General features: G+C 67.3%; 103 protein-coding genes, 2 pseudogenes and 1 riboswitch (1 of these 106 cut by a window edge). Of the genes and pseudogenes, 62 read left to right on the top strand and 43 right to left on the bottom strand.

Annotated elements, in window-relative coordinates; translation table 11 throughout:
- Together GLA29479_RS03880 and GLA29479_RS03875 are read left to right on the top strand one after the other, a co-directional pair.
- Window positions 1-275, top strand: the 3' portion of a protein-coding gene (locus tag GLA29479_RS03880) for an FKBP-type peptidyl-prolyl cis-trans isomerase (protein ID WP_031374224.1). The gene continues 205 nt to the left of window position 1, outside the view; 275 of the gene's 480 nt are visible here — the last part of the coding sequence; its start codon lies beyond the left edge, outside the window; its stop codon occupies window positions 273-275.
- Between the two features lie 181 nt (window positions 276-456).
- Window positions 457-1,692 carry a DUF418 domain-containing protein gene (locus tag GLA29479_RS03875; RefSeq protein WP_057918776.1) on the top strand — a complete coding sequence of 412 codons (1,236 nt, stop codon included), beginning with the start codon at window positions 457-459 and terminating at the stop codon, window positions 1,690-1,692.
- 1,000 nt (window positions 1,693-2,692) lie between these two features.
- On the opposite strand, the gene GLA29479_RS03870 is transcribed toward GLA29479_RS03875, so the two are convergent.
- The gene (locus GLA29479_RS03870; RefSeq protein ID WP_082638263.1) at window positions 2,693-4,489 is read right to left on the bottom strand and encodes a M4 family metallopeptidase; all 1,797 of its coding nucleotides are present in this window, start codon (window positions 4,487-4,489) and stop codon (window positions 2,693-2,695) included.
- A gap of 644 nt (window positions 4,490-5,133) precedes the next feature.
- On the opposite strand from GLA29479_RS03870, the gene GLA29479_RS03860 reads away from it, so the two are divergent.
- Genes GLA29479_RS03860 through GLA29479_RS03840 form a run of 5 tightly spaced genes read left to right on the top strand, consistent with a single transcriptional unit; the run spans window position 5,134 to window position 12,070 of the window.
- Complete coding sequence (locus tag GLA29479_RS03860) at window positions 5,134-6,408, top strand: NAD(P)/FAD-dependent oxidoreductase (RefSeq protein WP_248842794.1); 1,275 nt, start codon at window positions 5,134-5,136, stop codon at window positions 6,406-6,408.
- Window positions 6,405-7,811, top strand: a complete 1,407-nt coding sequence (gene gorA / locus GLA29479_RS03855) for a glutathione-disulfide reductase (protein ID WP_057918773.1) — start codon at window positions 6,405-6,407, stop codon at window positions 7,809-7,811. Before GLA29479_RS03860 ends, gorA begins: the two co-directional genes overlap by 4 nt.
- A gap of 59 nt (window positions 7,812-7,870) precedes the next feature.
- Window positions 7,871-10,000 carry a S9 family peptidase gene (locus GLA29479_RS03850; RefSeq protein WP_057970833.1) on the top strand — a complete coding sequence of 710 codons (2,130 nt, stop codon included), beginning with the start codon at window positions 7,871-7,873 and terminating at the stop codon, window positions 9,998-10,000.
- Window positions 10,001-10,010: 10 nt separating this feature from the next.
- Entirely contained in the window at window positions 10,011-10,817 is an 807-nt protein-coding gene (gene hutG / locus GLA29479_RS03845) for an N-formylglutamate deformylase (protein WP_057970832.1), read from the top strand.
- On the top strand, window positions 10,814-12,070 hold the full coding sequence (locus GLA29479_RS03840) for a winged helix-turn-helix domain-containing protein (RefSeq protein WP_057970831.1): 1,257 nt from the start codon (window positions 10,814-10,816) through the stop codon (window positions 12,068-12,070). Before hutG ends, GLA29479_RS03840 begins: the two co-directional genes overlap by 4 nt.
- A 38-nt stretch (window positions 12,071-12,108) precedes the next feature.
- Here GLA29479_RS03840 and GLA29479_RS03835 read toward each other — a convergent pair whose 3' ends face one another.
- Entirely contained in the window at window positions 12,109-12,507 is a 399-nt protein-coding gene (locus GLA29479_RS03835; RefSeq protein ID WP_057918769.1) for a hypothetical protein, read from the bottom strand.
- A gap of 354 nt (window positions 12,508-12,861) precedes the next feature.
- Complete coding sequence (gene parE / locus GLA29479_RS03830; RefSeq protein WP_057918768.1) at window positions 12,862-14,781, bottom strand: DNA topoisomerase IV subunit B; 1,920 nt, start codon at window positions 14,779-14,781, stop codon at window positions 12,862-12,864.
- A gap of 332 nt (window positions 14,782-15,113) precedes the next feature.
- On the opposite strand from parE, the gene GLA29479_RS03825 reads away from it, so the two are divergent.
- From GLA29479_RS03825 to GLA29479_RS03765, 13 genes and pseudogenes are all read left to right on the top strand, one after another.
- Window positions 15,114-15,341 carry a hypothetical protein gene (locus GLA29479_RS03825; RefSeq protein WP_057970830.1) on the top strand — a complete coding sequence of 76 codons (228 nt, stop codon included), beginning with the start codon at window positions 15,114-15,116 and terminating at the stop codon, window positions 15,339-15,341.
- Between the two features lie 122 nt (window positions 15,342-15,463).
- Window positions 15,464-15,850, top strand: coding sequence for a DUF488 domain-containing protein (locus GLA29479_RS03820; protein WP_057970829.1), 387 nt, complete (start codon window positions 15,464-15,466; stop codon window positions 15,848-15,850).
- A 128-nt stretch (window positions 15,851-15,978) separates the two neighbouring features.
- On the top strand, window positions 15,979-16,308 hold the full coding sequence (locus tag GLA29479_RS03815) for a hypothetical protein (RefSeq protein WP_057918766.1): 330 nt from the start codon (window positions 15,979-15,981) through the stop codon (window positions 16,306-16,308).
- 162 nt (window positions 16,309-16,470) lie between these two features.
- A complete protein-coding gene (gene pyrG / locus GLA29479_RS03810) occupies window positions 16,471-18,129 on the top strand; it encodes a CTP synthase (RefSeq protein ID WP_057970828.1) in 1,659 nt (552 codons plus the stop codon).
- The gene (locus GLA29479_RS03805) at window positions 18,126-18,428 is read left to right on the top strand and encodes a hypothetical protein (protein WP_144436339.1); all 303 of its coding nucleotides are present in this window, start codon (window positions 18,126-18,128) and stop codon (window positions 18,426-18,428) included. Before pyrG ends, GLA29479_RS03805 begins: the two co-directional genes overlap by 4 nt.
- An 82-nt stretch (window positions 18,429-18,510) precedes the next feature.
- Complete coding sequence (kdsA, locus tag GLA29479_RS03800) at window positions 18,511-19,344, top strand: 3-deoxy-8-phosphooctulonate synthase (protein ID WP_031374364.1); 834 nt, start codon at window positions 18,511-18,513, stop codon at window positions 19,342-19,344.
- 268 nt (window positions 19,345-19,612) lie between these two features.
- Window positions 19,613-20,899 carry a phosphopyruvate hydratase gene (gene eno, locus GLA29479_RS03795; RefSeq protein ID WP_057970826.1) on the top strand — a complete coding sequence of 429 codons (1,287 nt, stop codon included), beginning with the start codon at window positions 19,613-19,615 and terminating at the stop codon, window positions 20,897-20,899.
- Window positions 20,900-20,915: 16 nt separating this feature from the next.
- Window positions 20,916-21,287: pseudogene (ftsB, locus tag GLA29479_RS25690) on the top strand (cell division protein FtsB); the annotation flags it as partial.
- Window positions 21,288-21,449: 162 nt separating this feature from the next.
- Window positions 21,450-22,139 (top strand): 2-C-methyl-D-erythritol 4-phosphate cytidylyltransferase, encoded by a 690-nt coding sequence (ispD, locus tag GLA29479_RS03785; protein ID WP_211265065.1) that lies wholly within the window; start codon window positions 21,450-21,452, stop codon window positions 22,137-22,139.
- Window positions 22,140-22,152: 13 nt separating this feature from the next.
- Window positions 22,153-22,404 carry a hypothetical protein gene (locus GLA29479_RS03780; RefSeq protein ID WP_144436338.1) on the top strand — a complete coding sequence of 84 codons (252 nt, stop codon included), beginning with the start codon at window positions 22,153-22,155 and terminating at the stop codon, window positions 22,402-22,404.
- 33 nt (window positions 22,405-22,437) lie between these two features.
- Window positions 22,438-22,911, top strand: a complete 474-nt coding sequence (gene ispF / locus GLA29479_RS03775; RefSeq protein ID WP_057970823.1) for a 2-C-methyl-D-erythritol 2,4-cyclodiphosphate synthase — start codon at window positions 22,438-22,440, stop codon at window positions 22,909-22,911.
- Entirely contained in the window at window positions 22,908-23,999 is a 1,092-nt protein-coding gene (gene truD / locus GLA29479_RS03770; RefSeq protein ID WP_082638261.1) for a tRNA pseudouridine(13) synthase TruD, read from the top strand. The genes ispF and truD overlap by 4 nt, the downstream gene beginning before the upstream one ends.
- Before the next feature lie 353 nt (window positions 24,000-24,352).
- Entirely contained in the window at window positions 24,353-24,595 is a 243-nt protein-coding gene (locus tag GLA29479_RS03765) for a hypothetical protein (RefSeq protein WP_057970822.1), read from the top strand.
- 52 nt (window positions 24,596-24,647) lie between these two features.
- On the opposite strand, the gene GLA29479_RS03760 is transcribed toward GLA29479_RS03765, so the two are convergent.
- The gene (locus GLA29479_RS03760) at window positions 24,648-25,226 is read right to left on the bottom strand and encodes a Smr/MutS family protein (RefSeq protein WP_057918758.1); all 579 of its coding nucleotides are present in this window, start codon (window positions 25,224-25,226) and stop codon (window positions 24,648-24,650) included.
- 297 nt (window positions 25,227-25,523) lie between these two features.
- Complete coding sequence (locus GLA29479_RS03755) at window positions 25,524-26,291, bottom strand: helix-turn-helix transcriptional regulator (protein WP_057918757.1); 768 nt, start codon at window positions 26,289-26,291, stop codon at window positions 25,524-25,526.
- A gap of 105 nt (window positions 26,292-26,396) precedes the next feature.
- Here GLA29479_RS03755 and surE point away from each other — a divergent pair, with 105 nt between their 5' ends.
- The 6 genes from surE (at window position 26,397) to GLA29479_RS03725 (ending at window position 31,056) form a co-directional block, all read left to right on the top strand.
- Window positions 26,397-27,200: a 5'/3'-nucleotidase SurE gene (gene surE, locus GLA29479_RS03750; protein ID WP_057918756.1), complete on the top strand. Its 804-nt coding sequence runs from the start codon at window positions 26,397-26,399 to the stop codon at window positions 27,198-27,200.
- The gene (locus GLA29479_RS03745; protein ID WP_057918755.1) at window positions 27,197-27,877 is read left to right on the top strand and encodes a protein-L-isoaspartate(D-aspartate) O-methyltransferase; all 681 of its coding nucleotides are present in this window, start codon (window positions 27,197-27,199) and stop codon (window positions 27,875-27,877) included. The genes surE and GLA29479_RS03745 overlap by 4 nt, the downstream gene beginning before the upstream one ends.
- 25 nt (window positions 27,878-27,902) lie before the next feature.
- Window positions 27,903-28,517, top strand: coding sequence for a YqaA family protein (locus GLA29479_RS03740; RefSeq protein WP_057918754.1), 615 nt, complete (start codon window positions 27,903-27,905; stop codon window positions 28,515-28,517).
- 60 nt (window positions 28,518-28,577) lie between these two features.
- On the top strand, window positions 28,578-29,372 hold the full coding sequence (locus tag GLA29479_RS03735) for a peptidoglycan DD-metalloendopeptidase family protein (protein WP_144436337.1): 795 nt from the start codon (window positions 28,578-28,580) through the stop codon (window positions 29,370-29,372).
- 43 nt (window positions 29,373-29,415) lie between these two features.
- Window positions 29,416-29,709, top strand: coding sequence for a hypothetical protein (locus tag GLA29479_RS03730; protein WP_057918752.1), 294 nt, complete (start codon window positions 29,416-29,418; stop codon window positions 29,707-29,709).
- A 123-nt stretch (window positions 29,710-29,832) separates the two neighbouring features.
- A complete protein-coding gene (locus tag GLA29479_RS03725; RefSeq protein ID WP_057970821.1) occupies window positions 29,833-31,056 on the top strand; it encodes a hypothetical protein in 1,224 nt (407 codons plus the stop codon).
- 186 nt (window positions 31,057-31,242) lie between these two features.
- On the opposite strand, the gene GLA29479_RS03720 is transcribed toward GLA29479_RS03725, so the two are convergent.
- The 3 genes from GLA29479_RS03720 to yhbY all read right to left on the bottom strand — a co-directional run bounded on the left by GLA29479_RS03720 (window position 31,243) and on the right by yhbY (window position 32,671).
- Window positions 31,243-31,839: a D-Ala-D-Ala carboxypeptidase family metallohydrolase gene (locus GLA29479_RS03720; protein ID WP_057970820.1), complete on the bottom strand. Its 597-nt coding sequence runs from the start codon at window positions 31,837-31,839 to the stop codon at window positions 31,243-31,245.
- Between the two features lie 47 nt (window positions 31,840-31,886).
- Window positions 31,887-32,261, bottom strand: coding sequence for an Mth938-like domain-containing protein (locus GLA29479_RS03715; protein ID WP_057970819.1), 375 nt, complete (start codon window positions 32,259-32,261; stop codon window positions 31,887-31,889).
- Window positions 32,262-32,365: 104 nt separating this feature from the next.
- Window positions 32,366-32,671: a ribosome assembly RNA-binding protein YhbY gene (yhbY, locus tag GLA29479_RS03710; RefSeq protein WP_031374347.1), complete on the bottom strand. Its 306-nt coding sequence runs from the start codon at window positions 32,669-32,671 to the stop codon at window positions 32,366-32,368.
- A gap of 78 nt (window positions 32,672-32,749) precedes the next feature.
- Between yhbY and rlmE the strand changes: the two genes are divergently transcribed.
- The 3 genes from rlmE (at window position 32,750) to folP (ending at window position 36,693) form a co-directional block, all read left to right on the top strand.
- Window positions 32,750-33,397 (top strand): 23S rRNA (uridine(2552)-2'-O)-methyltransferase RlmE, encoded by a 648-nt coding sequence (gene rlmE, locus GLA29479_RS03705; protein WP_031374346.1) that lies wholly within the window; start codon window positions 32,750-32,752, stop codon window positions 33,395-33,397.
- Window positions 33,398-33,544: 147 nt separating this feature from the next.
- Window positions 33,545-35,452: an ATP-dependent zinc metalloprotease FtsH gene (gene ftsH / locus GLA29479_RS03700; protein ID WP_057918747.1), complete on the top strand. Its 1,908-nt coding sequence runs from the start codon at window positions 33,545-33,547 to the stop codon at window positions 35,450-35,452.
- A gap of 338 nt (window positions 35,453-35,790) precedes the next feature.
- Window positions 35,791-36,693 carry a dihydropteroate synthase gene (folP, locus tag GLA29479_RS03695; protein WP_057970818.1) on the top strand — a complete coding sequence of 301 codons (903 nt, stop codon included), beginning with the start codon at window positions 35,791-35,793 and terminating at the stop codon, window positions 36,691-36,693.
- A 120-nt stretch (window positions 36,694-36,813) separates the two neighbouring features.
- Here the strand turns inward: folP and GLA29479_RS24300 are convergent, their stop codons facing one another.
- Window positions 36,814-37,005, bottom strand: coding sequence for a hypothetical protein (locus tag GLA29479_RS24300; protein ID WP_144436336.1), 192 nt, complete (start codon window positions 37,003-37,005; stop codon window positions 36,814-36,816).
- Between the two features lie 928 nt (window positions 37,006-37,933).
- Here GLA29479_RS24300 and miaA point away from each other — a divergent pair.
- From miaA to GLA29479_RS03665, 6 genes are all read left to right on the top strand, one after another.
- On the top strand, window positions 37,934-38,905 hold the full coding sequence (miaA, locus tag GLA29479_RS03690) for a tRNA (adenosine(37)-N6)-dimethylallyltransferase MiaA (protein WP_057970817.1): 972 nt from the start codon (window positions 37,934-37,936) through the stop codon (window positions 38,903-38,905).
- A gap of 180 nt (window positions 38,906-39,085) precedes the next feature.
- A complete protein-coding gene (gene hfq / locus GLA29479_RS03685; protein WP_031374342.1) occupies window positions 39,086-39,367 on the top strand; it encodes an RNA chaperone Hfq in 282 nt (93 codons plus the stop codon).
- 41 nt (window positions 39,368-39,408) lie between these two features.
- Window positions 39,409-40,707, top strand: a complete 1,299-nt coding sequence (hflX, locus tag GLA29479_RS03680) for a ribosome rescue GTPase HflX (RefSeq protein ID WP_057918744.1) — start codon at window positions 39,409-39,411, stop codon at window positions 40,705-40,707.
- A gap of 143 nt (window positions 40,708-40,850) precedes the next feature.
- Window positions 40,851-41,966 carry an FtsH protease activity modulator HflK gene (gene hflK / locus GLA29479_RS03675; protein ID WP_057970816.1) on the top strand — a complete coding sequence of 372 codons (1,116 nt, stop codon included), beginning with the start codon at window positions 40,851-40,853 and terminating at the stop codon, window positions 41,964-41,966.
- Window positions 41,963-42,826 carry a protease modulator HflC gene (gene hflC / locus GLA29479_RS03670; RefSeq protein WP_057970815.1) on the top strand — a complete coding sequence of 288 codons (864 nt, stop codon included), beginning with the start codon at window positions 41,963-41,965 and terminating at the stop codon, window positions 42,824-42,826. The genes hflK and hflC overlap by 4 nt, the downstream gene beginning before the upstream one ends.
- Before the next feature lie 6 nt (window positions 42,827-42,832).
- A complete protein-coding gene (locus tag GLA29479_RS03665) occupies window positions 42,833-43,024 on the top strand; it encodes a DUF2065 domain-containing protein (RefSeq protein ID WP_057970814.1) in 192 nt (63 codons plus the stop codon).
- 29 nt (window positions 43,025-43,053) lie between these two features.
- Here GLA29479_RS03665 and GLA29479_RS03660 read toward each other — a convergent pair whose 3' ends face one another.
- The 8 genes from GLA29479_RS03660 to GLA29479_RS03625 all read right to left on the bottom strand — a co-directional run bounded on the left by GLA29479_RS03660 (window position 43,054) and on the right by GLA29479_RS03625 (window position 49,315).
- Window positions 43,054-43,974: a YbbN family protein gene (locus GLA29479_RS03660; RefSeq protein ID WP_057970813.1), complete on the bottom strand. Its 921-nt coding sequence runs from the start codon at window positions 43,972-43,974 to the stop codon at window positions 43,054-43,056.
- Between the two features lie 86 nt (window positions 43,975-44,060).
- Window positions 44,061-44,549: a YcxB family protein gene (locus tag GLA29479_RS03655; RefSeq protein ID WP_057918739.1), complete on the bottom strand. Its 489-nt coding sequence runs from the start codon at window positions 44,547-44,549 to the stop codon at window positions 44,061-44,063.
- A gap of 103 nt (window positions 44,550-44,652) precedes the next feature.
- Complete coding sequence (locus GLA29479_RS03650) at window positions 44,653-45,126, bottom strand: DUF6714 family protein (protein ID WP_057970812.1); 474 nt, start codon at window positions 45,124-45,126, stop codon at window positions 44,653-44,655.
- Between the two features lie 230 nt (window positions 45,127-45,356).
- Window positions 45,357-45,827: a group II truncated hemoglobin gene (locus GLA29479_RS03645; RefSeq protein ID WP_057970811.1), complete on the bottom strand. Its 471-nt coding sequence runs from the start codon at window positions 45,825-45,827 to the stop codon at window positions 45,357-45,359.
- 92 nt (window positions 45,828-45,919) lie between these two features.
- Window positions 45,920-46,435 carry a hypothetical protein gene (locus tag GLA29479_RS03640; RefSeq protein WP_057970810.1) on the bottom strand — a complete coding sequence of 172 codons (516 nt, stop codon included), beginning with the start codon at window positions 46,433-46,435 and terminating at the stop codon, window positions 45,920-45,922.
- 2 nt (window positions 46,436-46,437) lie between these two features.
- Window positions 46,438-46,953, bottom strand: a complete 516-nt coding sequence (locus GLA29479_RS03635; protein ID WP_057970809.1) for a YcxB family protein — start codon at window positions 46,951-46,953, stop codon at window positions 46,438-46,440.
- A 193-nt stretch (window positions 46,954-47,146) separates the two neighbouring features.
- The gene (locus tag GLA29479_RS03630; RefSeq protein WP_057970808.1) at window positions 47,147-47,557 is read right to left on the bottom strand and encodes a DUF6228 family protein; all 411 of its coding nucleotides are present in this window, start codon (window positions 47,555-47,557) and stop codon (window positions 47,147-47,149) included.
- Between the two features lie 663 nt (window positions 47,558-48,220).
- The gene (locus GLA29479_RS03625) at window positions 48,221-49,315 is read right to left on the bottom strand and encodes an MBL fold metallo-hydrolase (protein ID WP_248842793.1); all 1,095 of its coding nucleotides are present in this window, start codon (window positions 49,313-49,315) and stop codon (window positions 48,221-48,223) included.
- 521 nt (window positions 49,316-49,836) lie between these two features.
- On the opposite strand from GLA29479_RS03625, the gene GLA29479_RS03620 reads away from it, so the two are divergent.
- The 6 genes from GLA29479_RS03620 (at window position 49,837) to GLA29479_RS03595 (ending at window position 57,688) form a co-directional block, all read left to right on the top strand.
- The gene (locus GLA29479_RS03620; RefSeq protein ID WP_057970807.1) at window positions 49,837-51,579 is read left to right on the top strand and encodes a hypothetical protein; all 1,743 of its coding nucleotides are present in this window, start codon (window positions 49,837-49,839) and stop codon (window positions 51,577-51,579) included.
- 399 nt (window positions 51,580-51,978) lie between these two features.
- Window positions 51,979-53,271, top strand: coding sequence for an adenylosuccinate synthase (locus GLA29479_RS03615; RefSeq protein ID WP_031374330.1), 1,293 nt, complete (start codon window positions 51,979-51,981; stop codon window positions 53,269-53,271).
- A 203-nt stretch (window positions 53,272-53,474) separates the two neighbouring features.
- Entirely contained in the window at window positions 53,475-54,335 is an 861-nt protein-coding gene (locus GLA29479_RS03610; protein ID WP_082638258.1) for an NAD(P)H-dependent oxidoreductase, read from the top strand.
- Between the two features lie 97 nt (window positions 54,336-54,432).
- A complete protein-coding gene (locus tag GLA29479_RS03605; RefSeq protein WP_057970806.1) occupies window positions 54,433-55,380 on the top strand; it encodes a glycoside hydrolase family 75 protein in 948 nt (315 codons plus the stop codon).
- A gap of 320 nt (window positions 55,381-55,700) precedes the next feature.
- Complete coding sequence (locus GLA29479_RS03600; RefSeq protein WP_057970805.1) at window positions 55,701-56,363, top strand: ankyrin repeat domain-containing protein; 663 nt, start codon at window positions 55,701-55,703, stop codon at window positions 56,361-56,363.
- Window positions 56,364-56,476: 113 nt separating this feature from the next.
- A complete protein-coding gene (locus GLA29479_RS03595) occupies window positions 56,477-57,688 on the top strand; it encodes a Tle-like phospholipase domain-containing protein (protein WP_057970804.1) in 1,212 nt (403 codons plus the stop codon).
- 72 nt (window positions 57,689-57,760) lie between these two features.
- Here GLA29479_RS03595 and GLA29479_RS03590 read toward each other — a convergent pair whose 3' ends face one another.
- From GLA29479_RS03590 to GLA29479_RS03580, 3 genes are all read right to left on the bottom strand, one after another.
- A complete protein-coding gene (locus GLA29479_RS03590; protein WP_211265030.1) occupies window positions 57,761-58,207 on the bottom strand; it encodes a carboxymuconolactone decarboxylase family protein in 447 nt (148 codons plus the stop codon).
- A 212-nt stretch (window positions 58,208-58,419) separates the two neighbouring features.
- The gene (locus tag GLA29479_RS03585) at window positions 58,420-59,262 is read right to left on the bottom strand and encodes a type 1 glutamine amidotransferase domain-containing protein (protein ID WP_057970803.1); all 843 of its coding nucleotides are present in this window, start codon (window positions 59,260-59,262) and stop codon (window positions 58,420-58,422) included.
- 20 nt (window positions 59,263-59,282) lie between these two features.
- A complete protein-coding gene (locus GLA29479_RS03580) occupies window positions 59,283-59,990 on the bottom strand; it encodes a type 1 glutamine amidotransferase domain-containing protein (protein WP_057970802.1) in 708 nt (235 codons plus the stop codon).
- 99 nt (window positions 59,991-60,089) lie between these two features.
- Between GLA29479_RS03580 and GLA29479_RS03575 the strand changes: the two genes are divergently transcribed.
- Both GLA29479_RS03575 and GLA29479_RS25160 read left to right on the top strand, forming a co-directional pair.
- Window positions 60,090-61,022 carry a LysR family transcriptional regulator gene (locus tag GLA29479_RS03575; protein ID WP_057970801.1) on the top strand — a complete coding sequence of 311 codons (933 nt, stop codon included), beginning with the start codon at window positions 60,090-60,092 and terminating at the stop codon, window positions 61,020-61,022.
- Between the two features lie 429 nt (window positions 61,023-61,451).
- Window positions 61,452-61,790 (top strand): hypothetical protein, encoded by a 339-nt coding sequence (locus GLA29479_RS25160; RefSeq protein WP_082638257.1) that lies wholly within the window; start codon window positions 61,452-61,454, stop codon window positions 61,788-61,790.
- Between the two features lie 339 nt (window positions 61,791-62,129).
- Here the strand turns inward: GLA29479_RS25160 and GLA29479_RS03570 are convergent, their stop codons facing one another.
- The 4 genes from GLA29479_RS03570 to GLA29479_RS03555 form a co-directional block, all read right to left on the bottom strand.
- A complete protein-coding gene (locus GLA29479_RS03570; protein WP_248842792.1) occupies window positions 62,130-62,636 on the bottom strand; it encodes a hypothetical protein in 507 nt (168 codons plus the stop codon).
- A gap of 160 nt (window positions 62,637-62,796) precedes the next feature.
- Window positions 62,797-63,156 carry a YciI family protein gene (locus GLA29479_RS03565; RefSeq protein ID WP_057970800.1) on the bottom strand — a complete coding sequence of 120 codons (360 nt, stop codon included), beginning with the start codon at window positions 63,154-63,156 and terminating at the stop codon, window positions 62,797-62,799.
- Between the two features lie 173 nt (window positions 63,157-63,329).
- Window positions 63,330-64,121, bottom strand: coding sequence for an AraC family transcriptional regulator (locus GLA29479_RS03560; RefSeq protein ID WP_057970799.1), 792 nt, complete (start codon window positions 64,119-64,121; stop codon window positions 63,330-63,332).
- Window positions 64,122-64,227: 106 nt separating this feature from the next.
- Window positions 64,228-64,839: a hypothetical protein gene (locus GLA29479_RS03555; protein WP_057970798.1), complete on the bottom strand. Its 612-nt coding sequence runs from the start codon at window positions 64,837-64,839 to the stop codon at window positions 64,228-64,230.
- A gap of 251 nt (window positions 64,840-65,090) precedes the next feature.
- Between GLA29479_RS03555 and GLA29479_RS03550 the strand changes: the two genes are divergently transcribed.
- The 6 genes from GLA29479_RS03550 (at window position 65,091) to GLA29479_RS03525 (ending at window position 70,444) form a co-directional block, all read left to right on the top strand.
- Window positions 65,091-65,768: a hypothetical protein gene (locus GLA29479_RS03550; protein ID WP_144436335.1), complete on the top strand. Its 678-nt coding sequence runs from the start codon at window positions 65,091-65,093 to the stop codon at window positions 65,766-65,768.
- Between the two features lie 112 nt (window positions 65,769-65,880).
- Window positions 65,881-66,510 carry a hypothetical protein gene (locus GLA29479_RS03545; protein WP_211265029.1) on the top strand — a complete coding sequence of 210 codons (630 nt, stop codon included), beginning with the start codon at window positions 65,881-65,883 and terminating at the stop codon, window positions 66,508-66,510.
- Between the two features lie 10 nt (window positions 66,511-66,520).
- On the top strand, window positions 66,521-68,035 hold the full coding sequence (pdxR, locus tag GLA29479_RS03540; RefSeq protein WP_169795610.1) for a MocR-like pyridoxine biosynthesis transcription factor PdxR: 1,515 nt from the start codon (window positions 66,521-66,523) through the stop codon (window positions 68,033-68,035).
- A gap of 34 nt (window positions 68,036-68,069) precedes the next feature.
- On the top strand, window positions 68,070-68,597 hold the full coding sequence (locus tag GLA29479_RS03535; RefSeq protein WP_057970795.1) for a class I SAM-dependent methyltransferase: 528 nt from the start codon (window positions 68,070-68,072) through the stop codon (window positions 68,595-68,597).
- A gap of 197 nt (window positions 68,598-68,794) precedes the next feature.
- Entirely contained in the window at window positions 68,795-69,244 is a 450-nt protein-coding gene (locus GLA29479_RS03530; protein WP_169795609.1) for a hypothetical protein, read from the top strand.
- A gap of 213 nt (window positions 69,245-69,457) precedes the next feature.
- Entirely contained in the window at window positions 69,458-70,444 is a 987-nt protein-coding gene (locus GLA29479_RS03525) for a hypothetical protein (protein ID WP_144436333.1), read from the top strand.
- A 1,108-nt stretch (window positions 70,445-71,552) separates the two neighbouring features.
- On the opposite strand, the gene GLA29479_RS03520 is transcribed toward GLA29479_RS03525, so the two are convergent.
- Genes GLA29479_RS03520 through GLA29479_RS03510 form a run of 3 tightly spaced genes read right to left on the bottom strand, consistent with a single transcriptional unit; the run spans window position 71,553 to window position 74,010 of the window.
- Entirely contained in the window at window positions 71,553-71,948 is a 396-nt protein-coding gene (locus tag GLA29479_RS03520) for a hypothetical protein (RefSeq protein ID WP_057970792.1), read from the bottom strand.
- A 27-nt stretch (window positions 71,949-71,975) separates the two neighbouring features.
- A complete protein-coding gene (locus tag GLA29479_RS03515; RefSeq protein WP_057918717.1) occupies window positions 71,976-72,758 on the bottom strand; it encodes a LytR/AlgR family response regulator transcription factor in 783 nt (260 codons plus the stop codon).
- Window positions 72,751-74,010 carry a histidine kinase gene (locus GLA29479_RS03510; RefSeq protein WP_057970791.1) on the bottom strand — a complete coding sequence of 420 codons (1,260 nt, stop codon included), beginning with the start codon at window positions 74,008-74,010 and terminating at the stop codon, window positions 72,751-72,753. The genes GLA29479_RS03515 and GLA29479_RS03510 overlap by 8 nt, the downstream gene beginning before the upstream one ends.
- Window positions 74,011-74,433: 423 nt before the next feature.
- Here GLA29479_RS03510 and GLA29479_RS25535 point away from each other — a divergent pair, with 423 nt between their 5' ends.
- Window positions 74,434-75,147, top strand: a complete 714-nt coding sequence (locus GLA29479_RS25535; RefSeq protein WP_211265028.1) for a hypothetical protein — start codon at window positions 74,434-74,436, stop codon at window positions 75,145-75,147.
- A 5-nt stretch (window positions 75,148-75,152) separates the two neighbouring features.
- Window positions 75,153-75,761, top strand: a complete 609-nt coding sequence (locus GLA29479_RS03500; RefSeq protein WP_169795608.1) for a DUF2846 domain-containing protein — start codon at window positions 75,153-75,155, stop codon at window positions 75,759-75,761.
- A gap of 110 nt (window positions 75,762-75,871) precedes the next feature.
- On the opposite strand, the gene gcvP is transcribed toward GLA29479_RS03500, so the two are convergent.
- A complete protein-coding gene (gene gcvP / locus GLA29479_RS03495; RefSeq protein ID WP_057918713.1) occupies window positions 75,872-78,745 on the bottom strand; it encodes an aminomethyl-transferring glycine dehydrogenase in 2,874 nt (957 codons plus the stop codon).
- 39 nt (window positions 78,746-78,784) lie between these two features.
- Window positions 78,785-78,954, bottom strand: a riboswitch (glycine riboswitch).
- A 243-nt stretch (window positions 78,955-79,197) separates the two neighbouring features.
- On the opposite strand from gcvP, the gene GLA29479_RS03490 reads away from it, so the two are divergent.
- Together GLA29479_RS03490 and GLA29479_RS03485 are read left to right on the top strand one after the other, a co-directional pair.
- Window positions 79,198-79,653, top strand: a complete 456-nt coding sequence (locus tag GLA29479_RS03490) for a VOC family protein (protein ID WP_057918712.1) — start codon at window positions 79,198-79,200, stop codon at window positions 79,651-79,653.
- A 78-nt stretch (window positions 79,654-79,731) separates the two neighbouring features.
- Window positions 79,732-80,967: a multidrug effflux MFS transporter gene (locus GLA29479_RS03485; protein WP_257720576.1), complete on the top strand. Its 1,236-nt coding sequence runs from the start codon at window positions 79,732-79,734 to the stop codon at window positions 80,965-80,967.
- 194 nt (window positions 80,968-81,161) lie between these two features.
- Here the strand turns inward: GLA29479_RS03485 and GLA29479_RS03480 are convergent, their stop codons facing one another.
- The 3 genes from GLA29479_RS03480 to GLA29479_RS03470 all read right to left on the bottom strand — a co-directional run bounded on the left by GLA29479_RS03480 (window position 81,162) and on the right by GLA29479_RS03470 (window position 85,808).
- Complete coding sequence (locus tag GLA29479_RS03480) at window positions 81,162-83,243, bottom strand: phosphocholine-specific phospholipase C (RefSeq protein ID WP_057970788.1); 2,082 nt, start codon at window positions 83,241-83,243, stop codon at window positions 81,162-81,164.
- 158 nt (window positions 83,244-83,401) lie between these two features.
- Window positions 83,402-84,679 carry an amino acid permease gene (locus GLA29479_RS03475; protein WP_248842791.1) on the bottom strand — a complete coding sequence of 426 codons (1,278 nt, stop codon included), beginning with the start codon at window positions 84,677-84,679 and terminating at the stop codon, window positions 83,402-83,404.
- Window positions 84,680-84,683: 4 nt separating this feature from the next.
- Complete coding sequence (locus GLA29479_RS03470) at window positions 84,684-85,808, bottom strand: aromatic ring-hydroxylating oxygenase subunit alpha (protein WP_082638254.1); 1,125 nt, start codon at window positions 85,806-85,808, stop codon at window positions 84,684-84,686.
- 206 nt (window positions 85,809-86,014) lie between these two features.
- Here GLA29479_RS03470 and GLA29479_RS03465 point away from each other — a divergent pair, with 206 nt between their 5' ends.
- The 4 genes from GLA29479_RS03465 to GLA29479_RS03450 are packed head-to-tail and all read left to right on the top strand — an operon-like array spanning window position 86,015 to window position 90,621.
- Entirely contained in the window at window positions 86,015-86,698 is a 684-nt protein-coding gene (locus GLA29479_RS03465; RefSeq protein ID WP_057918710.1) for a vWA domain-containing protein, read from the top strand.
- A 17-nt stretch (window positions 86,699-86,715) separates the two neighbouring features.
- The gene (locus GLA29479_RS03460; protein ID WP_057918709.1) at window positions 86,716-87,477 is read left to right on the top strand and encodes a PP2C family serine/threonine-protein phosphatase; all 762 of its coding nucleotides are present in this window, start codon (window positions 86,716-86,718) and stop codon (window positions 87,475-87,477) included.
- 10 nt (window positions 87,478-87,487) lie between these two features.
- On the top strand, window positions 87,488-88,990 hold the full coding sequence (locus GLA29479_RS03455; protein WP_057970787.1) for a protein kinase domain-containing protein: 1,503 nt from the start codon (window positions 87,488-87,490) through the stop codon (window positions 88,988-88,990).
- Window positions 88,987-90,621, top strand: a complete 1,635-nt coding sequence (locus GLA29479_RS03450; RefSeq protein ID WP_057970786.1) for a hypothetical protein — start codon at window positions 88,987-88,989, stop codon at window positions 90,619-90,621. Before GLA29479_RS03455 ends, GLA29479_RS03450 begins: the two co-directional genes overlap by 4 nt.
- 37 nt (window positions 90,622-90,658) lie before the next feature.
- Here the strand turns inward: GLA29479_RS03450 and GLA29479_RS03445 are convergent, their stop codons facing one another.
- From GLA29479_RS03445 to GLA29479_RS03420, 6 genes are all read right to left on the bottom strand, one after another.
- Entirely contained in the window at window positions 90,659-92,065 is a 1,407-nt protein-coding gene (locus GLA29479_RS03445; protein ID WP_057970785.1) for a hypothetical protein, read from the bottom strand.
- A 538-nt stretch (window positions 92,066-92,603) separates the two neighbouring features.
- A complete protein-coding gene (locus GLA29479_RS03440; RefSeq protein ID WP_057970784.1) occupies window positions 92,604-93,026 on the bottom strand; it encodes a hypothetical protein in 423 nt (140 codons plus the stop codon).
- The gene (locus GLA29479_RS03435) at window positions 93,023-96,364 is read right to left on the bottom strand and encodes an nSTAND1 domain-containing NTPase (RefSeq protein WP_057970783.1); all 3,342 of its coding nucleotides are present in this window, start codon (window positions 96,362-96,364) and stop codon (window positions 93,023-93,025) included. Before GLA29479_RS03435 ends, GLA29479_RS03440 begins: the two co-directional genes overlap by 4 nt.
- A gap of 450 nt (window positions 96,365-96,814) precedes the next feature.
- Window positions 96,815-97,036 carry a hypothetical protein gene (locus GLA29479_RS03430; protein WP_057918703.1) on the bottom strand — a complete coding sequence of 74 codons (222 nt, stop codon included), beginning with the start codon at window positions 97,034-97,036 and terminating at the stop codon, window positions 96,815-96,817.
- Window positions 97,037-97,199: 163 nt separating this feature from the next.
- Window positions 97,200-97,838: a peroxiredoxin family protein gene (locus GLA29479_RS03425; protein WP_057970782.1), complete on the bottom strand. Its 639-nt coding sequence runs from the start codon at window positions 97,836-97,838 to the stop codon at window positions 97,200-97,202.
- Window positions 97,839-98,046: 208 nt separating this feature from the next.
- The gene (locus GLA29479_RS03420; protein WP_057970781.1) at window positions 98,047-98,946 is read right to left on the bottom strand and encodes a DMT family transporter; all 900 of its coding nucleotides are present in this window, start codon (window positions 98,944-98,946) and stop codon (window positions 98,047-98,049) included.
- Window positions 98,947-99,042: 96 nt separating this feature from the next.
- Here GLA29479_RS03420 and GLA29479_RS03415 point away from each other — a divergent pair, with 96 nt between their 5' ends.
- Window positions 99,043-99,813 carry an AraC family transcriptional regulator gene (locus tag GLA29479_RS03415; RefSeq protein ID WP_057918700.1) on the top strand — a complete coding sequence of 257 codons (771 nt, stop codon included), beginning with the start codon at window positions 99,043-99,045 and terminating at the stop codon, window positions 99,811-99,813.
- Between the two features lie 136 nt (window positions 99,814-99,949).
- Here GLA29479_RS03415 and GLA29479_RS03410 read toward each other — a convergent pair whose 3' ends face one another.
- Window positions 99,950-101,386 carry an amidohydrolase family protein gene (locus GLA29479_RS03410; RefSeq protein WP_057970780.1) on the bottom strand — a complete coding sequence of 479 codons (1,437 nt, stop codon included), beginning with the start codon at window positions 101,384-101,386 and terminating at the stop codon, window positions 99,950-99,952.
- A gap of 305 nt (window positions 101,387-101,691) precedes the next feature.
- Here GLA29479_RS03410 and GLA29479_RS03405 point away from each other — a divergent pair, with 305 nt between their 5' ends.
- Together GLA29479_RS03405 and GLA29479_RS03400 are read left to right on the top strand one after the other, a co-directional pair.
- Window positions 101,692-103,884, top strand: a complete 2,193-nt coding sequence (locus GLA29479_RS03405; protein WP_169795607.1) for an AAA family ATPase — start codon at window positions 101,692-101,694, stop codon at window positions 103,882-103,884.
- On the top strand, window positions 103,881-104,807 hold the full coding sequence (locus GLA29479_RS03400) for an HNH endonuclease family protein (RefSeq protein WP_057970778.1): 927 nt from the start codon (window positions 103,881-103,883) through the stop codon (window positions 104,805-104,807). The genes GLA29479_RS03405 and GLA29479_RS03400 overlap by 4 nt, the downstream gene beginning before the upstream one ends.
- A 92-nt stretch (window positions 104,808-104,899) precedes the next feature.
- Here the strand turns inward: GLA29479_RS03400 and GLA29479_RS03395 are convergent, their stop codons facing one another.
- Complete coding sequence (locus GLA29479_RS03395; RefSeq protein ID WP_057918696.1) at window positions 104,900-106,930, bottom strand: M2 family metallopeptidase; 2,031 nt, start codon at window positions 106,928-106,930, stop codon at window positions 104,900-104,902.
- Window positions 106,931-107,415: 485 nt separating this feature from the next.
- Between GLA29479_RS03395 and GLA29479_RS03390 the strand changes: the two genes are divergently transcribed.
- Both GLA29479_RS03390 and GLA29479_RS24290 read left to right on the top strand, forming a co-directional pair.
- A complete protein-coding gene (locus GLA29479_RS03390; RefSeq protein ID WP_144436332.1) occupies window positions 107,416-107,805 on the top strand; it encodes a hypothetical protein in 390 nt (129 codons plus the stop codon).
- A gap of 368 nt (window positions 107,806-108,173) precedes the next feature.
- On the top strand, window positions 108,174-108,575 hold the full coding sequence (locus tag GLA29479_RS24290; protein ID WP_144436331.1) for a hypothetical protein: 402 nt from the start codon (window positions 108,174-108,176) through the stop codon (window positions 108,573-108,575).
- Window positions 108,576-109,052: 477 nt separating this feature from the next.
- Here GLA29479_RS24290 and GLA29479_RS03385 read toward each other — a convergent pair whose 3' ends face one another.
- The 4 genes and pseudogenes from GLA29479_RS03385 to minC form a co-directional block, all read right to left on the bottom strand.
- Window positions 109,053-109,526, bottom strand: a complete 474-nt coding sequence (locus GLA29479_RS03385; protein ID WP_057918694.1) for a hypothetical protein — start codon at window positions 109,524-109,526, stop codon at window positions 109,053-109,055.
- 244 nt (window positions 109,527-109,770) lie between these two features.
- Window positions 109,771-110,031: a cell division topological specificity factor MinE gene (gene minE / locus GLA29479_RS03380; RefSeq protein ID WP_031374141.1), complete on the bottom strand. Its 261-nt coding sequence runs from the start codon at window positions 110,029-110,031 to the stop codon at window positions 109,771-109,773.
- 4 nt (window positions 110,032-110,035) lie between these two features.
- Entirely contained in the window at window positions 110,036-110,845 is an 810-nt protein-coding gene (minD, locus tag GLA29479_RS03375; RefSeq protein WP_031374140.1) for a septum site-determining protein MinD, read from the bottom strand.
- Between the two features lie 25 nt (window positions 110,846-110,870).
- Window positions 110,871-111,215: pseudogene (gene minC / locus GLA29479_RS03370) on the bottom strand (septum site-determining protein MinC); the annotation flags it as partial.
- Window position 111,216: the final 1 nt, after the last annotated feature.

Here is a 111,216-nt window from a genome sequence, read left to right as displayed (position 1 = left end):
GCGCGCACCAGGAAGGCCTGACCCAGCGCGTGCCGAAGAAGTACTTCAAGGACGCCAAGCTGTTCCCGGGCATGCAGGCCGTGCTGCCGACCAGCTTCGGCCCGCGCGCGGTGACCATCCTGAAGGTCGGCATGAGCGTGGTCGACGTCGACCTGAACCACCCGATGGCCGGCAAGGACCTGCACTTCGCCATCGAGATCGTCGAAGTGCGCGAAGCCAGCAAGGAAGAGATCGAGCACGGCCACGTGCACGGCGACGGCGGCCACGCGCACTGAGCGCGGCGCCCCTTCGATGAGCGACGGCCCGCCTGCGCGGGCCGTTTCTTTTTGTGCCGCCGGCGGATACGGCCGCGATCCGGCAGGCGGCCGTAGAATCGCGGCAGTGGCGGGTCCGGTTGCAGGCAACTCCGCCGGCAAGCGCCGCAGCGCCACGGTCCCTACCGACGATAGCGAGAGCATGAGCGCAAGCGCCGCGGCCTCCGGCTTGGCCCCTATTCCCGTCCACGAACGCCTGCTCGCACTCGATGCGCTGCGCGGTCTGGCCCTGCTCGGGATCTTCCTCAGCAACGCCGAGATGTTCAACCGGCCGCTGGCGGATATTTCCGATGGCATCGATGCGCACCTGCGGGGGCTCGATCACGCCGCTTCGGCTTTGGTCTACGTGCTGATACGCAGCAAGTTCTGGACCTTGTTCTCGCTGCTGTTCGGCATGAGCTTCGCGGTCATGTTCGAACGCTCGCGCCAGGCCGGGCGCGATTTTCGCCCGCTGTACCTGCGCCGCAGCGTCGGTCTGTTGATCATCGGCCTGATCCATGCCTGGTTGATCTGGGCCGGGGACATCCTGGTCACCTATGCGCTGGCTGCGTTCGGGTTGTTCGCGATGCGCTCGTTGTCGCCGGGTGCCTTATGGCGGATCGGTCTGAGTCTGTACCTGAGCGTGCTCGGTTTCTTCCTGATGATCGCGGCGTTGCTGGCGATTCCCGGGGTGGCGCAGTCGACACCCGCCGATGCCGCCGCCGACCGCGCCGCGCGCGCCGCCGAAATCGCCGCCTATGCGCACGGCGACTACGCGCAGGCCACGGCGCAGCGCCTGGCCTTCTTCGCCGACGGAGCGATGTCGGGCTGGTTCAGCATGGTGCCGATGGTGCTGGGCTTGTTCCTGATCGGCGCTTGGTTCGTGCGCAGCGGAGCGCTCGCCGATCCGGCCGCGCATCGCCGCCGTCTGCGCGCGCTGATCGGCTTCGGCGTGCCAGCCGGCGCGGCCATCACCGGTTTGAGTCTGTTCATCGACAGCTCGCCGGCGTTCACTCCGGTCAGTGCCGCCTCGGTCGCGGCGAGTACCCTGCACATGCTCGGCGCGCTGCCGTTGGCCATGGCCCTGATCGCCTGGGTCGTGCTGGTCGTGCACGGCGGCGCGCGCTGGCCGCTGCGCTTCGCGCCGGCCGGGCGGATGGCCTTGAGCAACTATCTTGCGCAATCGCTGATCGGCACCCTGGCGTTCTACGGCTATGGCTTCGGCCTGTGGGGGCGGGTGCCGCTGGCGGCGCTGATCGCCGCGGCCTTTGCCGTGTTCGCATTGCAGATGCTGCTCAGCGCGCTCTGGCTGCGGCATTACCGCTTCGGCCCGGTCGAATGGCTGTGGCGTGCCTTCACCTATTGGCGTTTGCCGCCGATGAGGATCCGGGTGTCGTAACGAGCGTTCGCGTCTGATCTGGCGGGACCGGTGCGCGGCAAGATCGAAACAGCGGCCGCGGCTTGCGTTGCTCCTGGGCTCCAGACGGAAGCGACGCGAGGACGAGGCGTAGTGGTCGTTGCTTCAAGAGTAGGAGCGACGCAAGTCGCGACCGCGTTGCAAGGGCACAGGCCGCGAGTGCGGTGCGCGCGCCGGGATTTTCCGATAAGACGTCCCTGTCTTATCGGGACATTTCAATGAAAGCTGGCCGCACGTCCTGTGCGGCGCCCTCTGGGTCTCCAGGTGTCCTCGCTAGTTCGGTTCTGCGCCAAGCTCAGCCGGCAACAGCAACAGCAACAGCAACTTTGCTTCAGAGTGGAGTCTGGGCTGCTGCCTTGTTGTTGATGTGCGCCGGTCTGCACTAGCGAAGGCCATGGAAGGCCCGGAGGGCGATACGCAGGGATGCGCGCCGTTTTTCATCGGGACAGGGATGTCTCGTATGTAGATCCCCGCGGAGGCATCGCTCGAGCGGACTGGTGATTCAAAAATAAGCAACTTCTTTAGTTATCTTTGACCGAAGGGAATCCAGACGGACTTTTGTTGCTTATGACAAAAGAAGGTAACCCGCCGCTTTAGTGACGGAAGCTTTTGGCGTTTGATCTTGATCTTGGTCTTGCTTGAGAGAAACGCCGCAACAACGCAACAACGCAGTCGCGGCTCGCGCCGCTCCTACCCCGGCGAAAGCACGCCGCTTCGATCGATGACGACGGCGATGCCATCGCTGCGCATCCCACGGTCGCGGCTTGTGACCGAAGAGAATCCAGTAGGACGCCGTTACCCGGCGAAAGTACGCCGCTTCGATGGGTGGCATCGGCGTTGTTGCTGCTGCGCGTCCCGCGGTCGCGGCTCACGCCGCTCCTACAGGGAGGGTGTAGCGGCCCACTAGGATTCGTCACCCCGCAATAAAAACAGGCCGCCCGAAGGCGGCCTGTCGATACGCCTGATTTACCGAGACCGCAGATCAGTTGACCGACACCGCGCTCCAAGCGCGGGCGACCGCCTTGTACTCGTTCGAGGTGCCGCCGTAGAGGTCGGTCGCGGCCTGCAGGGTGGCGGTGCGCGCCTGCGGGTAGGTGGTGCTGGAGACGAAGTAACGGGTCAGCGCGCGGTACCAGATCGCGCCGGCCTTGGCCCGGCCGATGCCGGCGATGGCGGTGTCGCCGTTGCAGACCAGTTGCGACGGCGTGTAGTTGAAGCCGGCCGGCTTCACCGCGCCCTCGGCGAGCAAGTAGAAGAAGCGATTGCCCACGCCCGAGCTCAGGTGCGGGTCGTACTTGCCGTTCTGGCCGGTCTGCGAGGCGGTGAAGCCGCCGACCGGGTAGCACGAGAACGAGCGGCCGTCGGCGTCCTGTTTGAACATCAGGCGCAGCGCCTTGGTGTCGCCGGGGTTGTTGATATAGACCTCTTCGCCCAACAGGTAGTCGCCCGGGTCGTTGGCGTTGCCGACGCTGAATTCGACCAGGGTGCCGAAGATGTCGGAGGTGGCTTCGTTGAGGCCGCCGCTGTCCTTGATGTTGTAGTAGCCCAGGCGCGCGGTGGCGCCGGTCACGCCGTGGGCCATTTCGTGGCCGGCGACATCGAGCGCCACCAGCGGGCGATAGGTCACGCCGTCGCCGTCGCCGTAGACCATCGCGCTGCCGGTCCAGTAGGCGTTGACCAGGTTGGTCGGGCCGTAGTGGACGTAGCTCTTCACGCCGCGGCCATCGTTGAAGATGCCGCTGCGGCCGTGCACGTTCTTGAAGTAGTCGAAGGTGGCGGCGACGCCGTAGTGGGCGTCGGCCGCGGCCGAGGCGCGGTCGGAGGTGGTGTTGTTGCCCCAGACGTTGTCGCTGTCGTTGAAGGCGACCGCGCCCGAGGTGCCGGACTGGTTGCGCGCATCCAGGGTCTGGCCGTTGCCGCGGGTCGGGTCGGTCAGGGTGTAGCCGCCGCTGACCGAATTGCTGACCAGGCTCACGTTGCCCAGGGTCAGGGTCTTGCCGGTGCCGTTGGCGGCGGCGGAATGGACGCGGTCGTCTTCCTGCAGCAGCTTGCCGGTGGAGGCATCGAGGTAATAGCTGATCAGGCCGGGCGCCGGGTCGTTGCGGCGGTCGCCGGTGACGTCGACCTGGTAGGCGAGGGTCGGCTCGGTGCCGCGGGCGAAGATCACCAGGGCGGCCGGCGTCATCGCCGTGACCGTGCCGTCGAAGGCGGCGCCGGCTTCGACCTTGGCCTGCTCGGCGCTGATCTTCGGCTCGATGGCGGGGCGCCCGAAGCTGCGCATGTTGTCGCCCTGGCTGATCGACTTCAGCTCGCCGTTGCGCGAATGCACGACCAGGTCGCCGCCGACCACGGGCAGGCCACGGTAAGTGCGCTCCATGCGCACGTGCTCGGTGCCGTCGCGGTCGATCATGACGTCGCGGGCGACGAAGCCGTCGGCCTTGGCGCGATGCACTTCGTCGGCGGCGATGGTTTCCAGCAGGCCGCGCGCGCGTTGCGCGGCCGGCGAAGCCGCGGCTTGCTCGGGCGAGGTCGAAGCGGCCAGGAGGTCGCTGCCCGAACGCGCGCCGACGGCGAACTGGCTCGGCGCCTGCGCCGCATGCGGCGTGGCGAGGCGGGCGGCGGTGACGGCAGCGGCATGAGTGGTCGTGACGGCGGCCGCGGGCGCGATGGCGGGCGTGGCGGCGAATGGGGTCGAACCCGAGCTCGACAGGGACGCAGTCGCCAGCACGGCGATGGCGCCGACGATGGCGGTGCTCAATACGGCGGTCTTCAGTTGCATGGGTGAATCCCCTAATGAAGGTAACGGTCGTGTTTTGTGAGGTGCTGTCTTTGGTTCTGCGCAGCCTCCGGCGGCGCCCTTCGTCGGCTGCGACGAAAGACGTTCGGCTTGGAGGGATCGGCCTACCTGATGTGCTGCGGTGGCGTCGGCGTGAGTCGGACGGTGGGCCTGGAGTGACGTTAGGCTGCGGGCCCGCTGTGCTTGAATGAAAAATCGGTGCGAGTGGTCACGTAACGGCGAGCCGCATTTCGCGCTTGGTCACAGAACCGGCGCGATAGGCGAAAACGCGGTGGGCGCGTTGGCGGATCGTTGGCTCGATGCACGGCGACGAGGTGTTGACGCCGCGCATCGCCGCGCCCTTGCATGCGCCGCTGTACGGGATCGGCCCGGCGATGCGGTCGGCATCGATGGATCGCAGCGTTCCGTTCGCTGTGCAGCCGCCTAAACCGAGGCGCAACGAGGCGCGGCCCGCCCCAAGCCGCAAAACCGGCGGCGCTCGCCGTGGCCCAGTCTTAGTACTATGCGGTACGTGCCGAGCGGTTCCCGGCGGCACCCGGGGCCGCGGCGGCAGCGCTGCGGCCCGGCCACGCGACAACGAACCGGACTGGCTGACAGGGCAAATGCGCGAAGCACAGGTGGGTGGGGTGGAACAGCGGACGGCCGCCACGGGCGGCGAAGACGTGATCGTGATCGGTGCGGGCGTGATCGGCCTGACCTGCGCCCTGGCCTTGCTGGAAAGCGGGCGCTCGGTGCGGGTCATCGACGCCGGACGCATCGGCGGCGGCAGCTCGCACGGCAATTGCGGCACCATCACCCCGAGCCACGCGACACCGCTGGCCGCGCCGGGCGTGATCGCCCAGGCCCTGCGCTGGATGCTGACCCCGGATGCGCCGCTGTACGTGCATCCCAAGCTCGATCCGCAGTTGTGGGGCTGGCTGTTGCGCTTCGCCGCGCGCTGCAACGACCGCGATTGGCGGGCGAGCGCGCAGGCCAAGTCGGCCTTGCTCAACGATTCGCGCGAACGCCTGGAAAGCTGGGTCGGGCGCTACGGCCTGGTCTGCGAATTCGACACCGCCGGCGTCGACTACGTGTTCCGCGATGCCAAGGCCTTCGCCAGCGGCCAGCTCGAACTCGATCTGCTGCGCGAGTTCGGCATCGGCGTGAGCCTGCTGGACGGCGCCGCCTACGAGGCCCAGGACCCCGCCTTCAAGCCCGGCGTCGCCGGCGCGATCCGTTTCGACCACGACGCGGTGCTGCGGCCCGACCGTTACGTCGCCGAACTCGCGCGCACCGTGCGCGAGCACGGCGGCCGCTTCACCGAGCAATGCGCCTTGCGCGACCTCCGCCACGACGCCGCCGGCATCGAGCTCGACACCAGCCTGGGCCTGTTGCGCGCGCGCGAGGTGGTGGTCGCGGTCGGCGCCTGGACGCCGAAGCTGTCCGACGCCATCGGCCTGCCGTCGCTGCAGCGCGCGATGCAGCCGGGCAAGGGCTATTCGATCACCTACGACCGCCCGCCGTTGATGCCGCGCCGGCCGGTGGTGCTGCGCGAACGCAAGGTCTGCGTGACCATGTGGGACAGCGGCTTCCGCCTCGGCAGCACCATGGAATTTTCCGGCTACGACGAGAGCCTCAACCCGCGCCGGCTGGCGGCGCTGGAGCGCGGCGCCGCCGAATACCTGCACCATCCGGTCGGCCCGGTCGAACGCGAGCGTTGGTATGGCTGGCGGCCGATGAGCGTCGACGACGTGCCGCTGATCGGCCGGGTACCCGGCCGCGACGGCCTGTGGCTGGCGACCGGCCACGGCATGATGGGCGTGAGCATGAGCGCGGGCACCGGCCAGCTCGTCGCCGACCTGATCGCCGGACGCGAGACCGCGATCGATCCGCATCCCTACCGACCGGAGCGCTTCGCATGAGCCAGGCCACCGAAGCCCGCGACAGCGGCCAGCGCGACGAGCGCAACACCGAGTTCGACCTGATCGTGATCGGCGGCGGCTCCGGCGGCCTCGCCGGCGCTTTCCGCGCCGCCGAGCACGGCGCGCGCGTGGCCTTGCTCGAGCCTTCGCTGCTCGGCGGCACCTGCGTCAACGTCGGCTGCGTGCCGAAGAAAGCCATGTGGCTGGCCGCCGATATCGCCGGCAAGCTGCGCATGGCGCAGTCGCTGGGGTTCTCCATCGATGCCGATCCGAAACGGCCCTGCGCGCTCGACTGGCCGACCTTCATCGTCCACCGCCAGCGCTACATCGCCAACATCCATGAGAGCTATCGGCGCCGCCTCGATGCCTCCGGTATCGCCGTGCTGCCGATGCGCGCGCAGTTGCTCGACGCCACTACGGTCGAGTGCGAAAACGGCGCGCGCCTGAGCGCGCCGCGGATCCTGATCGCCACCGGCGGCCGCGTGGTCAAGCCGCAGATCCCGGGCGCCGAACTGGGCACGACCTCGGACGATTTCTTCCAGTGGTGCGCCGCGCCCGGGCGCGTCGCCATCGTCGGCGCCGGCTATATCGCCGTCGAGCTCGCCGGCGTGCTGCAGGCGCTCGGCAGCCAGGTCGAATTGTTCGTGCGCGGCCAGCGCCTGCTCGAAGCTTTCGACGCCGAACTGACCGCGCAACTGGCCGAGGACTACCGTCAGAACGGCGTGCGCCTGCATTTCGGCCATGCGGTCGCCGCGCTCGAAGCCGACGGCGCGCGCGTGCGCTTACGCGGCGCCGACGGTTCGCTCAGCGAGGCCTTCGACCAGGTGTTGTTCGCGACCGGACGCCGGCCCAACAGCGAGCGCATCGGGCTCGACCGCGTCGGCGTGACGCTGGATGGGCGCGGCCACATCGTCGTCGACGAGCTGCATGCGACCAATGTCGCCAATATTCACGCAGTCGGAGACGTCACCCCCAACGCTCAGCTGACCCCGGTGGCGATCGCCGCCGCGCGCCGGCTGATGGACCGCGTCTATGGCGGCCGCGAAGGTCGGCTCGACCAGAACGACATCCCGACCGTGGTGTTCGCGCACCCGCCGATCGGCCGGGTCGGCCTGACCGAGGACGAGGCGCGGGCACGACATGGTGACAACCTGCACATCTATCGCGCCGGGTTTCGGCCGATGCTGTACGCCCTGGCCGAGTCGCCGCAGCGCAGCCTGTTCAAGCTGGTCTGCGTCGGCCAGGAGCGCCGCGTGGTCGGCATCCATCTGCTCGGCGAGGCCGCCGACGAGATGCTGCAAGGCTTCGCGGTCGCGCTCAAGCGCGGCATCACCCTCGACGACCTGCGCGACACGGTCGCCATCCATCCGACCAGCGCCGAGGAAGTGGTGCTGATGCGCTAGCGCGGGGCGACGATCGCCGCGCGGCGCGCGCCAGGCAGGCGATCCGAGCAGGGGCAGCGATGAATCAGGGCAAGGGACGTTATTGGATCAAGGCCGGCGCGATCGGCGTTGCGCTCTCGTGGGGCACGATTACTGCGGCGGTGGCCGCTCCTGCGCCACCGGCGATGGACATCGCCGACCTGCTCAGCGTGCCGCGGCCCGACCAGATGATCGGCGCCAGCGACGCGCCGGTGCTGGCCTGGGTGTCGAACGACCAAGGCGTGCGCAACGTATGGACGGCGCGCGCCCCCGGTTTCGCACCGCAGAAGCTCACCGCCTACGACGAAGACGACGGCCAGGCCATCGGCCCCTTGCAGCTCAGCCGCGACGGCCGCTGGCTCGCCTATGTGCGCGGCAGCGGGCCGGACGCCGCCGGCAACAACAGCAATCCGACCAGCGATCCCGATGGCCAGGAGCAGGCGGTATGGGTGATCGCCAGCGACGGTTCGGGCAAGCCGCAACGCATTGCTGCCGGCCGCGGCATGCAGTTCGCGCCGCAGGGCGACGCGCTGCTGGTGCAGGGGCGCATGCTCGGCTGTTACGCGGTGCCCGGGGGTAAAGCGCCGGAGTGGTGCAAGGAAACCCTGATCAAGACCCGCGGCAGCAACAGCGCGGCCGCATTCTCGCCGGACGGCAAGTTGCTGAGTTTCAGCAGCGACCGCGGCGACCACAGCTTCATCGGCGTGCTCGACCTGGCCGCGCGCACGGTGCGTTGGATGGGCGCGGACTTCAATCGCGACAGCAACCCGGCCTGGTCGCCGGACGGCCGCCGCATCGCCTTCCTGCGCATGGCCGCGGCGCGCAACGGCGAGCAGTTCGACCTGACCCGCGCCAATCCTTTCGAGATCTGGGTCGCCGACGCCGCCAGCGGCCAGGCCAAGCGCGTGTTCCATTCCAACGATCACGCCGGCGGTTACGCCCAGTTCGCCGAGCCCGACCCGCTGCAGTGGAGCCGCGACAACCGCCTGGTGTTCAGCTCCGAACAGAGCGGCTGGCTGCATTGGTATGCGCTGTCGCCCGACGGCGGCGAGCCGGCCGCACTGAGCCGCGGCGAATGCGAGGCCGAAACCAGCGTACTGGCCGAGGACGGCAGCTTCTTCTTCAGCGGCAACTGCGCCGAACTCGATTACCGGCAGATGTTCGCGGTCGACGCCAAAGGCGCGGCGCAGAAACTGCTGACCGGCAAACACGAGATCGCGACCGAGCCGGTCGCGGTCGCTGGCGGGCAGTGGTTGGCCTTCCGTCATGCCGATGCGCGCCGGCCGAGCGCGATCGCGGTGATGCCGCGCAACGGCGGCGAACTGCGGCGGATCTTCCCGGCGCAGTTGCCGGCGCGCTTTCCGATCGAGCGCCTGGTCGAGCCCAAGACGCTGAGCCTGCGCGCCAGCGACGGCGTGGTCTCGCACGCCACCGTGTTCGAGCCGCCGGCCTCGTTCAAAGGCAAGCGCCCGGCGCTGGTCTACGTGCACGGCGGCCCGGTCCGGCAGATGCTGCCGGGCTGGCATTACGGCAGCTATTACTACGCCGACTACGCCAGCAATCAGTGGCTGGCGAGCCAGGGCTTCGTGGTGCTGGCCTTGAATTTCCGTGCCGGCACCAACTACGGGCAAGCCTTCCGCCGCGCCGAGAAACAGGGACCGCGCGGCTTCAGCGAGTATCAGGACGTGCTGGCCGCGCACGCCTACCTGGCTAAGCGCGACGACGTCGATGCGCGCCGGATCGGCATCTACGGCGGTTCCTACGGCGGCTTCCTGACCGCCTCGGCCCTGGCGCGCAACTCGGATCTGTTCGCGGCCGGGCTCGATCGCCACGGCGTCCACGATTGGCGCGAGAGCGCCAAGGGCGGCGACAACAGCGGCCTGTGGGGGCTGGGGCCGGACGAGCTGGAGCTGGCCTGGCAATCCTCGCCGATGGCGCATGTCGACAACTGGCGTTCGCCGGTGCTGTTCGTCCACGGCGATGACGACCGCGCGGTGAAGTTCGCCCAGAGCGTCGACCTGGTCGAGCGCCTGCGCGCGCGCGGCGTGCCGGTCGAGACCCTGGTCCTGCCCGACGAGGACCATTTCTTCCTGCGCCACGCGACCTGGCTTCAGGTCCATCGCAGTACCATGGAGTTCTTCCGCCGGCAGCTGAAGCCCGGCGCCGATTGAGCCCGAACGCATGACGCCGCACCCGACCGAACCCGTCTACCGACTGCACCGCGGCACCGCGCCGTTGCTGATCAGCCTGCCGCACGACGGCGCGCTGATCCCCGACGCGCTGGCCGCGCGCATGGTCGAATCGGCGCGGCGCGCGCCGGACACCGACTGGCACGTGTCGCGCCTGTACGCGCTCGCCCGCGCGTTCGGCGCCTCGATCATCGTGCCGAGCTATTCGCGCTATGTGGTCGACCTGAATCGCCCGCCCGACGACACCTCGCTGTACCCCGGGCAGAACACTACCGGTCTGTGTCCGGCGGTGCAGTTCAGCGGCGAAGCGGTCTATCTCGACGGCCAGGCGCCGACCCCGGAGGACGTCGCCGAGCGCGTCGAACTGTACTGGCGCCCGTATCACGACACCCTGGTCGGCGAGCTCGACCGCATCCGCGGCGAGCACGGCCGTGCGGTGTTGTGGGAGGGCCATTCGATCCGCGGCGAAGTGCCGTTCCTGTTCGAGGGGCGTTTGCCGGACCTCAACCTCGGCACCGCCGCCGGCAAGAGCTGCCTGCCGGAGTTGCAGGCCCGCCTCGAACGCATCCTGGGCGCGCAGAGCGACTACGAGTGGGTCGCCAACGGCCGCTTCAAGGGCGGCTACATCACCCGCCACTACGGCGATCCGGAGATCGGCGTGCAGGCGGTGCAGTTGGAGATCAGCCAGCGCAACTACATGGACGAGATCAGCTTCGCCTACGACGAAAGCAAGGCGGTGCGTCTGCAGGTCGTGATCGAGGCCTTGCTGCGCGCGACCCTGGCAGCGGACGACGCATGACCGAAGCGCCCGTGGCGCCACGGCTGACCGTGGGTCAGGCGCGCGCCTTGCATCTGGCCGCGCAAGGCCTGCTGGCCCGGCCGCGCCGGCGCGCGCGCCGGCCCGATCTGCTTGCGGCGATCGCGCGCATGCAGTTGCTGCAGATCGACACCATCCACGTGGTCGCGCGCAGCCCCTACCTGGTGTTGTTTTCGCGCGTGGGCGGTTATCGCGCGCGCTGGCTGGAAGAGTTGTTGGCCGAGCGCGAGATCTTCGAAGTCTGGGCCCACGAAGCCTGCTTCGCGCCGATGAGCGACTACCTGCTGCATCGCAACGCCTTGTCGCAACGCGCGCATCACTGGGCGATCCGCAGTGCCCAGCGTCATCGCCAGAGCAGCGGCGCCAAGATCGATCGCCTGCTCGGGCACATCCGCGAGCTCGGCGCGGTCAAGTCTTCGGACTTCGAACGCGAAGCGGGCTCCGCCGGCGGCGGTTGGTGGGGCTGGAAAGACGAGAAACGCTGGCTCGAAGCCGGCTTCGCCCTCGGCGAGCTGATGGTCGCGCGGCGCGACAATTTCCATCGCGTCTACGACCTGGCCGAACGCGTCGCCGGCGTGGCCGTGCCGGGTTGGGACAGCACGCCGATCGAGGCCGCGACGGTGCGGCGCGACACCATCCTCAAGTCGGTGCGCGCGCTCGGCATCGCCCAGGCGCGCTGGATCGCCGATTACTACCGCTTGCGTCCGCGCCTGCGCGATGCCGACTTGGCCGAGTTGGTCGAGGCCGGCGACTTGTTGCGGGTCGAGGTCAAGGGCTGGGAGTCGCCGGGCTATGTCCATCGCGATCATGCCGATTCGCTTGCGCTGGCCGCAGGCGGGCGCTTGCGTGCGACCCATTCGACCCTGCTGTCGCCGTTCGACCCGGTGGTCTGGGATCGCGAACGCGCCAGCGAACTGTTCGGTTTCGACTACACCCTGGAGTGCTACACGCCCGAGCCGAAACGCCGCTACGGTTATTTCGTCCTGCCGATCCTGGTGCGTGGCCGCCTGGTCGGGCGCCTGGACGCGAAAGCGCATCGCGCCCACGGCGAGTTCGAGGTCAGGGCCTTGTATCTGGAAGAGGGCGTCGTCGCCGACGAAGCCCTTGCTGCGGACATCGCCCGCGCGATCGACGATTGCGCGCGTTGGCACGAAACGCCGGCGGTGCGATTGACGCGTTGCCGGCCGGCGGCGTTCGCCAAACCGCTCAAGGCGGCGTTGGCGGCCTTGGCCTGAAACCGCGGGCGTCGGCGCCGGAAAGCGATCGCGACGGCTTAACCCGAGCGCTGCACGATCACCACGCAGGCCGCGACCAGGCCGAGCAGGGGGATCAGGTTCAACACCAGCGCCGGCACCGCGATGCTGTGGCGCTCATGCCGGAACAGGGCGACGATCGCGAGCAGGCTGCCGAACAGCCAGCTCGCCGCGGTGAACAGGATCGCGCGGCCGGTGCAGTGCAGGCTCCAGGTGCCGCATTTGTCGTCCGGGGTCAGGCCGAACACGAACAGCCAGGCCAGCACCGGGCCCAGCAACAGGGCGAGCCAGGCCAGTACGCCGAACAAACGCGGCCGCGCGTACTCGACGCCGGCGTCGGGAAAGGCTTCGGCCAGCGCTTCGGCGTAGGCATCGGCATCGCGCTCGTTCAAGGCGCCTTCGATGCGTTCAACGGCCATGGCGCGGTCCCTCCGCAAGGCGCCCGCCGCGGGCGGGCCGGTGATGGTCGGGGCATCCTTCCATTTCGATCTCCTTGCCCATCGATGCATCCAAATTGCCGCAAGCCGCGGTATGACGGCGTGATGCCGGAGAGAAACGCCGCAAGGCGCTTGTTGCGAAAAAGAAACGGGCCGCGGGCGGGTGGGACTTCTTGAGACGAACGCAGTCTCGGGCGAAAAACGTCCAACCGACCGGCTTTGCGGCAAGCCGCCGGTGCGCTAAAAAGAAACGCCGCACGAGGCGGCGGGCATTCCTTGAAAAGAAACGCCGCACGAGGCGGCGTTTCGTTACTGACGCGCGGCGGAAGGCGAGGCTCAGACTTCCAGCGTCGCCAGGTCGCCCTTGGTTTCCAGCCAGGACTTGCGGTCGCTGGCGCGCTTCTTGGCCAGCAGCATGTCCATCAGCGAATGGGTCTGGGCGTTGTCGTCGATGGTCAGCTGGACCAGGCGGCGGGTGTCGGGGTGGATGGTCGACTCGCGCAGCTGCGAGGCGTTCATCTCGCCCAGGCCCTTGAAGCGGGTGACGTTGATCGCGCCGCTGAGGCCCTTCTTGCGGTCGCCTTTTTCGCGTTCGATCTTTTCCAGGAGGATGCGTTTTTCCTCCTCGTCCAACGCGTAGAACACGGTCTTGCCCACGTCGACGCGGAACAGCGGCGGCATCGCCACGAAGATGTGGCCGCTCGCGACCAACGCCGGGAAGTGGCGCAGGAACAGGGCGCTGAGCAGGGTGGCGATGTGCAGGCCGTCGGAGTCGGCGTCGGCGAGGATGACCACCTTGCCGTAGCGCAGGCCGCTGATGTCTTCCTTGCCCGGGTCGCAGCCGATCGCGACCGCCAGGTCGTGCACTTCCTGCGAACCCAGCACGCTGCCCGAGGCGACTTCCCAGGTGTTGAGGATCTTGCCGCGCAGCGGCAGGATCGCCTGGAAGTCCTTGTCGCGGGCCTGGCGCGCGCTGCCGCCGGCCGAATCGCCCTCGACCAGGAACAGCTCGGTGCGCGAGAGATCCTGCGAGCTGCAGTCGGCGAGCTTGCCGGGCAGGGCCGGGCCCTGGGTGATCTTCTTGCGGGTGATTTGCTTTTCGGTCTTCAGGCGCGCGGCGGCGCGCTCGATCGCCAACTGGGCGATACGCTCGCCGAGCTCGGTGTGTTGGTTGAGCCACAGCGAGAACGCATCGTGGGCGGCGCCCTCGACGAAGCCGGCGGCCTGGCGCGAGGACAGGCGCTCCTTGGTCTGGCCGCTGAACTGCGGGTCGGTCATCTTGATGCTGAGCACGAAGGCGACCCTGTCCCAGACGTCTTCCGGGGCCAGCTTGACGCCGCGCGGCAGCAGGTTGCGGAAGTCGCAGAACTCGCGCAGCGCGTCGGTGAAGCCGGTGCGCAGGCCGTTGACGTGGGTGCCGTGCTGGGCGGTCGGAATCAGGTTGACGTAGCTTTCCTGGACCAGCTCGCCGTCGGGCACCCAGGCCACCGCCCAGTCGACCACTTCGGTGTCTTTCTTGAGTTGGCCGACGAACAGCTCCGGCGGCAGCAGCTCGCGCTGCGGCTGGCCCTCGCGCAGCTCGCCCGACAGGTAGTCGCGCAGGCCGTCCTCGTAGTACCACTCGATGCGCTCGCCGCTGGCCTCGTCGAACAGCTTGACGTTGAGGCCCGGGCACAGCACCGCCTTGGCGCGCAGCACGTGCTTGATCGAGCGCAGGTTGAACTTGGGCGTGTCGAAATACTTCGCGTCGGGCCAGAAGCGCACGCGGGTGCCGGTGTTCTTCTTGCCGACCGAGTTGACCACTTCCAGCGGGGTGGCGCGATCGCCGTTCTGGAAGGTCATGCGGTATTCGTTGCCGTCGCGCTTGATGTGCACTTCGACCAGCTTGGACAGCGCATTGACCACGCTCACGCCGACGCCGTGCAGGCCGCCGGAGAAGGTGTAGTTCTTGTTGCTGAACTTGCCGCCCGCGTGCAGGCGCGTGAGGATCAGCTCGACGCCGGGGATGCCTTCCTCGGGGTGGATGTCGACCGGCATGCCGCGACCGTCGTCGGAGACCTCGCAACTGCCGTCGGCGTGCAGGGTGACCTCGATGCTGCGGGCGTGGCCGGCCAGCGCCTCGTCGACCGCGTTGTCGATGACCTCCTGCGCCAGATGGTTCGGGCGGGTGGTGTCGGTGTACATGCCCGGGCGTCGTTTGACGGGGTCCAGCCCGGAGAGGACTTCGATGTCGGCGGCGTTATAGCGACTGCTCATTAACTGAAGGGCGTGGCCGTGGTGTTCGGAGCGGCGAGAATGGCGACGGCGGGCTAGGTGGTCAAGCCGCACGACGTGAAGAGTGGGTAAGAAGCTTGGCCCACTTGCGTCTCGCCTGGCGAGACCGGCTGAGACGGCGGCCCGGCCTGCTGGATCGGGCGCCGCGGCGGCGAGCCGGGGCGGGTTGATATCGGTCGATTCAGCCACCAGCATGGGGGTAGGGGTTAGGGTCCGCCGCGTCGCTCAGGGAAGCGGTGCGCCGAACGGCTCATCGCCCACGACACACGGCGCAGTCCGTCGCGCCGGTCCCCATTCCGTCAGGAGGCCACACCATGAACATCCGCAAGCTCGTGCTCCCCGCCGCCATCGCCGCTGCCCTGGTCATGCTGGCCGCGCCTGCCGCCTTCGCGCAGCAGGACCCGCAGGCCGACGCCAAGAAGGCCGAAGAGGCCAAGAAAGCCGAGGATGCGAAGAAGGCCGAGGCCCAGAAGAAGGCCAAAGCCGACAAGAAGCAGTCCGGCGACCGCGGCGTCGAGCCGGAAGAGGAAGGCGACAAGTAATCCCGGTCGCCTAATCCCGGTCGCGGCATGCCGCCGAACTTTCCACGAAACGCCCCGGCTCGCCGGGGCGTTTTCGTTGGCGAAGCCGGTAGCATCGAAGCGCGCTCAGTCAGGAGACCGTCATGGCGGTACGCATCGTGAGACTCGGCAGCCCGCGCCTGAAGGGCGAGGGCACCCGCATCGGCACCGTGCGGCGTCCGCCGCGCGGGGTGCCGAAGAGCGAATTCGCGACCCAGGACTGGTACGACGTCTGGTTCCCGAACCTGGCGCCGAGCGCGGACACCCTCAAGCTCGGCCAGACGGCGCAGACGCCGGCGCAATGGCAGGCGTTCGTGCGCAAGTACCGCGCCGAGATGGCGATGCCGGACGCCGGCCACGCCCTGCAACTGCTGGCGACCCTGTCCCGCCACAGCGATTTCTCGGTCGGCTGCTATTGCGAGGACGAGGCGCGCTGCCACCGTTCGATCCTGCGCGAGCTGCTGATTGAGCAAGGGGCCGTGTTGAAATAGCGCTTAGGCGGGGCGCGTCGGACCCTGTTTCCGCTGGAGCGAATAACGGAGATGGTAGTTTGAGTTCTGCTTGCGGTAATCCGGCCGAGATAGCGGCAGTTGCCGCAGAAGCGGCGAATTATGTAGCTATGAATCCCTGGCTTTTCTTGTTCGTGGCCGCCGTCTTGGCGCTCGCGCTCTGGCGAGTTCCGTGCGCCCGCGACGTCTGGCGTATGGCTTGGATGGCTGTATTCGCCTGGGGCGCTCCGGTTTGCGCGACGTATGTCGGTATGCTCGTTTTGGGGAAGGTCATGTTCGGCACTGGCGACTGTATCGGGATGCCGTGGCTGATGATGTTCCCGGGGTTTGCGCTGGGTCTGATCACGGCGTCTTCGGTGCTGATAGCGGGTTTGTGGATCGGCTTCCTTCCTATGCACCGAAAGCTGCGCAGCGTCCGCCTGACCCGCCGGGCCCCGTAGAATCCGTAAGGCCGTCAGTCCCCCGATTTTGCCTGCTCAGTTCGTGTAAGACCCCGTCCGGCAAGGCTTTTTGTGCCAGAGGGTGGATGCCGCCGGCTGTCAAGCAGTCGCGGGCCAAGCCGTCAGCCTGTAAACTGCGGCTTTCCAGCGGCAGCAAAATCCATGACTCCCCTGATTTTCGTCACCGGCGGCGTGGTGTCCTCCTTGGGTAAGGGCATCGCGGCAGCCTCGTTGGCGGCCATCCTCGAAGCGCGCGGGCTGCGCGTGACGATGATGAAGCTCGACCCCTACATCAACGTCGATCCGGGCACGATGAGCCCGTTTCAGCACGGCGAGGTCTACGTCACCGACGACGGTGCCGAGACCGACCTCGACCTCGGCCACTACGAGCGCTACCTGCGCACGCGCCTGAGCCGCAAGAATTCGATCACCACCGGCCGGATCTACGAGAACGTGATCCGCAAGGAACGCCGCGGCGATTACCTCGGCGGCACCGTCCAGGTCATCCCGCACATCACCGACGAGATCAAGCGCTGCATCGTCGAGGCCACCGAAGGCTTCGACGTCGCCCTGGTCGAGGTCGGCGGCACGGTCGGCGACATCGAGTCGCTGCCGTTCCTCGAAGCGATCCGCCAGTTGCGCACCGAGCGCGGCCCCGAGCACGCGCTGTTCATGCACCTGACCCTGGTGCCGTTCATCGCCGCCGCCGGCGAACTGAAGACCAAGCCCACCCAGCACTCGGTCAAGGAACTGCGTTCGATCGGTATCCAACCCGACGTGCTGCTGTGCCGCAGCGAACAGCCGCTGCCCGACAGCGACCGCCGCAAGATCGCTTTGTTCACCAACGTGCCGGAAAAGGCCGTCATCTCGGCGGTCGACCTCGACAACATCTACAAGCTGCCGCAGTGGTTCCACGAGCAGGGCCTGGACGCGATCGTCCTCGACCGCCTGCGCATCCAGGCCGGTCCGGCCGAGCTGAGCGAATGGAACGAAGTGGTCGATGCCACCGAGCATCCGGTCGATGAGGTCAGCATCGCCGTGGTCGGTAAGTACATCGACCACCAGGACGCCTACAAGTCGCTGTCGGAAGCGCTCAAGCACGGCGGCCTGCGCCAGCGCACCAAGGTCAAGCTGAAGTGGCTGGAATCCAGCGAGATCGAGCGCGACGGCGTGGAATCGCTGAAGGGCGTCGACGGCATCCTGGTGCCGGGCGGCTTCGGCGATCGCGGCTTCGAAGGCAAGGTCGCGACCGCGAACTACGCGCGCGAGCAGAAGATCCCGTACTTCGGCATCTGCTACGGCATGCAGGCGGCGGTGGTCGACTATGCGCGCCATGTCGCCGGCCTGGACAACGCCAACAGCACCGAGAACGACAAGAACAGCCCGCATCCGGTGATCGGCCTGATCACCGAGTGGCGCACCGCCACCGGCGAAGTCGAACGCCGCAGCGAGAACAGCGACCTCGGCGGCACCATGCGCCTGGGCCTGCAGGACCAGCGGATCAAGCCGGGCACCCTGGCGCGCGAGCTGTACGGCAAGGACGTGGTCGGCGAGCGTCACCGCCACCGCTACGAATTCAACAACCGCTATCGCAGCCAGCTCGAGGACGCCGGCCTGGTGATCTCGGCCAAGTCGATGGACGACCTGCTGGTCGAGATGGTGGAACTGCCGCGCAGCGAGCACCCCTGGTACCTGGCTTGCCAGGCGCACCCGGAATTCCTGTCGACGCCGCGCGACGGCCATCCGTTGTTCATCGGTTTCGTGCGCGCCGCGCGCGAGGCCAAGGCCGGCGGCAAGCTGCTGCGCGAGGTCGCCGGTTGAATCCGGCTCCGGCCGACCCGGACCCGGGCGCGCAAGCGCGGGCGAGCGTCGGCCGGCCTGCACGCAACGATTTTCGCGGTACCGGCCGCTGGTTGATGTGGCTGGCGGTGGCGGTGATGGGCACCGGGCTGGTGACGTATCGGGCGATCCTTGGCGAGAGCAGCGACGGGCTCGGCCTGTTGGGCGCGATGGTTTTCGCGATCACGGCGTTCATAGGCGCACCGCTAGGCCTGATCGGCATCGTGCTGTGGCTGTTCGGTGTGGCGCGTGCGCGGCGGACCGGCGGGGCGGGGCCATGAAGCCCAGGCCGGGCTTGCCTGGGACGTCCGCGGCAACCATTGATGAAGATTCCTTCGTACTCATGAATTCAGGAAGCAAGCGATGAAACTTTGCGGCTTTGATGTCGGTCTCGACCAGCCTTTCTTCCTGATCGCCGGCCCCTGCGTGATCGAGTCGATGCAATTGCAGCTCGACGTCGCCGGCCAGCTCAAGGAAATCACGTCCTCGCTCGGCATTCCCTTCATCTTCAAGTCGAGCTTCGACAAGGCCAACCGCACCTCGGCGACGAGCTTCCGCGGGCCGGGCATGGAGGAGGGGCTCAAGGTCCTGGCCGAGGTCAAGCGCCAGATCGGCGTGCCGGTGCTGACCGACGTGCACGAATACACGCCGATGGACGAGGTCGCCTCGGTCGTCGACGTGCTGCAGACCCCGGCTTTCCTGTGCCGCCAGACCGATTTCATCCAGAAAGTCGCGCGCGCCGGCAAGCCGGTCAACATCAAGAAGGGCCAGTTCCTCTCGCCCTGGGAGATGAAGCACGTCACCGCCAAGGCCCAGGCCACCGGCAACCAGCAGATCATGGCCTGCGAACGCGGCGCGAGCTTCGGCTACAACAACCTGGTCAGCGACATGCGCTCGCTGTCGGTGATGCGCGACACCGGTTGCCCGGTGGTGTTCGACGCGACCCATTCGGTGCAGTTGCCCGGCGGCATGGACGGCAAGTCCGGCGGCCAGCGCGAATTCGTGCCGGTGCTGGCGCGCGCGGCGATCGCGGTCGGCGTGTCCGGCGTGTTCATGGAAACCCACCCGCGCCCCGAAGAAGCCCTGTCCGACGGCCCCAACGCGGTGCCGCTGCCGAAGATGCGCGCGCTGCTCGAGACCATGGTCGAGCTGGACCGCATCACCAAGAAGAACGGCTTTTTGGAACAAGATTTCTGATGCCGTTCGCGTTGCGGTTCGAACCCGGCCGCAGCGCGGCCGTCGCTGGGCCGGGACGTCCGTCGTCCCGCCCGCATTGCGGCAGGCACACATCGGGCTGGCCGGAGCGGTTCTGCCGCGCTGCCGGCGCCGTGTCCGTGCGGCCCCTCCGCATCGAATCGATCCGCCACCGAATGTCGCCAATTTCGACGGCGCCCACCCGGGCCGGCCGCGATCTCGGCTATCGTTCGTCCCGACCCCTTTCCCACTGAACTCCGACTCTTCCGACATGAGCACGATCACCCAGATCCACGCCCGCGAAATCCTCGACAGCCGAGGCAACCCGACCCTGGAAGCCGAGGTCACCCTGGCCGACGGCAGCTTCGGCCGCGCCATGGTCCCCTCCGGCGCATCCACCGGCAGCAAGGAAGCGGTCGAACTGCGCGACGGCGACAAGACCCGTTACCTCGGCAAGGGCGTGCGTAAAGCCGTCGAGAACGTCAACACCACCATCGCCCAGGCGCTCAAGGGCCTGGATGCGACCGACCAGGTCGGCCTGGACCGCCGCATGATCGACCTGGACGGCACCGAGAACAAAGGCCGCCTGGGCGCGAACGCGCTGCTCGGCGTTTCCCTGGCCAACGCGCATGCGGTCGCCGCCTCGCGCAAACTGCCGCTGTGGAAGCACCTCGCCGGCGATCGCGCCGCGGTGCTGCCGGTGCCGATGATGAACATCATCAACGGCGGCGCCCATGCCGATAACAACGTCGATCTGCAGGAATTCATGATCCTGCCGGTGGGCGTGCCGACCTTCGCCGAGGCGCTGCGCGCCGGCGCCGAGGTGTTCCATGCGCTGAAGTCGGTGCTCAAGGGCCGCGGCCTCAGCACCGCGGTCGGCGACGAGGGCGGTTTCGCCCCCGACTTGCGCAGCAACGAGGAAGCGCTGGAAACCATCCTCGAAGCGATCGGCAAGGCTGGCTACAAGGCCGGCGAAGACATCCTGCTGGGTCTGGACGTGGCTTCCACCGAGTTCTACGACAACGGCAAGTACCACCTCGTCGGCGAAGGCAAGCGCCTGACCAGCGAGCAGTTCGTCGATTTCCTCGCCGGCTGGGCCGCGCAGTACCCCATCGTGACCATCGAAGACGGCATGGCCGAGGACGATTGGGCCGGCTGGAAGCTGCTGACCGACAAGATCGGCAACAAGGTGCAACTGGTCGGCGACGATCTGTTCGTGACCAACCCGAAGATCTTCAAGGAAGGCATCGACAAGGGCGTGGCCAACTCGATCCTGATCAAGGTCAACCAGATCGGCACCCTGACCGAGACCCTGGAAGCGATCGCGATGGCCGACGCGGCCAAGTACGCGGCCGTGGTCTCGCACCGTTCGGGCGAAACCGAGGACACCACCATCGCCGACATCTCGGTGGCGACCACCGCGACCCAGATCAAGACCGGCTCGCTGTGCCGCAGCGACCGCGTGGCCAAGTACAACCAGTTGCTGCGCATCGAAGAGCAGCTCGGTGCCGCGGCGAAGTACGCCGGACGCGATGCGTTCGTGTCGCTGCGTCGCTGAGCGCGGCTGAGTCGCGATGGTCGAGAACACGGGCAAGCGCTGGCTGAGCGTGCTGGTATTGGCGTTGTTGGCGCTGCTCGCGTTTTTGCAGTATCGGTTGTGGTGGGCCGGCGGCGGCAGCGGCGGCAGCGTCGCCGCGCTGCAGGCCCAGGTCGACGGCCAGACCCGCGAGAACCAGGGGCTGCAGCAACGCAACGACGCGCTCGCCGCCGAGGTCGAAGACCTCAAGTCGGGCGAGGCAGCGGTCGAGGAGCGCGCGCGCAGCGAGCTGGGCATGATCAAGCCGGGCGAGACGTTCTATCGCGTGGTCGAAGCCAAGCCGCAGGCGCCGGGTGCGAATGCGGCCGCGGCGGTCAGCGCGGTGCAGAACGGCGCCGTGCCGGGCGAGCAGGCCGCGCCGGAGGAATCGAGCCTGGAAGAGCAGGTCGACGAACCGCCCAGCGAACTGCCGCCGCCGGCGCCCGAACCGGCTCCGGCACCGGTACGCGAACAGCCGGCGCATTGAAGCGGTGAACGCGGCGACGCATTCGGGCTGCGGTTTTTGCAAGGGATACGAGACATGATCTGGGCCGTGATTCCCGCTGCCGGCCGCGGCCAGCGCTTCGGCGGGCCGACGCCGAAACAATATCTGCATGCGGCCGGCAAGCCGCTGATCGAGCACGCCCTGAACGCCTTGCTTGCGCATCCGCGCGTGGCCGGGGCGATGGTCGCGCTGTCGCCCGGCGATACGTTGTGGCCGGGTTGGAGCCGATTGCAGGACAAGCCGGTGCTGCGTTGCGTGGGCGGCGGCGAGCGCGCCGATTCGGTGTTGGCGGCCTTGCGCGCGCTGCCCGACGAGGTCGGCGACGAGGCCTTGGTGCTCGTGCACGATGCGGCCCGGCCGAACCTGCGCCGCGGCGATATCGATCTGCTGATCGCAGCGGCCGAAACCTGCGCGGACGGCGCGATTCTCGGCGCGCCCTTGCGCGACACCTTGAAGCGCGCCGCCGACGGCCGTATCGCCGCCACCGAGCCGCGCGACGGCCTGTGGCGCGCATTCACGCCGCAGGCGTTCCGTCGCGGTGCCTTGACCGCGGCACTGGATGCGGCGGCGCAGGCCGGCGTGATCGTCACCGACGAGGCCTCGGCGATGGAGCGCATGGGCGCGAAACCGCACCTGGTCGAAGGCCGCGAGGACAATCTCAAGGTGACCACGCCGGCGGATCTGGCGTTGGCGGAATATTTGCTGGGCAAGGCTTGAACCGAGGGCGGTCATGAAAGCGCCAGACCGCCTCCGGCAAATGCTGATGCGGGCGTCGGCTATGGTCTTGTCGCTGCTGGGAGGGCTCGGTGCGATGATTTCGGTCCTGACCTTGATCGACCCCATCGGCGCGCAGATGGCCGATGATGCCCATCCTTTCGCGATGCCGCCCGGCCCGGGCGCATCGTGGCTGCATTTCGCGGTTTCGCTGGCGCTGTCCGGGCTGGGCCTGTTTCTACATCGTCGCTCGGCGCAGGCTGCGTGAGCGCGATCTCTTCATCATTCGAGTAAAGACCCCATGAGAATCGGCCAAGGCTACGACGTCCACGCATTCGGCGACGGCGACCACATCATGCTCGGCGGCGTGCGGGTGCCGCACGACCGCGGCGTGGTCGCGCATTCCGACGGCGACGTGGTCATTCACGCGCTGTGCGATGCGCTGCTCGGCGCGCTCGCGCTCGGCGACATCGGCCAGCATTTCCCGCCCAGCGACGAGCGTTGGCGCGATGCCGACAGCCGCCAGTTCCTGCGCCATTGCCAGGTGCTGATCGCCGAACGCGGTTACAAGCTCGGCAATGCCGACGTTACTGTGGTTTGCGAACGGCCCAAGGTCGGCCCGCACGCGCAGGCGATGCGCGAGACGCTGGCCGCCGATCTCGGTGTCGAGCTCGATGCGATCAGCGTCAAGGCCACCACCAGCGAACAACTCGGTTTCACCGGCCGCCGCGAAGGCATTGCGGCGATGGCGGTGTGCCTGCTGGTGTCGGCATGAGCGAGGATTCGCAGGACGGCATGGCGCCGGTCGGTGCTGCGCAGGACGCCGCGCTCGCTCGCGCCCACGGTGCGGCCGTGCTCAGTGCGCGCATCCGCACCTCGTCGGAGGATTTCCGGGTCGAGGAACTGCCCGGTTTCGCCGCCAGCGGCAGCGGCGAGCACTTGCTGCTGACGGTGGAAAAGCGCGGCATGAACACTGCCTTCGCGGCCAAGCGCATCGCCGCCTGGGCCGGCATCGGCGAGGTCGGGATCGGCTATGCCGGGCTCAAGGATCGTCATGCGGTCACCGTGCAGCGCTTCAGCGTGCACCTGCCCAAGCGCATCGCGCCGGACCTGGCCGGCCTGCAGGACGACGAGCTGCGCGTGCTCGACAGCCAATGGCATGCGAAGAAACTGCCGCGCGGCGCCTTGGCCGGCAACCGCTTCGTGTTGACCCTGCGCGAGATCGAAGGCGAGCGCGAGGCGATCGACGCGCGCTTGGCCCACATCGCCGCACGCGGCGTACCGAACTATTTCGGCGAACAGCGCTTCGGCCGCGACGGCGACAACGTCGTCAACGCCCTGGCGATGTTCGCAGGGCGCCGGGTGCGCCGCGAGCAACGCAGCCTGTTGCTGTCGGCGGCGCGCTCGGAGCTGTTCAATCGCGCCCTCGCGGTGCGCGTGGCCGACGGCAGTTGGGACGGTTTGCGCGCCGGCGCGTCGCTCGCCGGCGAGGTCTGGGCCCTGGCCGGCAGCCGCAGCGTGTTCGGCCCCGAACCCTGGAGCGAAACGCTCGCGCAACGCCTGGCCGCTTTCGATATCCATCCGAGCGGGCCGTTGTGGGGGCGCGGCGAACTGCGCAGCACCGACGAGGTGCGGGCGTTGGAGCTGGCCGCGCTCGACGGCGAGCAGGCGCTGGCCCTGCGCGCGGGCCTGGAAGCGGCCGGGCTCGATCAGGAGCGCCGTGCGCTGCGTCTGCGCCCGGATGGCCTGGCCTGGTGCTGGCTCGACGACGGTGCCTTGGAAGTGTCTTTCGCCTTGCCGGCCGGCGCCTACGCGACCGTGGTCCTGGCCGAGCTCGGCGAGATCCGTTCCGGCGCGGCCTGAGCCGGGCTTGCCGAATCGGAGCTTGGCGAACCAGGGCTTGGCGAATCGGGGCTTGCCGAATCGGGGCTCAAGGGAGGGCGCTCGCGAGATGGGCGCTCGGCTCATCCGCCAATGCGAAATCCGTGCTCGCGCAATCGCCGCGAGCGCAGGCGGCGGCTAGCCCGGGATAACGAACTCGCCTGCGTTTTCGCCGCTTTCGGCCGTCGAATGCGACCGTTCGTCGGGTGCCGTGCGGTGGCACTGGTTCACGATTCCGGCCGGCGTATAAGCCGAAGGTGACAGCCGGCAGGTGCCGGTTGCCGTTCGGTCGCGCCAAGCCGCCGCCGGACTCCACCGCGTCAGGGAGTCGGGTCATGAACGCTACGTTGCGTATTGCCGTCCTGTCGTTGTCGGTGCTGGGCCTGGCGGCGTGCGCCGGGACCCAGACCAAGAGCAGCTATACCGAGCCGTCGGTTTCCAAACACGCCGTCGCGGGCATGTCGCGCGACGATTATTACGTCTCCGCGGTCGAGCGCCTCGCCAAGCGCCGCGGCATCGAAGTGGTCTGGGTCAATCCGCCGGACCGCCGCACGATGGGCGGGCATCAGGAAGAGTGACACCGCCGACGGGTCCGCCCCGAAGGCCGGGTTCGAAGCTCCGAGGCGGGGTTCAGCGCCGTTTGCGCGGCGCCAGCAGTACCAGCACCGCTCCGGTGCCGCCCTGCGCGGGCGGTGCGGAGTGGAAGGCCAGGGTGTCGGCGCGTTGGCGCAGCATCCGGTCGACCAGGTTCTTGAGCACGGGCAGGCCGCGGCTGTCGACGAAGTCGTTGCCGCCGCCGCGGCCTTTGCCGTGGATGACCCGCACGCACCCGACGCCGTGTTCGCGGGCGTCGTTGAGGAAGGCGCGCAGCAGCGCCTCGGCCTCGCGCACCGGGCTGCCGTGCAGGTCCAATTCCTCCTGGGCCGAGATTTCGCCGCGTTTCAGCCGCGCGAACACCCGCGGCGGCAGCTCGTCGCGGCGATAACTCAGCGCATCGCCGGCTTCGAGCAGGTTTTCTTCCAGGGCGTGGCGGAACTCGTCGCGGGCCTCGGCCTCGTCGCGTTCGGCCATGCGCGCGCGCGGGCGCGGCTTCGGCGAGGTCGGCGGCAGCGGCGCGTCGGGCAGGCGGCGGACCTCGCCGATCGCGGCACGGAACAGGGCCGCGTCGTCGCTGTCGTCGTCGTCGGGACGGTCGGGTGGGGGCGTCATGGCCACAGCATAAAAGCCCCGGCCCTTCCTTGGGACCTGCGACCCGTCGGTATCGGGCCGGCACCGGGGAAAAACGAAAGAGCGGTGCGCGCCAAGAAGTCCCCTCGCGCCGTTCGGCGCGCATGCGTCAGCGAACACCGCGAGCATTCAGTTCAGCATGGACGGCGGGCAACGCGTGGGCCGGCCTGTAAGAACAGACAGGTGAGGGCAGCGCCGGGCAGGCAGGCGCGGCCCGGGCGAGCGCAGCGGCCGAATCGGCGCGGGCTCGCTGGCGGCCGCAGCGGTTACAGGCAGCGGTTACAGGAAGATCAGCCCCAGCGCCACCGCACGCGCGCAGGCGGCGCGCCGGCCCTTGACGCCGAGCTTGCGCGAGACCTGTTGCAGGTGGAAGTTCACCGTGCGCTCGCTGATCCGCAGGATCATCGAGATCTCCCACGAGGTTTTGCCGACCGCGGACCAGCGCAGCACTTCGCGCTCGCGCTCGCTGAGCGTCGGCAGCGACGGGCGCTGGCGCATCAGGCGGTCGAGGGTGGCCTGCATGCAGTTGACGAAATAGACCGCCGAGGCGACGGTCGGGACCATCTCGCGCGGGTCGACGATCGCGGTGTGGGTGAAGGTCATGAACGACCAGCGCATGCCCTGCGACCAACTCGGCACGGTGATGCCGCCGCGCAGGCCGTGTTCGCCGGCGATCTCGAGCGTGCGCCGGGTGCGCTGCATCAGGTAGACGCGTTGGCCGAGCTCGTAGCTGGTTTGGCCGCGACAGTTCCATGACGCCGCCGGCAGGCCCTCGCGGGCCTGGATGATGCGCGGGTCGGAGCGTTCGGCCTGGGCCGAGGCGAGGCCGGGGTAGGTCTTGGACCAGTCGCTGTCGAAATCCTCGAAGTAGAAGAAATCCTTGGACGGCCCACTGCCGTGGCCGGGCTGCAGCGCCGGCTCCTGCAGTTTCATCGCATAGCCATGATGCTGAAACCCGAGCGCCCTGGTATAGGCGGACGTGGCCGACTTCACCTCGTCGAGCGACTGGGCGCGAAACACGCGATCGATATGCTCCCAATACTGCATGCCTTACCTGCATTCAGTCGGTACGGAGCCCATCTTAACGCCAGGCGCCCGTCCGAACCCCCCGGCCAGATCGGGTATCATCCTGCCTTTGATTGCGGAATCCTCATGCGCGTATTGGTCAGCAACGACGACGGCGTCGACGCACCCGGCATTCGCATTCTCGCTCAGGGGCTGCGCGAGGCCGGTCACGAGGTGCTGGTGGTTGCCCCCGATCGCGACCGCTCCGGCGCCAGCAATTCGCTGACGCTGGACATGCCGATCCGCGTGCACAAGCTCGACGAGTCGACCTGGCGCGTGTCCGGCACCCCGACCGACTGCGTGCACGTGGCGATCACCGGCATGCTCGAAGCCGAGCCCGACATCGTCGTGTCCGGCATCAACAACACCGCCAACCTCGGCGACGACGTGATCTATTCGGGCACCGTCGCCGCGGCGATGGAAGGCCGTTTCCTCGGTCTGCCGGCCGTGGCCATGTCGCTGGCGACCGCCGACCATGTCGGCCATCACTACGAAACCGCGGCGCGCGCGGCGGTGGAGATCATCGCTCGCCTGCGCACCGATCCGCTGCCGGCCGACACCATCCTCAACGTCAACGTGCCCGACCTGCCCTGGGGCGAGATCGCCGGCTTCGAAGTCACCCGCCTGGGCAACCGCCACCGCGCCGAAGCCTGCACGCCGCAACAAGATCCGCGCGGCCGCCAGTGGTGGTGGATCGGCGCGGCCGGCGCCGAGCAGGACGCGGGCCCCGGCACCGACTTCCAGGCCGTGCGCACCGGCAGCATCTCGATCACTCCGATTCACGTCGACCTGACCCGCTATCAGGCGCTCGAACAAGTCGCCAGTTGGGTCGGCGGCCTGGCCGATGCGCTGGCGCAGCCGGAGCCGCGGGCGCCGGAGTCGACCGCATGATCCAGCGCATGCGCCTGCAGCCCGAAGCGATCGGCAGCGGCCTGACCTCGCAACGCGTGCGCGACCGCCTGGTCGAGCGCTTGCGCGAGGCCGGCATCCGCGATGAGCGCGTGCTCAACGCGATCCGCACGGTGCCGCGCCATCTGTTCGTCGACGAAGCGTTGGCGATGCGCGCCTACGAAGACACCGCCTTGCCGATCGGCCACGGCCAGACCATTTCCCAGCCCTGGGTGGTGGCCAAGATGACCGAGGCCCTGCTCGAAGACGGCATGCCCGGCAAAGTGCTGGAAATCGGCACCGGCTCGGGCTACCAGGCCGCGATTCTCGCCGCGCTTGGCCTGGAAGTGCATACCGTCGAACGCATCGGCGAGTTGTTGCGCACCGCGCGTAAGCGGTTCCGCCAACTCGGTCTCAACGTGCGCAGCAAGCACGATGACGGCCGCATCGGTTGGCCCGAAAATGGTCCCTTCGACGCGATCATCGTCACCGCGGCCGCGCCTGCGCTGGTCGATGCGTTGACCGACCAGCTCGCCGTCGGCGGCACCCTGATCGCGCCGGTCGGCGCGTCCTCGTCGCAGTCGTTGTTGAAGCTGCGCAAGGATGCCGACGGCAACATCAGCCAACACACGCTCGCGCCGGTGGTCTTCGTGCCATTGCTGTCGGGCATGATCGACTGACACCTCACCCGACAGGGGTTCGCTTTTGAAGATCTTCGGACCGCTCTACGAGCGCGCGTTGACCTGGGCCCGGCATCGCCACGCGCCGGCCTATCTCACCGGCTTGAGCTTCGTGGAAGCCATCATTTTTCCGATCATGCCCGAGGTCATGCTGGCGCCGATGTGCGTTGGCGCGCCGCGGCGCGCGTTCTGGTTCGCCACCCTGAGCCTGATCGGCTCGATGGCCGGCGCCCTGGTCGGCTATGCCCTGGGCCATTACGCCTTCGAGGCGCTCAAGCCGGTGTTCGCGGCGATGGGCATGCTCGCCGGCATCGAGTCCGGCATCGCCACGGTCCAGGCCAAGATGGCCGAATCGCCGTGGGCGGTGTTCACCTTCCTGGTCCTCGGCGGTTTCATGCCGATCCCGATGAAGGTGTTCACCTGGGCGTCGGGTATCGTCGGCGTGCCTATGCTGCAATACGTGCTGAGCATGTTGATCGGCCGCGGCAAGCGCGTGTTCCTGCTGGCGCTGGCGATCCGCATCGGCGGCGAACGCGCCGAGGCGACGCTGCGACGCTACATCGAGCCGATCGGCTGGATTGCCACGGCCATCATCGCGGCCGCCGTAGTCTGGCTGATATGGCGCTCGCAACAGGGCTGAGGCCGCTGCGAACCCCGCAATGACGAAACACCGGAACATGGACGCTGCAAGAGGATGCGCATGATCAAGACGACCCGGACCCCGACCCTGGCGATGGCCGCCTGCGTTCTGGCCGCGCTTGCCCTGATCGGCTGTTCGAGCACGGTGGTCCGCGAACCCTCGCGCGGTCATTCCAGCCGCGGCCCGTCGCGCCCCTCGTCGCGTCCGGCGCCGCCGCGTCCGTCCCGGCCCAAGCCCGGCGCCACGGTCGTCGTGCAGCGCGGCGAAGGCCTGTACCGCATCGCCACCAACAACGGCATCCAGGTCGCCGATCTCGCTGCCTGGAACGGCCTCTCGCCGCCTTACACCCTCTACCCTGGCCAGCGTTTGCGCCTGTACCCGCCCAGCGGTGGCGCTCGCCCGTCGGCGGGCACGCCGTCGAGCGGCGGCACCAGCGCGCCGCGGCCCACGCCCGCAGCGCCGGTCGCCGCGCCGGTCAACAGCGGCATCCGCTGGCGTTGGCCGGCCGACGGCCCCTTGCTGAGCCGCTACGTCGCCAACGAGCCGACCAAGCAGGGCGTCGATATCGGCGGCTCCAGCGGCGCGGCGGTGCGTGCCGCCGCCGACGGCGTGGTGGTCTATTCCGGTACCGGCCTGGTCGGTTACGGCGAACTGATCATCGTCAAGCACAACGAACAATGGCTGTCGGCCTACGGCCACAACCGCAAACGTCTGGTCAACGAAGGCCAGGTGGTCAAGTCCGGCGAACAGATCGCCGAGATGGGCCGCAGCGGCGCCGCGCGCGACATGCTGCACTTCGAGGTGCGCTACAACGCCAAGCCGGTCGACCCCTTGTTGTACCTGCCGGCGAAATAATCGGCCGCGCACCCGCCGTCGCGGCGGGGCGCCGAGCGAGCCCATGGATTTCGCGACGTTGAAAGCGGCCTGGCCATGGATCGACATCGTCGACTGCCCGGGCCGGTTCGTGCTCAAGGACGCCGATCCCGCGCTGATGCCCGCGGACCTGCTCGGTTCCGATATTCCCGTGTCCGAACACCGCAGCGCCCGGGCGCGCGACGCGATTGTCGTGGCGTGGCTGATCGATGGCGGCCTGATTTCTTATCGACGGGCCGACGGGGGCTGCCTGCACACGCTCAATACGCCCGAAGGCATGGCGCGAAAACTGTCGCAGTTGGGCCTGGCGCCGCTTTAGGCGCCGCCGCGCCTGCCGTTTACCGGCCGTGCCCCGGTGTTCGAACGCAGAAGCCTCCGCCCGCGAGCGGTGGGCCGGGTCGGTGCAGAATAAGCCCGCGAAAAAGCAGCCTGAAGGATCAGCATGACGGCATCGCCCGACGAAAATACGACCCGGCCGCTGAGCCAGGACGAGATCGCGCGCCTGGATGCGCTCAAGTCCGATGGCGTGCCGGTTGCGATATTGATCGTCGTTATGACGCTGGTGATGGTGTTGCTGACGTGGGAACGTTACGGCGCTTTCTGGACCGCGATGGAGTTGCTCGCCGGCCTTGCAATGGCGGCGCTGACGGTGCTGGGCCGTTCCGGCGCCAACGCGAACCTTCAGGCCGACATGGACGGCGGCCTCAAGCGGCTCGCCGCGGCGACGGTGGTGAAAGTCAGTCATGACGGCGAGCAATCTCGCTACCGCATCCAGCTGCGGACCGAGGAAACCCCGCCGTGCATGCTCGAATTTACCCCGCCGGACCGTGTGTTCTTCGAAGTCGAATACGGCGAGCAAGTCCGGATCGCCTATGCGCCGGCCAGCAAGACCGTCATCAGCGTCGTTGCGGTGGGATGCGAGTACGAGCTCGTTGCGCAGGATGCGGCTTCGCAGGCCGCACCGGAGTACGACGGTTCGGCCGACGCGCGTTTGCGATTGCGCAGAGCCCAGCGCGACGCAGCGCGAAAGCTGCGGCGGATGGCGCCGTCCACGCGAGCGGATCTCGATCTCCAGGACGATCTGGGGCAGCTTCGCCCGGAAGCGACGGCGAGCATCGACGACACGCCGCAGGCGGCGAAGCCGCGCGTAACCGGACCGCTCAACGGACACGACCGGGACAGATTGGCTGCGAGGCGAATGAGCGGCTGCGGAATCGTCGCTTTCCTCTGCGCCCTGGGCCTGGTTCTAGCGGCGGTATGCATGGTGGCCAGCGTGAACGGCATCGACGAAGGAGCGACCGCGGCCATGGTGGTCGCGGTTCTCCTGGCGGCGACCGTGGTGGCTTTCGTCGTGTCGAACGAAGACGACAAGTTGCAGTCCGATCTCGACATGGGGGTCAAGGTCAGCGTTTCCGGCCGCATCAGCCAGATGCGGACCGAGAGTTCCGAAGGCGGCGGCAGCCCTTATTGCTTCATCACGGTGGCGGTCGATGGGCCGCCGCCGCGGACGATCGTGTTCCTGGTGGAAAGCCGCTTGTTCCATGCGCTGCTGCCGGAGGATGCGGTGCGCATCGTCTACGTCCCGGCGAGCAAGACCCTTCTGCATCTGCGGACCGACTCGTACAGCTACTCGTTGCGCCTGGAAGACGAAACTCGGGCGACTTGATGCCAGCCACGATCATGATGGCGCGATGCTTGCGTCCATTCCCGGCATGAAAGGAAACAGCCCGGTCCGTTGCCCAGCCAGCCGCAGGCGCTCGCGTGGATCGTGCTTGACGGTGGGTTCGGGCATGGCGACAACGATGATGCGAAACCTTCGCCGCGATGCCGACCCGCGGAGCGATATCGCTCTTCATCGTGCGCCGGCTTGGTTTGCCTCATGTTTCAGGCGAACGCCGGGCAGGCACTGCGATGTCCGGTAAGTGTAGTCGTGCCCCCAGGTGCGGAACCCGGTGGTGTCGATGTGCAGATGGCGAGCATCGTAGAACCCGAGTCCGAAGCCGCTCGCCGGTCCGCGCCGGCGCCAGAACGCGCACAGCTCGCGTGTCGGGGCGTCGGTGGCGAGATCGAAATCGTAGGCGCCGCCGCTCATGTGCCGGCTGCGCGAACTGCCGCCTTCGCAGCGGTTGAGGGCTTCGTCGCGGTATCCGGAAGTGATCTCGGCGCCGTCGAGCAGCCCGGCGCGCCTTAGCTCGGCGATCAGGCGCAGGCTGCGCACCGTGTCGGGCCAGGCCGGCTTCGGCGGCAACGCGAACTCGGGCGCGCCGCAGATGCGCCAGCGGCGGCCGCTGCGCAGCAACTGCATCATCGGTACGGACTCGCCGGCGCCGTGAGCGTGCAGATAACGGCGGTATTCCTCGACGGCGGCCTGCTGGCCGTCGCCGAGCCAGCGCTGGTAACGCTGCGCCGGCGTGGGCAGGGTGCAGGCGGCGAGCAGCGTCGCCAGCATCGGGGCGAAGCCAAGCGCGGGCCACCGCAAGCGGGGCCCGGCGCACTTCATGCCCCGAGCACGAACCCCATGACGATGCGCCGGCCTTCGCCGGCCAGCACGTTGAAGGTGCGCGCGGCGGCGGGGTTGGTCATGGTTTCCAGGCCGACGCCGCGGCCGAGGCAGGCGGCGAGGGTCGCGGCCGGCGGAAACGACTGGGTCGCGCCGCAGCCGAGCACGATCAACTCAGGTTCCAGCGCGAACACCGGCGCCAGGTCTTCGATGGTCAGGGTCTTCACGTCCAGCACCGGCCAGTCCTCGATCAGCCGGTTCGGCGCGAGGATGAAGCTGCGTTCCAGGCGGCGATCGTTGACCAGGGCGACCTGACCGTCGGCGCCGCGCAGGTAGAACTCGTGATCGGGGCGTTCCAGGGTCAGTTGCATGGGGGCGGGAATCGGGAGTCGGGAGTCGGGAATGGCTTGAAGCCAGAGCGGAGCAGGGGTGGGGCTTTCCGGTTCCCCATTCCCCATTCCCTATTCCCGGCTCATCAGGTCCGCGGCAGGACGATCTGGCGCTTTTCCTTGCTGGGGCGGTACAGCACGGCGGTATGGCCGATGCGCTGGACCAGGGCGGCGTCGGTACGCTCGGCAATCTCAGCGATGGCTGCGTCGCGGGTGTCGCGGTCTTCGGCGCCGACCTTGATCTTGATCAGTTCGTGGTGCTCGAGGGCGTTATCGACCTCGGCGACCAGCGCATCGGTGATGCCCTTGCCACCGACCTGGAGCATGGCCTTGAGGTCGTGGGCCTGTCCGCGCAGGAAACGGGTCTGGGCGGAGGTCAACAGGGTGGGCATTGGGTCACACGAACGGAGCGGGAGGGGCGCTCAGGGTATCATGGCGTCCCCAACCCCCACCGGGACGGCCGCCCGCACATGGCGACCCGCAGCAAAAGCAGCCAACGCTGGCTCAAGGAACACTTCTCAGACCCCTTCGTGAAGAAGGCCAAGGCCGAAGGTCTGCGTTCGCGCGCCGCCTACAAGCTGGAAGAGCTGGTCGAGCGCGACCGCCTGCTCAAGCCGGGCATGGTCGTGGTCGACCTCGGCGCCGCCCCGGGCGGCTGGTCGCAATGGGTCCGCCAGGAGCTGGACCGCCTCAACGCGGCCAAGCCGGGCCGGATCATCGCCCTGGACATCCTGGAGATGCCCGGCCTGGCCGGGGTCGAGTTCATCCTCGGCGATTTCCGCGAGGACCAGGTCTTAACCCAGCTGGAGCAGGCCCTGGCCGGACAGACCGTGGACCTTGTGCTGTCGGACATGGCCCCCAATATGAGCGGTGTGGACGCGGTGGACCTGCCGCGGGCGATGCACCTTTCCGAGCTGGCGATGGATTTCGCCGACCGGCACCTAAGGGTCGACGGCACCTTCCTGATCAAGCTGTTCCAGGGTGTGGGCTTCGACGATTACGTGCGGGAACTGCGCCGTCGCTACGCCAAGGTCTCGATCCGCAAGCCGGCGGCCTCGCGCAAGCGATCCCCGGAGGTGTACGCGCTGGCGCAGGGCAAGCGGGCCACGCCGACCTGAACGCCAAGGCGTCGGGCCGGCGGCCGGCCGACCCACCTGCTTTTGGCAGGTGTCCGGCGGCGGGTGGTGTGACAATCTGAGCGGTACCGCCGGCGCAAGAGGCGTCGGAGGACACGAGGCCCCACAGGGCCGCAGGCTAGGAAATACATGAACGATTTGGCCAAGAATCTGCTGCTTTGGGTAATCGTCGCCGTCGTACTGATGGTGGTGTTCCAGGCGTTCGGCCCGCGTACGGCGGGCACCGATGCGATCTCCTACGATCAGTTCATCGCCCAGGTCCAGAGCGACCGGGTCAAGGAGATCAAGTTCTCCGACGATCGCACGACGATCACCGGCACGCGCAAGGACGACACCAAGTTCACCACCTACGCCGCGCAAGACCCTTACCTGATCAACGACCTGCTCAATCACAAGGTCGAGACCGTGCAGACGCCGCAGTCGAGCAGCCCGTCGCTGGTGGTGATCCTGATCAACGTGCTGCCCTGGCTGCTGTTCATCGGCATCTGGGTCTATTTCATGCGCCAGATGCAGCAGGGCGGCAGCAAGGGGGCGATGAGCTTCGGCCGTTCGCGCGCCAAGCTGCAGGGCGAGGACCAGGTCAAGGTGACCCTGGCCGACGTCGCCGGCTGCGACGAGGCCAAGGAAGAAGTCGGCGAGCTGGTCGAGTTCCTGCGCGATCCCTCCAAGTTCCAGAAGCTCGGCGGCAAGATCCCGCGCGGCGTGCTGATGGTCGGCCCGCCGGGCACCGGCAAGACCCTGCTCGCGCGCGCCATCGCCGGCGAAGCCAAGGTGCCGTTCTTCAGCATTTCCGGTTCCGACTTCGTCGAGATGTTCGTCGGCGTCGGCGCCAGCCGCGTGCGCGACATGTTCGAGCAGGCCAAGAAGCACGCTCCGTGCATCATCTTCATCGACGAAATCGACGCGGTCGGCCGTCATCGCGGCGCCGGTCTCGGCGGCGGTCATGACGAGCGCGAGCAGACCCTCAACCAGTTGCTGGTCGAGATGGACGGTTTCGAAGGCGGCGAAGGCGTGATCGTGATCGCCGCGACCAACCGCCCCGACGTGCTCGATCCGGCGCTGCTGCGTCCGGGCCGTTTCGACCGCCAGGTCGTGGTCGGCCTGCCGGACGTGAAGGGCCGCGAGCAGATCCTGCGCGTGCACATGCGCAAGCTGCCGCTGCACGACGACGTCGAGCCGATGACCATCGCCCGCGGCACCCCGGGCTTCAGCGGCGCCGACCTGGCCAACCTCTGCAACGAGGCGGCGCTGTTCGCCGCGCGCGAGAACGGCAAGGACGTGCGCATGGAGCACTTCGACAAGGCGCGCGACAAGATCCTGATGGGCGCCGAGCGCCGCTCGATGGCCATGAGCGAAGACGAGAAGAAGCTGACCGCCTACCACGAGGCCGGCCACGCCATCGTCGGCCGCGTCGTGCCCGAGCACGACCCGGTCTACAAGGTCACCATCATTCCGCGCGGCCGCGCCCTCGGCGTGACCATGTACCTGCCGGAAGGCGACAAGTACTCGATGAACCGCGTGGCCATCGAATCGATGCTGTGCTCGCTGTACGGCGGCCGCGTCGCCGAAGAGCTGATCTTCGGCGTCGACAAGGTCACTACCGGCGCGTCCAACGACATCGAGCGCGCCACCAAGATGGCCCGCAACATGGTCACCAAGTGGGGCCTCAGCGACGAGATGGGCCCGATCGCCTACGGCGAAGAAGAAGACGAAGTCTTCCTCGGCCGTTCGGTCACCCAGCACAAGAACGTGTCGAACGAGACCGCGCGCAGGATCGACGAAGTCGTGCGCGGCATCCTCGACAAGGCCTACGGCCGCACTTCGCAGATCCTCAAGGACAACCTCGACAAGCTGCACATGATGGCCGAGGCCCTGCTGCAGTACGAAACCATCGACGCCGCGCAGATCGACGAGATCATGGCCGGCCGCGAACCGGGTCCGCCGGCCGATTGGGCCAAGTCGGGCCGCATCTCCAAGGACGACCCGGGTCCGGGCCGCCCCGGCAGCCAGATCGGCGGGCCTGCCGCGCAGACCTGACTTTCAGGCCGGGATTCGGGATTGGTAGAGCAAGAGCAAACGGCGTCCGGGCAACCGGGCGCCGTTTTCTTTTGGCCGCGATTCGGCAGTTGGGAATCGGGATGGGTAAAGCCGAAGCCCACCCATCGCGGATTCGCGCTGCCAGGCCGGCTTACGTTTCTGCTTCCGATCGGAGATGAAAGCTGCAAAGCGCTTGCGTAAGCTCGGAGCAGCGCGGACGCTCTTCCCGATTCCCGATTCCCGATTCCCGATTCCCGATTCCCGATTCCCGATTCCCGATTCCCGATTCCCGATTCCCGATTCCCGATTCCCGATTCCCGATTCCGGTCCCCCATCTCATGTTCGATCTCGCCACGACTCTCGACTGCAACGGCCGCCGCCTCGTCCTCGACCGCCCGCGGATCATGGGCATCGTCAACGTGACGCCCGATTCCTTCTCCGACGGCGGCGCTCACGACAGCCTCGAGGCTGCCGTCGCGCACGGCCTGAAGCTGGCCGGGGAGGGCGCCGACCTGCTCGACATCGGCGGCGAATCGACCCGCCCCGGTGCCGCTGAGGTGCCGCTGGAGGAAGAGCTGCGGCGTACGATCCCGGTGATCGAACGTCTCGCCCGCGAGACCGCGCTGCCGATCAGCATCGACACCTCCAAGCCGGAGGTCATGCGTGCCGCGGTCGCGGCCGGCGCCGGCCTGATCAACGATGTCTACGCCCTGCGCCGCGAAGGCGCGCTCGATGCCGCCGCCGAACTCGGCGTGCCGGTGGTGCTGATGCACATGCAGGGCGAGCCGCGTTCGATGCAGGCCGAGCCGGTCTACGACGACGTCGTCGCCGAAGTGCACCGCTTCCTGGTCGAGCGCCTGTTCGCCGCCGAGATGGCCGGCATCGCCAAGAAACGGATCGTCGTCGATCCCGGTTTCGGCTTCGGCAAGACCCTCGCCCATAACCTGGCCCTGCTTGCGCAGCTGCAGCGTTTCGGCGAACTCGGCGTGCCGGTGCTCGCGGGGCTGTCGCGCAAGCGCAGCATCGGCGAGCTCACCGGTCGCGACGAGGCGCAGCAGCGCGTCCACGGCTCGGTCGCGGCTCATCTGATCGCCGCCCAGCGCGGCGCGAAGCTGTTGCGCGTGCACGACGTCGCCGCCACCGTCGACGCGATCAAGGTCTGGGAAGCGGTCGCGGCGCAGCCGATGCCGCGGCGCGCGGCCTCGTCGGCCCCGAGCCTGAAGTGGCCGGACGACGAGTAAGCCCTTCGCCGTTGCGATGTCCGCCGCGAAGCACCTGGTTGCCGGAACGGAAGCGGCGGCCCGCGGCCTGAGCGCAGAAAACCGTAGTCGCCGCAGCGCAGGGTCTGCGGCGTTGTGCGCTCAGCGGCAGATCGTTGCGAAAGCGGTCTGTCGCCCGATCGGCGCCATATCGTCTTCAACAATCGCCATGACCGCGAAAGCCTTGCCGCGCAAGGCGTGAAACACGTTGCATGAAGTTTGTCCGCAGCCTTGTCCACAGGCACCGTCGACAGCGCGATGCGGCCGTTTCGATGCGCTCGCCGCTGCGGTCATGCCGCTCCTGAGTTTCGGGCGTCGAAGCATCGAGCCATGTCAATGCCTTTGATCCTGGCCTGGGCGAGCGCTCGCGAAGTCAAGCATTTGACGAAGTGGGCAAGGCTTGTTCTTCGACCCGGGAACGGTGGTCAAAATTTCGCCATAATCCGTGCGCCCTTGCCGCACAACGCGTGAAACACGCTTCCATCGCGTGTGTCCGCAGCTTTGTCCACAGCGATTGTGGACATTGCGCAAGCCGTTTCGCGCAATCAGTAGCCTGCGCTCGTGCATCGGCGGGGAAATTTGCGCGATCCCGGGCGGGATCGGCGCTTGCGATGCGCGTTCGAGTCTCGTTCGCCCAACGCAGGACCGATGCGGGACCGATGCGCGGCCAAGCGATTTCGGCCGTTTCCGTGCATGGTTAAATTTTCACCATAGTTGGTTCGGCCTTGCGGCATAAGGCGTGAAACCCGATTGCATCGCCGCTGTCCGCAGGTTTGTCCACAGCGATTGTGGACAGCGCTTCGCGTCGCTTGCGCGCGCTGTCGCCGCGCGGCGATTCGGATCGGTTGGGGATGCCGACAATGAGATGCAAGTCAAGAAAAATAAGTGATCAATAAATGATCAAACTTATCGCGAGCGTTACACCGCAACGGATTGCGCTTGCTCCGCGGCAGACTGTCCGCAGGCTTGTCCACAGGCTGTGTGGACAAACGTCATCGTCTGGTCAAAAAAGCGACAAACAAGAGCTATCCCTTGCCAGGCCTGGGCGCGATGGGCTTATCAACAGGTTTGCCCCAGTGCTTCTCCACAATGTCTGTGGAGAGCGCCGGCGCCGCGTCGCACAGGCCACGGGGCGGGCAGGGCCGGGCGGTGCCGCCGCTTCCTCGATGCCCGCGCCTGTGCGAGGCTGCCGGCTCGCTCCACCGCCGTGCCGCCGTCCCGCATGAACGCTTCCGCCGATCCCCGCCCGCTCGCCATCGCCCTGATGGGCCCGACCGCGTCGGGCAAGACCGCGCTCGCCCTGGAGTGGGCGCGGCGCCTCGGCGGCGAGATCGTCAGCGTCGATTCGGCCCTGGTCTATCGCGGCCTCGACATCGGCGCGGCCAAGCCGAGCGCCGCCGAGCTGGCCAGCGTGCGTCATCACTTGATCGACGTGCGCGAGCCTTGGCAGCCGTATTCGGCCGCCGAGTTCGCGCTCGACGCCCGCCGCGCGCTCGACGATATCGCCGGCCGCGGGCGCCTGCCGATCCTCGCCGGCGGCACCGGCCTGTACTTCCACGCCTTGCTGCACGGCCTGTCGGCCATGCCCGAGGCCGATCCGGCCACGCGCGCGCAGCTCGCCGCCGAAGCCGAAACGCTCGGCTGGGCGGCCCTGCACGCGCAACTGGCGCAGGTCGACCCCGAGGCCGGGGCGCGCATCCACGCCACCGACGCCCAGCGGATCCAGCGCGCGCTGGAAGTGTTCCGGCTGTCCGGACGCAGCATGAGCGACTGGCGCCGCGATTCGCTCGCCACGCCGCGCCTGCCGTACCGCGTGCTCAAGCTGGTGCTGGCGCCGGCCGAGCGCACCGTACTGCATGCCCGCATCGAGCGCCGCTTCGAGCAGATGTTGGCCCAGGGTTTCCTCGATGAGGTCCGCGGCCTGCGCGCGTTGCCGGCGCTGCAGGCGCATTCGCGGCCGCAGGACTTGCCGGCGATCCGCGCGGTCGGCTATCGCCAGGCCTGGGAGCACCTCGACGGCGACTACGACGCCCGGGAATTCCGCGATCGCGGCGTTTACGCCACCCGCCAGCTCGCCAAGCGCCAGTTGACCTGGTTGCGCGGCGAGCTTGACGCACGTTGGTTCGATCCTTTGCGCGATGCGGCCGAACTGGAGGGCGCCTTGGCCCTGTTTATGGGCGCCGGCCCGCCATAGGCACATCCGGCGCTTAGAATGAGGGCGCAAACCCGGAACCGGGTCGCAATGTTTGCTATCACTTGCGTTAACATCGGCCGGTCGCCCTGTGGGGACAACAGCCGGCGATACGGCCGTGCTCCGCACCATCGGTGCCGGGCGTGCCGTCCTAATAACTAGAACATGCTGGGGAATTAGAAGATGTCTAAGGGGCAATCCCTACAGGATCCTTTCCTGAATGCGCTGCGTCGCGAACGCGTACCGGTCTCGGTCTACCTGGTCAACGGCATCAAGCTGCAGGGCACGATCGAATCCTTCGACCAATTCGTGGTGCTGTTGCGCAATACCGTGAGTCAGATGGTCTACAAGCACGCCATTTCCACCGTCGTTCCCGCGCGCAATGTCCGCGTCGGTCCGGGCGGCGGCTATGTGCAGTCCGCCGATGGCAGCGACAATGGCGACGGCGGCGACGAAACTGAGTAATCCGATGACGATGGCGGCGCGCGCGCCGACGGTGCGGACTCGTGTTTGAACGTTCGCGCAAGGGTGAGCACGCGCTGTTGATCCAGCCTCATGCCGGCGGCCCGCCGGATGAGGACCTGCTGGAAGAGTTCGCCGACCTGGCCCGGTCGGCGGGCGCGAGCGTGGCCGCGGTCCTGACCGCGCGCATCGACCGCCCGAACGCGGCGACCCTGATCGGCAGCGGCAAGCTCGACGAGGTCAAAGCCGCGGCCGAGGCCAGCGGCGCCGACCTGATCCTGGTCAATCACCCCTTGTCGCCGGGCCAGGAGCGCAATCTCGAGCGTTTCCTCGAACGGCGCGTGGTCGACCGCACCGGCCTGATCCTCGACATCTTCTCGCAGCGCGCCAAGAGCTCGGAAGGCAAGCTGCAGGTCGAACTGGCCCAGCTCAAGCACATGGCGACGCGCCTGGTGCGCGGCTGGACCCACCTGGAGCGCCAGCGCGGCGGCTCCATCGGCCTGCGCGGCCCCGGCGAAACCCAGCTCGAGACCGACCGCCGCCTGCTGCAGAAACGCCTGGAGCAATTGCAGCGCCGGCTCGACAAGGTCGAAGTGCAGCGCACCCAGATGCGTCGCGCGCGCCTGCGCAGCGAATTGCCGCGCGTGGCCCTGGTCGGCTACACCAACGCCGGCAAATCCACCCTGTTCAATGCGATGACCGGCGCCGAGGCCTACGCCGCCGACCAGTTGTTCGCGACCCTCGACCCGACCGTACGCCGGATCGAGCTCTCAGGCGGCGCCGCGGTGCTGGCCGACACGGTCGGTTTCGTCCGCGACCTGCCGCACGGACTGGTCGCCGCCTTCCGGGCGACCCTGTCGGAAGCGCGCGAGGCCGACCTGCTGCTGCACGTGATCGACGCCGCCGACCCGCTGCGCGACGAGCGCATCGCCCAGGTCGACGCGGTCCTGAACGAAATCGGCGCCGGCGACCTGCCGCAGGTGCTGGTGTTCAACAAGATCGACCGCCTCGACGGGGTCGAGCCACGCATCGACCGGCCCGGCGAAGACAGCAGCCGGGTCTGGGTGTCGGCCCGCGACAGCCAGGGCCTGGACCTGCTGCGCAGCGCCCTGGGCGAGGCCCTGCAGCTGCGCCATGTCGCCGGCAGCGTGCGGATCGCGCCTCAGGACGCGCGCCTGCGCGCACGCCTGCACGAGCTCGGCGCGGTGCGTTCGGAGCAGGCCGACGAGCACGGCTGGCTGGTCGAGGTCGACCTGGCCGTGGCCGACGCCCAACGCCTGTTCGCCCAGGCCAACGGCGAGGCATTGCGCCCCTTGCTTGAGGCCGTTCAGGCCCCCACCTAGAATCGACGGGTTCGTGCGCGGGTGACTGCGTGCGGACTCCCGCGGCGCAACCGGCGCCGTGGACCGGGCGCGGCGCAGGCCGTGGCCGGTGCAGCGGGCTGGACAGGACGTCCCGCCCGGCGCCCACATCTTTAGGAGCAGGCATGGCCTGGAACACCCCTGGCAGTGACAATTCCGGCGACAACCCGCGTCCGCCGCGACAACGCAAACCGCAAGGTCGCGGTCTCGATGCTGTGATCGAGCCCTTGCGCGGCTTGTTCGGCAACGGAGGCGGCGGGATCCTGCGCTGGGTCGCGCTGCTGATCGGCCTGTGGCTGGTGTTCAACTGCTTCGTGCTCGTCACCGAGCAGGAACGCGGCGTGGTCCTGCGCTTCGGCGTGTTCTCGCGCGTCCTCCAGCCCGGCCCGCACTTCAAGGCGCCGTGGCCGATCGAGCGCGTGACCAAGCTCAACGCAACCCAGAGCCAGGCCTACACCGAGACCATCCCGGTGCTGACCCGCGACGGCAACATGGTCAACGTCGAGATCAACGCCCAGTACCGGATCGAATCGCCGCGCCTGTTCCTGTTCGGCTCGCGCAAGCCCGACGACGTGCTCAAGCAGGCCGCGCAGAGCGCCGTGCGCGAGCAGATCGGGCGCTCCGACCTCGACACCGTGCTCGGTGCGCGCAGCCTGCTGACCGCGCAGGTGCGCCAGCGCCTGCAGGCCTCGCTGAAGGACTACGAGACCGGCCTGATCCTGACCGAGCTCAACCTGCCCAACGCCCGCCCGCCGGACGAGGTCAAGGACGCGTTCGACGAAGCGCAGCGCGCCAACGCCGACAAGACCACCTCGATCAACCAGGCCCAGGCCTACGCCAAGCAGATCGTTCCGGAAGCGCGAGGCGAGGCCCAGCGCGTGCGCACCACGGCCGAGGGCTACAAGACCTCGACCGTCGCCCGCGCCCAGGGCGACGCGACCCGCTTCTCGCTGCTGGTCGACCAGTACAAGAGCGCGCCCGACGTCACCCGCAAGCGCCTGTGGCTCGACACCGTGCAAGAAGTGTTGAGCCAGAACCGCAAGATCGTCGGCGGCGATTCGCGCCAGGTGCTGTACGTGCCGATGGATCGCAGCGCGCCGACCACCCCGGGTCCGGTCAGCGTGCCGCTGATGACCCAGCCGGAAATGCTGAGCCCGGTCACCGCGACCGAATCGCAGTCCACCGTGCCCTATGTCGGCCGGCCTGCGCGCCCCAAGTCCCGCGATGAGGTGATCCGATGAGAGTTCCCGCCCTGATTGCCTCGGGCATCGCCTTGCTGCTCGCCTTGCTGGGCTCGGTGTTCGTGGTCAGCGAAGGCCACAGCGCGATCGTGTTCCGCCTCGGCACCGTGGTGCGCGAGGACATCGGCCCCGGCCTGCGCTTCAAGTGGCCGCTGATCGAAACCGCGCGGGTGTTCGACCGCCGTCTGCAGATCCTGGAATCGCCGCCGGAGCGTTACCTGACCGCCGACAAGCTCGACGTCAGCGTCGACTTCTTCGCCCTCGGCCAGATCGACGACATGCGCCGTTTCTTCCAGGCCACCGGCGGCGACGAGACCGTCGCGGTCGAGCGCCTGGCGCCCATCATCCGCGATTCGCTGCGCAACGAGATCAACTCGCTGAACCTGCTCGACGTGGTCAAGGGCGATCGCGAAGCGGTGATCGGCAAGCAGTTGGAGACGATCAACAAGGGCGCCGCGACCCTGGGTATCCGCATCAAGGACATCCGCATCAAGCGCATCGACCTGCCGCAGGACAGCAATGTGCTGGCCTCGGTGTACAACCAGATGCGTTCGCAGCGCCTGCAGGTCGCCAGCCAGCTGCGCGCCGAAGGTGTCGAACAGTCGCAGGCGATCCGCGCCACCGCCGACCGCGACAAGACCGTGATCCTGGCCGAAGCCGAACGCGACGCCCAGCGCCTGCGCGGCGAAGGCGATGCCGAGGCCACCCGCATGTACGGCGAGGCTGCCAGCAAGGACCCGGCGTTCTTCACCTTCCAGCGCAGCCTGGAAAGCTATCGCAAGTCCTTCGCCGATGGCCAGAGCGTGATCGTGCTCGACCGCGACGATCCGTTCCTGCAATACCTCAAGTCCGACCGCTGATCGTGCATGGTCGGTGAGTTGATCCGGGCACTGTGCCTGGTCGCAGTGCTCGAAGGCCTGTTCCTGTTCGTCGCCCCGAACGGCTGGAAACGCGCAGCCGAGCAACTGCAGGCATTGCCCGACCGCCACCTGCGCGTCGTGGGCGGCGTCGTGGTCGCGATCGGGGTGGTTTCGCTGTGGGTGTTGCGGGGCGGGTGAGGGCGTAGCCGTTCACCGGCATGTGGCGGCTACCGTGCGTCGGAAATGCCGATCTCGCGTGCCGCATCGATGACGTCCCGGACCCGCTCGGGGCCGGGCCAGCCGACGATCTTGCGGACCACCCGTCCGTCTTTGATGAAGTAAAAGGTCGGTGTGCTCCAGGCGTCGAGTCCGCGCCACTCTTTTTCCTTGTAGACGATCGACATCCTGGCGTCGGGGTGCTGCTGGTTCCAACTGCGAAGGACGTCGACCTTGAATCGGCGATCCTGCGGTGTCAGCCAATGCGCGCCACGAAAGAACGAGGCCGATCCTCCAGGCACTTCTTTCAGGTCCTGCACCGCGCGGCGGGTGAAGTCGCAGGACGGATGGGATATCACGATGATTTCCGCAGCACGGGCCGGATGAAGCTTCAGCGATAGAACGCCTTGCTCGCTGATGCTCCACTCCCTTGGACCCTTCTGTGTCGCGGGCATCTGTTCTCGTCGTGGAAGTGGCTCCATCTCGGGATTGGCATGCTGCGAATAGAGCGCTTGCGCAGCGTCCAGATTCCGGGTTTGGACGAGCGCCCCATACATGGCGGCAAACTGCGCTGGAGTGGCTTGCCGCCTCGCTTCCAGCGCCTTCAGGTAATGCGACATGTCGTCGATATACCGCTCATCGAGCGTATAGAACGCCGCCTGTGAGGCGGCGCGAAACCCCAGCGACAGGTCCTTGGCCGATCGATTCGCTTGAGCTTGCGCCGATTCATTCTCGAAAAGCTCTCGGTAGCTGCGTTCGATCGCCGAAGCTTTCTCGGAGTCGGATTTGCTCAGGACAGAATCAATGACGCTATCGAACTGCTGAAGTTTCTCTTCGAATGCAGTGGCCTTTAGTGGTTGCGCCGACGAAACAGCGCACGTCAGAGCGCAAAGAAACGAAGTGGCTTTGGCGAGGAGCGAAGAGTGCTTCATCGAATGTCTCGTGGCGGTTAGATGGCAGGCGTTCGAGATCTAATGCGGACTCTCTGTGTTTCGGTTGGTCACGGTCGCAGGAAACGTCAGCCGACTTTGCCGCCCGCCGCGGCCACATGCTCAAGAATGAACGCTTGGGCGTCGGACGGAACGTCGCTTAACGGCAGCGTGGCGAATTGGGCCTTCGAGAACAGCAGCAACCAGCAGGTTTCGAACTTCCATAGCTCGGCGACGGCAGACCAGGGCAGGGTGCTGGAGCCGCTGTCGGCGGAGAGGCTGAAACCGGCTTCGGTGAGTACCAAGCTCGCCTGTGGGTTGCGCATCGCCCTGAACTTGCGCAGCGAGTTGCGGTAGTGGACGAGGTAAAGCGAGACGACGAAGCCCAGGCCGAATGCGAACGTGGTCGCCATCAGACCGGTCAGCCAGGAGCCGTCCCTTTGCATCAGCAATACGCCCAGGGCAATGGCATTGAGCGCCATCACGATCAGGAAGCGCAGCCCGACCACCCGCCACCAGAATCCGAGTACGGCTCGACGCAGCAAGGGTTCGTCATAGGTGAGGGTCAAGGAATGCATGGGGCGCCTGATCAGGAGGGTTGGCAGTGCGGTCGAGGCCGCCTGGCTCGTCCAAGCCGCGGCTATCGAACTTCCCTGATGGTGCCAGCGCTCCCTGCCTGAGTCACTCTTGCGTGGCGAGGCCGTTGCGATAGTGGGCACCCGGCGCCCAGTACTCATCAAGAGCGACGATGGCCTCATCCGTCCAGGCTGAGGCTTCCTCGAAGGCGAGGGCGTCCAGCACTGCAATCACGGCTTGTTCCTGTTGCTGGGTGAGCGATGCGAAGCGCGGTGGATCGCGGTCGGGTGGACGCAGTGAACTCAACAGTGCGTCGATCGCCATCGAATCCGCCTGGTCCAGCTTGAGCAAGGCGTATCGCAGAAGCAGCGGCAGGTAGTGGCGCCACGAGATGGGGTCGAGATGCGCGACGCCCCAATGGTGCGCTTCCAGATACGCAGCGACCGGACGGTCGAGTTCGGCATCGAACGGCGCAGGTGCTTGGTGGCTGTCGAGGGCATTGCCGCCGCGCAGCGACATCGCAGGCACGGCGGTGCCGTCGCTGAATGCCCGATCGATAGCGTCAAAAATGCTGTCCATTGTTTTATTGCCTCGTCGAGCGGTCACGGAGCGATTCGTCGCAATGAAGCCCAAAAGGCGATCCTGTGCGATGCGGTGACCGGCAACAAGGCTCGGTACTCTTGCCGCATCCGGCCCGCGCTCCACCCGCCCTTTACATGGCCGGGTGTCCAATCGGCAGGGGATCCGAAGCAGCGTCTTGGCTGCCTCCGAGTAGAGTGGCGGCTGCAACCGCCAAGAACGTAGGGCGCTCAGCCCGTATACGGGCCCTTGACCTCGCCCCAGCCCCAGCGCGGCATCGGCGCGTGCGGGTCGACCGCCACCCCCGGCTGCGAATTGATCACTGCCAGGCGCGAGCCCCATTCCAGATAGCCGACCAGGGCCGAGCGGAACTCCGGGTCGTCGGGCATGCCGAGCTCGTCCGCCGTTTCCAGCAGCAGACCGACCCAGCGCCGCCGCTTCTCCTGGCTCAAGTGACGATTGAGATGCTGCTGGACCATGTGCGGATGCCCGCCGTGCTGTTTGCTGTAGTCGTCCGGCCCGCCGAGTACCTCGGCAAGAAAGGTCGCGACATGGCCCGGATGATCCGCACCCATGTGCTCGAACACCGGCCCCAGCAGCGGGTCGGCCTTGACGTGTTGGTAGAAACGATCGGTCAGCCGGTTCAGCGCATCGATACCGCCGAGCCAGTCGTACAGGGAGGGAACGCTTTGGTTGGACATGGTGTCGTTTGAGGTCTGCTGGGTTGGCGGCTGGGCTGGAAAGGACTGGCTATACTCTGCTTGGTCTGACGTCAACAGCTTGCTCGCGGCCCTCAAATATAGGCCTGCCGGATGCTTGGGCCGAGCTCGATTCGGCATGAACTCCCGCGGACCGTGATTCGCCCGCCGTTGCGGGTCAGGGCATCGATACGGCATGCGCCGTCGACCACGAAGGGCAAGGGAAGGAATACGTAGTACGTCATGCCTTCGGTGTGCAGCGATGCTTCGGATATCTCAGCGGGTAGTTGGCCAATGTTGTTTTCGACCTCGGCGTCCGAGAAGATCAGTTCCGCCTCATAGAGCTCGATATAGTCTTCAAGGTAAACAGCGGTATTTGCCAGGCCGATGCGGACAACACCGGCGTCGCGCAGTAACTGGGTGAGGCTGGTGTCCTCCAGGTAAATAGCTGGCTGGCCACTGGCGGTCATGGTTGCGGCATTGGATTGGCCGGCGGCGTGATCGAGGCCATAGGCGCGAGTATGGGGAACTTCGGTCTTGGCCAGTACGCCCCTGACGTTTCCATCTGTAACTTGGTCCGGGAGCTCGCGGCCGACGTAGCGGACCTGCATGGCTAGGTGCCGGATTCGATTTTTACGTTGTGCTGCTTCGCCAGCTCAAGCAAGTGCTTGTATATCTCCGGTTTGCCTGCCACTCGCAGCGGCAGGCAGTGAGCGCAGCCCGGGGCAAAGAACAGCATCAGGAAGCCGCCCAGGCGCTTGGCATGGGAAATGGCCGCCCACTTGTGCGTGTACTCGTAGGACACCGCGGAAACATGTACGCCGTAGTCATCGAACCTGTAGGTGAAGGGTTCGCGCGCGCGTTTATTGAAATGGAGCAGAAGGGCAGTGATGACCAGCATCAGCGGCATAAAGAGGATGCACGCGAGTGCGGCGAGCCAGACCGTCGGCGTAAGAGGGACGCCCTTGAACAGGTACAGGCCGACCAGCGAAGCTCCGGCCACGACCCAGATGCCGGCGAATACGGCAGTCAGCCAACGTTGCGTAACCAGCCATGCCGATGCTCGAATTCGCTCCCAAAGGGTAAGCGAGTAGGCGAGCGTTAATTCAAAAGGCGACAACGGATCCATTTCTTGGCGACCTCCTGGTTGCAGCGTTCTATCGGATCAGGTGCCTGTCGAGTATCGACTGGCAGTCTTCATGAGGGCAGTCTTACACAATGGTCCGCTGATTCAGCGGGGTCTGTTGCGCCGGCGCCCGCTGCGCTTTCGATAGCATGGCGGCTCGCTGAAACTGAAGGTATGAATCGCATCGAGCGCGTGTTCAAGCGTCTGCCATGGAGCGAAAGAAGCGATTCGCGGCCGCCGCGATTCCACGCAGCTGCCCCAGTTCCACCCCAAGCTGGCTTCGTACTTGCCATTCTTCGGACGCTCCGAAGGGGCCGTGGATGACGATCGTGAGCGTTACTTGTCCGAGCGATGAGCAGGTGGCAGCGAGCGAGAAATCGCCCTCCAACGAGGTATATCGCTCGCTCCCGGACCAAGGGCGCTCATGGGCGGCCAGACGCGAGAAGAACTGGGTCAACTCGGATGCGCCGAGAGGGCAATGGACTTCCTGGACGGCATGGATCGACGCGCCGCGAAGCTCCACCCGGAACGAGTAATCAATTGGGTCAAAGAACCGAAGCTCCTTGTCGGTCGACACCGATCTGATCGTGAAATCCGATGTTTCCATGGCCTTTTCGTGTAGTCGGTCGCGAGTAGCCAATGTCGCCCGCGATTGGTTGTCGCAATGATGCTCAGGTGGCTCGGGATTCCTGTCAGATGCCCTTGACCTGTCCCAATGCGCGGCACCGGTCCGTGCCCGATGGTTCTTGCCAGTCGCCGAGCCTCGATGGAGGCTCCCAGCAGATATGCCAGCAACCTCCGCCTTCATTCTGAGCCTTGCCGCTGGCGAGACAGGACACCAGGCAATCGTCTCCGACATTGCACCGAGCGGACAGGACCTCGATCCAGCAGCGCTCTGCCGCGGAAACGTTTTGAGCTGCTCGAAGCCGGGCCGAACAGTGTTTGCTGGGGCCGTGCAGGAACGAGAAGTCGGTCGGTGGCGGTGGCGATGGCGGCTGGCTGGATCCTTCATCGGATGTGGGCTTGCTGCAAGCAGTGAGGGCCAGCAAGAGCGCGACTGCGATCGAAAATTCTTTCCCGTGCGGTCGTGATGTGTGCGAGCTGTAGCGTGCCGTACCGCCGAAGTAATGGTCGGCGACTTTCAAGAATCTGCGGCCACCAAACCGCCAGCGGTTCGAGTAAACGACGTTCGGCATGCCCAGAGTCCAGTTCGTGGACGCCATGCGCGCAGCGCGGATGACCGCGACGCGCGCGCTGCGCCCGTGGCGAATCAGCGAGCGGTGTCCTGCTCGGGCTCCCAAACGAAGTTGTCGCCCTGGGCCTTGATGTGCCCCAGTCCGGGGAAGGGGAAATGAACCGAGTAGACGCGCAGCTTTCCGTCGGCGGCACGTTGCAGGAGCGCGCGGCGGCTGGCCTGGGCCAGCGGTGCGTTCATGTCGTACTGCACCGTCCACTCCGGGCGCTGCACCGAGATCACGTGGTGATGCGCGGTATCGCCCAGGTAGAGCAGGCGCTCGTCGCCGGATGCGATCTCGTAAGCGCTGTGCCCGGGTGTGTGTCCGTCAACGGACACGGCGGTGACCACGCCGGGAACGATCGCCGCACCGGGCTGGAAGGCCGCTACCTTCGGCGTGATCGCGGCGACCAGCGCGGCGGCGTCGCGGTCGGCCTTCAGGGACTCCCATTCGGGCGTCGAGAGGTGGATGGCCGCGTTGGGGAAGGCCAGCGCGCCTTCGCGCGTAAGCAAGCCGCCCACGTGATCGTGGTGCTGGTGCGAGATGAAGATATCGGTGACCTGCGAGGGCTCGACACCGGCCGCGCGCAGCGAAGCGGGCAAGCGCCCGGCGCGCGCGAACGCAGCATCCGCCGCGCCGGTGTCGAACAGCAAGATGCGTGCGCCGCTGCGGACCAGCAAAGGCTGGATGCTGAGGTGCAGTACATCCGTCGGCGCACCCGCGGCGGCAAGCAATGCGTTCACTTCATCGGCGGGCTGGCCGATGGCGAAGGTCTTGCCGTCGTTGGCGGCTTCGATGTCGCCGTCTTTCAGTGCGGCGGCGTCGAGCGTGCCGATGCGGAAGCGCAGCACGTCGGGGTTGCTCGCTGGCTGCGGTGCCGAGGGTGTGGCCGGAGCCGGGGTGGGCGTGGCGGTCGCGGCGGGCTTGGGCTCCGAACATCCGGCGAGCATCGTGCCGGCCAGGAATGCGACGACCAATGCAGAACGGTAGGTGCGAGTCATCAAGATAGTCTCGAGGAGGGCAGTGGTGTTTGGCGATGGCCGGCGCTGCAGCTCGACGAGCTTATACAGGGGGATGTCGACCAACAAGGCGATACTCACCATCGGCCAGAAGCGGGCGCTTGTCGACATGTGGCATCAAACGGTGCGTGCCACGCAGCGGAGTCGTTCGAATGATTGCTCAGGCAGCAACGGGCCATGACGGCATTACGAGAGAGACGAAGAACCGGCGAGTAACCGGTGGGAAACATGGCCTTCCGATTTCTGCGTTCTACGGCTGACGCAATTCCAATCGGGAACCGGCCATCCCGAGGCGCCGGCAACGCTCGGTTTCGTGGCTCACTCAATCTCTCCCCTCCACGACGCGCATCAAACCCGCCCGGAGACCCGCATCACTGTTGTTCGCAGTTCGCCGGTCGCGTTGCGAATCCTTCCCGCGCTGTCCCGGTTTCGACCCGGTTTCGTCCTGTCGCGGCGGTGGGGATGCGTCTAGAACCGGGGGCGGCGAACAGGCGCGGTCGTCGGCAGGGGATGCCGCCGGACCGCAGGCCACGCCGTTTCCGTCGATGCAGGCGGCATCGGGCCGTCCAAGTCCGGCAGGCCCGGTGCCTCGCAGCGACGCACATCCATGCACCCGCTTATGGAGTAGCGTCATGAAGGAATCGTCCCAATTGCGGCGTACCGCGCTCGCGCTCGCGCTGTTGTCGCTGAGCGGATCGGCGTTTGCCGCCACTTGTCCGGCCTATAACCCGTCCAACAAAGCCAACAAGCTTTATCTCGTATATCCGACCGCGCCGCTGGCGTTTCCGTCGTTCGGTTTCTCCGCGGCCTCGGCCACCAATCCGGCGGCGCCGTTCACCGCCGTCGATCTGCCGAGCTACACCGGTACTACCGTGGCGCTGCGCGATGCGGTCAGCCATGTGGTCGAGCTCGATTACTGCGAGTTCAACGTGCAGGTGATTCCGGGCTCGGCGCTGCCGCCGGCCACGTTCGCACGCCGCAACGTCGTGGCGGTGACGACCAAGGCCAACATGACCGACGGTTTGTTCGGCCTCGCCCAGGCCGTCGACACCAACGACCCGATCGCGGTCGACTATTCCTATGTCTGGGGCGGCACCTACCAAGGCTGGACCGGCGGCCCCGGCGGCGCCTTGAACGGGGCGAACTCCACGCTCGACCGCTGGGCCAATTCGATCGGCGGCACCACCGCGCACGAAGCCGGGCATAACTACGGCTTGGCCCACAACACCATCGTCGGTCCGGGCGAAGACACCTACAAGCATCACGTAATGCCGGCGGGCGGCAGCCTCAACGCCGAGGATCGCGCGGGCTATCGCCGTCATTTCAGCGACCACGAATTCTCGGTGTTGGCCGCGAACGTCGGCCTGTCGCTGCAGACGATGTGGAACTGGGATCTGGTCAATCCGAACGCCGCACCGGCGCACAGTCTGGAAATGCGCGTGCTGTATCCGTCGGCGACGCCGCCGGTGATCGACTGGGCGTTCGCCGGCTGCAGCAGCCCGTGGATCAACCCGACCGTGATCGGCCCGATCGGGCCGTCGGAAATCTTCCAGGGCGGCACCTTCTATCCGTACACGGTCAAATGGAGCACGCCGAACCCGGCCTGGGGCACGGGCGGTTGCATCGGTTTGCCGGGGCCGCCGGGTCAGGCGCCGGGCGGGGTCAAGTTCCATATCGGCGCTTCGTTCGCCGGAGTGAACTTCAATCTGTCGACACTCAACCCGATCGTGATCAAGGACATCACCTTGCGCGACGTGGCGAGCAATCCGATGGCCTTGAACCCGCGTCTGCATGCCTTCGATGCCGGCACGCTCGACACCGTCGGCAACCTCAACCTCGGCGTGTTCAACCTCGCCGCCGCACCGCTGGTGGTGCGCGATCTGCAGGCGATGGAGCTGCCGCGCGTATTGGGGCTGGACCAGATGGTCGTCAACGGCCGCATCGCCGACTTCCTCGGCGTGCCGTTCGAGCCCTGGCCGAACACTACCCGCACCCTGGTGCGCGAAGCCAGCCTGTCGCAAGGCAAGGGCCTGAGCGTGCCGATCGCCAAGGTCGGGCAGGCGCGCCACGTCTATGAGGTCATCACTGCGGACGATTGCAAGAAGAGCCAGGCCGACCGCTTTACCGCCGGGCCCGATACGGCCGACTGCCGTCCGGGCACCAACATCGACCTGTTCCCGTCGACCACGGTGTATTTCACCGCCAACAGCGTCGACCCCAACGCGACCTATTGGGACCCGGAAAAGCGCGCCTACGTGCGCGGCGCATTGAGCACGCGGACCTATTACCAGCTCAGCGGGCGCCGCCTGGACAAAGACCGCAACGGCATCGACGACTACGTCGACGCGCGCCAGCGCGACGCGCAAGGCAAGTGACGGCTGGGCAAGTGACGGCCTGAGCGGTTGAAGTCGCCGGGCGCGTCGGACCGCCCGGCGGCATGCGGGCCCGGTGCAAGGCCGGGCCCGCGTTTTGACCTGCAGGGGAGAGGCACCGAGGAGGAGGCCAGAGGGAGACTTGGGGTGGGGCCGGGCGAGGGACTTCCCGGCCCCTTGCATGAACGGATCGCCCCAATTTCCGCCAACCGACCGATCCGGACCGATTTGGGGTGGCCTTGGCCTATCGAAACCCGGATAATGCACAAAAGCCGGCCGGGGACATCCCCGCCGGCTTTTTTCCGTTCATGGCCCTGTGGCGCGGCATCGGCTGCGACTGGGTCGGGGCGGTCGCCTCGCGGCCAATGCCGCTTTCACAGCAAGCGCAGGAGTTACAAGGTCATGGGTCAGTCAGTCGTCGTTCTCGGTGCCCAATGGGGCGATGAAGGCAAGGGCAAAATCGTCGACCTGCTGACCGAGCAGATCGGCGCCGTCGTGCGGTTCCAGGGCGGCCACAACGCCGGCCACACCCTCGTCATCGGCGGCAAGAAGACCGTCCTCCACCTGATTCCGTCGGGCATCCTGCGCGACGATGCGTTGTGCCTGATCGGCAACGGCGTCGTGTTGAGCCCGGCCGCGCTGCGCAAGGAAATCGGCGAGCTCGAGGAGACCGGCGTGGAAGTGCGTTCGCGCCTCAAGATCAGCCCGGCCACGCCGCTGATCATGCCGTACCACATCGCCCTGGATCAGGCCCGCGAGAAGGCCGCCGGCGGCAAGGCCATCGGCACCACCGGCCGCGGCATCGGCCCGGCCTACGAAGACAAGGTGGCGCGCCGCGGCATCCGCGTCGCCGACCTGCATTACCCGACCCAGCTCGCCGAGCAACTGCGCACCGCGCTCGACTATCACAACTTCGTCCTGACCAAGTATCTGGGCGTCGACGCGGTCGACTACCAGCAGACCCTGGACGAGGCGCTGGCCTTCGGCGAATACGTCGAGCCGATGAAGTCCGACGTCGCCGGCATCCTTCACGACCTGCGCAAGCAGGGCAAGCGCGTGCTGTTCGAAGGCGCGCAGGGGTCGCTGCTCGACATCGACCACGGCACCTATCCCTACGTCACCTCGTCCAACACCACCGTCGGCGGCGCGCTCGCCGGCACCGGCGTCGGCGCGGACTCGATCGACTACGTGCTCGGCATCGCCAAGGCCTACGCGACCCGCGTCGGCGGCGGCCCGTTCCCGACCGAACTCGACGACGAAGTCGGCCAGGGCATCCGCGACCGCGGCCAGGAATACGGCGCCACCACCGGCCGTCCGCGCCGCTGCGGCTGGATCGACATCGTCGCGCTGAAGCGCGCGGTGGCGATCAACGGCATCACCGGCCTGTGCATCACCAAGCTCGACGTGCTCGACGGCATGAAGACGCTGAAGATCTGCATCGCCTACGAATACCGCGGCAAGCGCACCGAATACGCGCCGCTCGACGCCGCCGGCTGGGACGAGTGCACGCCGGTCTACCTGGAGTTCCCGGGTTGGGAAGAAAACACCCACGGCATCACCGAGTGGGACAAGCTGCCGGCCGCGGCTCGCGCCTACCTGCGCGCGCTGGAAGAATTGGCCGGCTGCCAGTTGGCCATCGTCTCGACCGGTCCGGACCGCGCCCACACCATGGTGCTGCGCGATCCCTGGGCCTGACCGCCTATCAATCGGCGCCCGCCGACGCGATTAACGACGAAGCCCCGCGAAAGCGGGGCTTTTTCGTGGCGGCGCCGCTGCGCCAGGCGGCGATGCCCTGATCTAGATTGGTGCCTGGTGCGACGCGCAGAGTCGATGAAAATGCGTCACTGCGGAATAGTTGGATTGGATAAGGTAGGTCATCTCTTCCCGAGGCGGCCCTCATGTCCACGATCACGATCAACGCAGCATCGAAGCCCGAGTCCGAAAATCCGCAGCGCCCCAAGCGGGTGTTGATCGTCTACGCCCACCCCGAGCCGGCCTCGTTGAGCGGCTCGCTCAAGGACACGATGCAGGCGCATCTGCTCGCGAGCGGGCACGAGGTGCAGGTGACCGACCTGTATGCGCAAGGCTGGAAGGCCAGCGTCGATGCCGGGGATTTTCCCGAACACGACCCGCGCGAACGCCTCGGGGTGGTGAGCAGTTCCAAGCGCGCGTATGCCTCCAATGCGCTGACCGAAGACGTGGTGCGCGAGCAGGAGAAACTGCGCTGGGCCGATGCGCTGATCCTGCAGTTTCCGCTGTGGTGGTTCACCATGCCGGCGATCCTCAAGGGCTGGATCGATCGCGTTTACGCCTACGGTTTCGCCTACGGCGTCGGCGAGCATTCCGACACGCGCTGGGGCGACCGTTACGGCGAAGGCCAATTCGCCGGCAAGCGCGCGATGCTGTCGGTCACCGCCGGCGGTTGGGCCGACCACTACGGCCCGCGCGGCATCAACGGCAGCATCGACGACCTGCTGTTTCCGATTAACCACGGCGTGCTGTATTACCCGGGCTTCGACGTGCTGCCGCCGTTCGTGGTCTATCGCAGCGACGGCCTCAATGCCGAACGTTTCGCGGTTGCCGAAGCCGAGCTGCGCAAGCGCATGGATGGCTTGTGGACGCAGGCGCCGATTCCGTACCGCAAACAGAATGCGGGCGACTACGAGGTGCCGTCGATGACGCTCAAGCCCGGGCTCGAATCGGTGGGCGCGCGCGGCTTCGCTCTGCATCTCGATCATCGCAGCGTCGTCGCCGACTGAGCGAGCTGTCGCGACGGTTGGGCGTAGCAGGCGCGGCGCATTTGGCCGCGCCGCGTCGCCGGGGCCGTTTTCCTCGTGGTCGGCACAGGAGAGGGCCATGGCCACGCATTCGCACCTGTTCATCAAGAAACTGCTGGTGGCGGCCGCCGTGGCCTGCGGCCTGCTGCTCGTCGCCGGGCCGGCGCGCACGGCCGAATGCGGAATGAGCCGCTCCTTCGTGCAGCCCGACGGCAATGCGCGCGGCGGCCAGACCGCGGTCTGGTCCGATCCTGAAGGTTCGGCGCTGTTGTTCGTCGAAGGCCTCAACGTCAACACCGACGGCACCCGTCGTTCCTACAGTGTCGACGATTTCTGGGGCGAGACCCGAGCGCTCAATAATCTGTGCAATGCGATGAGCGACGCCTGCGCCGGCCTGTCGAGCGCGGGGCTGAAGGCGCGTCGCATCGCCACCCAGCAGGCCGCCGCGGCCGGCTGGCCGGCGGAGCCGTTGCGGCGCACCAAGATCTCGCCGGCGATCATTCCCTTCCGCGACGGCAAGCCCTGTCCGGCGGTGGACGGCTTCCTGGTCTCGGCGACGTCGCTGCGCAAGCCGGGCGGCGGCGACGCCTGCGACATAGAGACCTATGTCGATGCCTTGGTCACGCCGGCGTTGGTGATCCCCAAGAGCCCTTCGCCGTTTTCCAGCCGGGCCAAGGTCGGCGACCTTGCGGTGGCGATGAAGCCGGGCAGCGACCAGCCGGTGTTTGCCGTGGTCGGCGACAGCGGCCCTTCGCGCGAACTCGGTGAAGCCTCGATTGCGCTCAACGGACGTCTGCTCGGTCGCAGCGCCTTGCCGGCCAATTACCGCGAAGTGCGCGGACGCGGCGAGTTCAGCGGCCGCGGCTGGACCGTGCCGCGAGCGATCGTGCTGATCTTTCCCGGCACCCGCGACACCGCGAACCCCTTCATGACCCCGCAACGCATCGACGAGACGGCTCAGCGTCGCTTCGAACAATGGGGCGGCGTCGCGCGCTTGCAGGCCTGCGCCGAGGCCTATTCGCGCTGACCCACGGCTGGTTCGATTCCGTCGGTATCGATGAGGTTTTCGGCGTTGTCACGACGACGGCATGCGCGACTGCCAGCATCGCCGTGCGCGGATGCGGATCGCCACGGCCGAGCCGTGTCGAGCCCGGCGATCCGGCCTGGTTTTGTGACCGCGGTCCGACCCGGCTGCGGGCCTTCACGGTTCTTGCTAGGCTGGCCCCGCCACGGTACGACACCGTATGTCGCAAGACGCTACGGTAGGGGATACGTTCCGTGCGCGTCGTTCGACGTCCCGCCACGCAGCGGGCCTATGGGGTAGGCAGTGCTCAGGAGGAGTGCAAGATGGCAGTAGTCGATATTCATGAGGTGTTCGCCGATCCGGCCGTGGCCGAATTGGCCGAGGCGGTCGCCGCAGGCGACAGCGCGGACATCCGGCGTTTGGCCGCGGGCGTGGACCTGCGTACGCATGGCGACAAGAACGTCACCCTGCTCGAATGGGCGGTGCTCAATCAAAGCCTCGACGGCCTCAAGGCCTTGCTCGAAGCCGGGGCCGATCCGGCCGAGCCGGGCATCGACGGCGGCACCGTCGTGCATATGGCGGCGATGGCCAACGATCCGGTTTATCTCGACGTCCTGCTCGCGCACGGCGCGGCGCCGGACACCCCGCATGGCGAAAACGGCTCGGCCCCGCTCAGCGCGGCCTTGATGGGCGAGCGCTCGGTCCAGTTCCATCGCTTGCTCGAAGCCGGCGCCAACCCGAATCACGTCGACCGCCTGGGCAATACCGCCCTGCACGTGGCCGGCAAGATCAACCAGCCCAATCGCGCGCTGGACTTGCTCAAGGCCGGCACCGACGCCGATGCGCGCAATCGCCAGAACGTCACCTTCCAGCGCTATTTGTTCATGACTCCGCCGAGTCTGTTGAACGCGCAGACCCGCCAGGATCGCGAGGCACTGGTGGCCTGGTTGCGCGAGCACGACATTGCGGTGGAAAGCGGCGGCTGAGCATTGCCGCGGCTGGCAGCGCGTGGCGCGCGGATCAGGAGAGCGATCGCCGCCGCGCCGCACTCGGTATTTAGGGGTTTCAAGGATTCCAGGGATTTCAGGGAGATCGAATCATGAGCGAGCAGTCCGCGCGTCCCGCCAGCGGCGGTGAACCGTCGTTTGCCGAGCAAGTCCGAGGCCAGGACGCCAAGCCGATCGACAAGACTTTGGCGCGGCTGATGGCCGACCTGTACGACGAAGGTCCCGGCATCGACGGCTTCAAGCCCTTGAATGCCGAGCAGCTGCGCGACGCCGGCATCGACCCGGCCACGCTGAAGAACGAAGACAGCGGTTTCCTTGCGCGCATCTACGGCGACGACAAGGGCCATTACGTCCTGGCCTATTCCGGCACCGACGAAGGCAAGGACTGGCTGACCAATCTGCGCCAGGGCGTGGGTCTCGAAGACGCCCAGTACAACCAGGCCATCGCGCTCGCCCGCGAAGCGCGCGTCGCCTTCGGCAACGAAGTCGTCATCACCGGCCATTCGCTCGGCGGCGGCCTGGCCGGCGCCGCTTCGATCAGCAGCGGCATTCCGGCGGTGACCTTCAACTCGGCGGGCGTGCACGACAAGACGCTCGAACGCATCGGCATCGATGCCGACCGCGCCAAGGAAGAAGTCACCAACAGCGGCCAGGTCCGGCGTTATGCGGTCAAGAACGAAATCCTGACCGACCTGCAGGAGCACAGCATTCCGCTGAAGTGGGCGATGCCGGACGCGGTCGGGCACAAGATCGAACTGCCCGATCCCGACCCGCAATCGTTCTGGCGGCGGATGATCCCGGGCAACGGCATCAAGCACGGCATCGACGTGCACTACATCGATGCGGTGATCAAGGCGCAGGAAATGGCGTCGCCGACCTTGTATCCGCAAGGCACCGCCGCGGTGAGCCCGATCCATTCGGGCCGCGATGCGCATCCGGCGACCTCGCCGGCGAATCCCGACCACCCGAACCACGCCTTGTACGGACAGGCCCTGCGCGGCTTGCAGGGCATCGACAGCCGCACCCTGGATTTCCAGGGCGAGCAGGGCTATCGCAACGCCGCGACCCATGCCGCCCATGATGCGCGCGCGCACGGCATGGACCGGATCGATCACGTGGTGGCGAGCAACAACGGCGCCGGCTTCTTCGTCGTCCAGGGCGGGCTCGACGATCCGGGCAATCGCCGTGTGTTTCTCGATCAATCGCGCGCCCTGTCGCAGCCGGCCGAACAGCCGGTCGTGGCCCAGCTCGCGCAGACCGAAACGCCGACGCAGACCGAGTCGCGCCGCGCCGTGATGGGCTGAGTTTCAGCCGTCATCGGCTTCGGCGAACGGCGGCCTCGGGCCGCCGTTCGTTTATCCGCGGTAGGCGTTGGCTCAAGCCTTCCAGGCGCCGACCGGTTGCTTCACCGCGACGTTGAGCCGGTTCCACACGTTGATGTTGGCGATCGCCACCACCAGCGCGGCCAGTGCGGCTTCGTCGTAGTGCCTGGCGGCTTCGTTCCAGACCTCGTCGCAGACCGCATCGGGACGGTCGCTGATCCGCGTCAACGCCTCGGTCAACGCCAGCGCGGCGCGCTCGGCTTCGTTGAAATAGGGCGCCTCGCGCCAGGCCGACACCGCGAACAGACGCTCGTCGCTTTCGCCGGCCTTCTTGCCCTCGCGCGCATGCATGTCGACGCAGACGCTGCAGCCGTTGATCTGGCTGGCGCGCAGTTCGATCAGGATCAGCGTCCGAGCCGGTACGCCCTTGTTCTCGGTCGAGGCTTTCAGCGCCCACAGCGCCTTCATCGTGTCCGCGTGGATCAGAGCGGGGTTGTTCATTCGTGCTTGCGTGTGCATGTCGTCGTTCCTCGTGGCTGGGTGTGTGTTGCATCGTCATAGGTCTGACGAACCAGCTACGGGGAACGTGACATGTCGGGAAAAAAACTTGGCCGGCAGGGCGAGCGAAGTCGCTACGGCGATTGGAGGGGGGACTCTCAGGGCCATGACTCTCAATGCCGGGCTCGGGCTCGCTGCCGGCCTTGCGCCGCGGCTTACTTCAAGCGCGACAGCAATTCCTTCGCCACAGCGACCGCCGAGGCCGGGTTCTGCCCGGTGATCAACTCGCGATCGACCACGACGTTCGCGCTCCACGGCGCGGTATTGCTGCGATAACGCATGCCGGCCTGTTGCAGTGCGGTCTGCGGATAGAACTTCATCGCCCCGCCGCCGAGCGCGGCCTTGGCCAGCTCTTCTTCCTGGTTGCTGATCACGGTGACTTGGTAGCCGGCATAGATCCACTGCGTCGGCGCGGTGGCCTTGCCGGAGCCTGCCAGCTGCGCCGTGAACCGCTGAGCCTGCGGCAGGGTCGAGAGCAGGGCGATCGGGCCGTGGCAGACCAGGGCGGTGGTCTTGCCGCGTTGGTGGAAATCGCCGAGCAGACGGCCGAGCGTCGGGCTGTGCAGCAGGTCCTGCATCGGCGCGTGACCGCCGGGGATGTAGACCGCGTCGAACCGGCCGTAGCCGATCTGTTCGATGCGGGCGAGGCTGAGCACCGGCGATGAGTCTTTCGCGGTGATCGCCAGGCGATCGAGCAGGGCTTGGTGCGTCTTCAAGGCCTCGGCGTCGCCGCCGAAGTACATCGGGTCGATCGACGAGCGGTCCACGGTCGGCGCCCGGCCTTGCGGCGTGGCGAAGGTGACCTGGTGGCCGGCATCGAGCAACAGTTTCACCGGCTGCATCAGTTCGTTGAGATAGAAGCCGGTGGCGAAGGTCTTGCCGTCCCGGAGGTCGAGGTGATCGACATCGGACAGCACCACCAGGACATTGCCGGCGTGGGCGCTGCCGAAGCTCAGCGCGAGAGCGATCGCGGCCACGAGTTTTTGCATCGGTTTCATCGAAGTAGTCCGTATGAGAGTTATGCGGAGGCCGGGGCGAGCAGCAGCTCGCGCATCGCCGCACCGACGGCGCTGGCCGACTGCGGGTTCTGGCCGGTGACGAGGCGGCCGTCGACGACGACCTGCGAGGTCCAGTCGGGCGCCGGCTGATGCTGCGCGCCACGTGCGCTCAGCCGGCTGGCGAGCAGGAACGGCACCACGCCCTCCAGCTTCACGGCGCGCTCCTCATCGTCGGTGAACGCGCTTACGCGCTTGCCGGCGACCAGATAGGCGCCGTCGCTCAAGGTCACCTCGACCAGCGCGGCCGGGCCGTGGCAGACCGCGCCGACCACGCCGCCGGCTTCGTAGATCTCGCGCGTGACCCGCTGCACCGCCGGGCTGTTGGGGAAGTCCCACATCGCGCCGTGGCCGCCGGCGAAGAAGATCGCCGAATAGCGGGACGCGTCGGCGTCGTGCAGCGGCAAGGTATGGCGCACGGCTTCGCGAAAGTGCGGGTCGTTCCAGTAGCGCGCGTTGGTGGCGTCGTCGACGTCGGCGCCGTCCACCGGCGGTTCGCCGCCTTGGATCGAGGCGAACTCGACCGCGATGCCGGCGGCCTCGAGTTCGGCCAGCGGATGGGTGACCTCGCCTAGGTAGTAGCCGGTCGACTGACCGCTGTCGCCCTTGCGGCCGTGGCTGGTGAGGACGAACAAGACCGGCTTGAGGCCGGCGGCAGGGTTCGGGGACATGAGCGTTCCTGAGGGGAAGGAGGTGATGGGCACTGTATTACCTCTGTTTTCGGCGATAAAATCCTCCATCGGGAAATGATTTGTTCTCTAGGGGCAAGAATGAGCCGGCGATTCGACCATCTCGGGGATGTGGAAGCCTTCGTTGCCGTCGTCGAACACGGTTCCCTGACTGCGGCCGCGGTAGCGTTGTCGACCACGCCGTCGGTGATCAGCCGCGCCATCGGCCGGCTCGAAACCCGCCTGGGCAGCCAATTGCTGCGCCGGACCACCCGTCGCCAGGGCCTGACCGAGGCCGGTCGTGTGTACCTAGAGCATTCGCGCGCTGCCTTCGCCCTGATCGACGACGCCGAGCGCGCGATCCAGGGCCAGGACGGCGAACTGAGCGGGCTCGTGCGCCTCAGCGTGCCGACCACCTACGGTCATTACCGGTTGCCGGCGCTGTTGCAGCGCTTCGCCGTTCGCTACCCGCAGGTGCAGATCGAACTCAACATCGCCAACCGCAACGTCGACCTGGTCGCCGAAGGCTTCGACCTGGCGATACGCCTCGGCCAACTGCCCGACAGCGGCCTGGTCGCGCGCAAGCTCGAAGACGCGGCCTTGTGCCTGGTCGCGTCGCCGGCCTACCTGGAACGCGCGGGCTTGCCGCGCACCCTGGAAGACCTGCGCCGGCACGTCTGCATTCCCTTCGTGATGCCGAGCACCGGCCGTGTCGCGAACTGGCTGTTCCGCAGCGAGCAGCACGCCGGCAACGAGCGCAGCGATATCGACTGGACGCCGGCATCGCAGATGCTGATATCCGACGACGTACTGGGTGTGGTGTCGTTGGCCGAGCAGGGCGTCGGCATCTGCCAGAGCTACGACTTCATCGTCGAAGACCGGCTGCGGCGCGGCCGCCTGGTCGAATTGCTGCCGCAGTTGCGCGGTCGCTCGCGGCCGTTCTCGCTGATCTATGCCCCGCATCGCCGTTTGTCGGCGGCGTCGCGGGCGTTGATCGATATGTTGGCGGGGGAGAGTGAGTCTGCGGGGGGCTAGGCGATTGGCTGGAGAATTTCTGGGGTACTCCGCAGTCCGGCAGGAGGGGCATAAGCCGCGACTCCGTTTTCCAATCTCGCTTCGTTGCTTTCCGTGGTCTCATGTAGGAGCGACGTCCTACTGGATTTCCTTCGGTCATAAGTCGCGACCACGGGACGCGCAGAGGCAACAACGCCGATGTCATGCATCGAAGTGGCCTACTTTCGCAGGGGTAGGAGCGGCGCGAGCCGCGACCGCGTTATGACGAGCTTGCGGCGCATCGCTCACGTAAGATCAAGATCAAACGCCAAAAGCTTCCGCCACTAAAGCGGCGGGTAACTTTCTTTTGTCCAAAGCAACAAAAGAAAGTCACCAAAGAAAAATGCTTTTCCTTGACGAAGCTCCCCTGCGAGTTCGCCGCTTGCGCCGGGATTTTTCGATAGGACATCCTTGTCCTATCGAAAAACGGCGCACGTCCTGTGCGCCGCCCTCCGGGTCTCCAGGTGTTCTCGCAAGTTCGTCGCTGCGCCATGCTTTCACGGCAACGGCAACGGCAACGGCAACGGCAACGGCAACGGCAACGGCAACGGCAACGGCGGTCTATTTGCTGTTGCTGTTGCTGTTGCTGCTGATGTCGTTGCTGTTGGTTTTGCCTGGCGCAGCTACGATCTTGCGAGGACGCTTGTAGACCCGGAGGGCGGCCCGCATGGATGCGGGCCGTTTTTCATCGGGACAGGGATGTCCCGTATGAAAAAGCCCCGCGTATGCACCGAACGTGCGGGCCTGTGATTCAAAGAGAAGCATTTTTCTTTGGTTACCTTTCTTTTGTTGCTTATGACAAAAGAAAGTAACCCGCCGCTTTAGTGGCGGAAGCTTTTGGCGTTTGATCTGGATCTAGATCTAGATCTAGATCTAGATCTTGATCTTGCTTGAGCGTTGCGCCGCAAGATCGAAAGGACGCGGTCGCGGCTTGCGCCGCTCCTACCCTTGCGACAGCACGCGGCTTCGACAGATGACCCGGGCGTTGTCGCTCCTGCGCGTCCCGTGCTCGCGACTTATGACCGAAGGAAATCCAGTAAGACATCGCTCCTACAGGGGCCGAACGGCGCGACCGGAGTCGGAAACGCCTCAATCGATCCGATATACCCGCGCCTTCGGCATGTCCTCGTCGACCTGCAGGAACCAGCGGCCGGCGACGCCGGGGACGACCAGGATCTCGGGCGCGATCAGCGGCTTGCGCAGCTTCATGCTGCCCTTGAGCACTTTCCATTGCTGGCCGTTGTCGAGTTCGAACACGGTGCCGGGCTCCCAGCCCGCCACGTCGCCCTTGAGGCGGCTCTTGATCGGTTGGTCGTCGAGACCGATGTACTGCGCGGCGCTACGCTGGCCGGCTTCCGGCGCTGCGGATGTGACGGGTGCCGCGGAGGTCGCAGCGACCGCCGGGGCGGGGTCTTTCGCGCTGGCTTCGCGCAACATGCGGTTGAGCAACTGCAGTTGCGCGGGCGACAGGCCGACCTCGCTCAGTTGCTCCGCGCTCAGGCGTTGCTCGATATCGATATAGGCGGACTGCGCGAGAACGGTGAACGGGGCGAGCAGCAGGGCCAGCATCAGGCCGCGGATCAAGGGTGTCGCCATCGTTCTCGTCTCGCCTCGTTGCGGACCGTCGATCGGCCGCTTCAATGTCCGGTCCCGCGCTCGCGGAACCGGACCTGCGGCAGTGTGTGGCAGTTGTGTTGCAGAATTAAGACCGTCCACATTAAGGCGGTTCGCGCCTCCGGGCCGGGGGCTGCGGCGCTTACGGCGTCGCGTTGGCCGGGGCCGAGGTGGGATTCGGCGCCGACCACGCACGCACCTCGACGGTGAAGCCGTGGCGCATGCCGGGGTGGGACTCGGCGACGCGCGCGGCTTCGTCCAGGTCGCGCGCTTCCAGGAACAGCAGGGCGGTGATCGGCAGGGGGTCGGCCTCGACGGTGCCGCGGTGCGGGCCGATGTGGCGGCTTTCGGGGGCCAGCAGCCGTGGGGCGAGTTGGTGCCCGGCCTCGTTGTGCCGGCGCGCCCAGGCGCCGATGTCGCGGCCGAGGCTGAGTCGTTCGGCTTCGGACAAAGACCCGCGGTCGCGACGGAACAGGATGACGAAGGTATTCATGGCAGTCATGGAGGGGCTCGCTGGTAGAGAGGCGGTCTCCGCCGATGCCGACAGCGCGAGCGCGGGCCATAGCGCTGCGGACAGCAGCGCAGCGCGTAGCGGGGCGAGGCGGTAACGGCGGGCGGCGACCATGTGCGCATGCTGCCGTGAAGCCGGGACGCCGGCTTGTAAAAAATCGGCGCTCAGGCCGGTTCGTGCGCAGCGAAGAATGCGGCGGGTGCGCTGCCGGTGGCGCGGCGGAAGTCGTGGTTGAAATGGGCCTGGTCGTAATAACCGGCGGCCAGTGCGACCTCGGTCAGATCCAGGCCGGTCGCTTGCAGACGCACCGCGTGTTGCAGCCGCAGCATCGAGGCGAATTTCTTCGGCGTCACCCCGACCACGCGGCGGAAGCGTCGTTCAAGCGCGCTCTGGCTCAGACCGATGTAGCGCGTCAGCGCGTCGATGCGACGGCCGGCGGGCCGGCGTTCGAGCCAGCTCACCGCGGCCGCCATCAGCGGGTCGGGTGCGTTTTCGCGCAAGCGCGCCAACAGGAAGTGCTGCAACTGTGCGATGCGCTGGGGATGGTCGGATGCGCTGGAGAGTTGTTCGTGCAGGCGTTCGAGCTCGTCGGCTCGGTCCAGCAGCTCGCTCAGGTCGGTCGTGATGCCGCTGAGCGCTTCCTGCGAGGGCCGCAGAAACGCCGCCGCACCGACCGGGGTGAACGCGGCCAGCAGCACCGAATGCCCGGCGTGGTGGTCGTGCGCGCGCAAGGTATCGCGCAAGCCGGTGAACGCCGCTTGCGGCATCCAGCGGCCGCCGTCGATGCGGCAGCGGCCCCTAAACGTAAACGCGGCTACGGTGCCGGTATCGGGCAGATGCGTATCGGCGCGGTCGGCGACGAATTCCACCACCATGAAACGCCGCACGAACGGCCGCAGCGCCGCGCACGGCGCTTGCTGGAACCATTGCATGTGGCGATGCGGGTTGCGGGCCATGCGCCTCGTGCCGTCGAGCAATAAGCCGGCGGATCGTCCGCCGTTTCAGAGCGGAAACGCTACGGCAAGGGGCGAACGCCGGCAACGGCTCTTCAGTGAGGCCTGGCTATTCAGTGGGCGTAGGGTCGGCGATGCGGGTATCGGTCGCGATCCAGTTCAGTTCCCAGCGCTTGCCGTCGTCGGCGGAGAAAGCCTGCTCGAAACGGCAGACGTCGCGCGTCGCGCATTCGATGACGAAGCGGACCAGGATCGGCCGGCCGTCGAAGGTATCGCGTCCGAAGAATTCGCCGCGCCCGTCCTTGAAGGCGCCGGCAATCGGCGCGGTGAGCGTGCCCGAGCGCAGGTTGGCGTAGTTGATGTTCCACTGCCGCGCCTGCGGTTCGTACAGGCGCAACGAAATGCCTTGGATGCGACCGGAGGGGCCGGCGATGTCGAGCTCGGCGAGGTTGGCGCGGCCGTCGAACAGCTTGCGCACCACGGTCGTGCCTTCCAGTTCGAGCCAGGTCTCGTTGCCGCTGAGCGGGCTCTGGAGCCGCGACACCCGGGTTTTCCAGGCGCCGATCTCCCAGTCGAAGTCGCGCTGTCCATCCCGCGCTGCGGCGCTGGCGCCCTTGTGCGTCGGTACGGGCGCGGCTTGGGCGGCCTGGGCATCGAATGCGAACAGGACGTTGAGGCTGGCAGCCAACAGGCCCATGCGAAGGAGGGGAGGGGCGATCATCGTTCGATTGGGCGCTCAGGGCGGGCTCGACCGGCGAGCGATGAGCGCACCATGCGATGACGCCCGTGACGCAGCAAGGGCCATTCTGGCGCCGGTCGCCAGGCCACTGCGTTGGTACCGCGCCGATGTCGGGGTATGAGGTTGGACGGCAAGCGCGCGCCTGTAACACGCCCGGCGCTAAGGTCGGGCGAACGCTGCGACGATCCAGGGCCCGTGCCGGTGTCCGCGTCCGTTCGGAGGAACCCGATAACTTGGCCATACCGTCCGCCGTGCTGTATTTCATAAGCCAGCATCCGTACTGGTCGTTCCCGTTGATCCTGGGCCTGTGCAACCTGCCGGCGGTATGGCTGTACCAACGCAGTGGCAGCAGCCGTTGGCTGTGGTGGTGCTTCGTCGGCTGGCTGGCGGCGTTCGCCAATATCTTCGTCGGCCGCCTGGCCAACACGAGTTTTCTCGAAGCCTTCGGCAGCGAGGGTACGGCCGTGATCGTCGGCAGCGAGCCGGCCCAGGCCAGTTTCAACGAGCAGCCGATCTGGAACTACACGGCGGTGCTGAGAACGGCCGACGGCCGCGACCTCAAGATCGGGTTCGATACCCTGACCGCAAGCCTGTATCCGCTGGGCGACCGTTTCCTGGTGCCGCCGCAGGGCGAGCGTTTCGTCGTTCGTTATATTCCGGGTTTCGAGCGCAACATCGCGATCATCGCCGAGCGTTCCGAGTTCGGAAAACGCCAGCGGCTGGTCGAGGCCCAGGCCGCGCTGGATCAGGCCGCCGCGCAATGGGCGCTGAGCCCGAATAATGCGCAGTTCGTGCATGAGTACCGCGAGGCCTTGCAGAGTTTTCTGCAGGCGCATCGCGGCGATATCGACCCGGCCCTGGCCGAAACCCTGGAGCGCCGGCGCGCAGCGCTCGACGCCGCGGCGCAGTAGGGCGGCGCATCCGTCCTCCGCGTGGCCCATGACGTCGCGGCAAAATGGCGCTTCCAGCCTGGATGCGCAGCGCGCAACTTCTGCGCAGGCTTCCCGTCCACGAGCGCCCTGCATGCACAGACCGACTTCGACCTCGCGCCGGCAGATCCTCATCGATGCCATCGCCGGCGCGGCCGCGATGAGTCTGGCGCCGATAGCGGCCGCGAGCGATAGCGCATCCTCGCTTGCGGCGAGCCCCGACGCTGCCGGCAAGGCCGGGCCCAACATCGCGATTCCGACCGGCGACCTCCACGATTTCGATTTCTTCGTCGGCCGCTGGAGTTTCGCCAACCGACGCCTGAAACAACGCTGGGTCGGCAGCGACGAATGGGACGAGTTCCCGGCCACGCTCAGCTGCGAAAGCCGGCTCGGCGGGGTGGTGAACATCGACGACGGCGTGTTTCCGACCAAGGGCTGGTCCGGCATGACCGTGCGCGTGTTCAACCTCGAGCAACGGCGCTGGTATCTGTACTGGATCAACAGCAGCAGCGGCCGGTTGTTTCCACCCGTGGTCGGCGGCTTCGTCGGCGACGACGGCGAGTTCTTCGGCGACGACAGCGACGAAGGGCGCCCGGTCAAGGTCCGCTTCCGCTGGAAGCGCCTGGGCCTGGATGCCGCGCATTGGGAGCAGGCGTTCTCGCAGGACGGCGGCCGTCATTGGGAAACCAACTGGACGATGGAGCACACGCGCATCAAGGGCTAGTATGCGCGGCATGGCCAAGCATGCCGGTTCGGTATTCTCCGTCGACGTCACCGGTCTCGAGACGGGACAGGGTCAGCCTGCGTACGCGCGTATCTGCGAGCGCATTCGCAGCGCCATCGTCAGCGGCGCGCTGGCACCGAATGCGCGCTTGCCGTCGAGCCGGGTCCTGGCCCAGGACCTCGGCGTCGCCCGCAACACCGTCGACTGGGCACTGGGCCAGTTGGTCGCCGACGGCTATATCGTGCGGCGCCGCGGCGCCGGCAGTTTCGTCGCCGCGAGCCTGCCCGAACGCGATACGCGCCCGCTCGCCGCCAAGCGCAGCACGCAAGCCGCGGCCGTCGAGGACGAACGCCGATTGTCGAGGCGAGCGACTGCGCTGCGGAGTTATCCCGGCCATTACCAGCCGGCGTCGGCGATCCCGTTCACGCCTTCGCTGCCGCCGATCGATCTGTTTCCGCGTGCGGTGTGGAACCGTCTGCTGCAGCGCGAGGCCGCACAAGCCGGCACCGCGTACTGGGCCTATGGCGCCAGCAATGGCTTGCCGGCCCTGCGCGAGGCCATCGCCGCGCACGCCTCGGCGATGCGCGCCACGCGCTGTTCGCCCGAGCAGGTGATCGTGGTCACCAGCACCCAGCAGGCGGTGGAGCTGGCCGGAAAAGTACTGGCCGATACCGACGACCTCGCCTGGGCGGAAACACCGGGCTACCAGCCGGTGCAGCACTGCCTGCGTGCGGCCGGCCTGCAAGTCGTGCCGGTGCCGGTCGACGAACAGGGGCTCGATGTCGCCGCGGGCCGCAGGCTGGCGCCGGATGCGCGCCTGGCCTACGTCACACCCGCGCACCAGTATCCGATGGGCTACGAGATGTCGATGGAGCGGCGCCAGGCCTTGCTCGACTGGACTCGGCAACACGACGCCTATGTGATCGAAGACGATTACGACGGCGACTACCGCTACGAAGGCCGGCCGATCGCTTCTCTGCAGGGCATGGACGACGGCGGACGCGTCATCTACGTCGGCAGTTTCAACAAGATCCTGTTTCCGGCGCTGCGCATCGCCTATGCCATCGTGCCCGAACGCCTGATCGCGGCTTTCGTCGACGCCAAACATGTCGCCGACGGCCACACTGCCTTGCTGATGCAGGGCGTGCTGGCGGCCTTCATCCAGGAAGGCCATCTGGCCCGCCACCTGCGCAAGACCCGCACGATCTACGACGAGCGCCGCCTGGACTTCCTCGAACAGGCCCGCGCCTTGACCGAGGTGCTGGAGTTCGGCCCCGCCACCGCCGGCATGCATGTCGCCGCCTTGTTCAAGCAGGGCCTGGCGATCGACGATCGCGCCGTCGCCGCCGAATGCGCACGCGCCGGCGTGGTGGTGCATCCCTTGTCGAAATACGGTGCGAGCGAGCGTGGCGGGCTGGTGTTCGGCTTCGCCGGCGCATCGCGCGCGGCGACCCGCTCCGGCCTGGAGATCGTGGGTCAGGCCATCGCTGCGGTTCGTTCCATGGGCGCTGGTTCCAGTCCCTGATTGCAGGGTCGTTCGGTACGCACGGAGGCCACGGATGCAAGCCAGAACCCCGGGTCGAATCCTCTGGGCGGTCGAGCGGCTCGATCCGGCCGCCGCCGACGAACTGCTCGAAATCGGTTGCGGTAACGGCGCCGCCGTGGCGTCGATCTGTCCACGCCTCGACCGCGGGCGGATCACCGCCATCGACCGGTCGCCCGCGGCCATCGCGGCCGCGACCAGGCGCAACGCCGCTCATATCGCATCCGGCAAGGCCGTGTTTCTCGCCACCGACCTGGCTTGCTTCGAATCGTCGGCGCACAGGTTCGACAAGGCCTTCGCCGTCAACGTCAATGTCTTCTGGCTGCGGCCGACGGTCGAGTTGCGGGTGCTGGCGCGCGTGCTCAAGCCCGGCGGCGCGCTGTGCCTGGTGTTTCAACCGCCGAGCGAATCGCAGCTAGACTCGATCGCTACAGCATGCGCCGAGCGGCTGGTCGCGCAGGGTTTCGTCGCGATCCGAACGGTCCGTCACAGGTTGGAGAACGGCGCGGCGGTATGCGTGCATGCCCTATGGGGCGAGCGATAATCCATCGTCGAAGGCCGTGCCTGGAAGAGTATGCGATGGGGGATCGGCCCGCGTCGTTCGTGGCGAGTGCCGATCACGGACGCGAGCCCGAATCGGTCACGATTGGCATCTGCATGCAGCCGATTCGTGGCTCGCACGCTTGATCGTGCGCGTTGGGTTCGCTGAAGTCGAGCCTCCCCATGGAGTGGAGTGTATCGATGAAAAAGGTAGCCGCAGGTTTCCTGCATATGTTGGCCTTGTGCCTGCTGTTGACGGTGTCGCAAACGGCTCTGGCCCAGTCGGCGCTGAAGCAGATCCCCGAGGGCACGACCCTGTGGGCCGGGCAATCGATCTATTCGAACAACCTGCAGTACCGGCTGACCATGCAGGGCGACGGCAACCTGGTCTTCTACCGCGTCGCCGACTCGCGCCCGTTGTGGAACAGCCAGACTCACGGCAGTGGCGGCTACAAGACCGTGTTCGAGCCCTTCGCCGTGTTCAATGTCCTGCGTATCTCCGACGATGCGGTGCTGTGGACCAGCCGTGGCGGCGTCATCGGCGCACCGTATCCGGGCATGGCCTGGTACATCACCGACCAAGGCGATTTCATGGCGCTGTACTACGGCGGCACGGTCGTGCGCCATCTCGCCAACGATCCCGACAACTGATCGGCCGGATCCACCGCGATAGTCGAGTCTGCAAGGCGAAGGCCCCGCGAGCGATCGCGGGGCTTCTCGTTTGGCCGCGCCCGGGCTGCGCTCGTTGCGCACTGTGAAGCGGCACGCGGCCTGCGTTCGGGGGCGTGACTAGAATTCGGATCCCCCATTGCTTTCGCGCATCGCAACGACGGTTGCGCGAGAGCCCGCAAAGGACGATTCGCAATGAAGACAGGGCGACACTCACCGGCCAGCACACTGGCGATCCTGGTCGGAACGATGATGTTCGCGGGACCGCAGTTGGCTGCGCACGCGCAGCAGTCGGCGGCCGCACCGTTCCATGCCTACGACAACACCCATTATCAGGACGTCGACCTCGTCGGCGAGGCCGGGCTGGTCAAGGCGAACATCCTGTACCAGCGGCAGGAGTGGATCGCCTGCACGGCCGAGGACAAGTTGCCGCCCAAGGCCGATTTCCAGGCCGCGGTACAAGCCGCCGCAGTGCATCGCGGGCCGGTCGTGCTCGACTTCGAGAACATCTGGATCAAGAACGTCGATGCCGCACAAGCGCATCGACGCTACAGGCTCTGGCGCCAGTTGTTCTTGTGGGCCAAGGAAGCCGTGCCGGACCGCATGATCGGCGCCTACGATCTGCTCGGGCCGAACACCGACCAGTACCTCGATTGCGCGCGCGATCTGTCGCAGTACCAGGACGGCTTCTTTCCGCATTTGTACACCGCCTCCGGCCTGACTCAGGCGACCTGGGAGCGCCGGCTCGACAATCGCGTGGTCTCCGCGCGCAACGTCAATCCCAGCAAGCCGCTGATTCCCTATATCCGGCCGCAGGAAGAGGCGACCTGCGGCGGCGATCCTGAGCCGACGTACCTGCCGGCGGATCGTTGGCGTCGGCAATTGGATCAACTGGGCGCGAAGGCGTCGGGTTTCATAGTCTGGAGCCCGGTGATGTGCTCGCAGCGGGTCGGCGACAACCGCGGCTGGATTATCGAGACGGTCGATTTCATGCGCAGCCTGCCGTCTGCTTCATCGACCGTTGCGCAGACCCGATCCTGGCCGCTCGCACCGCCGCTGACCGCGTGCGCGCCGACGCCCGGCGTCAGCGTGCCGGTATCGGCGCCGAAATCCAGGGCTGTGTCCGCGCCAACGACGGTGCAGTCCGCTGCGGTGCAATGCGAGGCGCTGCCTGCATTGTGATCGCAGCAGGTTATCGAGCGCGAGAAAGGCCCGTGGCTTGGGGCAACTATGAGGTTTGGTCGCGACTTTACAGTCGCGCTGGTTGTGGGGGAGGTAGGGGTGGCCCAAAGGATTTGGGGCGGATTTGTGCAGTAATGAAGCAATTCGGGGGAGGGGCGTGGGTGGCCCGTCAAAGTGGCTGCTCTGCTTCTGCTTCTGCTTCTGCTTCTGCCTCCGCCTCTGCGTCTGTCTCTGTCTTCGCGGTTGCCTTTGCTGGTGCCTTTAAAGCCTGGCGCAGTTCCGAGCTAGCGTTGCAACCGTAAACCCGGAGGGCGCCGCACAGGACGTGCGGCCAGCTTTCATTGAAATGACCCGATAAGACAGGGACGTCTTATCGGAAACTCCCGGCGCGAGCTACGAACTCGTGGCCTGTGCCCTTGCAAGGAAAGCTTTTTTTTCGGTTAGCTTTGACCGAAGGGAATTCAGACGGACTTTTGAGCTTAGTAAAAGAATGTAACCCGGCCGCGTCAGCAGACGGAAGCTCTGCTCTTGCTTGAAGAGGGCGCGTAGCGAATCCTTCTCCTGTAGGAGCGGCGTGAGCCGCGATCACGACGCCTCAATCTCGCGCCGATACCGGCCGCAGCCCGTCAGGGTAGGAGCGGCGCAAGCCGCGACCACGTTCTCGCGGTCTCGCGGCGCTTCGCTTAAGCAAGATCAGGATCAGGATCAGGGTCAAACGCTAAAAGCTTCCGCCACTAAAGCGGCGGGTTACTTTCTTTTGTCATAAGCAACAAAAGAAAGATAACCAAAGAAGTTGCTTTTCTTTGAATCACAAGCCCGCACGAGCGGTGCATCCGCGGGGCTTTTTTCATACGGGACATCCCTGTCCCGATGAAAAACGGCCCGCATCCATGCGGGCCGCCCTCCGGGTCTTCGATTGCCTTCGCGAGTGTTCGGTTGCGCACAGCAACGGCCGGTGCAACAGCAGCCAGCGCAACAGCAGCAGTCGGTGCAGCAGCAGACGGTGCAGCAGCCGGTGCGACATCAATCTGTCTTCGACCTATTCGTCGGGCTCGGCGATTGAGCCCGCCTTCCGGGCCCAGTTTCGGTATGCCGCTCGTCGCTGTGCTTACTGGCGGGCCGTACTCTTGCAATCGGCGTTCATCGCCTGGTCTTCGGCGCTGACGCAGAGCTTGAATCCCGGTTCCAGGCCGATCACTTCCTTGTCGGTGCCGGCGACCATCGCGAATCGCTCGAAAGGCCGGTTGACGCAGGCATCGGCGTTTGCGTTCTTGGCCGGGGCGGTCTTGTCCGCAGCGGCGCAGTCGTCATGGAACAGGGTGTAGTGGCATTGCCCGCTGCGGCTGGCCAGGCATTCGAACTTGGCGATGCGGTCGGTGACGCGTACCTCGCTGTCGATGATGTCGATGCCGTCGGCGCTGGCGCGGTGGACGATGGTGGTCGCACCGATATCGCAACCTAGCAAGGCGAACAGGTAGTACAGCAAAGCCGTGAAATTACGCATAGGTCACCTGGATCGTGGGTTGCCGCGTTACATCGTGCGGAACAGGGTCATGAAGGGTTGGCTGACGGTCAGCGTTTCCGGTCGGTTGCGCAGGCGCACGCTGCCCTTGCCGCTGTCGTCGCGCACGATGGAAGCGATCGCCTTGAGGTTGACGATGGTCGATCGATGGATCTGCTTGAACATGGTCGCGTCGAGCACGTCGAGCAGTTCGCGGATCGGCTTGCGCAGCAGGGCTTCGCCCTCGGCGGTCACGACCGTGGTGTATTTGTTGTCGGCGCGGAAGTAGGCGATGTCGTCGACCAGGATCAGGCGCGTCTCGCGGCCGGTGCTCGCGGTGATCCAGGTCAGCGGCGGCGTGTTGCGCTTGGGTTCGCGGTTGGCGAGTTGCTGGGCGAGCTCGGACAGCGCATCGGCATCGGTCTGATTGGCGGCGCTGCGTTGCTGCAGGCGCTGCACGGTGACGGCGAGGCGTTCGGGCGTGACCGGCTTGAGCAGGTAGTCGATCGCGCCCTGCTCGAAGGCGTCGATGGCGTACTGGTCGTAGGCGGTGACGAACACGATCTGGGTCTGCGGGCTGACCTCGGCTGCGGCGGTGGCGACATCGATGCCGGTCAGGCCGGGCATGCGGATGTCGAGGAAGGCGATGTCGGGCCGATGCTCGGCCAGGGCTTCCAGCGCTTCGGCGCCGTCTTCGCATTCGGCGACGATCTGCAACTGCGGCCAGGCGCCGCGCAGGGAATCGATCAGCGCCTGGCGCAGCAGGGCCTCGTCTTCGGCGACCAGGGCGGTGGAGGGGGCGGGCTTAGACATGGATGGGTTCCTCGCGCGCGGCCAGCGGCACGCTGATCGTCGCGGCGACACCGTTGGGGAAATTGGCGACGACCGCCAGTTGGGCGTCGCCTCCGTACACCAGCTGCAGGCGCTCGCGCACGTTGCGCAGGCCGATGCCGGTGCCGGCGTTGGTGGAGTTGAAGCCCTCGCCGTCGTCGGCGACGGTGATGGCGACGCGGTGATCGTTGCGGCGCGCGAGAATCCACACCGTGCCGCCGCCGGGCTTGGGTTCCAGGCCGTGCTTGATGGCGTTTTCGACCAGGGTCTGCAGCATCATCGGCGGCAGCGGAATCGTGCGCAGTTCCTCGGGCACGTCGATCTGCAGCGCGAGCCGTGCGCCCATGCGCAGCTTGAGAATTTCCAGATAGGCGCGGGAGCGGTCGAGCTCGTCGCCGAGCGTGGACTGCGCGTCCTCGGTGCGCGGCAGGGAACGGCGCAGGAAGTCGATCAGGTGGCCGAGCATGATGTCGGCGCGCGGCGGGTCGTTACGGGTCAGGTACTGGGCGCTGGCGAGGGTGTTGTAGAGGAAATGCGGTTCGACCTGGGCGTGCAGCAGGCTCAGTTTGGCCACGGCGAGTTCCTTCTCGGTGACCGTGCGGGTGGTGCTGACGCGCTCGGTGCGGCGGCGTTCGGCGATGCGGCGGCTGATGGCGCGCACGACCGCCTCGGCATTCTCCAGGTTGGTGCCGCCGTCGACCCGGAACCAGTCGCTCCAGGCGCCGGTCTCGGGTTCGCAGATCAGGGTGATGCTGCCGCTGTCTTCGCCGGGCGTGACCGTGGCCAGGATCTGGTTGCGGGTCCAGCGGCTGTAGTTGTGCACGCGGCCCTGGCGGTCGGTGCGGCTGCGTCCATACAGATTGGGGCGCTGCACCTTGGCGCTGACCTGCAGGCTGTCGCGGGCGCTCTCGATGTCTTCCACGCGCGGCAGTTCGCGGATCGCCGCATCGAGCAGGTCGAACACCTCGCCGGCCTCGAACGGCACCTCGATCTGGCGACGGTGGCGGTTGGCGAGGGTGTCGCGGTCGACATGCCCGGCGATCAGGCGCACCCGGCGCAGATGCGAGAAGGCGTTGGTGACGACATAGGCCACGACCAGCATGCCGATGATGAACAGCGGCGCCACGTCCTGGTGTTCCAACCCCGGCGTGGCCGAGGACAGCATCGCTAGCAGCAGGAACACGCCGAACCATGCGGCCGCCAGGCGGAGGATGAAGAAGAAACTCCTGATCACGACGGCGTCCGAAAGGTCCCTGGTTGCGACGCAGCATAGTCGTCTGCCGGCCGGGTGGAAGTGGGGGCGCGACGAAGTCCGGGGAGGGGGCGACGAAACCGGGGCGGGGTGGAACGAAGTGCCGGCGGCGTGCGTCGAGACCGGCCGCCCGCGATCCAGGGGGCGATGCGGATGAGCCCCTCTCCCGCTTGCGGCCCCATAGGGAGTGCGAAGCCGAGAGGGGAAGGGCAACGAGCAGGGCAGCGACCGATCGCTGGCGAGCCGCTCGCTGCCAGGCCGCCCGAGCTACGAGCGGCGGCGTGCTTCCGGTGCGGTCGCAATGTGACTTGCATTGAATCCGTGGTCGGAGCAAATAACCCGCTTGGCAAAGCCTCGGCGTTCCGATAGCGTGACGGCCGCCAAGGACGGTTGGGGGCCGCCTTCATGTTTTCGATGTCTACCGTGTTGATCGCCGCACTGGCGATGAATCAGCCGCAGCCGGCGCCGGCCGCTTCCGAAACGCCGAGTGCACTGTCCGCAGCCACGCCCGCACCGGCAGCGATGCCGGTGTCCGAACCGGCCCCGGCGTCCATTTCCGAGCCCGCTCCAGCACCGGCATTGCCGTTGGCAGCCGTCGGCGTCGCCGGTGCCCGACGCATCGCCGCCGGTACCGACGTGCTGCTCGAAACCCTGCAGCCTCTTAGCTCGGCGACGCTGAAACGCGGCGACAAGTTCGGGCTGCGCTTGGCGCAAGCGCTGAGCGTCGATGGCGCGCCGGTGTTGCCCGCCGGTACCACCGGCGTCGGCGAAGTGATCCATGCCGAGCGCTCGCGCAGCGGCGGCAAGCCGGGCGAGTTGCTGCTCGCCGCGCGTTATCTCGAAGCCGATGGCCGGCAGATCCCACTGCGCAGCTTCCGCGTCGGCGCGGCCGGCGTCGACAAGTCGGGCAAGGTCATCGGCCTGGCCATCGCCGTCGGTGTGTTCGCGATGTTCATGCGCGGCGGCGAGATCGAAATTCCTGCTCATACCCAGGCCCAGGCGCGCACGGCGCAGGACGTCGAGCTGACGCCCGATGTCGCGGCGCCGGTCCAGACCCCCTTGCCTGCGGTCACCACCGAACCACCCGTCACCACCCAAACTGGGGAAGTTGTCCAATGAAGTCGATGTCGTCGCGTGTCCTGTTGATTGCTCTGTTGCTGCCGGTGTCGGCCTTCGCCACTGGCGGTTCGTTGGCCTGGAATGGCAAGACGCCTTCCGATCCGGCCAAGCAGATTCCGAATGCCCAGGCGAGCGCTTCGGCGGAAGCCAAGAGCGAAGCCGGCACCACGCCCGCGGTCGAAGGCAGCGCTGCCGCGACGGCGGAACCGGCGGCAGCGCCGAGCGCGGCCGCGACTGCGTCGGCAAGCGCGAAGCCGGCTGCGGCCAGCAGCGGCCTGATCGCCGCGCCGCCTGCCGGCAAGGGCCAGATCGTGTTCTTCCGTCCGGCCAAGTTCGTCGGCGGCGCGGTCGGCTACAAAGTGCGCGAAGGCGCGGTCGAGCTGGGCAAGCTGCGCAGCGGCAAGTACTTCGTCGTCGCGGTCGAGCCGGGCGCGCACGAGTACACCGTGCACTCGGAAGCCAAGGACATCCTCAACATGGAAGTCGAAGCCGGCGAAACCTATTACGTGAAGGGCACGATCACGATCGGCATCCTGGCCGGTCGTCCGAACCTGTCGCCGTCGACGGTTGCGGAGTTCGAGGAAATCGCCGGCAAGCTCAAGCTGGCGAAGTAAGCGCAAGGCGCGGCGGGTCTGCGGCATCGCCGCAGCCACTGCCGGCCGGATGAAAAAGGCCCCGCATTCGCGGGGCCTTTTTTATTGCTTCAGCACAACCCAGCCGAGGCTCAGGCCTCGACCTCTTCCTTGTAGGCATCGATCGGGATGCAGGCGCACATGACGTTCTTGTCGCCGTAGACGTTGTCGACGCGCGACACCGGCGGCCAGTACTTCTGCAAGCGCAGGGTCGGCAGCGGGAACGCGGCCAGCTCGCGCGGGTAGGCGCGCGTCCACTCGCTCGCGGTGACCTGCGAGGCGGTGTGCGGAGCGTGCTTGAGCGGGTTGTCCTCGCGGTCCAGGCGGCCGTCCTCGACCGCGCGGATTTCGTCGCGGATCTGGATCATCGCGTCGATGAAGCGGTCCAACTCGTGCTGCGATTCGCTCTCGGTCGGCTCGACCATCAGCGTGCCGGCGACCGGGAAGCTCAGGGTCGGGGCGTGGAAGCCGAAGTCGATCAGGCGCTTGGCGACGTCCTCGGCGCTGACGCCGGTGGCGTCCTTGATCGGGCGCAGGTCGAGGATGCACTCGTGCGCGACTAGGCCGTTGCGGCCGGTGTAGAGCGTTTCGTAGTGCGGGGCGAGGCGCTTGGCGATGTAGTTGGCGTTGAGCAACGCGACCTGCGTGGCCTTGCGCAGGCCGGCGGTGCCCATCAGGGTGACGTACATCCACGAGATCGGCAGGATGCTAGCCGAGCCGAAGCTCGCCGCGCTGACCATGCCGACGATGCCTTCGCCGTCGACGGTCTTCGGCAGGAACGGCGCCAGGTGCGACTTGACCGCGCAGGGGCCGACGCCGGGACCGCCGCCGCCGTGCGGGATGCAGAAGGTCTTGTGCAGGTTGAGGTGGGACACGTCCGAGCCCCACTTGCCGGGCTTGGCCACGCCGACCAGGGCGTTCATGTTGGCGCCGTCGGTGTACACCTGGCCGCCGTGCTTGTGGATGATCTCGCAGATCTCGACCACTTCCTCCTCGAACACGCCGTGCGTGGACGGGTAGGTCATCATGATCGCGGCGAGACGGTCGCTGTACTTCTCGGCGGCGCGGCGGATGTCGTCGACGTCGACGTTGCCGTTGCTGTCGGTCTTGGTCACCACCACGGTCATGCCGCACATCTGCGCCGAGGCCGGGTTGGTGCCGTGCGCCGAATCGGGGATCAGGCAGATGTCGCGGTGGCCTTCGCCGCGCGAGCGGTGATAGGCGCGGATCGCCAGCAGGCCGGCGTATTCGCCCTGGGCGCCGGAGTTCGGCTGCAGGCTGACCGCGTCGTAGCCGGTGCACTCGACCAGCATCGCCTCGAGTTCGTCGATCAGCTGGGTGTAGCCGGTGGTCTGGTCGGCCGGGGCGAGCGGATGGATGTTGCCGAACTCGGGCCAGGTCACCGGGATCATCTCGGCGGTGGCGTTGAGCTTCATCGTGCACGAACCCAGCGGGATCATCGTGCGATCCATCGCCAGGTCCTTGTCGGCCAGCGAGCGCATGTAGCGCAGCAGCTCGTGTTCGCTGTGGTGGGTGTTGAACACCGGGTGCTGCAGGAACGAGGAAGTACGCACCAGCGCGGCCGGGATCGCGTCGACGGCTTCGCGGTCGAGCGCGTCGATGTCGAGCTGCACGCCGAACGCGCCGGCGAGGGCGACCAGCTCGTCGCGGGTCACGGTTTCGTCGAGGCTGATGCTGAGGCTGCCGGCATCGATCTCGCGCAGGTTGATGTTGGCCGCGCGCGCCTTGGCGTGGATCGCCTGCGCGTCGACGCCGCTGACGTGCAGGGTGTCGAAGAAGCCGCTGCCGACGGCGATGCCGGCCTTGCCGAGTGCGGTGGCGAGGATCGTGGCCTGGCGGTGGACGCGGCGGGCGATGCGGGTCAGGCCGTCGGGGCCGTGATAGACGGCGTACATGCTCGCCATCACCGCCAACAGCACCTGCGCGGTACAAATGTTGCTGGTCGCCTTCTCGCGGCGGATGTGCTGCTCGCGGGTCTGCAGGGTCAGGCGGTAGGCGGGCTTGCCGTCGGTGTCGACCGAGACGCCGATCAGGCGGCCCGGCATCGAGCGCTTGTAGGCGTCGCGGCAGGCCATGAAGCCGGCGTGCGGGCCGCCGAAACCGAACGGCACGCCGAAGCGCTGGGTGTTGCCGACGACGATGTCGGCGCCCCATTCGCCCGGGGCCTTGAGCAGGGTCAGCGCGAGCAGGTCGCTGGCCACGGCGACGATGCCGCCGCGCGCGTGCACGGCGTCGGCGACGCTCTGGTAATCCTTGACCGCGCCGAAGGTGTCCGGGTACTGCAGCAGCACGCCGAAGGCGTCGACCGTCGCCGCTTCGGCGTCGTCGCCGATGTGCAGTTCGATCGCCAGCGGTTCGGCGCGGGTGCGCAGCACTTCCAGGGTCTGCGGGTGGATGTTCTTGGAGACGAAGAAGGTCTCGGACTTGGACTTGGCCGAACGCTTGGCCAGGGTCATCGCTTCGGCGGCGGCGGTGCCTTCGTCGAGCAGCGAGGCGTTGGCGATCTCCATCCCGGTCAGGTCGGCGACCATGGTCTGGAAGTTGATCAGCGCCTCCATGCGGCCCTGCGAGATCTCCGCCTGGTACGGCGTATAGGCCGTGTACCAGGCCGGGTTCTCGAGGATGTTGCGCAGGATGACGTTCGGGGTGTGGGTGCCGTAGTAGCCGCGGCCGATGAAGCTGCGGAACACCTGATTCTTGGTGGCGATGGCGCGGATCTTGGCCAGCGCTTCGACTTCGCTGATCGCGGCCGGCAGGGCCAGCGGCTGGGTCGACTTGATCGAGCCGGGCACGATGGCGTCGGTCAGGGCTTCGAGCGAGTCGTAGCCGACCTGCTCCAACATGTGGCCGATCTCGGCGTCGTTGGGGCCGATGTGGCGCTCGATGAAGGCGTCGTGGTGCTCGAGATCGCGCAAGGAGGTTGCGCTGTTGGCGGCTGGGCTCATGGCAGGGGCGTCCGAAGGCAGCGTGCGGTGCCGCACGCGAGGCGCCCCTCTGTCCTTTTGCCTGAGAGTTTAAAAGCGTGCTGCGGTCAGGCAGCTAGGGGAGGGATGGCCCGGGGGCCGCTCCTGTCCGCGCTCGCTTCGTGCCCCTTCGGCGCCGGTTCTGCCCCGCTGTCTCAGCGTACGCAGGCGGTCTCTCCAGAGTTTTGTACACGCGGCGGTATGGGGCCTGAGCGATTACGGGCGTTGCGCCTTCGGCAGCGGGCCTGGCTGGGGGGCCGGGCCGCTTCTCCCACCGGGTGTTTCAAGCCGCGATTATAGCCGCAGCGGCGGCTTCGGGGCGACGTTGCCAGGGCTGGCGGGAGCCGGCTTCATCCCGGGTTTCGACGCCGCGACCCGGTTCAGGAAGGCCGATTCGCCGTAACATGGTCGCGGTCCCTTCCGGAGCTTCCTGCATGGACCGTCCCCCGTTCCAACTGCTGCAACTCGATCACGTGGTGCTGCGCGTGCGCGACACCGAGGCGATGATCGCCTTCTACTGCGAGGTTCTGGGTTGCCGGCTGGAACGGCGCCAGGACGCGATCGGCCTGGTGCAACTGCGCGCCGGCCTGTCCCTGATCGACTTGGTCGACGTCGACGGCAAGCTCGGCCGCATGGGCGGCGCGCCGGCCGGGGCCGAGGCCCGCAACATGGACCACCTGTGCTTGCGCGCCGAGCCCTTCGACCGCGAGGCCATCGTCGCCCACCTGGAGGCGCACGGCGTGCGCATCGGCGATTTCGGCTCGCGCTACGGCGCCGAGGGCGAGGGGCCGTCGCAATACCTGTTCGATCCCGAAGGCAATGTGGTCGAACTCAAGGGCCCGCCCGACGAGGTGCCGATCGATACCCACGCCTCCCACGCTCCCAGCTGACGCCCCGAGCCGACGCTCTCCGATTGGTGATCTCCGATTAATACCTCCGCACCCGATCCTGCTCCGGCCACCAAGACCTTGTCGATCCGCCGGCTGGCCTTGCTGCTCGGCGGCCTGGCGATGTTCGGGCCGTTCTCGATCGACACGATCTTCCCGGCGTTCCCGGTCATGGGCGCCGAGCTGGGCGCCGACAAGCTGGCGATGCAGCAGACCATCAGCGTCTATCTGATCGCCTATGCCTTGATGAGCATCGTCCACGGGCCCTTGTCGGACACGATCGGGCGCCGCCGCGTGATCATCGGCGGGCTCAGCGTGTTCACGCTGGCCTCGGTCGGCTGCGCGCTGTCGACGGATCTGTCGACCTTGCTGTTCTTCCGCGCGGTGCAGGGGCTCTCGGCAGGTGTCGGACTGATCGTCGGCCGCGCGGTGATCCGCGACGTGCTGCATGGCGACGATGCTCAGCGCCTGATGAGCCAGGTGACGATGATCTTCGGCGTGGCGCCGGCGATCGCGCCGATCATCGGCGGTTGGATCCTCGGCTGGGCGCATTGGCCGGCGATCTTCTGGTTCCTGGTCGGCTTTTCGCTGCTGTTGCTGGGCTCGACCGTCTTCCTGCTGCCGGAAACGCATCCGCCGCAGGCGCGCCTGCCGTTGAAGCCCAAGCGCCTGCTGCGCGATTACTTCGCGATCTTCCTCAACCCGCGCTTCCAGCGCCTGACCGCGACCGGCGCGTTCAACTTCGCCGCGTTGTTCTTGTACATCGCCTCGGCGCCGGCGTTCGTGCTCGACATCCTCAAGCTCAACGAACGCCAGTTCGGCTGGTTCTTCGTGCCGACCATCGGCGGCATGGTGCTGGGCTCGTTCGTGTCGGGGCGCTCGGCCGGCAAGATCAGCGGCGACCGTCTGGTGCGCTGGGGCTTCGTATTTTCCTTCGTCGGCGTGGCGATGAACCTGGGCTACAACCTGTGGACCGACGATCCGCAGATCCCATGGGCGGTGTTGCCGATGTGCGTGTCGGCGTTCGGCATCGCCCTGGTGTTCCCGATCGTGACCCTGTCGATCCTCGACATGTACCCGCGCCAGCGCGGCTCGGCTTCGTCCTTGCAGGCGTTCTCCGGCCTGGTGGTCAACGCGATCATGGCCGGCGTGTTGTCGCCGCTGATCAGCGCCAGCGCGGTGTCGTTGGCGGTCGCGGCTTCGGCGCTGACCGCGATCGCCTGGGTGTTCTGGCAGTGGGAGGCGCGCGTTTCCAAGACCGCGTGCCCGAGCCGCGGCGACGAGGCCGCGGCGGTGGAGCCGCAAGAGTCGCTCTGAGGCTGCTCATCGCCAGAGCTGTTCCCCCCTTTTGCAAAGGGGGGAATCCGGTAGGTAGGTTTGTTGATCCGGTTAGTGCGATTGCAGCGCTGCCGTGCCTCTATCGTTTATCTACGGCCGACACCGAAGGCCCCGCATCGCCGCCGGCGCGGCCGGCGACGATGTATTCGCCCAACTGATTACTCGATCCGAACTCAGATCAAACCCGGATCGGTGATGCCGTGCGCGCCGGTTTCGATGCGGCCGGCGAGGCGGCGGTAGTACTCCGGGTCGTTGGCGTCGGTGAGCACGAAGTCGTACCACTGGTGGCTTTCGTCGAGGCGGATCGGCCGCTGACGGGTGGTGCCCGGGCCCAGCCGCTCCAATCGCGCTTCGTACAAGCCGTACTGATCGGCGATGCTCAGCCGCACCGGCTTATGGGTGGTGTTGCGCAAGGCCAGGATCAGTTTGCGGCGACGCAGGCGCAGGTCCGGCACGGTGGTCGCCGAGGGGTTGGCGCCGTTCAACGAGCCGCGGAACTCGCGGAAGAAGCCGTTCGGCGCGAACACCTGCAAGGCATAGGCGCGCGCGCCGTCGCTCCTGAGCGCCCATTCGCCGTGCAGGGACTTGCCGGGGTCGACGGTGTAGCGACGCGGGATCGCGTTGGGGTCGAGCAGGTCGTAGACATGGAACACCGCGGCGACGCGGCCGGTGTTGCCGAAGTGCAGGCGCACACGCCGAGCACCGGCATCGATGCGTTCGCCGACCTGCAGGTCGTAAGGCAGGGCGCGCGAAGGTTTGATGCCGCGTTCCTGCTGCGCCGCGCTTGCCACCGTCGGCGGCTTCGGCGCCGGCAAGCGGCTTTGTTCGGCGACGATGCGGTCGGCGTTGCTGGTGTCGGGCAAGTTCGGGATCGGTTCGCGGTTGGGGTCGACGAAATTGAACGCGCTGGTGAGGTCGCCGCAGACCGCGCGCCGCCATGGGCTGATGTTGGGTTCCATGACGCCGAAGCGGCGTTCGAGGAAGCGGATCACCGAGGTGTGGTCGAACACCTGCGAATTGATCCAGCCGCCGCGGCTCCACGGCGAGATCACATAGGTCGGGACGCGCGGGCCGAGGCCGTAGGGGCGGTCGTAGTAGATCGGTGGGTCGTTCGACGTGCCGTGCGAGGGACCCGAGCGCGCGCGGTGGTGTTCGCCGCGCAGGTCGACGGTGGAACCGCCGAGGTAAGCGCCCTGGCCGTCGAGCGAAGGCGGCGCTGGCGGCGGGATGTGGTCGAAGAAGCCGTCGTTCTCGTCGAAGTTGACGATCAGCACCGTGCGCGCCCAGACCTCGGGATCGGCGGTCAGGGCATCGAGCACGCGCGCGGTGTAGTCCGCGCCCCAGATCGGCGCCGACGGGCACGGATGCTCGGAGTATTTCGCCGGCGCGACCAGCCACGACACCTGCGGCAGGCGGCCGCTGCGCACGTCGGCGGCGAGGTCGTCCAGGGTCCAGGTCTTGAGCGCTTTTTCGGCCAAGGCCGAACCCGGCAGGGCGGCGCGGAACTGACGGAAGCCTTCGAGCGGGTTGTCGGTGAAGTTGTCGTCCATGTCCTGGTACAGCTTCCAACTCACCCCGGCCTGTTCCAGACGTTCGGGATACGTCGTCCACCAATAACCTTCGTTGGCCGGGCCGTAGTCGTCGAAGGTGTTGACGATCGCAGGGCCGCCGCGATCGGCGGCCGGGTTGTTGGTGCCGGTCCAGTGGAACAGGCGGTTCGGGTTGGTACCGGTCTGCTGCGAGCAGTGGTAGGCATCGCACAGGGTGAAGGCATTGGCGAGCGCGTACTGGAACGGAATATCGGCCTGGCGGTAATGACCGAGCGAGCGTTCGGTCTTGGCCGGCAGCCAGCGGTCCATCAGGCCGTTGTTCCAGGCCGCCTGCGAATCGGGCCAGGTGTGCGGCGTGCCGCCGATGCGCTGCGCGCTCGTAGTCGTGGTGTCGAGGTGATAGGGCTGGATCTCGCGGCCTTGCGCGGTCTGCTGGTGCCACACCGGTTTTCCGCTCGGCAGCGGAATCGGAAAGCGGTCGCCGAAGCCGCGCACGCCGCGCATCGCCCCGAAGTAATGATCGAAGGAGCGGTTTTCCTGCATCAGGATCACCACGTGCTTGACGTCGTGGATCGTGCCGGTGACGCGCGCGGCGGGGATTGCCAGCGCTTTCTGGATGCTCGGCGGGAACAGGTTGAGGGCGAGTCCGGCGGCGGTGGCGCCGGCGGCGCTGCGCAGGAAATCGCGGCGTTGATGGTCGGTCATGGGGAGTCCGTGCAGTCGTTCGGGGGAATCGGTGGGCAGCCGATCTCCCAGCCTGCTCGTGCAACGTGGCATCGCGGTTACCGTCACCGCGGCGATGCGCCGACTTGTGCGCCAGCGCTCATTGCGCGCTGCTCAGTGGGTGGTGCAGTGGGTGCTGCTCAGCGTCGCCAACGCAACAGCAGATGCACCGGCAGGCCGGCCGCGACCAGTACCGCGCCCCACGACAAGGCCTCGGCGCCGATGCCCCACAACGCGTACAGGCTGAAGGCGAGGGCGAAGCCGGCGACGATGCGGCTGCGGCCCTCGCCGCGCAGCAGCCATGCGGCGCTGCCGGCGAGGTAGGGCAGCAAGGTCGCGGCGGTCGACAGCAGGATCGAGAAAGTGAATACCTGCACCAGCGAGTGGCTGTAGTTCGACAGCACCAGGGCACTGGCCAGGGCGGCGCCGATCACGATGCCTAGCCTGGGCGTGCCGCGCGCATCGACGCGGGCGAAGAACGCCGGAAACACCCGGTCGCGCGCGGCCGCCAGCGGCAGTTGTCCCGACAACAAGGTCCAACCGTTGAGTGCGCCGAAGCAGGACACTGCCGAGACCGAGGCGAGGGCGAGGCCGGCCGCCGGGCCCCAGATCGAGGCCGCGGCATCGGCCATCGGCGATTGCGACTGGCGCAGCGTTTCGGCCGGCACCAGGCCGAGCACCACGGTGCAAGCGAGGATGGTGGCGATGCCGGCGAGCAAGGTGCCGATCACGGTCGCGCGCGGCACGTTGCGTTCGGGGTCGGCGATGGCGTCGGCCGGCACGGTCGCCGCTTCCAGGCCGAGCAGCGCCCACAGGGTCAGCGCCGCGGTCGCATTGGCCACCTGCGGCAGTGAACCGCCGGGATTGAACGGGCGAAACGCCGTGCCGGGATCGAGCCACCACAGCGCGACCGCGCCGAACAGCAACAGCGGCAACAATTTCAGGGCGGTGGTGACGAGCTGCATGCGGCCAGCTTCGCGTACCCCGGCCAGGTTCACGCCGGCGCAGATCCACAGCGCCGCCAGCGCACAGGCCGCGGCGCGCGCGGGCGTCGCGGTCAGCTGCGGCGAAATCGCGCCGAGGCTGCCGGCGAAGGCCACCGCGATGGCGGCGTTGGCGCACCAGATCGAGATCCAGTAACTCCAGGCGACGACGAAGCCGACCGTGTCGCCGAAGGCGCGATGCGCATAAGTGTAGGGCCCGCCGCTGTGCGGCCAGCGCATCGCCATGCGGGCGAAGGTCAAGGCAAGCAACAAGGCCCCGCACAAGGTGATCGCCCAACCGATCAGGCTGGCGCCGCCGTAAGGGGCCAGCGCCGCCGGCAACAGGAACACGCCGCTGCCGATCATGCTGCCGACGACCAGCGCCGTCGCGGTCCACAGGCCCAGCGGGCGTGCGCTCGCGGGCGTGGTGTGCAAGCGGCTAGCGCTCCACCAGTGTCGCGGCAATCGCGGCCGGGCCGGCGTCGCGATAGGCGTCGCGCAACAACTCCTGGAAATGATGCACGGCGTTTTCGCGCAAGGGGTTCAAGCGCCCTGCGACGTACGAGCCCGAGGCGAGCCCGCGTTGCACGTCGGCGCAGATGGTCAGGTCTTCCAACTGCACTTCGTCGCTGAATTCCAGGTCGGCCTCGCGCCGCGTGCGCGCCTCGAGCGAGTCGTCGGGCGTGTAGTAGAAATCGAACTCGACCCGGCAGCGGTCGACGCCGATCGGCACCACCCGGTTGGTCTGCAGGCGCCCCGGCAGGATGTTGAGCATGGTGTTCGGCCACAGCCAGTAGTACAGCGCGTCGCCGCTGCCGTACAGACCGTCGCCGCTTTCCACCGGGCTCCATTGGTAGGAATACCAGCGCGCGGTCTCGGTGATGTAACTGCGGTAATCCAGCAGACGGTTGAGGCCGGGATGGATGTGCGGGACGTGGTAGCCCTCGAGGTAGTTGTCGACGTAGACCTTCCAGTTGCAGGCGACGTCGTAACCGACCCGGTGATGGTGGCGGTAATGTTCGAGCCCGCGTTCGGTGCCGATGCGCGCATCGATGCCGGCGACGACTTCGTCGAAGTCGAGGCGGGGATTCGAAGCGGCGAACACCAGCCCCTGCCAGACCCGCACCTGCAACTGCGGCAGGCGAATCTGCGCCGGATCGAAGTCGGGCGCCTGCGCCATCTCCGGCGCCGAGCGCAGCACGCCGTCGAGGCCGTAGGTCCAACCGTGATAGCGGCAGCGCAGCGAACGCGCAGCCAGGCCGTCGCAACTCGCGATGGGCCCGGCCCGATGCCGGCAGACATTGTGGAAGACGCGGATCTCGCCGTCGGCGCCGCGTACCGCGATCACCGGCAGGCCGGCGAAGTCGGCGACGACGTGGTCGCCGGCGTCGCGCAACTGGCAAACATGGGCGATCAACTGCCAGGCGGGGTCGAAGATGGTGCCGCGGTCGCGCGCGGCCATGGCCGGCTCGACGTAATAGCGCGCGGGCAGGGCGGTGGCGTGGCTGAGCGCCTGCGGGGCGAGATCGGCAGCGGCGGCGACGTGGGCGGCGGGCTCGGTCATGGCCCGAGTATCGCGCCGGAGCGGGGCCGCGCCTAGGCCCGGCGAATGGACGCCACGCAGGCCGGATGATCGCTGCCGTATCCGCCGCATAGGGCCTGTTAGCAGGCGTTTGCAGTCCGATGTGGCGCGGCGCGACCTGGGCCCGCGCCGACCACCCCGGCTCGTGGCTATACTCGGCCTTCGTATCCAAGCAGCAAAGGAATGCCATGAATCAGCCCGTCATCCCCGATGTAGCCCTGGTCGACAACACCGAGCAGCGTACCCCGCTGGTGCTGGTGCTCGACTGCTCCGGCAGCATGCTCGGCGAGCCGGTGCAGCAATTGAACGAAGGCCTGAAGCTGCTCGAACAAGAGCTGAAGTCCGACGTGATCGCGGCCAAGCGCGTGCGCGTGCTGGTCGTGCGCTACGGCGGTTTCGACACCGCCGAGGTGGTCGGCGATTGGTGCGACGCGATGGATTTCACCGCGCCGACCCTGGAAGCCGAAGGCACCACGCCGACCGGCCGCGCCATCGAACTGGCTCTGGCCGAAGTCGAAAACGAAAAGCAGCGCTTCAAGCAGGCCGGCATCGCCTACACCCGGCCGTGGCTGTTCCTGATGTCGGACGGTTCGCCGACCGACGCCTGGGAAACCGCGGCCAAGCATGCGCGCGACGCCGAGCAGGCCAACAAGGTCGCGATCTTTCCGATCGCGGTCGGCGAAGGCTCGCAGGACAAGGCCATGGCCCAGTTCAGCAGCAAGGGCGCGGCCGGCGTGAAGCGCCTGCAGGGCCTGCAGTTCCGCGAACTGTTCCTGTGGCTGAGCGCGAGCATGCAGGTGGTGTCGCAGTCGCGACCGGGCGGTCAGGCGCAGTTGCCCTCGACCGACACCTGGTCGTCGGTGCCGACCTGAGCGGCGGGTCCCGGGCCATGGGCTGGCGGATCTATGCGGCATCGGCCACCGGAAAATCGCATCTCGACAAAGGCATCCCCTGCCAGGACGCGTTCGCTTTCCACGCCGACGGCGAAGTCTTGGTGGCGGTGGTCTGCGACGGCGCCGGTTCGGCGGCGTCGAGCGATATCGGTTCGCGCCTGACCGCCGACACGGTGGTGCGCAGCCTGGCCGCGGCCTGGGCGCAGCAGGGCGATGCGTCGGCGACGAGCGAGCAGGCGGTGGCCGGACTGGCCGCCGCCGCGGTGCTCGACGCGCGTGCGGCGCTGAGCGCCGTGGCCGCTGCAGCGCAGGCGGAGTTGTCGAGTTATGCCGCGACCCTGGTCGGCTTCGTCGGCGATGCGGATCGCGGCTGGTTTTTCCATATCGGCGATGGCCTCGGCGTGGCCGAAGCGGCCGATGCGCAGGCCCACGCCGCCCGCGTGTCGGCGCCGGAGAACGGCGAGTACGCCAACGAAACTTACTTCGTCACCGGCGAGGCCTGGCGCGAGCATCTGCGGGTGCTCGCCGTGCCGTACCCGGTGGCCCGCTTGAACCTGATGTCCGACGGCGCGATGCCGTTCGCGATGGAAAAGGGCAATGCCGGCCTGTACCGGCCCTTCATCGATCCGGTCGCGCGTTATCTGGCGTCGGTCGACGAAGACGCGGGCAGCCGCGCCTTGTTCGGTACCCTGGACGACTCGCGCACGCACGGCATCACGTCCGACGACAAGACCCTGCTGATCGCCTTGCGGGTCTGATTCGGGCGCCATGACTCTGCGCAGCGGCAGCAGCATCCGGATCGGGACTCGGCGCTCGACGCTGGGCGCGCTGATCAAGAGCGGCGGTGCGGGCAGTGTGTACCTGCTGCCCGACGACGCCCACAGCGTCGCCAAGATCTATCACGAGCGCGTCGACCCGCCGAGCTATACCGACCGCATCGAGGCGATGCTGGAACTGCGCCCGCATCTGCCCGACCAGGTCGAGGGCGGCAAGCGCTACGTCCAGATCGCCTGGCCGCATGCGGTGGTGCGCGACGAGCGCGGGCGTTTCGTCGGCTTCACCATGCCGGCGCTCGACGTGAAGTCGACCTCCGAACTCGAACAGGTGCTGCAGGAGCGGCAGGCGCGCGCGGCCGGCTTGCCGGTCGGGCTCGGCGCCAAAGTCACGCTCGCCGCCAACCTCAGCGCGGTGCTCGCCGCGCTGCATGCGCAGCATCATTACGTGGTCGACCTGAAGCCGGTCAACCTGCGCTTCTATCGCGCATCGCTGTACATCGCCTTGCTCGACTGCGACGGCTTCAGCATCCAGGGCCAGGGCAAGCGTTTCTCCGCGCCGCAGGTCACGCCGGATTACCTTGCCCCGGAGTTCCAGGCGCGCAAGCTCGGCCCGGCCGGCGAGGAAACCCAGGACCGCTTCGCCCTGGCCGTGGTCGTGTTCCAGTTGTTGAACTTCGGCATCCATCCCTACAGCGGCCGGCCGGCTTCCGATCGCGTGCCGACCGATATCCCGGCGCGCATCCGCGAGCGGCATTACGCCTACGGCTTGCGCGCTCACCGGATGATGACGCCGAGCCCGGTCAGCGCGCATGCGGCGATCCCGCTGGAGCTGCGCCAGTTGTTCGACCGTGCCTTCGGCAAGGACAGCGAAGAGCGGCCGAGCGCGGCCGAGTGGAGCCGCGCGCTGCGCAGCTATGCGCAGCCTTCGAGCGGGCGCCTGGTCGTGTGCGCGCGCAATCGCGAGCACCAGCATTACGCCAGCCAGCCGTGTGCGTCCTGCGTGCGCGCCGACCTGATCGCGAAGACCGCGCGCGATGCCAAGCCGCGGCCGAAACCGAACCCCCGACCCGAGCCTTTGGGCGGCCGACGCGGAGCGCGCGGGCCGGTCTCGGCGGTGACCGCCGCGCAGATGGCCCAGATGCAGGCGCAGCTGACCCGCATGCAGGCGCAGATGCAGGCACAGACCGCGCAGAAGGTCGCGCAGGCGCAACGGTCCTGGTGGCCACGCGGGTCTGGCGCGGCTGTCGCGAGCAACTCTTGGTCGTCGCGAATCGGCATCGCGGTGCGGGTCGGCATGGCGGTGGCGCTGCCCTGGTCGTTCGCCCGGCTCGCTCAGTTCGTGCAGACCCTGTACGCGCAGTTGCTGCCGAGCTCGGGCGCGGCCGCGCTCGACGGCTGGATGAACGCGATCCTGATGACCTTGCTCGGCGTCGGTTTCCTGGCCGCCTGCGGCATGTTCATGCTGGTCCTGCCGAGGATGCTCAAGAACCGATGAGCCGGCACCCGCCCCTGCAGGGTTTCCGCTATACCCGCATGGCCTGGGGCAAGCTGGCCGTGCTGCTGTTCTTCACTCTGATCCTGCTGGCGCCGTTCACCGGTTGGTTGATGTCCTTGCCGCTGTGGGCGATGGACGTGGCCGGGCATTGGGTGTCCTCGCCGCTGCACAGCCGCAGCGAGCGCTGGTTCAACCTCGCCTTGTTGATGGCGGCGGTGCCCAGCCTGATCGCGGTGCTGATGCGCTCGATCGAGCGCAACGACCGCGAACTGCGCATCGGCGTGGTGGTGGCGGCGTTTGCGGTGGTCGCGATCCTGGTCGCGCCGGCCCGCAACGCGCAGCGCTTCTCCGCCGATGCGATCGTCGGCAGCGTGCCGGCCGTGCCCGCTGAGCCTTCGGCGATGGCCGATGCGCTGGCGTCGCAGGCGCCTGCGGCGGTCTCGCCGCCGCCGCAGCGTTCCGCGCGCGAACGCGAGGCCGAGATCGACGCCCTGATTCGCGGCGCGGCGAGCAGTGCCGTGCACGGCGATTCCTTTTATCGCCAGCAGCTCGCGATGATCGCGGTGCAGGCGCAGGGATCGAACGCGAAGCGCGATGGCGACCGCTACGAGGGCGCGATGCGGTTGTATCGCGAAGCCTCGGCGGTCTTGCAACCGGGCGCCGGCGCCGAGCGCATCGAGCCGATCGAACACTATTTGTCCGCGGCGGCGGCGGCCGACCCTTCGCGCGCATTGCCGCCGCGCGAGCTCGGCACCTGGCGGCTCGGCGCTTTCACGCACGGCCTCGGTCGCTATGGCGCCGCCGCGGCGCGGCCGCTCGACATCGTCGATGCCGAAAGCCTGCGCCGCCAGCGCGACGCGGCGCGGGCGAATTTCCTGCAGGCCCTGCGCATCCACCCGACCTTCGACGGCGCCTGGCGCGGCCTGGCCTGGACCTGGCTCTACGACCAGCCGGACCTGGCCCTGGGCGCCTTGATCATCGAAGCCGAACAAGCCGGCCGTGCCGGCGGTTCGCGTGCGGTGCGCCAACGCATCGACGCCGCCGGCGGCGCCGAGGCCGCGCCGCGTTTCCAGATCCTGCAGGCGCGCGCGCAGGAGGCGGCGATGGAACTGCATGGGCTGTCGATCCCGGCCGCGGTGCGGGTGATGGCGCGCCGGCCGCTGCCGTCGCTGCCGCCGGCGGTGGCGGCGATGCAGAAGATGGTCGGCACCGGCGTGGCGGTCGAGCCCGCGCCCGACGATTTGTCGACGATCCCGCGCTTGTCGGATGCGCTGGACGCGGTCGCTTTTCGCGGTGCGAAGTCCGCGCCGAGCACGACCGCGCTGCTGGCCGGTCCCTGGCGTCGCGGCGCCCTGGTCGTGGCCGGCCCGCTCGACCTCAGCCGCTGGCGCGCGCGCGTTGGGGCGGGCGGACAAAAATCCTTCGATGCGCGCATTGCCGGTTGGCCGCGCTATCGCATCGCACGCGGTTTCGATCTTCCGCGGGGGCTGGACCGCTCCGCGCCGGCGATCCTGGTATTGCCGGCGATGATCGAACGTCCGCGCGGCGACTTGGGCAACGTGGTGCTGCTCGATGCCTCCAACGGCGCCTGTTCGGGCCGCTACTGCGGTTGGGTCTTGCGCGGTCCGTGAGCGCCGCGGCCGGGTGGCCGCAGCGAGTGGTCAAGGCTCAGGCGTTCGGCAACTCGGCGATGGTCACGCCGATGATCAAGGGCACCTCCGAGGTGGTGGTGCCGGTGAAGCTCAAGCTCGCCGGATCGGCTTTCCAGCCGGCGCGCGCGCTGCCGCCTTCGGCTTCGAGCGTGAAGGGGCCGATGCGCAGGCCGGTGGCGAACTTGAAGACATTGGCGAAGCGGCGGAAGGTCGAGGTGGTAGTGCGGATGCTGAAGCTCGGTTTGTAGCCGACGACCATGCCGCTCTTGACCAGGCCGAAGAAGCCTTTTTCGCCGAACACCGCCTGGCCGCGTTCGTCGCCGAACGGGCTGTAGCCGTGGACGAAGGGGCCGTCGATCATGCTGCGGGCGAATTCGCCGTCGTACCAGCCGCCCGGGGCGATGCGGACCTGGTCGACCGCCTGGAAATCCAGCGACAGTTCGAGTTGGTTGTCGAACTCGAATTCGTCGATGCGCTCCCAGCGGCCGTTGATGCGCACCTGCCAGAACAGCTGGCGGATCTTGCCCTGGCGCCCGGCCCAACTGCGGCCGAAATCGTACGGCGCTTCGCGGTTGCTGAAACCGACGGTGGCGCCGGCCGGGCCGTGACCGGCCTGGACCCGCGCGACCCAGTCGACGGCGTCGTGTTCGACATGCCAGTCGGGGACCTTGGCCATCTTGATCAGGTTGAGATCGGCCAGGCGGACATGGAACTCGTCGCTGCCGCAACGGCGCTGGGCCGCGCCGAGTTCGTCGGCGTCGCATTGCGCGACCAGTGCCGAATAATGCGCCTGCGCCTGGTTCATCGCGGCCTCGGCGGCGACGATGCGCGCCTGGTAGCCGCGACCGCCGCTGCGGCCCAGCCACTCGCTGAAGCAGGGCTCGTTGTCGGTGACTTGATTGGCGTAGGCCGAGGCGGCCGAGGTCGTGGCCAGGGTGTAGTGGTTGGTCGCCACGACCAGTTCGTCGTCGGCGTCGTGCAGGTGCTGGCGCAGGCTCGGGTATTCGGTCGCGGCCGGGATCACGTTGAGGAACTGCTGATAGGCCTGGTGCACCGGGTCGCCGCTGGAGACGTAGGCGCCGATCGCGCTCCACCGCGGCGCGGTCGCGCAGAAGTCGTGCTGGGCGGCGCTGATGAAACCGGCCTGGGTGGTCGGCCAGTCCCAGCGCGTCGAGGGATAGACCAGTTGGAAGTCGTCCGGCGAGACGTCGATCGAATCGGTCAGCGCCCGGTACAGCAGGCCCCAGGGCTTATCGTCGAAATCGTTGTTGGCGGCCAGGCCGGCATCGAGGCGGGCGAGTTCGAGCAGGCGCCGGTCCTGGGCGCCGTGGCGGAACTGCGAGAGCGGGCCGATGTCGTCCTGCGAGTCGAGCGTGTCGCCGCCGTCGCCGGACAAAGTGTAGGGATAGTCGGACTCGGACATGGCCGGGCTCCTGCGAATCCGCCGGGGCGGGTTCGTGCCGGACACCGTGCGCCGGCCGGCGCATCGGTCCCGGCGGCGGCACGCGGCGGTCCGGGTGAGCGCAGACTCCTCGCAGCGCTTCCGGCCTGCCTTACGGCAACCTTACGGTCGTTTTTTCCTTGCGCGATCAATGCCTTGGCGCAACAGGCCGAGCCATGCCGGAGGCGAGCGGACCGGTTCGCTCGCCTCCGTCGGGCGGCCTCTGGCCGCTTTGCGTCGTTCGCAACGTGGGCCGGGCGGTGGCCGGCATCGCAACGCGGCCGCTGAGCCCGGCATTCCCGCGCAGGCGGGCTCCGCTCTGCTTGGGCGATATGTCCGCAGTCTTCGGCCGGCCGCGGGCGGCCGGGCGATAGGCCGCATCGAGGCCGCCGCGGGCGACCAGCGATGTCGAACAGTCGGGACCGCAGCGGCCGCTGGCTACCGGCTGCTGCGGTTTCCGGCGGTGGGTAAACGCCGCGCTCGCAGAGCCAACGCAGTGCCGTCGACCGACCGCGTCGGCTCAGCGCTTGCGCTTGCCGGCCTGCGGGGTGATTTCCGGGTCGTTGCCGACCTGCGGGTCGCAGGCGACCAGGACGCCGCGCTTTTCGTCGCGCACCAACACCGAGAAGAAGATCAGGGTCTGGGTGTCGTTGCGGTTCATCATGCTGGCGCTGCGTCCGTCGGCGGCGATCTTGGTGTCGTAGATCTGATCCTTGGAATCGGAGTTCAGCACGCCGTCGATCTTGAAATGCTTGGACACTTCTTTTTCGAGGCGGTAGGTGATCTTGACCGGGCTCTGGTCCTTGCCGACCGTGACCACGTCGGGCGAGAAACTGTAGAAATAACGGCCTTGCGCGGCGTTGCCGCCGAACACCACATGGGCGACGGTGAGTTCGATCTCCAGTGCGGCGGATTTGGTCTTGTTCTTGGACTTCTGAGTCATTGCAGGGCTTCCTGGCGGGTGGGTGGAGCGTAGAAGGCGATGAAATCCGGGTGGCGGTAGCCGCTGCGGCGCAGCCATTCGATCTGGCGCGCAACGTCGGCGTGGGCGTCGAGGTGGATCTGCGCGCGAATCCAGGTATCGAGCAGGAAACGGTCGCGCGACTGCGGCGCGCTTGCCGCGAGCAGCCCGCGCACGCGCTTCCAGTCGCTCATGGCGCGCTCGCGTTGGCCCACGGCGGCCAAGCGTTCGCCGCGCGAAACCAAGGCGCGCGCCAGGGTCGACAGACTGGCGGCGTCGCTGCCGCGCGAGTGCAGGGCTTCGAGGTCGGCCACGGCGCGGTCGATCTGCGCCGGCCACGGCGTCGTTGCGGCAGCGCTCTCCACCTGGGCCAGGCGCAGGCGCACGACCGCGTCGAGCCGCCGCCACTCCGGCAAGGATTGCGCTTGCGCGAGCAAGGGCGCCAAGGTCGCTTGCGCCTCGCGCAGTTGCTGCGCGGCCTGCGGGCGCGCGTCGCGCAAGGCGGCGATCCAACCGGCGTGGGCGTAAGCGTGTGCGAGGTCGCGCCGCCAGGTGCGGTTATCGGGCTGTTGCTCGACCAAGCGGCGCAGCAGCGACAGGGTTTCCTCGGCGTCGCGGGCGGCCTCGTCGACCAGGCCGCGGTCGAGCGCCAGGATCGAGCTGCGCAGCAGCGCGGTCGCGAGTTTGCGCCGCCAGGCGTTGGCATCGGGCTCGTTGGCGACCAGTTCGCGCAGCATCCGGGTCTGCAAGGCGTAGCCGGAGGCGGCGGCCTCGAACTGGCCGCGCGATTCCTGCGCGGTGCTGAGCCAGGACAGGCTGTCGACCAGTTCGTAGCGCAGCGACTTGTCGTCGGGCTTGCGCGCGAGCAACTCGCGCTTGATCGCGACCGAGCGTGCGAACAGCTCCGCGGCTTCGTCGGTGCGTTGACGACTGTTGGCCAGGGTGCCGAGATTGTTCAGCGCATACGACAATTCGAGTTGCCAGCGCGGGTCGGTCGGCGCACGCGCCACCAATTGCTCGGCCGCGCGCAGATAGTCGAGCCAGTGCGCGTGCGCCGGGTCCATGCGTTTCTGGCGGAAGTCGTAATAGCCCTGCCAGTAGGCGACGGTGCCGGATTCGGCCAGGGCTTCCAGCGAGTCGGGCGTTTCCCGGCGCGCCCGCGCCACCGCTTCGGCGGCGCGCTCGAAGGCGGCATTGGCCTCGTCGAACCGGGCCAGGTTCATCAGCACTTCGCCGACCGTGCGCAGGGCGCGCGCATGGTTGACCAGTTCGCGCGGCTGCATGTCGGCTTCCGGCATGCGTTCCAGATAGGTGAGGGCCTGGCTGCCGACGCTGTCGAGCAGTTGCAGATTGCCGATCGGGCGCAGTTGTTCGGCGAGATCGCCGAGCATGAAGCCGACCAGTTGCTGGGCCTGGTCGCGGCGTTGTTCGGCTTCGCGCCGCGCTTGCAAGGCCTGCAGGCCCAGGCCGACCGAGGCCAGGGTCAGCGCCGCCAGGGCGCCGATCGCGCCGACGCGCAGCCACTGCTTGCGCCGTTGCTGGCGTTCGCTGGCGCGCAGGAATTCGAGGTCGGCCGCGGCCAGGTCGGCCGGCAGGCGGCGCGCGGCTTCGCGCGCTTCGGCCAGGGGCCGGCCGGGATTGAGCAGGTGGTCGGAGCGACGGCCTTCTCCCGCCCAGCGCCGCGCCGCGCGCTGCAGGCGTTCGCGCGCCTGCAGTAATTGGCGGTTGTCGCCGGCCCATTCGCGCGCGCGCGGCCATTGCCGCAACAACGCTTCATGGGCGACGCCGAAGCCCGGCTCGCCGCCGCTGAGTTCGCCGACGAACAGGCGGGCGCGCACGAAGGCCTCGGCCAGTTCGCGCGCCGCGGCATCGTCGAGCGCCGACCACAGCACCCGCCGCGCGGTGATCGCGTCGCTGTCGGGGCGGATCACGATCAAGGCCGCGAGCACGCGTTCCAGGCTGGCTTGCGCGGTCGCCGGCAAATCGGCGAAGACCTGTTCGGCACGATGGGCGAGCGCGCCTTCCAGCCCACCGAGCTCGCGGTAAGTGCGCAGGCTCAGCACGCCGCCTTCGTCCTGGCGCTCGTACAAGGCCTGCAAGGTGTGCTGCAGCAGCGGCAGCGAATCGGGGTGTTGGGCGGCCGCGTCGCGCAGCACGTCGTCGAGCCGGATCGAGGTTTCCGGATCTTCCTGGAAACTCAGGCCGGCCAGGGCGGCGGGGGCGCGGATGATCTGGCCGATCTCGCCCAGGCGCGGGGTCAGCAGATCGATATGGCCGTCGCCGGCCTTGAGCTCGGCCAGGCCGGGCACCGCTTCGATCAGGCGCGGATAGAAATCGCTGCGGGTGATCGCGATCGCGGCGACGTGCCGGCAGCCGCACAGCGCCGCCATCGCCGCGCCGAAATCGCTGCGGTCGCGAGCGTCGATGGCCGGTTCGGCGACGACCGCCTCGCTGTGGTCGATCACCAGCAACAAATGGGCGCGTTCGGCGCGATGCCCGGTCATGCGCAGGAAGGCGTCTTCGATGCGGGCCTGGACCTGTTCGGGCGCGGTGCGCAACTGTTGCTCCAGCGCCTCGACCTCGGTTTCCAGGAACACCGGGCGCCCCAGCAGCGACCAGCCGCACAAGGCCTGGGCCAAGCGCGCGAGCAGGTCGCCGCCGCGGCAGGCGCCGAGATCGAAGTAGACGCTGCTGAGTGCGTGCAGCCCGTCGAAGCCGCCGTCCTGCTGCAGCAGCGGCATCACCCCGGCGCGCAGCAGCGAGGTCTTGCCGCAACCGCTGGCGCCGGAGACCAGGACGAAGCGGCGTTGGCTGTCGACTTGTTCGCGCAAGGTCGCCAGCAACTCGGCGGTCGCGCGGCCGCGGCCGAAGAACACCCCGGCATGGGCCTGGTCGAACGAGCGCAGGCCGACGTAGGGGCTGCCGTCGGTCCACGCCGCCGCGCGCGGCAGGCCGCTGCGGTAGTCGTCGGGAAAGCTGACCCGCGCGGCCAGGCGGTAGCCGCGCTTGCGGATGGTCTCGATGTAGTCGGGTTCGCGGCTGCGGTCGCCGAGCCTGCGCCGCAATTGGGCGATGGTCTTGTGGACCGGGTTGTCGCCGTAGAAGGTGCCGCGCCAGATCTCGATCAGCAATTGCTCGGCGCTGATCACCTCGCCGGCGCGTTCGGCCAGGGCGACCAGCACTTCCATCATGCGCGGCTCGAGCGCCGTCGTTACGCCTTCGCGGATGATCGACAGGCGATCGGGCTGTACCAGCAGCGCGCCGATGCGGAACTGCGATACCGATGCCAGGTTCTTGATCCGGTCGATGCGTTGATGCATCGCAGGGCACGCTCGTGAGATTGGGGCGGTCGATGTGCGGGGCCAAAGGCGCATGAAGGCTTCATGCGTGCCCCGTCATCCGTAACCGCCGCTCGTTACGAGCCGGCGCAACAGGCGAAAGGCCGCCAGTGTCGCCGCGCCCCATCGCGACGTCAGGCGGGGAGTTCGTTGAATCCATGCGCAAGCTAGCAAAATGTCATGCATCCGTGTGTGCCGTATCACGAATTTCAGTGACAACGCATCGAATCGGCCCGACCGGATGCCGGAGTGGCCGGCAAACAAGCGGTTTTGCGTGGCGCTCGCGCGCGTGCCGGTGTTCCTGCCTTGGCGCCGGCAGGGGGCGATCGCCGCGAGCCATGCCGGGGGGCCGCTTCAAGGCGGATGCGGAATAAAAAAAGCCGGCCGGGGGTCACCCCCCTGCGGCCGGCAGACGCTTGCGGCCGAGGGGGATCAGCCGCAGCAATAGCAGACCAGCGGACGGCCCGGGCCGCCGGGGCCGAGTTCGCCGCCGAATTCCGGGCACTCGCTGCGACACGCGAACGAGTTGCACGACTCCGATTGGGCCGGTGCGGCGCCGTTGCCGGCGATCACCTGGAAGGCGCCGAAGCCCATCGCCGCGGAAAACAGCAGGGCGGCGAGGACGATACGGACACCACGATTGCGCTTCTTCATTACTGAGCTCCTGTCGATGTTCGCCGCGCCCTCTCCCAAGACCGCGGCGGATACGCCGGAGCCCGGCACGATGCCGGTCCGGCCGAGGGACGCGGCCACGGCCGCGTCGTTGGCGGATGCCGGGGCACCCGTCGCAGCGTCGAATCCCTCGACGCTGCATGGTTCATCGCGGCACCGCCGAGGCGGCGACCGCGGTCTGCACGGCGGCGCGCGGCGAGGGCCGCACCGCGCGCAGCAGTTCCTGCAAGGTCTGTTTGCTGTTGATCGCGCCGAGGTGCTGGTAGCGGACCCGCCCGTCGCGGCCTATCACCAGCAACGAGGGCACCTTGCGCGCGCGGAACAGCGCCGAGGTGCGGCGGTCGTCGTGGGCGATCAAGGGAAAGTCGAGCCCGTGTTCGTCGGCATAACGGCGGGTCTGCTCGGTCGAGGCGAAGGCCACGCCGATCAGTTCGGCGCCGCCGCCGGAAGCGGCCTGCAACTGCGCCGCGGCAAGTTTCAACTGCGGCAGCGAGGCGCGGCAATGCGGGCAGGTGGTGGTGAAGAAAAACACCACCTGGCTGTCGCCGGGCGGCTGGCCGAGCTCGCGCTCGCGCCCGTCCAGCGACTGCAGGGCGACGCGCGGCACGTACATGCCGACATAGGGTTGGGTGACGCGATCGACCAGCCATTGCTGATCGGTGCGCAGGCGCCCGACCTGCCAGCCGAGCGCGACGACGAGCGCGGTGGCGACGATCAGCGCGGCCCAGAGCAGGCGCTGACCGGGCCGCGAGGCCGATGTTTCGATGTCGGGTGGCGACGACATGCCACGACCCTAACAGCGAGTGTCAATGCCGAACTTGACGAGGCTCACAATGGCGATGCGTGCATGGCGCCGAGGTTCTGCTGGGCAGGAGCGGCGTTCTTCTGGATTGCCTTCGGTCGCAAGCCGCGACCGGTCTGCGGGCGGTGCTTCGCGGCCCGGCGCAGGTCGCGGCTCGCGCCGCTCCTAGCCTGAGGATGCGAGCATCCGATCAGCTCGCGCATTCCTGCGCGCGCAGCGGCGCCGTCGGACGCTGGCGCAAGGCCTGGGCGGTCGCGACGCCGAGCAGGGTGAGTACGCCGCCGATCCAGTGATAGGTCTGCAAGGGCTCGCCCAGGAACAGGACGGCGAACACGGCAGTGAACACCGGGGTCAGGTTCATCAGCACCGAAGTCTTGTCCGCGCCCAGGCGCAGCAGGCCGTGCATCCAGAACCATGGCGCCACGGTCGAGGCCAGCAGACCGGCGTACAGCACCAGCGGCAGGTTCTGCGCGGTCAACGCCACCGACGGCGCCAGCAGGAAGCCCGGCAGCAACAGCACGCTTCCGCACAGGATCTGCAGGTACAGCGATTCGCCGTTCGGGATCGGCAAGGCCCAGCGCTTCACCAGCACGCCGTACAGCGCATACGAAGACGCCGCCAGCAGCATCATCAGTTCGCCGCGGCCCAGGCCCTGCTGCAGCAATCGCGCCGGGTGCCCGCCGCTGAGCAACCAGCTCAGGCCGGCGAAGGAAATCAGCGCGCCGATCAGCATGCCCGGCGAAGGCCGCGTCTTCAGCACGAACATGCCGATCACCATCGTCATCGGCGGTATCGCGGCGACGATCAGGCCCATCGACATGGCGCTGACGCTGTGCGCGGCGAAGTAGGCCAGCGACTGGTACATGACCATGCCGAGCGCGGCCAGCACGATCAACTTGCGCCAGTGCGGACGCACCTGGGCGCGCAGCTTCCACACCCGCGGCAGCATGAAGGGCGTGAGGACGAGCAGGGCGACCAGCCAGCGGTAGAACGAGATCGCCGCCGGCTCGATCGCGCCGGCCGACAGCTTGTTGACGATCGTGTTGCCGGCCCAGATCAGCGTGGCCAGGATCGGCAGTAACAAATGCATTGCGGTGTTCCGTACAACGTGGGGCAGCTCATTCTAGAATGTCGGGTAATCGACAGATGTCGATAACCAGACAAGCCGTAGCGAGGCCCGGACAAGATGCGCAACAGCCGCCGCTTCCACTATCCCTACCGCTCGCTGCCGGGCCCCTTGTTGTTGCGCTACGAGGCCTTGGCGGTCGACACCGAGAGCGCCCTGCATCAGCACCCCTGGGGACAATTGGCCTTCGTCGAGTCCGGCAGCATGGCGTTCCTGATCGAGGAGCAGCCGTTCTTCGCGCCGCCCGGCTATGCGGTGTGGATCCCGCCGAAGATGGACCACAGCTCGCACAACCGGCGCGAGGTGCAGTGCCGCCTGATCAACATCGCCGAGCGCTACACGCCGATGCTGCCGAAATCGCCGGGCATCGTGCGTCTGCACCCGTTGTTCATCGCCGGGGTCGAGGACCTGTTCGATCGCGGCATCGAAGTGCCCGACACCGCGGCCGATCGGCGCCTGGCACGGGTCTTGATCGACAAGTTGTTGGCCACGCCGATGCTGTCGCGGTTCGTGCCGCAGAGCGAAGACCGTTTGCTCGGGCCGATCCTGGACGCCCTGCAGCACCACCCTGGCGACAACACCACCCTGGAGCAATGGGCGCAGCGCGTGCACACCACCGAGCGCACCCTGAGCCGGCGCTGCCGCGACGAACTCGGCATGTCGTTCAGCCAATGGCGTCAGCGCCTGCGTTTCCAGCAATCGATCCCGTTGCTGGAGCAGGGCCGCAGCGTGCAACAGGTGGCGGTGGCGATGGGCTATGCCAGCGCCTCGGCCTTCATCGCCATGTTCCAGCAGTTCAGCGGTACCACGCCGCAAAAGTTCCGGCGTTGAGGCGCGAGCCGCGGGGCTTTAAGGGTAGGAGCGGCGTAAGCCGCGACTGCGACCTCGCAACGACGACGCAAGCGTAGATGCTCGGACGCGACTCATGACCGAAGGACATCCAGCAGGATGTCGCTCTTACAAAGAGCTAGGGCGCGGTCTGCGCCGCCACCTTCTTGCGCACGTCCTCCAGCATCGCATCCAGCGCCTTGCGATCGTGGACCTTGCCGCGCAACACGAAGGCATCGATGCGGCGCGTGGCAGCGATGTCGCGCAGCGGGTCGGCGTCGAGCAGGACGATATCGGCGGCCTTGCCGGCGGCGAGACGGCCGTGCAGGCGCTCCTGGCCCAGGAAGCGGGCACCGTTGATGGTCGCCGCCTGCAGCGCCTGCAACGGGGTCAGGCCGTTGTCGACGAAGCGCTGCAACTCGTCGTGCAGGCCGATGCCGGGGTAATTGAAAGAGTTCAGGAAGCCCGCATCGGTGCCGGCGAGGATCGCGACCCCGGAGGACTGCAGCAAGGGCAGGATCGCCGCGCTGCGTTCGTAGCGTTGGTGTCGGCGCTCGATCGCCACGGCGTCGTCCTTGGCCGCGCGTTCGACGCGCCAGGCATAGGTCGCCTGCAGGCCGGGGCCGATGTAGCGCAGATAGGCATCGCCGCGGTGATCGTCGCGATCCAGATAGGTGGTGACGAAGCTGCCGTTGAGGGTCGGGGTGACCGCGGTGCCGCGTTGGGCCAGGCGCCGATAGGCGGCGCGCGCGGTGTCCTCGTCGAAGCTGGCCTGGATCCGGTTCCAGCCTTCGCGGCTGTCGATCTCGCCGCGCGCGACCATCGCGCCGATTTCGGCTTCCTGCGGCGAGCCGGCTTTGTAGGCGTAGTCGATGTGTTCGATCGAACTGAGCCCGGCCGCGCTGACCGTGTCGATGGTCAGGCTGAAGGGCACGTGCGCCGAGGTACGCAGGCCGCGCGCATGCGCCTGCTTCAGGGCGTCGAGGAACAGCTCCGGCGACAAGGTGTTGTCGGTGATCTTGACGAAATCGACCTTCCAAGCTTGCAAGCGGTCGAGCGCCTTGGAAATCTCCGCGGCGTTGCCGACTTCGATGTCGCCGGGCCAGATCGATTTGTAGCCCTCCAGCTTCGGGCCGGAGGTGTAGATCGTCGGGCCGTCGAGGCGGCCGGCGGCGATCGCGTCGCGCCACTCGAACACGCTCGGGCTGAGGTCGCCGGCGGCGTCGCGCACCGCGGCGATGCCGTGGGCGAGGTACAGCGGCAGCAGGTTCTTGTTCTCTTCGATCAGCTTGTCGCCGCCGCCGAAGTGGACGTGCATGTCCCACAGCGCCGGGATCGCGTATTTGCCCTGGGCTTCGACGGTCTGCCCGGCCTGGTAGCGCTTGGCCTTGGGGTCGTCGACGATGGCGACGATGCGATCGCCGCGCACGGCGATGGTCCGGTCGGTGCGGGTCTTGCCGTCGACCACGTCGACCACGTTGGCATGCCGGATCAACAGGTCGACGCGTTCGGCGGCAACGGCCGAAGACGAAAGCGCGAGCAGCAAGGCGGCGGACAGGCGGATCGACGGGGGCATGCGGAACTCCGGGAGCGCGGCCGCCGCAGGGACGGCCAGGACGGGAAGCGGCGCAAGCGCAGGCCGCATCGGCATTGTGCCCGAGGCCGGCATCGCTCCGGCTTCGCGATCTCGGACCGAATGCCATTCCGCCAGACCGCGCCATGTCCATAATGACGGCGATCCGCGGCCCGGCGCAGCCACGGAGGCCCAAGCCGCTTGCGGCCGCTGATACATGTGCCGCCTGCGGCCGCTGATACGTGTGCCGCTTGCGGCCGCCAATGCCCGGGCCGCTTGCGGCCGCCAATGCCCTGCGGAGGGGCTGCATGAGGAAAGTGAAAAGGCTGGCGACGCCGCCGTCGTTGCGCCGGCCGGAATTGCTCGACTGGGCCCGCGAAATCACCGCGTTCTACAGTCGCCCGGCCGAGGAGCGCCAGCGCCAGCGCGCGCCGTTCGAGCGCTACGAGCCGTTGTTCCTGGGCGAGGACGTGTACGCGGCTCTGGACGCGCAGTTCAAGAGCAAATGCGCGTACTGCGAATCCGGCCTGCAGATGCACGAAAGCCGCATCGATCCGTTCCGCCCGATCCTGGCCGCGGCCGATCCACGCACGCGCGAGGAAAGCCCCGACCACTACGGTTGGCTGGCGTTCGAATGGCGCAACCTGATGTATGCCTGCAACGAATGCGTCTCGGCCAAGCGCAATCTGTTCCCGGTCGACACGCCGCGCGCCTTGCCGATGACGGCGTGGCGGCAGACGGTCGCGAGCGAGAACGCATTGCTGATCGATCCCTGCCGCGACGACCCCGCGCGGCATCTGGCATTCCTGCCCGATGGCGGCTTAGTCGGCAAGACCGACAAGGGCGCGGCGAGCATCGAGGTGTTGAACCTCAACCGTCCGCGCCTGGTGGAGGCGCGACGCCAATGGATCTTCGACCTGCTGAGCACTGTCCATCAGGCGATCGATCCGGAGGCCGAACCGGTCACGATCGGATTGATCGACGAGTTGGACAACCTCCGGCACAGCGGCGCGATCCGTTCCGCGCTCGACGCGGTGGCCAAGGAAACCGCGCGCCGGGCCGGGCTCAAGCCCATCGTCGGCTTCCGCCCCTCGCGCGACATTCCGCGCCTGGCCGGACACCATGAGGTCTGGGACCGGGTCGCCTACGAATATCTGTCGGGCGCGGACAAAACGCCGATCTCCGAATCTCTGCGGAGCGCGGTGGGCGAGTACTACGAACTCAGGCCCAGGCTGGACCCGTCCCACGTCGAACGCGTGCGCATCTTCAACTTCAAGGGCATCGACACCCTGGAGCTGGAGTTCGCCCATGCCCAGGCCTCCGACAGCAATGCCTCCGGGGTGATGCTGCTCGGCGAGAACGCCGCCGGTAAAAGCACGGTGTTGCAGGCGCTGGCGCTGGCCTTGATGGACGAGCGCCTGCGCAAGGGCAGCCGGGTCGAGGGTGCCGATTTCCTGCCGCGCCAGCGCGAATCCTGGGAGGTGCTGACCGACCGGCCCTATGTCGAGGTGCTGCTGTCGTCCGGCGACACCCGCCGCATCGAGATCGATTCGCTCGGCCGCATCGAGACCTACAGCGACGCGGTGCCGTCGATGGTGCTGGCCTATGGCGCGCGGCGCTTCTTCCGCTCGCACGAGCGCATCCACAAGAACGCGGTCAACCGCAGTCTGTTCGACCCCTTCGCCAAACTGGAAGATCCCTCGCCGTGGCTGGTCGAGGCGAGCCGGCAGCATTTCAACGCGGTGGCCCGGGCGATGCGCGAGGTGCTCTCCTTGCACGAGGACGACGACATCTTCCGCGGCCCCGGCGGCCACGTGATGGTGCGGGCCCATGGCCGCGTGACCCCGGTCGAGCGCATGAGCGACGGTTATCGCTCCCTGTTCGCGATGGCCGTGGACATCATGCGGCGCATGGTCGACGCCTGGGGCAACCTGGAATACGCGCAGGGCATCGTCCTGATCGACGAGATCGACGTGCACCTGCACCCGCGCTGGAAGATCGAGGTGATGTCGGCGCTGCGGCGAGCGATGCCGAAGGTGCAATTCATCGTCACCGCCCACGACGCGCTGTGCCTGCGCGGCATGCGCGACGGCGAGGTGCACGTGCTGTACCGCGACCAGCACGACCGCATCCGGCCGCGCGAAGACTTGCCGAACATCGAGCTGTTGCGCAGCGACCAGTTGCTGACCTCGGACTTCTTCGGCCTGGCCAGCACCGCGCGGCCGCAGACCGATGCGGCCCTGCATCGCTATGCCTATCTGCTCGGCAAGCCCGCGCTCGATGCCGGCGAGCAGCGCGAACGCGGCGCGCTGGCGGCGCAACTCGCGGGCCTGCCGCTAGGCGACACGCCCGTCGAGCAACTCGTCGGCGAGGCCACCCAGCGTTATCTCAACGATCGCCGCCGTCGCGGCGGTGCCGAGCGTGCGGCGATGCGCGAGGACGCGCTCGAGGAAATCGTGGCCCTGTTGAGCGCGGGCGCCGCAGCGGGAGCCCACGAATGAGGTTCGTGGATCGCAAGTCGGTGCGGGCGCCGGCTTCGCTGGTCGACCCGGACGGCGCCGGCCGGCGCGAACTGGAGAAAGCCTCGAAGCATTACCTGGACCCGAAGGCCGAGACTTTCGCCTTCAAGGCCTATAAGCGGCCCGACGTCAAAGAGGCGCTGCGCGAGCTGTTCAAGAAGAAGTGCGCGTACTGCGAATCCTTGCACGAGGCGACTTCGTCGGCGGACATCGAGCATTACCGTCCCAAGGCCGGCGTTGACGGCGAACCCGGCCATCGCGGCTATTGGTGGCTCGCGGCCGACTGGGACAATCTGCTGCGCAGTTGCATCGGCTGCAATCGCGTCGAAGGCCACCGGATCGCCGAAGCCGGCATGACCGCTGCGCAACTGGCCGCGCAAAAAGTGCAGAGCGTGGGCAAGGGCAACGCGTTCCCGGTGTCGGCGGTTCGGGCGTTCAAGCCGGGCGACGACTGCGACCGCGAAGACCCTTTGCTGATCGACCCGACCCGGCGCGATCCCGGCCCGCATCTGGCCTGGCATACCGACACCGATCTGTCGCTGCTGAGCCCGAGCTTCCACGGCGCCGTCGCCGATGCCTACGGCGAACACACGATCCGCATCATGGCGCTCAATCGACAGGCCCTGGTCGAGGCGCGCACCCGCCATCTGCAGCGCTTGAACGATCTGTCGTTCGACATCGCCGAAGCCCTGGACGAGGCCGCGGTCGCGGCACCCGCGCAGCGCGCCCGTCCCCTGCAGCGGGCCGCGCGCAAACGCGCGCAACTGCTGGCGATGGCCGGCGCGGACGAAGAGTTCACGGCGATGACGCGGGCCTTCGTCATCGTGGCCGAAGGCGAGCTGCTCGCGCGTTATCGCGAGTTACTCGAAAGTAAGGCCGAGCAGGCCGACGCGGTCGGCGCTTAATCGTCTCGCGGACAAAGAAAAACCGGCCGAAGCCGGTTTTTCTTCTGTCGCTTGCGGACGCGGACGCCGCGAGAGCACTGCGATGCTCGGGCTCAGCCTTGTGCGGGCTTGCCTGCCTTCGCCTCGGGCTTGGCCGCTGCCGGCTTGGCGCCGGCCGGCGCGGGCGCGCCTGCCGCCGAAGCCTGCCAACCGCAGCTCTGGCCTTCGTTCTGCTGCTTGAGCCAGGTCTGCAGCGGCGCGAAGTATTCGAGCACTGCCGAGGCATCCATCTTCTCGCCGCCGGTCAGTTCCTTCATGGTCTGCTGCCAAGGCTGGCTGGCGCCCTTGCTCAGCATCGCCTGGAACTTCGCGCCGGCGGCCTTGTTGCCGTAGAAGCTGCACTCGTACAGCGGGCCCTTGAAACCGGCCGCGTCGCACAGCGACTTGTAGAACTGGAACTGCAGCACGTGCGAGAGGAAGTAACGCGTGTACGGCGTATTGCCCGGCACGTGGTACTTGGCGCCGGCGTCGAAGAACTCTTCGCCGCGCGCCTCGACCGGGGCCACGCCCTGGTACTTGGCCTTCAGTTCCCACCAGGCCTTGTTGTACTCGCCCGGCTTGATCGAGCCGTCGAACACGCCCCAGCGCCAGCGGTCGATCATCAGGCCGAACGGCAGGAACGAGACCTTGGCCAGGGCCATGCGCATCTGCGCGTTGATCAGCGACTCGTTGCTCTGCTGCTGGCTGCCGACCAGGCCGATCGACTGCAGGTACTTCGGCGTCATCGCCAGCACGATGGTGTCGCCGATGGCCTCGTGGAAGCCGTCGTGCGCGCCGGTCTGGAACAACGGCGGCTGGTTGTTGTAGGCCAGGTAGTAATAGACGTGGCCGAGCTCGTGGTAGATCGTGGTGAAGTCTTCTTCGTTCGGCTTGATGCACATCTTCGTGCGCACGTCGCCGCCCATGTTCATATCCCAGGCGCTGGCGTGGCAGACCACGTCGCGGTCGCGCGGCTTGATGAACTGGGTCTTGCTCCAATAGCTGTCGGGCAGCTTGGGCATGCCGAGCGAGACGTAGAAGTCCTGCGCGCGCTCGGTCATCTGCTTGGCGTTGGCCAGGTTGGCGTCGACTTCGATCTGCGCCTGTTCGTCGGCGGCGCGGTCGCCGGGGTTCTTCGCCGTCTGCAGGTCGAAGTTGTGCTGGTACTGGCGTGCCAGCGCGCCGTTGATGTCGAGGCTGCCGGCCTGCTGCTCGGTGTACGGCGCCAGCACGTCCCACATGTTGCCCCAGTCCTGCTGCCACATATTGCCGAGCAGGTGCGCCGGCAGCATGCCGCCGGTGGTCTCGCCCTTGTCGGCGCCGTACTTGGCTTCCAGGCGCGAGCGGGTGTAGCAGTGCAGTTGTTCGTACAGCGGCTTGACCTGGCCCCAGAGACGGTCGGTTTCGGCGGCGAGCTCGACCGGGCTCATGTCGTAGCCGGAGCGCCACAGCTCGCCGGTGTCGGCATAGCCGAGGTTGCGCGCGCCTTCGTTGACCAGTTCGACGAAGCGCGTGTAGTCCTTGCGCATCGGCTTGGAGATGGTGTGCCAGCCCTTCCATGCGTCGAGCTGGGCGTCGTAGTCGCGGCTGTTGCGCAGCACGTCTTCGAGATCGCCGAGCTGGCGGCAATCGGTGTCGCCGGTGCCGCTGCAATACGTGCCCGAGCCGTACATGCCTTCCATGCGCGTGGCGATCTGGGTCAGTTCGGCGAGCTTGGCCGGGTCTTTCGGCGCCGGCATCGAGGTGCCGATCTTCAGCAACTGGATCGCGCGCGCGCTGGCGGGCGACATCTGCTGGCCTTCGAATTTCTTCGACTGTTCGATCCAGCTGTTGAGCTGGGTCAGGTAGCGCTCGTTGGCCTTGGCCGAGAGCAGCTGGCTGTCGTCGTTGATATAGGTCGAGGACAACCACTGTGCCGAGGTCATCTCCGGATACATCTTCTTGTATTCGTCGTTGACGCGGGCGATGAACTGGTCGGCGGTCTCGCCTTCCGGCGCGGCGGCGGCCGTGGTGCTGGAGGAGGGGGTGGGGTCTTTCTTGCATCCGGCCAGGCCGATGACGGCCGCAGCGATGCCGAGCGCCAATACGGCGCGAACGTGGTTCATGTGTGCTCTCTCCAGGAAGTGCCGCGCTTTGCGCGCGAGCCAGAAGGCTAGAGGCCGGGTCGGTCGGGCGCAAGCCGGCGGGCGCCGGGGCGCCTGGGCGGCTGGCCGGGAGGCGCGGTGAGCGTCTGGCCGGGGCTAGGTTCTGCGCACATTCGGCACATTAGGTGGACTGAAAACGGTTACGAGCGTCTCCGTTCAGATCCGATATTTGACCGATTCAGGCCGTTCAGCCAGTACCGGGTCACGAAATGTGCTTTCGTCGAAGTTATTTTTTCGTTACGTGTAAACGCTTAGATTGTTAAATTTTCGATATTCATTTAACGCTATGAAACGTAGGCCGGATTTGTGACGGTTTCGTTCAGGTTTCGGGACGGCGTTTCCCGGTCGGGTTTCCACCCATGTCACAAAAAGGGATTTGATTTGTGACGCCAAAACGGAAAAAGTGACGTCCAGCGGCAGCCGTTCATCGGCCACGCTTGGGATGGGTGGATCCCATGGGGAATCGTTTTGGCTTCAACAGGAACGGCATGAAACATACGATGAGCTCTTCCGACGACAGGCGGTACCGGCCGCTGGCGACGACTTCGTCGCAGCGCAACCGGCGCGAAGGTGGCGAATGCCTGTTCACGGCCGATCTGAGTTGGGCGCGCGAAGAAGCGCCGATCGAACCTCCCCACGGCAGCCTCAATCTGAGGCGCGTCGCCATGGCCGCCCTGCTGGCGCTGGCGGTGGTGGGCATCGTAATGATGAATGGGCCGGCCGACGCCGGTCCGGTCCGGCGCGCCGAATCGGCGCTGCCGGCGCCGGTCAGCGAAGCCGAGCCCGCGGCGGTCGACGTCGCGCGGACCGCGCAGATTTCGCCGGTCGCGTTCTGAGAACGCGGCCGTCAGGCACTCGGTGGGGGTAAGCGCCTGGAAGGCGCAATCAGGGGAAGGGAAGCTGTAAGAAGACGGAAAGGGTTATGGGGATAGCCCGATCCGCACGGTTTGAATGGCGTCGGCGCCAGGGAGGGCGTCGGTGGCCGCTCGTGGTGACCTTCTCTTCTTTCTCTTGCTTGTGCCGATGGCGGCCCATGGTTTCTGGGTAGGAGCGGCGCAAGCCGCGACTGCGGGACGCGCAGTAACCGCAATGCCGATATCGCATCATCGAAGCGGCGAGCCCTCATAGGGTAGGAGCGGCGTCCCACAGGGATTTCCTCCGGTTACAAGCCGCGACCAAGGAATGCGCAGAGACGACAACGCCGATGTCTCTCATCGAAGCGGCGTGCTTTCGCAGGGTAGGAGCGGCGCGAGCCGCGACCGCGCCGTTTCGGTCTTGCGGCGCATCGCTCACAAGCAAGATCAAGATCTGGATCCAGATCAAACGCCAACAGCTTCCGCCACTGAAGCGGCGGGTTACTTTCTTTTGTCATAAGCAACAAAAGAAAGGTAACCAAAGAAAAATGCTTTTCTTTGAATCACAGGCCCGCACGAGCGCTGCCGACGCGGGGCTTTTTCATACGGGACATCCCTGTCCCGATGAAAAACGGCCCGCATCCATGCGGGCCGCCCTCCGGGTCTTCTATCGCCTTCGCGAGTGCGGAGCGGCGCACAGCAACAGTAAAATCTTTGCGGCAACCGCAACCGCAACCGCAACCGCTACTTAGTCTTTGCTGTTGCTGTGAAAAGCTTGGCGTAATTTCGAACTTGCGATGCGATCGTAGACCCGGAGGGCGGCGCACAGGACGTGCGGCGTTTTCGGATAAGACAGGGATGTCTTATCGGAAAATCCCGGCGCGGGCTGCGTACTCGTAGGGGAGCTTCGTCAAGGAAAAGCACTTTTCTTCGGTGACTTTTGACCGAAGGGAATCCAGGCGGACTTTTGGGGCTTTGGCCAAAAGAAATTTGCCCGCCGCTTTAGTGGCGGAAGCTCTTGTCGTTTGACCTTGATCTTGCTTGAGTGGCGCGCTGCGAGATTATTGCAGCGCGGTCGCGACTTGCGTCGCTCCTACCCCGCGACGGCACGCCGCTTCGGTGGGTGGCTCCGGCGCCGTCGCCTCTGCGCGGCCATTGGTCGCGGCTTGTGACCGAAGGAAATCCAGTAGGACGCCGCTCCTGCGGACAAGGGCGGTGCGAGATCGGCGTTACGCTGCTAGCACCCGCTCCGGCAGCCGCACCAATCCGCGCTCGGCCAACCATTGCCACGAGCTTTCGGCATCCTGCTCGACGTAGGCGCGCGCCGAGCCCAGGCGGAAGCTGTAGCCCCAACTGTCCATGTCCTCGAAGATGCGCTCGCGGCTGGCACCGGGAATCGCGTCGCCGAGCAGGCATTGCAGCACGCACACGGCGTCCTCTTCCTCGATCGAGTCGGTGGCGTCGGTGTGCACCTGGGCGCGGCGCTCGGGCGGCAGGACGATCAGGTGCGCGGCTTCGTGCAACAGGGAGTGCAGCGGGGTGTCGCCGCGCGCGTACACGGTGCTGCCGATCAGGCCGGCCTCGGTGTCGCCCCAGTAGCTGCCCGGAATCGGCTCGCCGTCGTCGACGCGCTGCAGGCGCAGGTCGTAGCGCGCGAGCAGGGTGGCGACGTCGTCGAAGGCGAGGTGGGACAGGGTCAGCATGTGCGGAACGTTTGAAGGTGGGAACGCTGCGAGTCAGGCAACAGGCCCGGACAGGGCCACGGTCGCGGCGAGGGCACGTGCAACGGCGCGGCCGGCGAATGTAATGCCTCGGCCATGCACGCTCGCCGCGATGAGGCGCGCGACCACGGCATCGGCGGAGCGGTAGCGGCTGCGCGACGACGGCTTGCACCATTCGAGCACGCAGCGTGGGCAGGTCCGCGGCCGGCAGGCCGGCCGCGTCGGCTCAGGCCTGCGCCGGGTTTTCCGGCAAGGCGACCGAGATGTCCAGGACCTTGTTGTCGCCTTCGCCGATCAGGTCGACCTTGACCGATTCGGCGTCGACGTTGACGTATTTGCGGATCACCTCGAGCAGTTCGCGCTGCAGCATCGGCAGATAGTCGGGACCGCCCCGTCCGGCACGCTCGTGGGCGACGATGATCCGCAAACGGTCCTTGGCGACCGATGCGGTCTGCTTCTTGGCCAGCAGGAAGTCGAACAGACCCATAAGCTCAGCCTCCGAAGATCTTGCTGAAGAAGCCCTTCTTTTCCACTTGCGTGAAGCGCATCGGTCGGGTGTCGCCGAGCAGGCGGGCGACGGCGTCGTCGTAGGCCTGGGCGGCGTCGGATTCGGTTTCCAGGATCACCGGCTCGCCCTTGTTGGAGGCATTGAGCACGTCGCCGGATTCCGGGATCACGCCGATGGTCTTCAGGCCGAGGATTTCTTCGACGTCGCCGATGCTGAGCATCTCGCCGCCTTCCACGCGCTTGGGGCTGTAGCGGGTCAGTAACAGGTGCTCCTTGACGCGCTCGCCGTTCTCGGCGCGGCGGGTCTTGGACGACAGCAGGCCCAGGATGCGGTCGGAGTCGCGCACCGAGGAGACTTCCGGATTGACCACGACGACCGCCTGGTCGGCGAAGTACATCGCCAGGAACGCGCCCTTCTCGATGCCGGCCGGGGAGTCGCAGACGATGTAGTCGAAGCCTTCGGCGGAGATGTCCTCGAGGACTTTCTGCACGCCTTCCTTGGTCAGCGCGTCTTTGTCGCGGGTCTGCGACGCGGCCAGGATGTAGAGGTTGTCGAAACGCTTGTCCTTGATCAGCGCCTGCTTGAGGTTGGCTTCGCCGTTGACGACGTTGACGAAGTCGTAAACGACGCGGCGTTCGCAGCCCATGATCAGGTCGAGGTTGCGCAGGCCGACGTCGAAGTCGATCACGGCGACCTTGTGGCCGCGACGGGCGAGCCCGCAGGAAAGGCTGGCGCTGGTGGTGGTCTTGCCGACACCGCCCTTGCCCGAAGTGACTACGATGATTTCGGTCAAAACTCGTTCCTCCAATGGTGCGGCTTCAATCCAGAGCCGCAATTTTGATTTGTTCGTCTTCCAGCCAGATCTGCACGGCTTTGCCGCGCAGTTCCTTCGGGATGTCTTCAAGCACCTTGTAATGGCCCGCGATCGCGACGAGTTCGGCGTGGAACTCGCGACAGAAGATGCGGGCTTTTTCGTTGCCTTGCGCGCCGGCCAGGGCGCGACCGCGCAGCGGACCATAGATATGGACCGAACCGTCGGCGATGACTTCGGCGCCGGCGCCGACCGTGGTCAGCACGGTCAGGTCGCGGTTGTCGGCATAGATCTGTTGGCCCGAGCGCACCGGGGCGGATTGGATCATGCCCACCGAGGCGGCCGGGGCGGCG

This window comes from Lysobacter antibioticus (assembly GCF_001442535.1).
Classification (GTDB): Bacteria; Pseudomonadota; Gammaproteobacteria; order Xanthomonadales; family Xanthomonadaceae; genus Lysobacter; species Lysobacter antibioticus.
The sequence above is the reverse complement of the archived record's forward strand: the minus strand, read 5'-3'. Positions and strand labels throughout refer to the sequence as shown.

Excerpts from the sequence above, each read along its gene's own strand:
- GLA29479_RS03875 (WP_057918776.1), top strand. The coding sequence starts at position 457 with ATGAGCGCAAGCGCCGCGGCCTCCGGCTTGGCCCCTATTCCCGTCCAC.
- GLA29479_RS03870 (WP_082638263.1), bottom strand. The coding sequence starts at position 4,489 with ATGCAACTGAAGACCGCCGTATTGAGCACCGCCATCGTCGGCGCCATC.
- gorA (WP_057918773.1), top strand. The coding sequence starts at position 6,405 with ATGAGCCAGGCCACCGAAGCCCGCGACAGCGGCCAGCGCGACGAGCGC.
- GLA29479_RS03850 (WP_057970833.1), top strand. The coding sequence starts at position 7,871 with ATGAATCAGGGCAAGGGACGTTATTGGATCAAGGCCGGCGCGATCGGC.
- hutG (WP_057970832.1), top strand. The coding sequence starts at position 10,011 with ATGACGCCGCACCCGACCGAACCCGTCTACCGACTGCACCGCGGCACC.
- GLA29479_RS03840 (WP_057970831.1), top strand. The coding sequence starts at position 10,814 with ATGACCGAAGCGCCCGTGGCGCCACGGCTGACCGTGGGTCAGGCGCGC.
- GLA29479_RS03835 (WP_057918769.1), bottom strand. The coding sequence starts at position 12,507 with ATGGCCGTTGAACGCATCGAAGGCGCCTTGAACGAGCGCGATGCCGAT.
- parE (WP_057918768.1), bottom strand. The coding sequence starts at position 14,781 with ATGAGCAGTCGCTATAACGCCGCCGACATCGAAGTCCTCTCCGGGCTG.
- GLA29479_RS03825 (WP_057970830.1), top strand. The coding sequence starts at position 15,114 with ATGAACATCCGCAAGCTCGTGCTCCCCGCCGCCATCGCCGCTGCCCTG.
- GLA29479_RS03820 (WP_057970829.1), top strand. The coding sequence starts at position 15,464 with ATGGCGGTACGCATCGTGAGACTCGGCAGCCCGCGCCTGAAGGGCGAG.
- GLA29479_RS03815 (WP_057918766.1), top strand. The coding sequence starts at position 15,979 with ATGAATCCCTGGCTTTTCTTGTTCGTGGCCGCCGTCTTGGCGCTCGCG.
- pyrG (WP_057970828.1), top strand. The coding sequence starts at position 16,471 with ATGACTCCCCTGATTTTCGTCACCGGCGGCGTGGTGTCCTCCTTGGGT.
- kdsA (WP_031374364.1), top strand. The coding sequence starts at position 18,511 with ATGAAACTTTGCGGCTTTGATGTCGGTCTCGACCAGCCTTTCTTCCTG.
- eno (WP_057970826.1), top strand. The coding sequence starts at position 19,613 with ATGAGCACGATCACCCAGATCCACGCCCGCGAAATCCTCGACAGCCGA.
- GLA29479_RS03780 (WP_144436338.1), top strand. The coding sequence starts at position 22,153 with ATGAAAGCGCCAGACCGCCTCCGGCAAATGCTGATGCGGGCGTCGGCT.
- ispF (WP_057970823.1), top strand. The coding sequence starts at position 22,438 with ATGAGAATCGGCCAAGGCTACGACGTCCACGCATTCGGCGACGGCGAC.
- truD (WP_082638261.1), top strand. The coding sequence starts at position 22,908 with ATGAGCGAGGATTCGCAGGACGGCATGGCGCCGGTCGGTGCTGCGCAG.
- GLA29479_RS03765 (WP_057970822.1), top strand. The coding sequence starts at position 24,353 with ATGAACGCTACGTTGCGTATTGCCGTCCTGTCGTTGTCGGTGCTGGGC.
- GLA29479_RS03760 (WP_057918758.1), bottom strand. The coding sequence starts at position 25,226 with ATGACGCCCCCACCCGACCGTCCCGACGACGACGACAGCGACGACGCG.
- GLA29479_RS03755 (WP_057918757.1), bottom strand. The coding sequence starts at position 26,291 with ATGCAGTATTGGGAGCATATCGATCGCGTGTTTCGCGCCCAGTCGCTC.
- surE (WP_057918756.1), top strand. The coding sequence starts at position 26,397 with ATGCGCGTATTGGTCAGCAACGACGACGGCGTCGACGCACCCGGCATT.
- GLA29479_RS03745 (WP_057918755.1), top strand. The coding sequence starts at position 27,197 with ATGATCCAGCGCATGCGCCTGCAGCCCGAAGCGATCGGCAGCGGCCTG.
- GLA29479_RS03735 (WP_144436337.1), top strand. The coding sequence starts at position 28,578 with ATGATCAAGACGACCCGGACCCCGACCCTGGCGATGGCCGCCTGCGTT.
- GLA29479_RS03730 (WP_057918752.1), top strand. The coding sequence starts at position 29,416 with ATGGATTTCGCGACGTTGAAAGCGGCCTGGCCATGGATCGACATCGTC.
- GLA29479_RS03725 (WP_057970821.1), top strand. The coding sequence starts at position 29,833 with ATGACGGCATCGCCCGACGAAAATACGACCCGGCCGCTGAGCCAGGAC.
- GLA29479_RS03720 (WP_057970820.1), bottom strand. The coding sequence starts at position 31,839 with ATGCTGGCGACGCTGCTCGCCGCCTGCACCCTGCCCACGCCGGCGCAG.
- GLA29479_RS03715 (WP_057970819.1), bottom strand. The coding sequence starts at position 32,261 with ATGCAACTGACCCTGGAACGCCCCGATCACGAGTTCTACCTGCGCGGC.
- yhbY (WP_031374347.1), bottom strand. The coding sequence starts at position 32,671 with ATGCCCACCCTGTTGACCTCCGCCCAGACCCGTTTCCTGCGCGGACAG.
- rlmE (WP_031374346.1), top strand. The coding sequence starts at position 32,750 with ATGGCGACCCGCAGCAAAAGCAGCCAACGCTGGCTCAAGGAACACTTC.
- ftsH (WP_057918747.1), top strand. The coding sequence starts at position 33,545 with ATGAACGATTTGGCCAAGAATCTGCTGCTTTGGGTAATCGTCGCCGTC.
- folP (WP_057970818.1), top strand. The coding sequence starts at position 35,791 with ATGTTCGATCTCGCCACGACTCTCGACTGCAACGGCCGCCGCCTCGTC.
- GLA29479_RS24300 (WP_144436336.1), bottom strand. The coding sequence starts at position 37,005 with ATGACCGCAGCGGCGAGCGCATCGAAACGGCCGCATCGCGCTGTCGAC.
- miaA (WP_057970817.1), top strand. The coding sequence starts at position 37,934 with ATGAACGCTTCCGCCGATCCCCGCCCGCTCGCCATCGCCCTGATGGGC.
- hfq (WP_031374342.1), top strand. The coding sequence starts at position 39,086 with ATGTCTAAGGGGCAATCCCTACAGGATCCTTTCCTGAATGCGCTGCGT.
- hflK (WP_057970816.1), top strand. The coding sequence starts at position 40,851 with ATGGCCTGGAACACCCCTGGCAGTGACAATTCCGGCGACAACCCGCGT.
- hflC (WP_057970815.1), top strand. The coding sequence starts at position 41,963 with ATGAGAGTTCCCGCCCTGATTGCCTCGGGCATCGCCTTGCTGCTCGCC.
- GLA29479_RS03665 (WP_057970814.1), top strand. The coding sequence starts at position 42,833 with ATGGTCGGTGAGTTGATCCGGGCACTGTGCCTGGTCGCAGTGCTCGAA.
- GLA29479_RS03660 (WP_057970813.1), bottom strand. The coding sequence starts at position 43,974 with ATGAAGCACTCTTCGCTCCTCGCCAAAGCCACTTCGTTTCTTTGCGCT.
- GLA29479_RS03655 (WP_057918739.1), bottom strand. The coding sequence starts at position 44,549 with ATGCATTCCTTGACCCTCACCTATGACGAACCCTTGCTGCGTCGAGCC.
- GLA29479_RS03650 (WP_057970812.1), bottom strand. The coding sequence starts at position 45,126 with ATGGACAGCATTTTTGACGCTATCGATCGGGCATTCAGCGACGGCACC.
- GLA29479_RS03645 (WP_057970811.1), bottom strand. The coding sequence starts at position 45,827 with ATGTCCAACCAAAGCGTTCCCTCCCTGTACGACTGGCTCGGCGGTATC.
- GLA29479_RS03640 (WP_057970810.1), bottom strand. The coding sequence starts at position 46,435 with ATGCAGGTCCGCTACGTCGGCCGCGAGCTCCCGGACCAAGTTACAGAT.
- GLA29479_RS03635 (WP_057970809.1), bottom strand. The coding sequence starts at position 46,953 with ATGGATCCGTTGTCGCCTTTTGAATTAACGCTCGCCTACTCGCTTACC.
- GLA29479_RS03630 (WP_057970808.1), bottom strand. The coding sequence starts at position 47,557 with ATGGAAACATCGGATTTCACGATCAGATCGGTGTCGACCGACAAGGAG.
- GLA29479_RS03625 (WP_248842793.1), bottom strand. The coding sequence starts at position 49,315 with ATGTCGACAAGCGCCCGCTTCTGGCCGATGGTGAGTATCGCCTTGTTG.
- GLA29479_RS03620 (WP_057970807.1), top strand. The coding sequence starts at position 49,837 with ATGAAGGAATCGTCCCAATTGCGGCGTACCGCGCTCGCGCTCGCGCTG.
- GLA29479_RS03615 (WP_031374330.1), top strand. The coding sequence starts at position 51,979 with ATGGGTCAGTCAGTCGTCGTTCTCGGTGCCCAATGGGGCGATGAAGGC.
- GLA29479_RS03610 (WP_082638258.1), top strand. The coding sequence starts at position 53,475 with ATGTCCACGATCACGATCAACGCAGCATCGAAGCCCGAGTCCGAAAAT.
- GLA29479_RS03605 (WP_057970806.1), top strand. The coding sequence starts at position 54,433 with ATGGCCACGCATTCGCACCTGTTCATCAAGAAACTGCTGGTGGCGGCC.
- GLA29479_RS03600 (WP_057970805.1), top strand. The coding sequence starts at position 55,701 with ATGGCAGTAGTCGATATTCATGAGGTGTTCGCCGATCCGGCCGTGGCC.
- GLA29479_RS03595 (WP_057970804.1), top strand. The coding sequence starts at position 56,477 with ATGAGCGAGCAGTCCGCGCGTCCCGCCAGCGGCGGTGAACCGTCGTTT.
- GLA29479_RS03590 (WP_211265030.1), bottom strand. The coding sequence starts at position 58,207 with ATGAACAACCCCGCTCTGATCCACGCGGACACGATGAAGGCGCTGTGG.
- GLA29479_RS03585 (WP_057970803.1), bottom strand. The coding sequence starts at position 59,262 with ATGAAACCGATGCAAAAACTCGTGGCCGCGATCGCTCTCGCGCTGAGC.
- GLA29479_RS03580 (WP_057970802.1), bottom strand. The coding sequence starts at position 59,990 with ATGTCCCCGAACCCTGCCGCCGGCCTCAAGCCGGTCTTGTTCGTCCTC.
- GLA29479_RS03575 (WP_057970801.1), top strand. The coding sequence starts at position 60,090 with ATGAGCCGGCGATTCGACCATCTCGGGGATGTGGAAGCCTTCGTTGCC.
- GLA29479_RS03570 (WP_248842792.1), bottom strand. The coding sequence starts at position 62,636 with ATGGCGACACCCTTGATCCGCGGCCTGATGCTGGCCCTGCTGCTCGCC.
- GLA29479_RS03565 (WP_057970800.1), bottom strand. The coding sequence starts at position 63,156 with ATGACTGCCATGAATACCTTCGTCATCCTGTTCCGTCGCGACCGCGGG.
- GLA29479_RS03560 (WP_057970799.1), bottom strand. The coding sequence starts at position 64,121 with ATGGCCCGCAACCCGCATCGCCACATGCAATGGTTCCAGCAAGCGCCG.
- GLA29479_RS03555 (WP_057970798.1), bottom strand. The coding sequence starts at position 64,839 with ATGATCGCCCCTCCCCTCCTTCGCATGGGCCTGTTGGCTGCCAGCCTC.
- GLA29479_RS03545 (WP_211265029.1), top strand. The coding sequence starts at position 65,881 with ATGCACAGACCGACTTCGACCTCGCGCCGGCAGATCCTCATCGATGCC.
- pdxR (WP_169795610.1), top strand. The coding sequence starts at position 66,521 with ATGGCCAAGCATGCCGGTTCGGTATTCTCCGTCGACGTCACCGGTCTC.
- GLA29479_RS03535 (WP_057970795.1), top strand. The coding sequence starts at position 68,070 with ATGCAAGCCAGAACCCCGGGTCGAATCCTCTGGGCGGTCGAGCGGCTC.
- GLA29479_RS03530 (WP_169795609.1), top strand. The coding sequence starts at position 68,795 with ATGAAAAAGGTAGCCGCAGGTTTCCTGCATATGTTGGCCTTGTGCCTG.
- GLA29479_RS03525 (WP_144436333.1), top strand. The coding sequence starts at position 69,458 with ATGAAGACAGGGCGACACTCACCGGCCAGCACACTGGCGATCCTGGTC.
- GLA29479_RS03520 (WP_057970792.1), bottom strand. The coding sequence starts at position 71,948 with ATGCGTAATTTCACGGCTTTGCTGTACTACCTGTTCGCCTTGCTAGGT.
- GLA29479_RS03515 (WP_057918717.1), bottom strand. The coding sequence starts at position 72,758 with ATGTCTAAGCCCGCCCCCTCCACCGCCCTGGTCGCCGAAGACGAGGCC.
- GLA29479_RS25535 (WP_211265028.1), top strand. The coding sequence starts at position 74,434 with ATGTTTTCGATGTCTACCGTGTTGATCGCCGCACTGGCGATGAATCAG.
- GLA29479_RS03500 (WP_169795608.1), top strand. The coding sequence starts at position 75,153 with ATGTCGTCGCGTGTCCTGTTGATTGCTCTGTTGCTGCCGGTGTCGGCC.
- gcvP (WP_057918713.1), bottom strand. The coding sequence starts at position 78,745 with ATGAGCCCAGCCGCCAACAGCGCAACCTCCTTGCGCGATCTCGAGCAC.
- GLA29479_RS03490 (WP_057918712.1), top strand. The coding sequence starts at position 79,198 with ATGGACCGTCCCCCGTTCCAACTGCTGCAACTCGATCACGTGGTGCTG.
- GLA29479_RS03480 (WP_057970788.1), bottom strand. The coding sequence starts at position 83,243 with ATGACCGACCATCAACGCCGCGATTTCCTGCGCAGCGCCGCCGGCGCC.
- GLA29479_RS03470 (WP_082638254.1), bottom strand. The coding sequence starts at position 85,808 with ATGACCGAGCCCGCCGCCCACGTCGCCGCCGCTGCCGATCTCGCCCCG.
- GLA29479_RS03465 (WP_057918710.1), top strand. The coding sequence starts at position 86,015 with ATGAATCAGCCCGTCATCCCCGATGTAGCCCTGGTCGACAACACCGAG.
- GLA29479_RS03460 (WP_057918709.1), top strand. The coding sequence starts at position 86,716 with ATGGGCTGGCGGATCTATGCGGCATCGGCCACCGGAAAATCGCATCTC.
- GLA29479_RS03455 (WP_057970787.1), top strand. The coding sequence starts at position 87,488 with ATGACTCTGCGCAGCGGCAGCAGCATCCGGATCGGGACTCGGCGCTCG.
- GLA29479_RS03450 (WP_057970786.1), top strand. The coding sequence starts at position 88,987 with ATGAGCCGGCACCCGCCCCTGCAGGGTTTCCGCTATACCCGCATGGCC.
- GLA29479_RS03445 (WP_057970785.1), bottom strand. The coding sequence starts at position 92,065 with ATGTCCGAGTCCGACTATCCCTACACTTTGTCCGGCGACGGCGGCGAC.
- GLA29479_RS03440 (WP_057970784.1), bottom strand. The coding sequence starts at position 93,026 with ATGACTCAGAAGTCCAAGAACAAGACCAAATCCGCCGCACTGGAGATC.
- GLA29479_RS03435 (WP_057970783.1), bottom strand. The coding sequence starts at position 96,364 with ATGCATCAACGCATCGACCGGATCAAGAACCTGGCATCGGTATCGCAG.
- GLA29479_RS03430 (WP_057918703.1), bottom strand. The coding sequence starts at position 97,036 with ATGAAGAAGCGCAATCGTGGTGTCCGTATCGTCCTCGCCGCCCTGCTG.
- GLA29479_RS03425 (WP_057970782.1), bottom strand. The coding sequence starts at position 97,838 with ATGTCGTCGCCACCCGACATCGAAACATCGGCCTCGCGGCCCGGTCAG.
- GLA29479_RS03420 (WP_057970781.1), bottom strand. The coding sequence starts at position 98,946 with ATGCATTTGTTACTGCCGATCCTGGCCACGCTGATCTGGGCCGGCAAC.
- GLA29479_RS03415 (WP_057918700.1), top strand. The coding sequence starts at position 99,043 with ATGCGCAACAGCCGCCGCTTCCACTATCCCTACCGCTCGCTGCCGGGC.
- GLA29479_RS03410 (WP_057970780.1), bottom strand. The coding sequence starts at position 101,386 with ATGCCCCCGTCGATCCGCCTGTCCGCCGCCTTGCTGCTCGCGCTTTCG.
- GLA29479_RS03405 (WP_169795607.1), top strand. The coding sequence starts at position 101,692 with ATGAGGAAAGTGAAAAGGCTGGCGACGCCGCCGTCGTTGCGCCGGCCG.
- GLA29479_RS03400 (WP_057970778.1), top strand. The coding sequence starts at position 103,881 with ATGAGGTTCGTGGATCGCAAGTCGGTGCGGGCGCCGGCTTCGCTGGTC.
- GLA29479_RS03395 (WP_057918696.1), bottom strand. The coding sequence starts at position 106,930 with ATGAACCACGTTCGCGCCGTATTGGCGCTCGGCATCGCTGCGGCCGTC.
- GLA29479_RS24290 (WP_144436331.1), top strand. The coding sequence starts at position 108,174 with ATGTCTCTCATCGAAGCGGCGTGCTTTCGCAGGGTAGGAGCGGCGCGA.
- GLA29479_RS03385 (WP_057918694.1), bottom strand. The coding sequence starts at position 109,526 with ATGCTGACCCTGTCCCACCTCGCCTTCGACGACGTCGCCACCCTGCTC.
- minE (WP_031374141.1), bottom strand. The coding sequence starts at position 110,031 with ATGGGTCTGTTCGACTTCCTGCTGGCCAAGAAGCAGACCGCATCGGTC.